61 protein-coding genes, 3 tRNA genes and 5 pseudogenes are annotated in these 81,735 nt (G+C 37.1%); 23 read left to right on the top strand and 46 right to left on the bottom strand.

Annotated elements, in window-relative coordinates:
* Positions 1-750 precede the first annotated feature (750 nt).
* Positions 751-1,028: pseudogene (locus ACFIMP_RS06360) on the top strand (hypothetical protein).
* A 46-nt stretch (positions 1,029-1,074) separates the two neighbouring features.
* On the opposite strand, the gene ACFIMP_RS06365 reads toward ACFIMP_RS06360, so the two are convergent.
* Together ACFIMP_RS06365 and ACFIMP_RS06370 are read right to left on the bottom strand one after the other, a co-directional pair.
* A complete protein-coding gene (locus ACFIMP_RS06365) occupies positions 1,075-1,395 on the bottom strand; it encodes an addiction module antidote protein (RefSeq protein WP_006589073.1) in 321 nt (106 codons plus the stop codon).
* Complete coding sequence (locus tag ACFIMP_RS06370) at positions 1,382-1,684, bottom strand: type II toxin-antitoxin system RelE/ParE family toxin (protein ID WP_006589072.1); 303 nt, start codon at positions 1,682-1,684, stop codon at positions 1,382-1,384. The genes ACFIMP_RS06365 and ACFIMP_RS06370 overlap by 14 nt, the downstream gene beginning before the upstream one ends.
* Before the next feature lie 159 nt (positions 1,685-1,843).
* Here ACFIMP_RS06370 and bgtA point away from each other — a divergent pair.
* From bgtA to ACFIMP_RS06390, 4 genes and pseudogenes are all read left to right on the top strand, one after another.
* A pseudogene (gene bgtA, locus ACFIMP_RS06375) lies at positions 1,844-2,510 on the top strand (gene transfer agent endolysin BgtA).
* Positions 2,507-2,734: a hypothetical protein gene (locus tag ACFIMP_RS06380; RefSeq protein WP_375653045.1), complete on the top strand. Its 228-nt coding sequence runs from the start codon at positions 2,507-2,509 to the stop codon at positions 2,732-2,734. The pseudogene bgtA and the gene ACFIMP_RS06380 overlap by 4 nt, the downstream one beginning before the upstream one ends.
* The gene (locus tag ACFIMP_RS06385) at positions 2,667-2,873 is read left to right on the top strand and encodes a hypothetical protein (protein ID WP_375653049.1); all 207 of its coding nucleotides are present in this window, start codon (positions 2,667-2,669) and stop codon (positions 2,871-2,873) included. The genes ACFIMP_RS06380 and ACFIMP_RS06385 overlap by 68 nt, the downstream gene beginning before the upstream one ends.
* Positions 2,866-3,085 (top strand): annotated as a pseudogene (locus tag ACFIMP_RS06390) (hypothetical protein). Before ACFIMP_RS06385 ends, ACFIMP_RS06390 begins: the two are co-directional and overlap by 8 nt.
* Positions 3,086-3,251: 166 nt before the next feature.
* Here ACFIMP_RS06390 and ACFIMP_RS06395 read toward each other — a convergent pair.
* From ACFIMP_RS06395 to ACFIMP_RS06410, 4 genes and pseudogenes are all read right to left on the bottom strand, one after another.
* Positions 3,252-4,352, bottom strand: a pseudogene (locus ACFIMP_RS06395) (tyrosine-type recombinase/integrase).
* 542 nt (positions 4,353-4,894) lie between these two features.
* Positions 4,895-5,821, bottom strand: coding sequence for an outer membrane protein (locus ACFIMP_RS06400; RefSeq protein WP_375613489.1), 927 nt, complete (start codon positions 5,819-5,821; stop codon positions 4,895-4,897).
* A 562-nt stretch (positions 5,822-6,383) separates the two neighbouring features.
* Positions 6,384-6,656 carry a hypothetical protein gene (locus ACFIMP_RS06405; RefSeq protein WP_375612155.1) on the bottom strand — a complete coding sequence of 91 codons (273 nt, stop codon included), beginning with the start codon at positions 6,654-6,656 and terminating at the stop codon, positions 6,384-6,386.
* Positions 6,650-9,025, bottom strand: a complete 2,376-nt coding sequence (locus ACFIMP_RS06410) for a mechanosensitive ion channel family protein (protein WP_375613488.1) — start codon at positions 9,023-9,025, stop codon at positions 6,650-6,652. The genes ACFIMP_RS06405 and ACFIMP_RS06410 overlap by 7 nt, the downstream gene beginning before the upstream one ends.
* A gap of 181 nt (positions 9,026-9,206) precedes the next feature.
* On the opposite strand from ACFIMP_RS06410, the gene ACFIMP_RS06415 reads away from it, so the two are divergent.
* From ACFIMP_RS06415 to ACFIMP_RS06430, 4 genes are all read left to right on the top strand, one after another.
* Positions 9,207-9,584: a hypothetical protein gene (locus ACFIMP_RS06415; protein WP_375613487.1), complete on the top strand. Its 378-nt coding sequence runs from the start codon at positions 9,207-9,209 to the stop codon at positions 9,582-9,584.
* A 91-nt stretch (positions 9,585-9,675) separates the two neighbouring features.
* Positions 9,676-12,189 carry a protein translocase subunit SecD gene (gene secD / locus ACFIMP_RS06420; RefSeq protein WP_375686145.1) on the top strand — a complete coding sequence of 838 codons (2,514 nt, stop codon included), beginning with the start codon at positions 9,676-9,678 and terminating at the stop codon, positions 12,187-12,189.
* Between the two features lie 99 nt (positions 12,190-12,288).
* Positions 12,289-14,040, top strand: a complete 1,752-nt coding sequence (locus ACFIMP_RS06425) for a cation:proton antiporter domain-containing protein (protein ID WP_375613485.1) — start codon at positions 12,289-12,291, stop codon at positions 14,038-14,040.
* Between the two features lie 15 nt (positions 14,041-14,055).
* Positions 14,056-15,009, top strand: a complete 954-nt coding sequence (locus ACFIMP_RS06430) for a lysylphosphatidylglycerol synthase transmembrane domain-containing protein (RefSeq protein ID WP_375613484.1) — start codon at positions 14,056-14,058, stop codon at positions 15,007-15,009.
* A 1,098-nt stretch (positions 15,010-16,107) separates the two neighbouring features.
* Here the strand turns inward: ACFIMP_RS06430 and ACFIMP_RS06435 are convergent.
* Positions 16,108-16,183: transfer RNA gene (locus ACFIMP_RS06435), tRNA-Lys, on the bottom strand.
* Positions 16,184-16,619: 436 nt separating this feature from the next.
* On the opposite strand from ACFIMP_RS06435, the gene ACFIMP_RS06440 reads away from it, so the two are divergent.
* Entirely contained in the window at positions 16,620-18,188 is a 1,569-nt protein-coding gene (locus ACFIMP_RS06440) for a TerC family protein (protein ID WP_375612149.1), read from the top strand.
* Positions 18,189-19,238: 1,050 nt separating this feature from the next.
* Here ACFIMP_RS06440 and ACFIMP_RS06450 read toward each other — a convergent pair.
* From ACFIMP_RS06450 to ACFIMP_RS06475, 5 genes and pseudogenes are all read right to left on the bottom strand, one after another.
* Positions 19,239-19,370, bottom strand: a complete 132-nt coding sequence (locus ACFIMP_RS06450) for a hypothetical protein (RefSeq protein WP_375638427.1) — start codon at positions 19,368-19,370, stop codon at positions 19,239-19,241.
* A 1,648-nt stretch (positions 19,371-21,018) separates the two neighbouring features.
* Positions 21,019-21,584: pseudogene (locus ACFIMP_RS10025) on the bottom strand (hypothetical protein).
* Positions 21,585-21,705: 121 nt separating this feature from the next.
* Positions 21,706-21,846 carry a YbfB/YjiJ family MFS transporter gene (locus ACFIMP_RS06465; protein ID WP_375630051.1) on the bottom strand — a complete coding sequence of 47 codons (141 nt, stop codon included), beginning with the start codon at positions 21,844-21,846 and terminating at the stop codon, positions 21,706-21,708.
* A 116-nt stretch (positions 21,847-21,962) separates the two neighbouring features.
* Complete coding sequence (locus ACFIMP_RS06470) at positions 21,963-22,130, bottom strand: hypothetical protein (RefSeq protein ID WP_375613483.1); 168 nt, start codon at positions 22,128-22,130, stop codon at positions 21,963-21,965.
* A 530-nt stretch (positions 22,131-22,660) separates the two neighbouring features.
* A tRNA-Arg gene (locus tag ACFIMP_RS06475) sits at positions 22,661-22,737 on the bottom strand.
* A gap of 263 nt (positions 22,738-23,000) precedes the next feature.
* On the opposite strand from ACFIMP_RS06475, the gene ACFIMP_RS06480 reads away from it, so the two are divergent.
* A complete protein-coding gene (locus tag ACFIMP_RS06480) occupies positions 23,001-23,774 on the top strand; it encodes an NAD kinase (protein WP_375612145.1) in 774 nt (257 codons plus the stop codon).
* Between the two features lie 146 nt (positions 23,775-23,920).
* Positions 23,921-25,324 carry a DEAD/DEAH box helicase gene (locus tag ACFIMP_RS06485; RefSeq protein ID WP_375620798.1) on the top strand — a complete coding sequence of 468 codons (1,404 nt, stop codon included), beginning with the start codon at positions 23,921-23,923 and terminating at the stop codon, positions 25,322-25,324.
* Positions 25,325-25,383: 59 nt separating this feature from the next.
* On the opposite strand, the gene gltX (ACFIMP_RS06490) is transcribed toward ACFIMP_RS06485, so the two are convergent.
* From gltX (ACFIMP_RS06490) to ACFIMP_RS06520, 7 genes are all read right to left on the bottom strand, one after another.
* Positions 25,384-26,757: a glutamate--tRNA ligase gene (gene gltX / locus ACFIMP_RS06490; protein ID WP_375686147.1), complete on the bottom strand. Its 1,374-nt coding sequence runs from the start codon at positions 26,755-26,757 to the stop codon at positions 25,384-25,386.
* A 10-nt stretch (positions 26,758-26,767) separates the two neighbouring features.
* Positions 26,768-28,429, bottom strand: coding sequence for an NAD+ synthase (locus ACFIMP_RS06495; RefSeq protein ID WP_375613481.1), 1,662 nt, complete (start codon positions 28,427-28,429; stop codon positions 26,768-26,770).
* 119 nt (positions 28,430-28,548) lie between these two features.
* Complete coding sequence (locus tag ACFIMP_RS06500; protein ID WP_375686148.1) at positions 28,549-29,928, bottom strand: class II 3-deoxy-7-phosphoheptulonate synthase; 1,380 nt, start codon at positions 29,926-29,928, stop codon at positions 28,549-28,551.
* 68 nt (positions 29,929-29,996) lie between these two features.
* Positions 29,997-31,388 carry a glutathione-disulfide reductase gene (gene gor / locus ACFIMP_RS06505; protein WP_273790686.1) on the bottom strand — a complete coding sequence of 464 codons (1,392 nt, stop codon included), beginning with the start codon at positions 31,386-31,388 and terminating at the stop codon, positions 29,997-29,999.
* Positions 31,389-31,591: 203 nt separating this feature from the next.
* The gene (locus ACFIMP_RS06510; RefSeq protein WP_375612140.1) at positions 31,592-32,161 is read right to left on the bottom strand and encodes a DUF2059 domain-containing protein; all 570 of its coding nucleotides are present in this window, start codon (positions 32,159-32,161) and stop codon (positions 31,592-31,594) included.
* A 106-nt stretch (positions 32,162-32,267) separates the two neighbouring features.
* Positions 32,268-32,972 carry a ribose-5-phosphate isomerase RpiA gene (rpiA, locus tag ACFIMP_RS06515; RefSeq protein WP_375613478.1) on the bottom strand — a complete coding sequence of 235 codons (705 nt, stop codon included), beginning with the start codon at positions 32,970-32,972 and terminating at the stop codon, positions 32,268-32,270.
* Positions 32,973-33,454: 482 nt separating this feature from the next.
* Positions 33,455-35,713 carry a ComEC/Rec2 family competence protein gene (locus ACFIMP_RS06520; protein ID WP_375613477.1) on the bottom strand — a complete coding sequence of 753 codons (2,259 nt, stop codon included), beginning with the start codon at positions 35,711-35,713 and terminating at the stop codon, positions 33,455-33,457.
* Between the two features lie 111 nt (positions 35,714-35,824).
* On the opposite strand from ACFIMP_RS06520, the gene gltX (ACFIMP_RS06525) reads away from it, so the two are divergent.
* The 7 genes from gltX (ACFIMP_RS06525) (at position 35,825) to ACFIMP_RS06555 (ending at position 43,848) form a co-directional block, all read left to right on the top strand.
* Positions 35,825-37,255 carry a glutamate--tRNA ligase gene (gene gltX, locus ACFIMP_RS06525; RefSeq protein ID WP_375686149.1) on the top strand — a complete coding sequence of 477 codons (1,431 nt, stop codon included), beginning with the start codon at positions 35,825-35,827 and terminating at the stop codon, positions 37,253-37,255.
* Between the two features lie 261 nt (positions 37,256-37,516).
* The gene (gltA, locus tag ACFIMP_RS06530; RefSeq protein WP_375613475.1) at positions 37,517-38,812 is read left to right on the top strand and encodes a citrate synthase; all 1,296 of its coding nucleotides are present in this window, start codon (positions 37,517-37,519) and stop codon (positions 38,810-38,812) included.
* A 707-nt stretch (positions 38,813-39,519) separates the two neighbouring features.
* A complete protein-coding gene (locus tag ACFIMP_RS06535) occupies positions 39,520-40,272 on the top strand; it encodes a transporter substrate-binding domain-containing protein (RefSeq protein ID WP_375612135.1) in 753 nt (250 codons plus the stop codon).
* Between the two features lie 464 nt (positions 40,273-40,736).
* Positions 40,737-41,489, top strand: coding sequence for a transporter substrate-binding domain-containing protein (locus ACFIMP_RS06540; RefSeq protein ID WP_375612134.1), 753 nt, complete (start codon positions 40,737-40,739; stop codon positions 41,487-41,489).
* Between the two features lie 79 nt (positions 41,490-41,568).
* Complete coding sequence (locus tag ACFIMP_RS06545) at positions 41,569-42,291, top strand: ABC transporter permease (protein WP_375612133.1); 723 nt, start codon at positions 41,569-41,571, stop codon at positions 42,289-42,291.
* The gene (locus ACFIMP_RS06550) at positions 42,288-42,995 is read left to right on the top strand and encodes an ABC transporter permease (protein WP_375612132.1); all 708 of its coding nucleotides are present in this window, start codon (positions 42,288-42,290) and stop codon (positions 42,993-42,995) included. The genes ACFIMP_RS06545 and ACFIMP_RS06550 overlap by 4 nt, the downstream gene beginning before the upstream one ends.
* 79 nt (positions 42,996-43,074) lie before the next feature.
* Positions 43,075-43,848, top strand: coding sequence for an amino acid ABC transporter ATP-binding protein (locus ACFIMP_RS06555; RefSeq protein WP_375612131.1), 774 nt, complete (start codon positions 43,075-43,077; stop codon positions 43,846-43,848).
* 20 nt (positions 43,849-43,868) lie between these two features.
* Here ACFIMP_RS06555 and lpxB read toward each other — a convergent pair whose 3' ends face one another.
* The 13 genes from lpxB to ACFIMP_RS06620 all read right to left on the bottom strand — a co-directional run bounded on the left by lpxB (position 43,869) and on the right by ACFIMP_RS06620 (position 57,957).
* Positions 43,869-45,065 carry a lipid-A-disaccharide synthase gene (lpxB, locus tag ACFIMP_RS06560; protein ID WP_375686150.1) on the bottom strand — a complete coding sequence of 399 codons (1,197 nt, stop codon included), beginning with the start codon at positions 45,063-45,065 and terminating at the stop codon, positions 43,869-43,871.
* Positions 45,058-45,930 carry an LpxI family protein gene (gene lpxI, locus ACFIMP_RS06565; protein ID WP_375612129.1) on the bottom strand — a complete coding sequence of 291 codons (873 nt, stop codon included), beginning with the start codon at positions 45,928-45,930 and terminating at the stop codon, positions 45,058-45,060. Before lpxI ends, lpxB begins: the two co-directional genes overlap by 8 nt.
* A gap of 2 nt (positions 45,931-45,932) precedes the next feature.
* Positions 45,933-46,757 (bottom strand): acyl-ACP--UDP-N-acetylglucosamine O-acyltransferase, encoded by an 825-nt coding sequence (lpxA, locus tag ACFIMP_RS06570; protein WP_375609506.1) that lies wholly within the window; start codon positions 46,755-46,757, stop codon positions 45,933-45,935.
* A gap of 24 nt (positions 46,758-46,781) precedes the next feature.
* Complete coding sequence (fabZ, locus tag ACFIMP_RS06575) at positions 46,782-47,249, bottom strand: 3-hydroxyacyl-ACP dehydratase FabZ (protein ID WP_375686151.1); 468 nt, start codon at positions 47,247-47,249, stop codon at positions 46,782-46,784.
* Between the two features lies 1 nt (position 47,250).
* Positions 47,251-48,297, bottom strand: a complete 1,047-nt coding sequence (gene lpxD / locus ACFIMP_RS06580) for a UDP-3-O-(3-hydroxymyristoyl)glucosamine N-acyltransferase (RefSeq protein WP_375612127.1) — start codon at positions 48,295-48,297, stop codon at positions 47,251-47,253.
* A gap of 65 nt (positions 48,298-48,362) precedes the next feature.
* A complete protein-coding gene (bamA, locus tag ACFIMP_RS06585) occupies positions 48,363-50,759 on the bottom strand; it encodes an outer membrane protein assembly factor BamA (RefSeq protein ID WP_375686152.1) in 2,397 nt (798 codons plus the stop codon).
* A gap of 202 nt (positions 50,760-50,961) precedes the next feature.
* On the bottom strand, positions 50,962-52,110 hold the full coding sequence (locus tag ACFIMP_RS06590) for a M50 family metallopeptidase (protein WP_375613470.1): 1,149 nt from the start codon (positions 52,108-52,110) through the stop codon (positions 50,962-50,964).
* Positions 52,111-52,125: 15 nt separating this feature from the next.
* Positions 52,126-52,941: a phosphatidate cytidylyltransferase gene (locus tag ACFIMP_RS06595; protein WP_375613469.1), complete on the bottom strand. Its 816-nt coding sequence runs from the start codon at positions 52,939-52,941 to the stop codon at positions 52,126-52,128.
* A 732-nt stretch (positions 52,942-53,673) separates the two neighbouring features.
* Positions 53,674-54,234, bottom strand: coding sequence for a ribosome recycling factor (gene frr / locus ACFIMP_RS06600; RefSeq protein WP_273790667.1), 561 nt, complete (start codon positions 54,232-54,234; stop codon positions 53,674-53,676).
* Between the two features lie 37 nt (positions 54,235-54,271).
* The gene (pyrH, locus tag ACFIMP_RS06605) at positions 54,272-54,991 is read right to left on the bottom strand and encodes a UMP kinase (protein ID WP_273790666.1); all 720 of its coding nucleotides are present in this window, start codon (positions 54,989-54,991) and stop codon (positions 54,272-54,274) included.
* A gap of 156 nt (positions 54,992-55,147) precedes the next feature.
* Entirely contained in the window at positions 55,148-56,071 is a 924-nt protein-coding gene (gene tsf, locus ACFIMP_RS06610) for a translation elongation factor Ts (RefSeq protein WP_375612122.1), read from the bottom strand.
* A 102-nt stretch (positions 56,072-56,173) separates the two neighbouring features.
* Positions 56,174-56,953, bottom strand: coding sequence for a 30S ribosomal protein S2 (gene rpsB, locus ACFIMP_RS06615; RefSeq protein ID WP_273788135.1), 780 nt, complete (start codon positions 56,951-56,953; stop codon positions 56,174-56,176).
* A gap of 167 nt (positions 56,954-57,120) precedes the next feature.
* Entirely contained in the window at positions 57,121-57,957 is an 837-nt protein-coding gene (locus ACFIMP_RS06620; RefSeq protein WP_375612121.1) for a cell envelope integrity EipB family protein, read from the bottom strand.
* Between the two features lie 145 nt (positions 57,958-58,102).
* Between ACFIMP_RS06620 and ACFIMP_RS06625 the strand changes: the two genes are divergently transcribed.
* Together ACFIMP_RS06625 and ACFIMP_RS06630 are read left to right on the top strand one after the other, a co-directional pair.
* A complete protein-coding gene (locus ACFIMP_RS06625) occupies positions 58,103-58,564 on the top strand; it encodes a RidA family protein (protein WP_375607219.1) in 462 nt (153 codons plus the stop codon).
* A gap of 134 nt (positions 58,565-58,698) precedes the next feature.
* On the top strand, positions 58,699-59,121 hold the full coding sequence (locus ACFIMP_RS06630; RefSeq protein WP_375607220.1) for an HIT family protein: 423 nt from the start codon (positions 58,699-58,701) through the stop codon (positions 59,119-59,121).
* Positions 59,122-59,128: 7 nt separating this feature from the next.
* On the opposite strand, the gene clpA is transcribed toward ACFIMP_RS06630, so the two are convergent.
* Positions 59,129-61,480 (bottom strand): ATP-dependent Clp protease ATP-binding subunit ClpA, encoded by a 2,352-nt coding sequence (clpA, locus tag ACFIMP_RS06635; RefSeq protein WP_375613468.1) that lies wholly within the window; start codon positions 61,478-61,480, stop codon positions 59,129-59,131.
* Between the two features lie 6 nt (positions 61,481-61,486).
* Positions 61,487-61,858: an ATP-dependent Clp protease adapter ClpS gene (gene clpS, locus ACFIMP_RS06640; RefSeq protein ID WP_375612119.1), complete on the bottom strand. Its 372-nt coding sequence runs from the start codon at positions 61,856-61,858 to the stop codon at positions 61,487-61,489.
* Between the two features lie 234 nt (positions 61,859-62,092).
* Here clpS and ACFIMP_RS06645 point away from each other — a divergent pair, with 234 nt between their 5' ends.
* Positions 62,093-63,442, top strand: a complete 1,350-nt coding sequence (locus ACFIMP_RS06645) for a D-alanyl-D-alanine carboxypeptidase (protein ID WP_375613466.1) — start codon at positions 62,093-62,095, stop codon at positions 63,440-63,442.
* A 32-nt stretch (positions 63,443-63,474) separates the two neighbouring features.
* Positions 63,475-63,753, top strand: coding sequence for a hypothetical protein (locus ACFIMP_RS06650; RefSeq protein ID WP_375612117.1), 279 nt, complete (start codon positions 63,475-63,477; stop codon positions 63,751-63,753).
* Between the two features lie 1,829 nt (positions 63,754-65,582).
* On the opposite strand, the gene ACFIMP_RS06655 is transcribed toward ACFIMP_RS06650, so the two are convergent.
* From ACFIMP_RS06655 to ACFIMP_RS06710, 12 genes are all read right to left on the bottom strand, one after another.
* Positions 65,583-66,974 carry an L-serine ammonia-lyase gene (locus ACFIMP_RS06655; protein WP_375613465.1) on the bottom strand — a complete coding sequence of 464 codons (1,392 nt, stop codon included), beginning with the start codon at positions 66,972-66,974 and terminating at the stop codon, positions 65,583-65,585.
* A 340-nt stretch (positions 66,975-67,314) separates the two neighbouring features.
* Positions 67,315-68,004: a nitroreductase gene (locus tag ACFIMP_RS06660; RefSeq protein ID WP_375612167.1), complete on the bottom strand. Its 690-nt coding sequence runs from the start codon at positions 68,002-68,004 to the stop codon at positions 67,315-67,317.
* Positions 68,005-68,209: 205 nt separating this feature from the next.
* Complete coding sequence (locus ACFIMP_RS06665) at positions 68,210-68,413, bottom strand: hypothetical protein (protein ID WP_375613464.1); 204 nt, start codon at positions 68,411-68,413, stop codon at positions 68,210-68,212.
* A 715-nt stretch (positions 68,414-69,128) separates the two neighbouring features.
* The gene (rpoC, locus tag ACFIMP_RS06670) at positions 69,129-73,340 is read right to left on the bottom strand and encodes a DNA-directed RNA polymerase subunit beta' (RefSeq protein WP_375613463.1); all 4,212 of its coding nucleotides are present in this window, start codon (positions 73,338-73,340) and stop codon (positions 69,129-69,131) included.
* 172 nt (positions 73,341-73,512) lie between these two features.
* Complete coding sequence (gene rpoB, locus ACFIMP_RS06675) at positions 73,513-77,661, bottom strand: DNA-directed RNA polymerase subunit beta (protein WP_375613462.1); 4,149 nt, start codon at positions 77,659-77,661, stop codon at positions 73,513-73,515.
* Positions 77,662-77,950: 289 nt separating this feature from the next.
* Positions 77,951-78,322, bottom strand: a complete 372-nt coding sequence (rplL, locus tag ACFIMP_RS06680) for a 50S ribosomal protein L7/L12 (protein WP_273790654.1) — start codon at positions 78,320-78,322, stop codon at positions 77,951-77,953.
* Between the two features lie 101 nt (positions 78,323-78,423).
* Entirely contained in the window at positions 78,424-78,942 is a 519-nt protein-coding gene (gene rplJ, locus ACFIMP_RS06685; RefSeq protein WP_012755027.1) for a 50S ribosomal protein L10, read from the bottom strand.
* A gap of 354 nt (positions 78,943-79,296) precedes the next feature.
* Positions 79,297-80,001, bottom strand: a complete 705-nt coding sequence (gene rplA / locus ACFIMP_RS06690; RefSeq protein WP_375613460.1) for a 50S ribosomal protein L1 — start codon at positions 79,999-80,001, stop codon at positions 79,297-79,299.
* 4 nt (positions 80,002-80,005) lie between these two features.
* Positions 80,006-80,434 carry a 50S ribosomal protein L11 gene (gene rplK / locus ACFIMP_RS06695; RefSeq protein WP_273723157.1) on the bottom strand — a complete coding sequence of 143 codons (429 nt, stop codon included), beginning with the start codon at positions 80,432-80,434 and terminating at the stop codon, positions 80,006-80,008.
* 150 nt (positions 80,435-80,584) lie between these two features.
* Positions 80,585-81,115, bottom strand: coding sequence for a transcription termination/antitermination protein NusG (nusG, locus tag ACFIMP_RS06700; RefSeq protein WP_273790740.1), 531 nt, complete (start codon positions 81,113-81,115; stop codon positions 80,585-80,587).
* 20 nt (positions 81,116-81,135) lie between these two features.
* Positions 81,136-81,348, bottom strand: a complete 213-nt coding sequence (gene secE, locus ACFIMP_RS06705; protein WP_273790652.1) for a preprotein translocase subunit SecE — start codon at positions 81,346-81,348, stop codon at positions 81,136-81,138.
* A 199-nt stretch (positions 81,349-81,547) separates the two neighbouring features.
* A tRNA-Trp gene (locus tag ACFIMP_RS06710) sits at positions 81,548-81,623 on the bottom strand.
* Between the last annotated feature and the right edge of the window lie 112 nt (positions 81,624-81,735).

Below are 81,735 nucleotides of genomic sequence, written 5' to 3' on the forward strand. Positions count from 1 at the left end.
CAAATATTGCCAAACATAACCGCAACCATCCTCACAACCGATATGCGAAATCATCCGTCTATTGTTTGTATCAACGTGTCCTCCAGACGTCTTAGGAGAAGGCGCTTGATTGCCGACAATACTGGTTGCTTGATTACTTCCATACATGCATGGCGAAAACTCATCACTCGTCAAAAATCTCTTATTAACAGACCAAAAATCAAAGGCATGATTCGCATAGCTACGAGTTGAAAATACCCGTAATTTGGCTTTAGGAGGCAAGCACATTTCATTCGTGAGAATAAGCAAGCCTAGTGAAGAGCAACATAACAGTAGCAATTGAAAGGCGGCTTAAAACGACAAAATAGTGAAAAGTACTGATCATTTTATGATTGTATATGCATTTAAATCGACAAAAAGGCACCGTATAAAGCAATTTGAACTTTTTTGACAGGGGAAAAATCCACTTTAGAAATACAAAACACTTTATACAGTCAAATTTGAGACAATTAGATCTATAGGTAAAATTAAGGTTTTAAACATGCGAATTTTACAACACCTGTTCTTAACAAAACCTAAACAACCCATGCAAAAAAATGGGTTGTAACAGTTGATTATATTCCTTACTGAGGACAAAATCAAAAAAGGTTTCATGGACTGTCCTGCTATCACCATTCAAAGACCAGATGGTACAGAAAGAGTGCTCCCTTCAACAAAAATTACATCCAGAGGATTGGCATGTTTGAGAGAGCAAATCTTTGGGGGTGTGCAATGAATAGCAGTGTCGACTTCTTATGCAATTTGTGGATAGCGTTGGCTCAATTTTCCAATCATCAAAGTGTTGGAGATGAGGATTTAACACGCTGGTGCAGGTCATGGGCGTGGTGGAAAAAGCTTTGATTTTAGAACTTCAAGATGAAGTGCCCAATTTTACAAAGATTCTGGCAGTTCTTACAGATTTCGGAGCTTCAGAGTTTCCCATGGCTATGAATCCTTTTTTGAAAGCTTCCGAACCAGATTTAGAAAGCCCCATTAAAAAGGTTGCTTAACTTAAAAACAGAACTCCCCTCCCCGTTATCAACAATGGGGAGGTAGTCAAGATGCTTCTTCTAAAGCTGCTTGTTCCTTACAATTATTTTGGATAGGTGTTAAGCTAATCTGCAAATTTAAAGCACTCAAAACACTAAGAAAAGTAGAAAGTCGTGGATCACCTTTATCGCTTAAAGAACGATAAAGAGACTCGCGATTTAGTCCTGTCTCTTGAGAAACAGTTGTCATTCCTTGTTTACGCGCAATAATACCTAATACATGTGCAATATAGCCACTATTTTTGGTTTCTAAAGCATCATCTAATAAGATCTTAAAGTCTTCAGGCGTATTAAAATATTCACTTACATCAAATTTAGTAATTTCCATGTTTCATTTCCTTTACTAATTGAAGGGCTTTTTCGATATCTTTTTGTTGTGTGGATTTATCACCAGCATTTAATAACAAAATGATTTGTTTCCCTTGTTTTACAAAATAAATCCTATAGCCTGGTCCATAATTTATTTTTAGTTCACCAATGCCACGGAAATATTTCACGTCTCCTAGAAGCCCATATTCAAGGCGGAAAATACGTGCAGCAATTTTCTTTTGCACTTGTTTGTCTTTTAACGAGTCTAACCACTCTGTAAAATAGTGTGTTTTTTTAACAATAAACATCTGTAGTTTATATGCTACAGAATAAATAATGTCAAATACATTCTTTTGTTCCAATGAACAAGCTACATAGGTTTTAACAAGCCATCCTTTCACATGGGAAAAATATCAATTTTTTAATCCAGCTCTGCTTTTTGCGGAGCTTTTTTTATGGAGAAGCATATGCGAAAAATATCATCAGAAGGACTTGCACTTATTAAACAATGGGAAGGTTTGCGTTTAAACGCCTATAAAGATGCCATTGGGGTATGGACAATAGGTTATGGACATACAAACAGTGCTGGAAAGCCTTTTATTTACGAAGGCATGACAATCACTGAAAAGCAAGCAGAAGAACTTCTTTGCCAAGACTTAAGACAATTTGAAAATGTCGTTGAACGCGCTGTTACAGTTTCATTAACGGATGAACAATTCGCGGCGTTAGTCTCCTTTTGCTATAATGTAGGAACAGGAGCCTTTTGTAACTCGACACTGTTAAAAAAGATCAATCAAGGTGAATATGAAGCTGTCCCTGCCGAGCTACAGAAATGGACCAAAGCAGGCCGGTAAGCGTCTTGAAGGTCTCGCACACCGGCGTGTGCCGGCAGAAACAGGCTTATGGGCGAAAGGGGCTTTTGTTTCCTCCAATTATCAAACAGTAGAAACGCAAGCACCAACGGGGGTTTTCAAAGCCGAAGCCCTTGCACCGATTATTGGTTCTTTTTCTGGGCTTGGAGGCTTATTAGCAGGAAATGGACCAATCCAATGGGCTTTGGCCACCATTATGGTTTTAGCCGCATGTGCTGGTATTTTCTTTGTTGCTAAACGCTTTCAGGAGCATCGTCTATGATCTTATGGATGAAAAGAAATCTGATGGTGACAGGCGCGGCTTTAGCCGCTTTTTTTATGATTTTAGCAAGAGCTTTTAATCTTGGGAAAAAAGCAGAGCAACAAAAGCAAACAGAAAAAGCTTTAAAAGCAGCCACAACCCGTCTTGAGGTAGAAAATGAAATTAATCAAAAAAGTGATGCTGATGTGCGTGCTGCTCTCTCTCGTTGGTTGCACGACAAATAAATATGCTTCTTCTTGTGTTGGCTGGTTGCCAATTTATTTAGACAAGAAAGATCTGAACGCCATCAGTTCCAATTTAGCAAGAGAGATCTTAAAGCACAATAATCTAGGTGAACGCTTGTGTGGGTGGAAACATAGCTAGAAAAAAATCCAAAAAACACACAGAGCTTACAGAAGCAGAAAAAGAAATCCTTCAAGAAATCATCATCACCTACAAAAGCGTAAAAATGATGTCTCGTTTGATGAAGTGGATAGCATTCATCCTCTTTTTGCTTATCCTTGATTTTGCACACCTTATGGATGCGATAGACAATATCTTTGCACATTATAAAACAGTGGCTAACCAAAAACTGAAAGCTTTACCCCCTCCCCGCTTTTAAAGCGAGAAAAGAGAGATTATATCGTAATCTATCCGCTAATCGCTTAAATGTTTCTTAGACACCTGACGCGACAATAGACATAACAATTATCAAGCCTCTCCAGATATAAAAGACGCCCATTGTTCTAAGAGGACACGGCGCTATTCTAAAAAATCCGTCCGCATGTAAGCCTTTGTCACTGAATTCCCAACTGAATACGCAAGAACAGATTCTGCAATTTCAAATGGTGTTGACGTTGTCTCTGCTATCCAGTCCCGCAGAATCGATCTGAAACCATGAAGTCTATAATCAAAACCTTTGTCTTTCATGAATTTAGGAAGTGCTACATCAGATATAGGCTTTCCAAAACTCTCAACAAATAAAAAACCATTTTTTTGCTTTTTCAATAACAGCAAGCGCTTCAGCTGTAAGCGGCACATGAAAATCAGAAACCTTTCCAACAATTCTCTTCATATTTTCTTTTGGGATAATCCATATTGATCCATAAATCTCTAAATATGCCTGATTGGTATAAAAAAAACCGTCAAAATAAGAAGTTTTAAAGCTAGATGTGATACAAGCTCATCATTTTAAGATTGAAAAAACTTAGGCATTTCTTTCCATGGCATAACTGGAATATTTGGGGCATTTTGAATAAACTTTTCTAATAAAGCTTTTGCTTTTAATTGCATATCCACATCTATACTAAGTGCCACCGCATGTTTTATAGCTATATTCAAGCGGGATAAAGCTTTACTTGCTGTTTCGTTTTTTGTCTTCCAAATGGGAGAAATGCATCCTTTTATATCAATTTGCGTCAGTTCAATGATTGGCGTATCACCAAGTTTAGGAAAAACATGTAACTCAAGAGGTGTTAACCAGTTTGCTGCTTTTCCTTCATTTTTCAATTCGTTTTTTTTCGCTTCAAAAGTACTAGAGGCAATTTCTCGTAAAGAAATACTCCCTGCCCGACGCAAATTTTCTTTTTGTTTTCGGCGAATCGGGTCAATTCTTTGATCTAAAAGATCACGACAAGCTAAAGCTTTGAACAGTGCTTCTTTTAAAGATACATTGCGACAAGAGCCTAATCCCATTTCTCGTCGTCTTTTATTGAGGTCAAACCTAAAAAACCATCATCCTTGATCTGGTGTAGTTTTGATAAGCCATAAACCAGCTCTGTCAGCATATTTTCCTTTAGATAGATTTTTTACAGATAAGATAGACAGTCTATCACGTTCTTCGAACCACCTTTTAAAAACCACCTTTTGAATTGCACTTGGAGCACTTTCATCTGGTACCAAGATTATATATAAAAGGCAATTTAATAAATAAAATAAAATAAAAACAATTAGTTATTAAACAGAAAAAAGATAAACTGTGCTATCAGGTGATATTGTAGAGAGTTCTAAGGAAAGAAAAATTTGTTGCACAAACGTACACGCCGTCCGCACCACTCTATGTAAATTTTCTTTATTTTCTCATTACTTAGATAGTAAAAACTCTCTTTAAGTTTATTGTTTGCAACTCTATAACGGTATTATAAAGTGATAACTGTAATAATATGAAAGACGACGCAATCCTTCTTTGCCAACAAATGTTTCAACCACACCTCGTGAACTAAAAATTTTTTATTCTTAACAATTAAGAATCTGAGTAACTCTTCCTTACCTCCTCATTCTCACTCAAAGTCAAAGCCCCCTTTTTTTTCACCATAAAATAGTGTTTACAATGCATAAAATTAAAAAATAAAGGCCCTATCAAAGAAATAGGACCTCTTAAATTTAAGCTCCTTTATCCTACAAAATTAGAATTTGTAAGCTATTCCTGCGCGAAAATCATTCGTCTTATACTTAACTTCAATCTCGTCTTTAAATTTCCTTTTACCAAAATCTGAGTAACGATATTCCGCACGCACAACAAGATGGTCTGTCATTGCAAAATCAACACCACCACCGAGAGTATAACCAATCATCGTTTTTGTTACATCCGATGTCCTATTAAATGGCTCACCTCCCGTAATTACTGTCGACAAAATATCCTGAAACTGTCCATAAGCAACACCACCAGCAATATAAGGCATCACACGCCCTGCAGAAAACCCAACACGCACCCGTGTAGCACCTGTCCATTTTTGTTTTAACGTATGATTAAAAGTTAAACTGTCTTTCTCTTCTTTATCCTCTGCAGAAGAGCGAGAAAAGCCTCTGCCCTGTCTCCTGACAATTTTTGCCTTTTTTCGACTTTTTTCTTCTGTATCTAATTCCTCAGTATCACTACCCGATCCTTCAGTGCCCAATCCTTCAGTTCCACCAGCACTCGATTCATCTGCATGAAATCTTGTTTTTGTATCCTTTTTTTCCGTTAAAATGATATCCGTATCAATCCCCATAATAAAATTATTACCGAGATCAAAATTAACACCCGCATAAAAACCACCTATAAACCCAGAAAGATCGGGCATATGCTGTTTCTCGACAGGTATCCATGGTTTACTTTTACTACCCTCATCAGGATAGAGAGGAATATTAACATCAGGCGCTGTTGCAGAAATCTTACTTGAAAAGCCACCAACTTGCCCCCCGAAATAAACACCTCCCCAAGAAAAAGGTGAAGAAGCAACAACTTCTGAGGCAACATGTACTGGCTCTTCGTGAGCCACCACATCTGCAGCCTGTACTATAGAAGGTGAAATCAAAGAAAAAACAGATGCTGTTATAAATTTTGTATTCATAAAATTATACCCCATTGCTAAATTTAAATATAATCAAAAATCACATTTAGAAAAACAAAGTTTTATAAAATCTTATGCTGCAAAATCGCATGTACTCCTTTATAGTTACATTTAAATCTATTACTATATTAATATATCATTACATCAAAATTTAATATTATCAAATAAATTTTAAAATATTATAATAATGATTACTTCAAATAATAAATATTTAATAAAAATACATATTATCTTGTCAAAAGGAGGAAATATAAAACATTTTGTATTAAAATTACCGCAAAAAAATCACAAAATAGTATATTTTATGCCTTTTTTTTATGAAAAAATTCTAAAAATGATGTAATTATTTTTAGAAAATCGATGTTCATTAACAATACTATAAATACCTCAATATTCTTACATCCAAAATGCATACTGTAGATTCTACATAGTATAAAAAAACATCCATTTTATACTAAAATCATACCTTTTTTTTACCATTTTCTAAAGGATGAGATTATTAATTACACACAATATCATTATCCTTCTAAATCTTGTCCCCAAACAAAAATTCTCAATCATTTTATTTAAAAATTGCTCTTCCCCTACTGATTTCTATATTATCATCTGCCTTTATTGCAAAACGGTCTTTATTAGGAAAAGTTATAAAACATCCCTTCATACAAATTGTAATTGTTTGATGAGTATTTAAAGAAATTTTTGAAGGTATACTTCCTTCAACAACAATAAGAGATTGTATCTTTAAATCAGTATTCTTCACTGTTGCAGCAAAAGCTGTTATGGTAAAAATACTTAATAGAATAACTGTAATCAAAATATAAGTATATTTCAGCATTCTAAGATTCCTTCCTCAGCAAAACGCTTATATAGGCTAAATCGAAGAGCATTGGTTACATGAGAAGATGAGGTAATATTAGGCACATAAATAGCCAAATTAAAGGAAAAACTCTTACGATCAAATGCTGTAAAACTCACCTGTGGGATAGGATTTTTTAAAACGCCTTCTGTCGCAGAAGCAATCTCTAACAAAATTTCAGCAACATGCTCTGGAGCAACCTTAGATGATACAGTAACTGGTATATCAATTCGTCCTACTTTATTACGTCGTGTCCAATTACTAACGTTGTTATTAATAAGGCTTGAATTGGGAATAATAATCGTCTTACGCTGAATTGTCTCAAGTTCCGTTGCACGCACACTAATACGCTTAACAACACCCCCTACTGATCCAGATTCTATATAGTCCCCTATTTTAAATGGTCTTCCAACTAAAATAATAAGTCCAGAGACAAAGTTTTGGACAATATTCTGTAAACCAAAACCTATACCAAGTGAAAGTCCTCCAGCAATAAGAGCGAAATTTCTAAGATCCAAACCTGCCATTGATAATCCGGTCAAAGAAGATACAACAACGCCTCCATAACTTATCACTGTTTTGATAGAATTACGTATACCAGAATCGAACTCTCCATGAACCAACACCACATTATCTAACCAACCAATAAATCGGCGAATAAGAAACCAGCAAACACAAAAAGAAATAATTCCTGTTACAAGAGAAATCAAAGAAAGACTAATATTTCCAATCTGAAAACCGGTCACCGATTGCCACAAAACTGCTTTTAAATCAGAATAGGAAAATCCAAACTGTACAGCAATTGGCATTGCACAAAATATAACAACAAATAAATTGAGAAAAACGCTCACAAAAACTCCCAATTGATTCATCGTTTTTTCTTCTAAATGAAACCTCTGCATCAAAAGATGACCAACCGTTGTTTTCATAAATTGGTCTTTAGTTCCAAGTGCTTGAGCGCTTTGTATTCCTAAATACATGAGAACTAAAAATGCTCCATCAATCATAATTTGCTGCGTAATAAAACGCGCAAGTCCAACGTAACCTAAAAAATTCAATACAAAGAGCAGTAACCCCAAGCCAATAAGAGGAATGCGTATATAAAACGGCCAAAAGTATGGCTCTTTTTTTTCTTCTTGAACACGCCTACGTCTAAACCGCAAAGGTACAAATGATATTATAAATAGCAATATCGCTACAAGAAAAACAGCAATAAAACTTTTAGCAATTGTTAAAGATAGAGGCGCTGAAATGATTTGATAAATACTATCAAGAACAGCGTCAAATGCCAAAATACCCCCTAAAGAAGTGAGTAAAATCACTAATTGATAAGCAGACGATGATGTAATCTTGAGAAGACCTACATGGGGCCTATTCGATGATAGAAGAACAACCGCTAATCGATTGATTAAAAATAATAAAATAATTTGACAACCTATCATATCAAAAACTGTTGTAAGCTTACCTAGATCTAAGTTAAAACTACGAAACAAAAACAACACAAGATAAACGCAAAGAATACATACAAGTGAAGGTAAGAGAACTGAAATAAAGGCGATCAATAAGCGTTGTAAATAAGATATTTCCTCATTAGACTTCGTAAAGTGGCAATACACATGAACAAGAACTTTTTGAGAAAAATACGAAAGTCCCAAAGTAATAAAAAGTGGAATTAAAAAGCAAAGAAATAGTTGTAAAAACTTGAAGTAAAATATAAAATTCCACCAAGAATTTAACAACACAAGAAAATCTGATGAAGCCTCTTTTGTTTTTTGGACGAGATGTTTAACCATCGGAATCGAAAACTCAAGCCTATACGTAAGCGTGCGTTTAAAAAGCTCCCGAGATTGAGAAATAGAAAGTTCAGCTATTCTATTTGCCGCTAAGAAAATTGCTTCAAAACGAAGCATGATACTGTTAATTTTAGCTTTTTGCTCTATCAAATAGGAATATTCCTTCACAGAGCTTTTCAGTTTTTTCACGTCACGATGGAGCTCCATTAATTGATCAAGAAGTGTATTAATCTCATTAAGAGGAGGACGCAAAACAAATGCTGCCTCAATAGCACGTTCACTGATATCTTGTGCACGTAACCGTAATTCTTCTAAAGCACGCTCATCTTCTGGCTTTCTGTCAAAATCTCTTTTTAAAGTTTCAGTATTTTCTTCAAGAGTCTTAATAATCAACTGTTGTTGCAGAATAATTTCATCAACTGAATAAGAAGCTATCGTTTGTTCGACAATTGTATTTTGTGCCCCCCTATTACCCCATGCACCAGAATTAAATACAAAGATAATCCCCAAAAGAAGGAAAAGTATGTGGATGTTTTTTCTACAAAATGAATACATATCTACCTTATGAGCACAAAAGGGATTTTATTTTTCTCTTTTAAATATGGTATAAAGTAGATATTTTCAACTTTTATAGAATAATCTTATAAAAGCTTTCCCTTATCCTATAATACTGGTAATAAGATAAAAGAATGATAAATAAGCTGAACTCAATAAGATTAAAAGAAGGCACTCTAGCATGTTTTTTTTGCACCTTTATTGCAAAAAAGAAGATTTTCTTCCTTTGACAACCTGGATTTTTCTATCCAGTTTAGGTGTATTCTTGACGAGCAACCTAGAAACGCGTGCTTATTTAATCAAACAATCACACACCAATAATGTCATTAAAACGAATAGATTTGATTTACATCATAAGTGTGATCAGGTGAATGTTACCACAACTGAAAACAAAAAACTTGTAACACTCCATACAGAATCTATTTTTATGAGGACCTTTCAAAAAATCCTAACATTGGATTTCTTTTTAATAAAGATTCCAGCTGTTGACACACGATTTCGTAACGTTAAAACACAATATTTCTCAAATAAACGCGCTCCTCCCAATGAACATACTTAATTCTCTTCCTTGAATATAAAAACGATCATCTTATTTTACTTGTGCTTTTAACTTTGAATAACTGTTAGATTGCCTATTTACGGAATATATCATGCGTACACCTGGTTGGTTAACTACCCTTTATTGTTTTATTCTTTTAAGCAGCATTTATGTTGCCTTACCCAATTTATTTTCACACGAACAAGTTAAAAACTCGAAATTCTTACCCGACACCCGTGTAGCACTTGGTCTTGACCTTCAAGGAGGCTCTTCTCTCCTGCTCGAGGTTGATAGCAAAACGTTAAAACGCGATCAGTTACATATAGTTTTAAGCAATGTGCGCAATGTATTGCGTGAAAAACAAATCCGCACCTCAAGTGTGCGTATCGTTGAAGATAGCGTTATTGCCCTTATTTCTGACCCATCGCAAACTGAAAAAGCACTCTCTGCTTTGAAAACATTAATAACCCCCATACACAGTAGCTTTGGCACAACAGAACATAACATCACGATCAGTGTTCAAAATGAAACTCTCCGCGTCACATTAACAGAAGCTGGTATAAAAGACCGTGTCAGCAATGCTATTGAACAAAGCTTAGAAATCATCCGTCGTCGTATAGATCAAGTTGGTGTTTCAGAACCAGCCATCCAAAAGGTCGGAAATGATCGTATTATGGTCCAATTGCCTGGACTACAAGATCCAAAACAACTGCGTGATCTTTTAGGAACAACCGCTAAGATGAGTTTTCATCTTGTTCCTTCTAATGTGGACCCCAATAACCCCCCTATAGGTGTTTCTATTCTCCCTGGATACACTGATGCAACACAACATTATGCAATTTATGATCAAATTGCTTTAGATGGAAATGTCCTGAAAGATGCCCGTGCAGGTTTTGACCCCCAAATACCAGGACGTTCCATTATTTCATTTACGCTAGATTCCGCTGGTGCAAAAATATTTGCCGATATAACACGACAAAATATTAACCGTCCTTTTGCCATTGTTCTGGATAATAAAGTTTTAACCGCTCCGACCATCAATAGCGTCATTCCCAATGGACAAGGTCAAATTACAGGAAACTTTGACCCCAAAGAAGCCTCAACTCTGGCTGCTCTGCTTCGTGCTGGTTCCCTCCCCGCACCACTCACGGTCATTGAAGAGAGAACCGTAGGTCCAAATCTTGGTGCTGATGCTATCCAAATGGGACTTTACACCGGCATAATTGGCTTTATTCTTGTTGCAATTTTTATTTTTCTTCTCTATCGTATTTGGGGATTAATTGCCAATATAGCACTAGCTCTGCACACAATTTTAACATTTGCTGCACTGAGTCTTTTGGGAGCTACGCTTACGCTGCCTGGTATTGCTGGTATTATTTTAGGCATCGGTATTGCCGTTGATGCTAATATCCTTATCAATGAACGTATCCGTGAAGAAAGTCGAAAAGGTGTGGGTGCTTTTGCAGCCCTAGATCGTGGATTTAAACACGCTTTTGCAACCATTGTTGATGCAAATGTTACAGCAATTATAGCGACCGTCTTACTATTTTGGTTCGGGACCGGTCCCGTTCGTGGTTTTGCCGTAACAATGTTGCTTGGTATTATCATCTCCATGTTTACAAATATCACCATTGTACGCATCATCATGATTTGGATCGTTCGTAAATGGAAAATTAAAAAATTGCATATTCACTCTGCTTTCAACATCATGCCACAAAACACAACTTTCCACTTTATGAAAGCACGTTTCATTGGTATTGGCGTCTCAATTGTTTTATCAATGGCTTCAGTTTTTCTCTTTTTTAAGCCTGGATTGAATTTTGGTATTGATTTCATTGGCGGAAGCCAAATGAGTATTACCACGAAAGGACCAGCAGATCTAGCAACTCTGCGTTCCAAGCTTTCTACTCTTAATATTGGTGAAGTTACCTTGCAAAATATTGATAACGAAAATACCGTATTAATTCGCATGCAGAAACAAAGCGGTGGCGAAGCACAACAAACCACCGCCATTGATAAGGTCAAAACAGCTGTACAAAATATCTATCCCGATACCACATTCGATCAAATAGAAGTTGTTGGTCCCAAAATTTCAGGTGAGCTTGCCACAGCTGCTTTTACTGCTGTTATTCTTGCGGCTATTGCCATGTCTCTCTATATATGGTTACGCTTCGAGTGGTTCTTTGCCATTGGAGCAATTATCACTCTCATTCTAGACACCACAAAAATGATTGGCTTTTTTGCTTTATTTCAATTTGATTTTAATTTAACGGCTATCGCCGCACTCTTAACAATTGTTGGATATTCTATAAATGATAAAGTTGTCGTCTATGATAGGATGCGCGAAAATATGCGTCTTTATAAAAAAATGCCGTTGCGCGAGCTGATTGATCTGTCAATTAATCAGGTTCTTGTACGTTGTTTTTTTACATCAGCCACAACAATTCTTGCGATGCTCCCCATGGCGATATGGGGTGGAAGTGCTGTTCATAATTTTGCATTACCCATGGTCTTTGGGATTATTATTGCAACATCATCCTCTATCTTTATTGCTGCTCCTATTTTACTCCTGCTAGGAAATTGGTGGCGTGAGCGAAATAATCGTGCAAATATCAAAGTGAAATAAAAATGCCCTTTAATGCGTATGGTACATCTCGCCTCTCTTCTCATAGAAATATAGTCGTTTTCATTCATTCGCTTTTTGATCAAGAATAGTAAATAATCCATGCTCCACGACACACCACTTATCACAACTATTGTTGCAGGCTTATGTTTAGCATTTCTCTTGGGAATGATTGCTAGCCGTTTACGTATTTCACCCCTTGTAGGCTATTTGTTAGCTGGTGTTATTGTGGGACCCAATACAGGCGGATTTAAAATAGATTCCGTCATCATTAATCAACTTGCTGAAATTGGTATTATTTTGCTGATGTTTGGTGTTGGGCTCCACTTTTCATTAAAAGACCTTTTATCTGTCAAAGCTATTGCTGTCCCCGCTGCTATTGCACAAATGGCATTTTCTACTTTTCTAGGTTTGTGCCTTGGTCTGATTATGGGATGGGGCTTTAGTGGTAGTTTGATTTTCGGTCTTGCTTTATCCATAGCAAGTACCGTTATCCTGCTACGTGCTTTGCAAGAGCGTCATCTTATTGAAACAGAAAAAGGACGCATTGCCGTTGGATGGTTGATTATTGAGGATTTAGCAATGGTCCTTATACTTGTCCTCATCCCTTCCTTGGCAAGTGCCCTCAGCAATACCAAAAAAGAAGCGTTGGATCCTCTTGTTCAATGGTTGGATTTAAGTATTTGGGGTATTTTTGGTCTCACCATCCTGAAGGTAATTGTATTTATTGCACTTATGCTCGTCATTGGGCGACGCGTTATCCCATGGCTTTTAAAAATGAGCGCACAATCGGGATCACGTGAATTATTTCGTCTTAGCGTCTTTGCTATTGCATTAGGAGTAGCTTTCGGAGCCGCTCATTTATTTGGAGTTTCTCTTTCTCTTGGTGCTTTTTTTGCTGGTATGGTCATGAGCGAATCAGAATTAAGCCACCGTGCCGCGGAAGAATCTTTACCACTGCGCGATGCTTTTTCTGTTCTCTTTTTTGTTTCTGTAGGCATGTTATTTGACCCCGAGAAACTCTTAACTCATTTTTTCCCTCTCTTAGCAACCTTATTCATTATCGTAATCGGAAAATCTGCTGTTGCCTTTTTCATCGTTAAAGCTTTTCGCTATTCTAATGCAACAGCTTTGACTATTTCTGCAAGCCTTGCCCAAATCGGAGAATTTTCCTTTATCCTTGCTGGTTTAAGTTTAAGCTTAGGACTTTTAAACAATGACGCTCATGATTTAATTCTTGGAGGAGCAATTTTTTCTATTTTGCTCAATCCTCTTGTTTTCATTGCCTGTAATAAAATTAAAAAACGTCTAGAAAAAAATTCTGCATCTTCACAAAATACCCAAACAATTATTGATATTGATCCACAAGATCCTGACCAAGATTTTTTACCGATGACCTTAAAAAACAACCATATCGTAATTATTGGCTATAGTCGTATCGGTAAGTGTGTTGCATTATCTTTAATAAATAGAGGTGAACCTATAGTGATCGTAGAAGAATCAAAACGCCTCTCTGATAAAGCGATTGCAGATGGCTTTGAGGCTATTTGCGGCAATATCATTCAACAAGAAATAATGAACGCAGCAAATATAAATAATGCACATAAAGTTGTTATTACAATGCGAAGTACCATTGAAGTAGGAGAATGTATCGTAAATATCCGTGATATGAAGAAAGATATCCAGATAATCACACATGCATTATCCGACACAGAAACAACATATCTCATTGATTTAGGTGCTGATGTTGTAGTAACAGATGATGAAGAAATTGCCAATGGTATTATAGAGTATATAACAGAACGAAGATCTGTAAGGAATATGCTCAATCATGAAAATTTACAGAAAACATAAAATGGATACAGAATCGTGAAAATAAAGCAATTTATATGGCCATTGATTGGTATCTTAGCAATGCTGGTATCTATTCGAATTCTTTACATGAAGCTCTCTGCCATTTCATTTGGGGATGTATTGGAGCGCTTGAGCAATTTAAATGCACAGCACTGGTTATTAGCCTGTTTATGTTCTCTCCTAGCTTATGCTGCTCTTGCTGGATATGATCGAATTGCCTTGCAACATCTAGGCCATAAAATTTCTTGGATTTTTATCGCTATATGTTCATTTACAACCTACGCTCTTTCACACAATATCGGTGCTTCAGTTTTTTCTGGTGCCGTTGTACGCTATCGCGCCTATAAAATGAAAGGATTAAACGGAACAGAAATCGCAATATTAGTAGGTTTTTGCTCTTTTACTTTTGTAATCGGCACAATCTTACTTTTGGGAATCGTTTTGGTGCTGCAACCCGAAATTATCACCCTCATTCATAAAGAACTTCCTGAATGGCTCGGAACAACGGCTGGAGCAATTTTACTCAGCTGTATAGCACTTTATACGTTTGGCAGCTGGCTTCAGTTAAAACCCTTACGCTTGGGTAAAAAAATTCAACTCTCCTATCCCCGGCTGAAAATTGTTATTCAACAGCTTCTCATTAGCCCTCTAGAGCTTTTAGGAGCAGCAGGAATTATATATGCTGTTCTCCCACATAACGCAGATATTCATTTTATCTCTGTTCTTGGTGTTTTCCTAGCATCTTTTACGATAACTCTTCTCTCTAATGCTCCAGCAGGAGGAGTAGGAGTTCTTGAAGCTCTCTTCATAACAGGCATGCCCAATATAAATCCAACCGATGTTATTGCAGCACTTATTGTCTTTAGAATGTTTTATTTGATTATACCGCTTATCCTTTCATTATTTGTGGTCGTCATTTTTGAGGCGCAACAATATTGGAAAAGAGCCCCCAAAACACCACCTGAATAAATAAAAGGCTATCAATGACTTCTTTTTTTATGTACCTATAAAAGAACAAAACACCATCGTGTTGCCAATTTACATATCTTTTTTAAGAAACCTCTCTCAACGCTCTTCTCCATTACACAACAATACCCGTAAATGGTATAATAGTAAAGCTATTGTTGCACCATCATCTTTATACTTAATAAAAGAGCAAGCCTGCGCCATTATACTATTTTTCCAATGTTATGATAACTTTTAGCACTTAAGAACATTAATAAGAATTATTTTTATGCCTTTCTTCAATAGTCTTTATCCACACGTTAATCCCATTTATGATGCAAAAATGAATGATTTTAATTAATTCATTATAAGAGGGATTGAAACAAAAGAAGTTTATGATAGTAAAGTTTTTTTAAATAAAGAATAATCAATTCTTTATAAATCAATATATTATAATGAATCTGAGTGGCTTTCTTAATATTTATATTTTTAGAGGTTTAGCTAACGGAAAGACAGCATAGCGTAACCACACAGCTTAATATTTTAAAACTTTAAGCCTCATTAAAGTTTATTGTCTTTCGTTTAACAGGTATTAGCTTTAAACAATTAAACTGATCTAATTTTATTACTTGTATGTCCAGCTAACTACTTTATTTTATCTTGATTTACCCTCTTGGAATACTGATGATTATTACAGAAGTTTTTTGTTTAAGCGGGAGAGTTATCAAAAAATATCCACGCTGCTGACACAACTAAAGTGTAAAGTTTCTTCTGTCTTTAAACAATATGCTAAAAATCCAAAAAAATTTAATCAATTTATATTAAAAGAAGTGAAAACTGTTGATTTTTATACCCCTTTAAATAACACAATTGTCGGTAAGAGGCTTCTCCTTACCAATTGCAACTTAAAAAAAGAAACAATACGCATTAAAAGATCTTAAAATGTCCTTTGGAAGTTCTTTGAGTCCCCTAAAAAGTACAAACACCGATGACTAAGCTATATCAACAATCTTCACTTTTAAACAAACAGATATGGGGAAATCCTACTGCCCAATTTTATTTAGCAACTCGTACCTTAAAAAAATTACGCAATCAATAAGTTATTTACGGTATAAAATAAAATGGTGGGTGATGAGGGGATCGAACCCACGACCCGCTGATTAAGAGTCAGCTGCTCTACCGACTGAGCTAATCACCCATAAGCTTCTCAAAAGACGAGAATGAGCGTTTCTATAACGCTCCTAAGGATAGATGTCCAGATATTTTGTTGTTTGTTATATAAACTCATTGTCTGTAAGGTTAAAAATATGATATTCACCACTTGATCTTATATAAAAATAAACCCATTATAAGAGGCTTTATAAATAAATGTTCTGATTGTTATACAGAACCTATAGTTAGAGGATTATCGAGCATAATGCCCGAGCGAAAATTAGAGGAACCTTCTTGTGGTTGTAAGCGGGATGGGGCATCATTTTGTTTTATCAACAATCACATGCATTCAAGCAATATTGTGCTGTTTTTTTCTTTGAATATAAGTTTTTTACATTCAATGTTCATGATCCAATATACGAATAAAAGCCTATGAATTTTTTTTGTCAATCGCGCGCTTTTAAGCTTCTAAAAGGTAAGGAATGATGGAATGGATCACTGATCCCCATGCGTGGTTTGGTTTGATCACGCTGGTTTTTCTCGAAATTGTTTTAGGAATAGATAACCTTATCTTTATTGCAATTTTAGCTGAAAAATTGCCACTGCATTTGCGTGACCGCGCACGCTTTATAGGTCTTACTTTAGCATTAATTATGCGGCTTTTCCTTCTTACCGTTATTGGATGGGTTATGAGACTCGATAGGGTCATTCTTTCACTTTCATCTTTTGTATTTAGTTGGCATAGCTTTATTTTAATCGGTGGTGGAGCCTTTTTGCTCGCAAAGGGAACGCTAGAATTACATGAAAGGTTAGAAGGAGTATCACATGAAAGAAAAACAGGCGTTGGTTATGCTGTTTTTTGGCAAGTAATCGTCCAAGTCGTGGTGCTGGATGCCGTTTTTTCACTAGACAGTATTATTACCGCAACAGGTATGATTGCAAAAGAGCAGGCAGCAGTTATGTATATCGCAGTCATAGCTGCTATGGGAGTAATGATGTGCGGATCTGGTGCTCTTATGCGTTTTATTAATCGTCATCCCACTATTGTAATCCTTTGTCTTGGTTTTTTGATGATGATTGGTTTTACTCTCATTGTTGAAGGATTTGGTTTTCATATTCCAAAAGGGTATTTGTATGCTGCTATTGGTTTTTCTGTTCTCATCGAAGCTTTTAATCAAATTGGACGTCGTAACCGTGAAAAAATGATTAAAACGAATGATCTACGCAGTAGAACAGCTGATGCTGTTTTGAGGCTCTTAGGAGGAGGAAGCAAAGATAGTCACCTTGCTGAGACTGTAGATGTTATTGCTGAACAGGCCGCAGCTTCTGAGTTGTTTAGACCAGAAGAAAAGGAGATGATTCGTGGTGTTCTCGATTTAGCTGATCGCCCTGTTCGCTCTATCATGTCGCCGCGTAATGAGATTGAGTGGTTAGATTTAAATGCTGATGAAAATGAAATGCGTGAAGAATTACAAAAGGTTAAACATAGCCGCTTAATTCTTGCGCGTGAAAAAGTGGATGAATTTGTTGGCGTTGCGTTGACAAAAGATCTTCTTTTGAATTTGGCTGAGGGGAAAAAGATTAATTGGAAAAAAGCTATGCGAGAACCCCTCGTTGTTCATGAAAATACAAGTGTTTTACGATTGATGGAGCAATTACGTCATTCTTCGATTCAGCTTGCAATTATTGTTGATGAGCATGGATCTTTTGAAGGAATTGCAACACCAACCGATATTCTTGAAGCTATTGCAGGAGACTTTCCTGATGACGATGAAGAACTCATGATCGCAGAACAACTTGAAAATGGCAGTCTTCTTGTTGAGGGATATGCTGATATCCGCCGTTTAAGTGGTTATCTTGGGCGTAATCTTGTGGATGAAGCAGATCGTTATACGACTCTGGCAGGCTTTATGCTTTGGCAGTTTGGTCATTTACCAAATGAGGGAGAAAGCTTTGAAACTGATGGTTTACACTTTAAAGTGATTGAAATGGAACGCAGAAACATATCTAAAATCCTTATTTCTCCACTTGTATCACCAGAAAAAAGCTAATTCTTTTTATAAGCAAAATGAATAAAAAGATTTTTTTATGATTAAAAATTGAAAAAAATCAGAAGTTGATGACTTAATTGCATTTCATTATTTATATTTTTTTTAAGCGTAAAATAATGAACATACAAAAGTTATGTTATCAATGAACTTTCCATTATAAAAAATTTTCATTGATGATTGACGAAAAGCTGGAAGAGAGAAAATGGTGCAAAATTATTTGTCAATGGTCATTAATCTCAAAACAATGAATATATACAACATATTGATTTATAATAATTATTTATTACAATATTACCTTCACATCAAGAAAGCCTCTTTCAAACATCAGATTTCCGCCAATGGATAAAACTCCACCATTGTTGAGTTCACTCAACTGATGATGGCATCTTTAAACCAGACTCTGGCTCCTATAATCTTTTTAGATCTTCTTGATATTTCTTAAGGAGCTATTCCTTATCTTTTGTTTCGATAAATTTAGCTATTTTTTTCCTTCCAAGAATGAGACTCAACCTCTCTGGAAAGGCCCTTATTAAGAACTTTGTTTTTCTTCTAGATAGCTCATATTTTTGCTACTTTTTAATTAAAGCGTAGCTGAGCTGCTTAGATTTCACCACTTCTTTGACTAAAGCCAATGCACGTTCAGATGAATCTGTTGGGTATTTTCATCAAAGCCTAAATGATCCTCTGCACTGAAACTTTGATAATAAGATTGTAAGGTTGCAACATCACCCAATAAAGACAGTGCACCAATATGAAGTAAGCTATAATCTGCATCATATACCTTGATAACCTTTATGTGCCTCCAACTTCATTCTTTCGCCAAGATGGTGCTCCATATCTGGAATAAAAGCATTTATGAAGATCAATTCTTTCTATCGCCTATTTCAAGACATAATCAAGCTTAATTCCAACCAATCTGCATATATTCCTTCTTCACAAACTCTCAACCCCTTTTTATAAAAATCAAGTTGTAGATCTTGTAAGTGCTGAGAATTGATAGGGATCAATTGCAGATAAAATACCAGTACTAATCGAAACTCCAACATCAAATTACGGATAACCTTTGATAATTGCGTCATTATAAAGAATTTGTACTTCACAATCTGGTAGTTGATAACGTGCTGAATAATTATCTAACTCTTTAATTTTTTCAACAGACCAATCAAGATTTTTGAAGAACACTGTTGCACTCTCCATGATTAAAAAATTCTTTGCTCTACCTCAAAAGAGGTTGTATCCATATCAAAAGTCAAAAGCGAAGCAGATTTTTGCAAACAAAAGTGATAACGCCGTGTAAGAGAAGAATCTTATCAATAAGGTCTTTGGTGATTTCTTTTGCAACGTCTAAACGAGATGGAATCTTATTCATAAAAAAATATAATAAAGTCAATAGTTTGTGTGAAATTATTCTATATGAATCCCATTTAAAATCTACACTTTTATACGTGATTTAATTAACCATTTTCATAAACAATTACCATGTATGGATAGACCATAAAACGCATGTAAACATTCAAATGAAGTGAACGCAGCTATCATTCATAACAGTTCATAAATTTTATGATACGTTTGTATCACACACAAATCGCATTATTAAAAACGTAATCGTTTGAAATTATCGATAACATAAATTGCATGCGTTTTAAAAATGGTATGGGGTTTACTCTTTTTTTGAGCTAAACCTTAAAAGAAATAATCATTTGAAACTATCATAGAATAGGTTTTAATTCATTAAGGGCACATAAAAGGATTTAAAGACAAGTCGATTTTAAAGCGCCGCTTACTAAAAAGTTAGTCAATAATAAGCAGACATTATATAGATACTATCATCACAACAGGTAATGAAATTGATAATGTTATGTCGTAGAAATCAAAAGATTTTTAATGATATAACGCAGGCAAACAAGCAAAAAACGTTTTAAAAGTTACAGTTTAAAAATACGAAACCAAATGAAGTCCCCTAAAATTTGAGGATACTTATTAAGACAAAGATAAGTAGATAAATTTCAAAAGGATTGCAATCATATTACAAAGGCATGGTGTTTTACTCAATTTTGAGTCAAAAGCGACAATGTTTAAAGAATGCTCTATTCTAAAGTTAACGAACTCGAATTTGAGCTGGTTAATTTTGCCAGCCCAAATATAGAGCGGCTTATTTGAAAAGAAGTTATGTTTAAATGCAAAGTGAAAATACGCTTATGAGAACCTCACTAAATGAACGTTTAAACGTTTAGAGACATAAAATGATATCTCTATAAATACGTTTGAAACCTAGATTTATAACAGTTTAAAAGCCTTAGATTTTATAAAAAGCGGTTGTTTATTGTCTTATGAAAAGCTGCTTTTAAAAACCAATGTTCGTAAATGTAAACAACGGGTTTTGTTACAAATATTTACTTAATACGCATTTTCTCTTGATTGTCTTGATATGAACCTACCAAGCGTTGAGACATTTTGATAATGTACTTTGTGTCAAATGACCACTTCAAAAATGCGAGCGTTATTCTTAATACGCTTTATAGCCATACATAAAGTGTTTATAGGTTCTGTAATTCAAATGAGTGATTAAAGATCATATCTGTCATTTACGTTCCTTTTGATCAGTTTTAATCAATAGAATAGAGCGTTTGCAATATGATACGTTTTGTATACATACATTCATTATTGACTTCTTTTGTATGATCTGTAGTACCTCTATTTAAAAGCAGCGTCATATCAATTGGCACAGCTTTCTTTTATGATGCGTTTATAACCATCAAAGAAGCACCCTCCACGTCTGTCATTTATTCTGTTTATCAATCTTGATAACATCATCACTTTCATAAACCTCTCAATTTATGGGAACCGAATATAAATCGCTATGTCTTTTTATTCTTGCATTGCCATATACATTACTTCTAATCACGATATAATCAGGAGATCTTGGCATTGCCATAAACAGAGCCGTAGACCTTAGTATGACACCCCACGCTAGCATTGCCGTAAACCTTGCCTAACAACCGCATGATCATAAACCGCGGCATTGCTATGAATACGTGCACTACCGGATAATTTTGCATTCCCATAAACCCGCGCTTAATGATAAACTCAAACGTTATAAGAAAGATGAGCATTGTCATAAACATGAACACCAAAATACACATGGGTTTTATCACATATAAGGGTATTGCCATACACATAGCCACCAATGGCAGCATTGCCATAGCCCCTTATATTTTCATAAACACAACCAGATTTTACAACACAGACATTATCAGCAACCCAGCAATTACCATCATGAGAGAGATTGCTTTCATTTTCAATAAAAGCATCCAGATCGCCTTTTTTTACATCACCAAAATCGTTTAAAGCACGAATGCGATAATATATATATATATTATCAGTCACGAAATCCATTTGATTGATCTATTCATATTTTGGATGGTTTTTTCTGATTAACAGGAGCGGTTTCATTTGCAATGAAAGAAATAACGGAGGTGTTTTTTGATATAGTTATCATAATTAAACCTGTATGTTTTTAAAAGTTTTGAACAGACATTAAGCCAGCTCCAAACCAAATGTTTGTTGCATCAAGCGCTCTGTTCAAACTAATAATAACATATTCATTACCTAGTAGTAGAATACCAACTCCTACACCTGCATAAAGCGAAGCAATAATCCGCCCATATGGCTATGCTGCATGACCATAATAGAACCCAAAACCATCATTGCTACACTCGCAACACCAGCAGCAAAACGGATCAAAAGGACTAAGTGTTAACGCCATGAAAATAATTAAGTGCACTCATTACTATAGCTGCACAAGATAGTATGCGAGGAGCAAGAGATATAATCCCAATTACTGCCAAACGTAAAGAACATACTCCCAACTAAATAACCACCATAATTAGTGTTCGGTATATAAGAAAGTTGATTAAAGCTAAACAATCCTTCATCCAACATAACTGGCAGTATTGGTGTATAGAGAAATCACCAGATACCCATATCAAAACCATATCGAATACAGCATTTTGAAACAATTCAAATCTTGACGGTTGTTTTTTCCCCCTTATTATTCCTTTAACTGGTGATATTCCTCATCTGCGTTCCATATCACCATAACAGCCTTTAACTCCAAAAATAGAATAAAAGCAAATTTAGCTATCTATTTTAATGCTCAAAACAATATATTTAGCGATCTACTATCAACATCGCCAGATCAGTTGTACAATAACATATTGAATTAAATGTACTTTTTAAATGTTTATAGTTAAATTGAAAGCATATTTAGATAACCTTGCTTTTTTATCTCGATATTCAAAATGACTAACCGAAAAATTATATACGCAGCCGTAAATTTTACTTCTCTTAAAATCATTTGCTTATTCGCTGCAAAACTTAATAAACAACTCAAATAACCATTTTCATAAAAGAGGAAATTGGCTTCTTTTTAGGTAATCTTGTTATTTAGGATGATATGAAGTTGAAGAATTTGGTGCACCCGACAGAATTCGAATCTGTGACCTCTGCCTTCGGAGGGCAGCGCTCTATCCAGCTGAGCTACGGGTGCTTCACACTGATTATTAAAATCAGTTATGGTCTTTTAACTAATCATACTCTTAGCTTCAATGCTAAATTATCATTCTAATAAAAAAATTACTCGTTTGTAATTTATCTAACAACGCATTCCTTTTACTTTTTAATGATACTTTACCTTGAAATAACTTCTCTTTATTCAATGCTCTTTTTATTATAAAAAGAGCTTTTATTACAACTTCAAAACTCTCAAAAATAAGTTACAACATAAATTATAAGTATCAGGATAATTTTTAAATGGCTACATTACCAAGTCGCTTTCATTTTATTTCCGCAGAAACTGAGGAGGCTATCAAAGCTACCCATAAATTAATTTCCGTTTATGGTCATTCTTCTCTGGAAGAAACTGATATTGTTGTTGCAATCGGTGGTGATGGGACAATGTTACAAACCGTACGAGATGTCATGAACACAGGCAAACCTATTTATGGTATGAATCAAGGTTCTGTAGGGTTTCTTATGAATGAATTTCATGAAAAAAAATTGCCCAATCGTATTGCTGCCGCACATAAAAAAGAAATCCATCCCCTGCGCATGATTGCAAAATCTGAATGTCAAGATTCTATCGAGGCGCTTGCAATTAATGAAGTATCCCTCTTTCGGCAATCTTATCAAGCGGCAAAAATTCGCATCACCATTGATAACAACGTACGCATGGAACAATTAAGTTGTGATGGTGTCCTCGTCGCTACACCAGCTGGATCAACCGCCTATAATTTATCAGCACAAGGACCTATCTTACCTCTTATGGCTCCCCTTATGGCCCTCACTCCCGTTAGCCCTTTTCGCCCTCGGCGTTGGCATGGAGCTTTGCTTCCCGATACAGTAACAGTGCGCTTTGATATGCTTGAACCTGACAAACGCCCTGTAAACGCTGCTGCAGATAATATTGAAGTTAAATCTGTCCATTCAGTTACTATTTCAATGGCAACAGAAGTAACAGCTTCAATCCTTTTTGACTCAAATCATTCATGGGATGAGCGCATTTTATCAGAACAATTTCGCTATTAATGATTGTATTATGCGTTTTATATGTATATGATTGTTATAGTTAGTTTTTTTTGTGAAAACATCTTAACACTTTTAAAGAGTGTAAAATATTGGTTATAATCATCATTAGATAGCGCAGTTAAAATCACAGAGCAGTTGATAAAAAAATGATACCATCTTTAAACAGTTTTGATGATTTAGGTCTTTCCGCAAAGGTTATTAATGCAGTGAAATCAGCGGGGTATACAGCTCCGACACCTATTCAAAGTGAAACAATTCCGCATGTCCTTCAAAGAAAAGACGTTTTAGGAATCGCCCAAACGGGAACAGGTAAAACCGCCTCTTTCGTATTGCCTATGCTCACTCTCCTTGAAAAAGGTCGTGCAAGAGCACGAATGCCCCGTACGCTCATCTTAGAACCAACAAGAGAAATTGCAGCTCAAGTTGAAGAAAATTTCGATAAATACGGAATAAATCATCGTTTAAACGTTGCTCTCTTGATTGGTGGGGTATCTTTTGAACTCCAAGATCGCAAACTTGAACGAGGAGCTGATGTTCTTATAGCAACACCAGGGCGCCTTCTTGATCATTGCGAGCGCGGTAAACTACTCCTGATGGGCGTTGAAATCCTTGTGATTGATGAAGCTGATCGCATGTTGGATATGGGCTTTATTCCTGATATTGAACGCATCTGTAAGCTAACCCCTTTTACGCGTCAAACTTTGTTCTTTTCTGCAACAATGGCGCCAGAAATTACAAAACTAACGAAACAATTTTTACATTCTCCCGTATCTGTTGAAGTTACAAAAGCTTCCTCAACAGCTACCACAATTACACAACGGCTTGTCAAATCTGGAAATAAATCATGGGATAAAAGAGCGGTTTTACGAGAACTTATCCAAAATGAAGGTGCAGAGCTTCAAAATGCAATCATTTTCTGTAATCGAAAGAGAGATATTTCTGAACTTTTTAGATCGCTCATCAAACATAACTTTAATGTAGGGGCACTTCATGGAGATATGGACCAATATTCGCGCATGAACACCCTAGCTGATTTTAAAAATAATAAACTTACACTTCTTGTTGCTTCTGATGTTGCTGCCCGTGGACTCGATATTCCAGCTGTAAGTCATGTATTTAACTATGATGTTCCTACACATGCTGAAGACTATATCCATCGAATTGGTCGTACAGGGCGTGCAAATCGTAGCGGAAAAGCCTTTACAATCGTTACAAAAGCTGATCAAAAATATATCAATGCCATCGAGGAAATGAGTAATGAAAAAATTGAATGGCTCAATGGAGATCTCTCAACTTTAATAGCCGATGATCAAACAGAAGATATTGTTGTAAAGAAAAAATCTTCAAAACCATCAAAGAAAACTGCTCCAAAAGAGACTGTTGCTCACACTAAAAAATCTGTAGAAGAGAATAAAACAGAATATATCAAAAATGCAAATAATAAGGAGAAGCCATCTGAGCAACAACGCTCACGAAAAAATAAGAATTACACACCTATTGGATTTGGTGATGATATTCCTGCTTTCATGCTTATAAAAACATGTAAATAAACCCGTTCTCTACTCTCTTTTAGAGTGAAATGAACGAAATACTTTTAAAAAATCCGCTCTTATTTCCTAGAGAGCCTTTCCGTTACCTTTTCACGCCCTAAAAGCTGCAAAATTTTTCCCATTTCAGGTCCATGATCCATGCCCGTAAGTGCCTGACGTAATGGCATAAATAAAGCTTTTCCTTTTCGACCTGTTTTTTCTTTTAATGCTGTTGTCCAAATTTTCCAACTTTCCTCATTCAAAGCACCTTCAGGTAAGAAATCGAGTGATTGGTGCACAAAAGCACGATCCTCTAGTGCTACTGTATCAAAATTCTGTTCATCATGAATGATTTTCCACCAAAAAACAGCCTCATTGACTTTATTAATATTGCTTCTTATCGCGTTCCAGAAATATTCCGCCTTATCTCCCTCAATAGAAAGTTTTTTAAGGTGCATTTTTACTTCCTCATAGGTTAACTCATGGACAAGATGACTATTCAAAGCAAGAAGATCAGCAATATCAAATTTTGCAACGGATCTTGACGTATCTTGGAGATTAAAATGCTCTAAAAGCGCAGCTTGATTGGGATAGGGATGCACATTTTGCGATGTCCCAATCAAAACGGCAAGGCATTGAACAGCTATAGATTCAAATCCTTCTTCCCGTAGAGAACGAATAGAAAGATCATTATTACGTTTTGAAAATCCTTTTCCTAAAACTGTCGCCAATAAATTGGTATGAGCAAAAACCGGTAATTCTGCATTAAGAGCTTTAAAAAGAGCAATTTGAGCGCCTGTATTTGTAATATGATCATCCCCACGAATAATATGCGTAATAGCCATATCTACATCATCAACAATAGACGGCAATGTATAAAGATAGGTTCCATCTTCACGAATAAGAACAGGATCTGAAAGAGAAGCTAAATCAATCGTCTGCTTTCCCTTTATTGCATCATTCCAGCAAACTTCTGTTCGCTTTGTGTGTAAAGGATCACTTTCAAAATTAGGAAGAAGAAAACGCCAATGGGGTTTACGACCTTGTGATTCAAAGTTTTTTCTCTCTTCTGTTGTCAACTTCAATGCTGCACGGTCATAAACAGGAGGCAATTTGCGTGAAAGCTGGATTTTACGACGCCGCTCTAATTCCTCTGTTGTCTCATAACAAGGATAAAGAAGGCCACGTTGTTTGAGAATTTCTGCCACTTCATCATATCGATTAAATCGCTTGGATTGGTAATAAATTGCATCTGGTTGAATACCAAGCCATTCAAGGTCAACAGCAATAGCATCGATATATTCTTGTTTAGAACGTTCAATATCTGTATCATCATAGCGTAAAATAAATTCTCCCTTATACGCTTGCGCATAAAGCCAGTTGAAAAGCGCAATACGGATATTGCCAATATGAATATAACCTGTTGGAGAGGGAGCAAAACGAACTTTAACCATAAAATAATACTCAATTTTTATCGCGAAAATGATTGACTATAGGATAGCGACGATCGCGTCCGAAATTTTTGTAACTGATTTTTACACCAGGCGCAGATTGACGCCTTTTATATTCGGCACCATAAAGAAGCTGTTCAACTTTCGCAACAGTTTCTCGTGAATGTCCACGTTTAACAATATCACAAATACTCATGTCATTTTCTACAAGAGATTGTAATATATCATCTAAAATAGGATAAGGCGGAAGAGAATCTTCATCTTTTTGATTTTCCCGCAGCTCTGCAGAGGGTGCTTTTTCTATAATATTGGATGGAATGATCATTCCTTCTGGTCCTCTCAAATTGTGCAAGTGATTTTTATTGCGCCACTCCGCTAATGCATAAACCTGCATTTTATAAATATCTTTAAGAGGATTAAACCCGCCATTCATATCCCCATACAGTGTTGCATATCCCACAGCCATTTCTGACTTATTGCCTGTCGTTACCACCATTGAGCCGAATTTATTTGAAAGCGCCATTAAAAGTGTACCGCGTATACGACTTTGAAGATTTTCCTCTGTGACGTCAGAGGGTAACCCTGAAAAAACAGGTGCCATTGTCTTTAAAAAAGCCTCAACAGGTTGTGCAATCGGTATGATTTCATAACGACATCCCAAAAGATCAGCACATTCTTTGGCATCTTTTAATGATTCTTGCGAAGTATAATGATAGGGCATCATAATGGTGCGAACCCTCTCAGCACCAAGAGCATCCACCGCCATTGCCGTACACAGGGCTGAATCAATTCCTCCTGAAAGACCAAGAATAACATCCTTAAAGCCGTTTTTATTAACGTAATCTTTCAACCCCAAAACACAAGCTTGATAATCAGCCGCTAATCCATTGAGAAGACTTTCATTAGGACCTGAAATACAGTGCCATCCCGTCGTTGTTTTTTGCCAATGGCTTAAAGCAATATGGCTATCAAAGTGTTTCATTTGAAATATCTTTTTGCCTTGTCCATTCAAGGCAAAAGACCCACCATCAAAAACGAGCTCATCTTGACCACCTACTTGATTAGCGTAGATAATTGGCACTCCAGATTGTAGAGCCTGTGTATGAACAACGTCTATACGTTTTAATGTTTTATTACGATAATAAGGAGATCCGTTAAGGACAAGAATAATTTCCGCTCCTTTATCTTTAAGCTCTGTACTAAGAGAGGAATCATTCCAAAGATCCTCACAAATGACTATTCCTAATTTAATTCCATGATAGACAATAGGCTGAGGACGTGGACCTGAAGAAAATAAACGCTTTTCATCAAATTCAGCATAATTAGGTAAATCAAACTTCAAACATTCGGCAATGACTCTCCCTTCATCAAGAACCATGACAGCGTTGTAAATATTACCATTGCGCCTTAATGGAAGACCAATGACAATTCCTGGTCCGCCTACGGTTATCTTTGCTAACTTCTCAACAGTCTCTTCACATGTTTTTGTAAAAGCAGGTTTTAGAACAAGATCTTCCGGCGGATAAGCACTTATAAAAAGTTCCGTGAATAAAACAAGATCAGCCCCCTCTTCTTTGGCCTTTTGATGCGCCATGACAGCTAAAGAAAAATTCCCCTCAATATCACCGACAATAGGATTTAATTGGGCAATTGATACCCGAAAATCATTTTTCATAAGCCTTTGTATCATTTCATCAGTTTAGCAACCACAACTTTATTCTTCATCATCGGAAACATCATTTTTTAAAATTCTTTTCTGCCATAATGACCTAAAAATATTAGGCAAATTTTTGCCTACCCCCCAGCAGCAATTGCTAACGAGTCAGTCACGCGATTTTTTTTAAGGAGTTCAGCAACAAGAAAAGCCAATTCTAACGCTTGATCTGCATTTAACCGTGGATCACATTGCGTATGATAACGATCAGATAAATCGTCCACAGAAATGGCGTGCGCCCCTCCTGTACATTCAGTAACATCACGACCTGTCATCTCAATATGAATGCCTCCTGGATAAGTTCCCTCTCCACGATGCACTGCAAAAAAATTCTCTACTTCTTTTAAAACATAATCAAAGGGACGCGTCTTATAACCATTGGCAGTAATTGTATTGCCATGCATTGGATCACATGACCATATAACCGCACGCCTCTCGCGTTCAACGGCACGGATGAGTTTAGGCAGATAACTTTCAACTTTATCATAACCAAAGCGCGTAATGAGAGTAAGCCGCCCCAACTCGTTTTCAGGATTTAAAATATCAATTAATTTTAAAAGCTCATCAGGCTCAATGGAAGGACCACATTTTAATCCTATAGGATTCTTAATGCCGCGACAATATTCAACGTGAGCATGGTCAATCTGACGCGTACGGTCACCAATCCATAGCATATGACCAGATGTTGCATACCAATTTCCTGAAGTTGAATCAATCCGAGTCAAAGCCTCTTCATAACCAAGCAACAGTGCTTCATGACTGGTATAAAAAGATGTTTCACGCAATGAAGAATGTGTTTTGGATGTAATCCCTATAGAACGCATAAAATCAATTGCTTCAGAAATACGCTCTGCCAATAATTCATAACGTTCTCCCTGCGGACTGTTAGAAACAAAACTCAACATCCATGTGTGAACATTTTCTAAATTAGCATAGCCACCTTGTGAAAAAGCACGCAATAGATTAAGTGTTGCCGCAGATTGGCGATAAGCCATAGACATCCGTTGCGGATCTGGAATACGAGAACCGGCTTCAAATTCAATGCCATTAATAATATCCCCACGATAAGCAGGAAATTCAACCCCCTCTTTTCTTTCTGTATCAGAAGAGCGAGGCTTTGCAAATTGACCAGCAATACGACCAATTTTAACAACCGGTTTAGAACTACCAAAGGTTAAAACAATCGCCATTTGCAAAAATACGCGAAAAAAATCACGGATATTATCAGCTTCATGTTCTGCAAAGCTTTCGGCACAGTCACCACCTTGTAATAAAAAAGCTTGGCCTTTCGCAACGGCTGCTAATTCATTTTTTAAATCACGTGCTTCACCGGCAAAAACTAAAGGAGGATAGCTTCTCAGTTTTCGCTCAACATCTTCTAACATAGACTTATCCGGATAAGTCGGAACTTGTTTAATTGGCCTTGTTCTCCAAGTGTCAGGCGCCCATTCTTTTATCATTACACTCTCTCTAAAGATTAAGCTTAAAGATTAGCATATCAAAAACTTTTTACCATAATATATGCTGTTTAACTTTCTATTTTCTTCCCATTTTCATATATATAACTTGGTTTATACATTGTTACCAATTCTTCTGCCATCGTTGGATGCACTGCCATCGTCTCGTCAAAAATATCCTTCGTCAGCTTACCCTTGAGAGATATCCCTATAAGCTGTGCCATCTCACCAGCATTTTCCCCTAAAATATGAGCGCCCACAACAATACGGCTTTCACCATCAACAATGAGTTTCATAAGCATTTTCTCTGAACTACCAGAAAGAACATTACGCATAGGACGAAAAACTGTACGATAAATTTCAAGACGCTTATAACGCTTTACCGCCTCTTCTTCTGAAAGACCCACCGTTCCAATCTCTGGCTGTGAAAAAACTGCTGTTGTAATTAAATCATAATCAGGTGTTGTGGGAATATTCTCAAATGCTGTCTTAACAAAACACATTGCATCATGAATCGCAACAGGTGTTAATTGAATATGACCTGTTACATCACCAACAGCCCAAATATGGGGGATATTTGTTGTCATTTTCTCATCAACAACAACTGCACCAAATTCATCCACTTGAACACCTGCCCTATCAAGTCTTAAACCCGTTGTATTTGGTACACGCCCCGTAGCCAACATAATCTGATCGGCACTGATTATTTTCCCATTTGATAAAACAACTTCATAACAATTTTCTGCAGCCTGCACTTTAGAAATTGTTATTCCGTAGAGAATAGAAATCCCTTTTTCAATCATTGCATCGCTGAGCAATTGCCGCAAATCATGATCAAAATTACGAAGGATTAAATCACTCCGATGGAGGAGTGTTGTTTTTACACCTAATTCATGAAAAATATTAGCAAATTCAACACCAATATACCCTCCACCAACAATGACTATTGATTTTGGGAGTTGATCAAGGTCAAAAATCTCATTAGAAGTAAGGCAAAATTCACCACCTTCTATGGGAGTATTTTGTGCAAATTTTGCTCCCGTTGCAATCAAAATTTTTTCTGCACTTACCCGCTCACCCGTGGCAGAAAGCTCTAATGTGTGATCATCTATAAAAGTAGCACGACTTTCATAAATATGCACATTGTTATTTTCTAATCCCTTACGATACAGCCCTTCTAACCTTGATATTTCTTTATTTTTAGCTGCAACCAACTTTTCCCAGCTAAAAATTGGATCCGCATATTCCCACCCAAAACCAACACTTTTCTTAAATTCTTTTACATATTGTGATGCATAAACATAAAGTTTTTTGGGAACGCAACCACGAATAACACAAGTGCCCCCTATACGATATTCCTCTGCTATAGCGACCCGCTTGCCAAGACCTCCAGCAAGCCGTGCTGCACGCACTCCACCAGAACCACTTCCAATAACAAATAAATCAAAGTCAAAAGAGCCCACGAATTATTCCTTCTTATACATCTGCAAGAGTAGGCTAAGATCTTTTATTATCAAATGAAAGTCTTTTTTTCTTTTGAAGAAGCCTTTTTTATAAAGCAGTATTCTAAAAAGACTTATTCTCATTAAAATATTTAAAACGGCGGGAAAACCGCCGCTATTAAAAAAATCAGAAATTGCCCATTGTTGTCATGATATCGATCAAGCTATTTTTTATTTTCTGAAGATTCTGATTTTATAGGCATATTTGTAGGCATAGTAGAATTATTCAAATTAAGTGTTTCAGACATCTCTTTTTTCACATTTTCTACAAGATCCCGCATAAGAGCAGTACGCCATATATCAAATGCTGAATAAGAATCACGTGCAATATTGGGGACTTCTGTCAAAAACTTTTTACCGGTATCAGAATTATAAAATGTTGTTATCGCATCAAGCTCTTTTTGAGTAAAATATTTTGCATATACATGAGCAATCTCTTTTTCTAGATCAGAGCGCCTTTTAATTAAAGCAAGCGCCTGCTTATCAACAATATCAGAAATAGCTGTTGCCAAATTCGGATCATCGCTAATCAGTTCATTTTTGAAATCATGGACCGCATTTGGTAAAAAGCTATCAAATTGATCCGTTGCATGAATAGCTCTGATTGCCTTTCGCGCTGAATCTAAATGTTGATCACTCACACCTTGTGCATAAGCCATGCCAACATTCACAACAAAAATAGCAATTGCACTAAAATATACGACAAAACGCTGAAAAGAAAATATTATTTTCATTTAATGATTACCCCGATCGCTAATTATAATTTTAATTCGTTATTCTACCTAAAATCTTTAAGACCCTTTTTTACTGTGCTAACATATCATCATGTAAATGCCTTTTCTAAAAATCAAACGGTTCTAAAACTTTTATTTGACCATCAGCCATAGCGACAATTGCACGTGAAGCCAACCCCAAAAAAAGGCCATGCTCAACAACACCAGGAATAGCAAGAAGTGCATCCGATAATGGTTTTGGTTGCAAAATGCAGCCCCAAAATGCATCAAGAATAAAATGGCCACCATCTGTTTCAAAAGGATTTTTTCCATTCATTCGCAATGCAATTTTTCCAGAAAGCCCTAAATCATCAGCGACTTTTTCAATGGCTCTGCATGTTGTGTGGATACCAAATGGATTAACTTCAATTGGTAGTGCAAAAGCACCAAGTCTTTTTACCACCTTTGTTTCATCCGCAATGACAAGCATTGCACGAGATGCCGACGCTACAATTTTTTCATACAACAATGCTCCCCCTCCCCCTTTAATGAGCATCATCTCAGGACCAATTTCATCTGCTCCGTCAATATCAAGATCCAGCTCAGGTATTTGTTCTAAAGTGCTAACAGGCACTCCAAACTTATGACAGAGTTGTTCAGAATATTTTGAAGTAGCAACACCAGTCACCCGCAAACCATCCGCAACACGCTCACCTAGAAGATGAATAAATTCATTGACTGTCGAACCAGATCCGATACCAAGCCGCATACCATCTTCAACAAACTCAAGCGCTTTAATAGCTGCCATTTTTTTTAACTGCTGAACATTCATGAATGACTTTGCCTTCTATCCGTATAAGCAGCATTTATCACCCCTATTACCACCGATAATAATGATAATAAAAGATAACCTCTTGACGCAATCTATTTAAATTGACCATCATCTCTTGCTTGAAGAGATGTTACTCGTTATAGAAATATATGATAAGAATAAAATAGAATAATCAACAATTATCTTTTTTATTTCTTTGAGAATATTTGTTAGCATTTTTCTCATTCAATAAGAATTTTTGATTTATTTTGTGCTATCAATAGGATGCACAAAGATGCACATATCAATTTTTTTGAAAAAATTAAAATGATCAGATATAAAAAATCATCTATTTCTAGAAAACTGTAGATTATTATCTCATTTCAATAACGTTGATAAACTTACCAATTTAAATACCGTAAAATATTATGAGAAAAGTCTTCTGTTATTTTTTGTTTTGTCATTATCCAAATGTGAAGCAAAATATGACTGATTATATGTTTTTATGAATGCTGTCTGTGCATATTCCATGGTCTATGAAACCCTAGCGAAGACCAAATAATATCTCCACCTTTGGTCATCATAACGCTTCCTCGTGATAACAATTGTTGAGGTATAAATACTATTTTTGCCTTCTTGTAACAAGTTGGATTATGCATCACAAATGTCTGAATGAGAATATCTGCCTCTACACATTGATCTGTTTCTCTCTGTAAAACGATCACTTTTAATCCATTATCCAATAAAGATGTACATACATGATAATCACAAATAAATTGTCCGTGTAACGAAGGACCATATTTTGTTGGTTTAATCGTTTCATTCACACGAAATGACTTTTTCCATATGGATGTCGTGAACTTAGAAATATGGTAACGATCAATATATAATTTTTTATCATGAATAACGCCCACGAGGCGCATATTATCTGCTATAATCAGTTGTACAGGTGAATGCAATACACAAATAGAAACACCTGCCAAAATAAACAAACTAAAAAAGAGCCGGATGGGTGTTTTGCAAAAAGTCAGTCCAACCAAGCCTATGCTCAATAAAACTAACGCTGATAACGGCATAAAACCAGGATTCAAATCAGGAGAAATAGCCTTGATAGCATGTGCAATCTTTATTACAAGATCAACTCCAAAACCCATAATTTGAAGAGGAAGCCATTCGAATCCTCCTAACATTGCAAGAACTGCGATTAATCCAAAGGGAATGACAAAAATTGAGATGACAGGCAAAGCAAAGGCATTACTGATAATGCTCAAAGATGCCATATTAGAAAAATGATAAGCAGCATAAATTCCACTTGCACTCCCTGCAACAAAGGAAGAAGCACATGTTGAAAGAATCGATAAGAAAACAAAATTTATCACTCCCCCTCCAACATAAGAGGGAGTTGTTTTTCTTTTACGAAAAAATGATCTTCCACTCCACCAATCAAAAAAAGCGATCAAAGCAGCAGTCGCAGAAAAGGACATTTGAAAGCTAGGACCTAATATTTCATGGGGTGTCATCGCCAGAGTTATCAACCCTGCAATGGAAAAATTACGCATTGTTATAGCAGAGCGATTACACAATATAGCAACCAACATAACAGCAATCATCACAAAACTTCTTTGCGCTGATATTGCTAAGCCCGACAATAACAAATAAAAAGCTGTTATCATAAAAGCAACGATAGCAGCAAATTTTTTACTGGAATAATAGGAAGAAAAAACTGGAAAAAATGCTAAAAAACTACGGATACTCAAAAGAACTATGCCGCTTAACAACGCCATATGTAAACCTGATATTGATAAAATATGAGCTAATCCAGCTGTACGTAATGCTTCATTTGTCTCATTTGAAATACCAGCACGCTGCCCTGTTATGAGGGCAGCTGCAACACTCCCCTTTTCTCCTTCAAGGGCTATACGGATTCTTTGTGTCATCTTCGTGCGTAAATTTTCAATTTTCTGTAGAATGATAGCGAATATTCCATCAGGCTGCGAAACGGATATTTTTCTTGGTTTTCCTAAATAAACGCCTTGTGCTCCAATTCTTTTAAAATAATTATGAAAACTAAAATCGTAGCCTCCTGGACGCACCGGCCCAGAGAATGCACGAATCTTAACTTTTCCATGCAATCCATCACCAATCGCTAAGCCAGATGGCAAATATCTTGCCGATAAACGAACACGATGAAGACTATGGCGTAATACGGGATTTTCTGTATTCAAAATATCCAAAACTAAACGAAATCCTCCTTTGGCACCTGACTCAATAGAAACAATTCTTCCCGTCAATGTAGTGACAATGTCACTGCTTAGCATGGGTGTTGCAATACGCCACGTTTCTATTTTTGCCGCTAAAGCACCCAATATAATACAAAACAGAAACCCCACGGGAATCGATATTTTTCGATAAAAACGTGCTACATAGAATATTCCCAGAAAAATACTGACCAACGCCCCCAATTGTCCCCAACTTGGTTCCCACTCTAAATGAAAATAGAAAATGATTCCTAGGGCAAAAAAGACTAAAATCAGCGAAAAAAGGATACCAAAAGAAACTTCTTTATTAATACAATCTTCTAACCATTTGCGAAAAAAAATGATTACTTCTTTTAAGAGTGTCAATAAAAAAAGTTTTTGTTGATTATAGCTACTGTTCTTTGCATCATCATACCTAGAAAAAACACTCTGCCCTATCTGACATGGTTTTTTTCTTTCTGTAACAGATTTTTCGGATAAACCCTCTTTACTTTTATAAAACATCAGTCCCCCACTTTAACTCGCAATACGGCTATTGCACGCCCCATCACTTATGCTAACATGACTTTTCTATAAAATTCCATAAGTAATATCTTAGTTTAAAGGAAAATATTCGTGTCTGTTATTACTCGTTTTGCCCCTTCACCCACTGGCTTCCTTCACATTGGTGGTGCTCGTACTGCTCTTTTTAATTGGCTTTATGCAAAACATACCGGTGGAAAAATGCTTTTACGAATTGAAGATACAGACCGAGAGCGTTCAACCGAAGCAGCTGTAAAAGCCATTATAGATGGCTTGCACTGGATGGGTCTTAGTTATGATGGCGCCCCTATTTCGCAATTCGAACGAGCAGAACGTCACCGCCAAATCGCTGAACAGTTGGTCAAGAATGGCAAAGCATATTATTGTTATGCTTCACCTGAGGAGTTAGCTGAAATGCGTGAAAAAGCCCGTTCAGAAGGGCGCCCACCACGTTATGATGGACGTTGGCGTGACCGTGATAGTTCTGAAGCTCCTAAAGGTGTTAAGCCTGTTATTCGCATCAAAGCCCCTCAAGATGGAGAAACGATTGTACATGATCGTGTTCAAGGTGATGTCCGTTTTCCTAATAAAGATCTCGATGACTTTATTATTTTACGTTCTGATGGTTCGCCTACCTATATGCATGCTGTTGTCGTTGATGATCATGATATGGGCATCACACATATTATACGTGGTGACGATCATCTTACCAACGCAGCCCGACAAACGATTATCTTTAAAGCAATGGGATGGGACATTCCTGTTATGGCCCATATTCCTCTTATCCATGGTGAAAACGGTGCAAAATTATCAAAGCGACATGGTGCGCTCGGTGTTGATGCCTACCGAACAATGGGATATCTTTCTGCTGCTTTGCGCAATTACCTTGTCCGTTTAGGTTGGAGTCATGGTGATGACGAACTGATGTCACTTAAAGATATGATTTCTTGGTTTGATATTGAGGATATTAACAAAGGTGCTGCTCGTTTTGATCTCAAAAAGCTCGATTCCATCAACGGACACTATATGCGTATGAGTAATGATCAAGAACTTTTTGATGCCGCTCTTAATATTCTACCAGAAACCGATAGGGGAGCACAAATTATTGAAAGACTTGATGAAAAACGCCGTGTTCAATTTTTAAAAGCAATCCCGCATTTGAAAGAACGTTCAAAAACACTGTGCGAACTGATTGACAATGCCTCCTTCATTTTTACGCAACGACCTTTACAACTTGATGAAAAAGCTCAAATGCTCTTAGATAAAAATGGACGAACCATTTTAAACGATCTTTATCTTGCTCTGAAAGCGTGCCCCTCTTGGGATACAAAAACTCTAGATGAAACACTTCGCTCTTTTGTCCAAACACAGAATCTCAAATTTGGATCTATCGCCCAACCACTTCGCGCAGCTCTTACAGGATGTGCAACATCACCAGGTGTTTTGGATATTCTTATTTTATTAGGACGCAATGAATCCCTTCATCGCATCAAGGACCAACTTATCACAACAATATGCCCATGATGTGCACTGAGTATATTTCCTCAAATAAGGATCTATACAGATATCTCAACGCGCCCTAAAAGAGTTTTTTATGTTATATCATTGAAATACATTTCTTATTGAGTAATAATGATCAATAAGGAAATATTTTTAGATTGCATGTACTCACTTTTAGAGGCAATCTACCCTTAAATAAGTAAGAAAAGCTTCAGTTATACATCCCCCACTCTGATGAAGCAGAGTCTTAATTTTTAGAAGTGAAGGATCTGAAAGGAATACCGAATGTCTGAGAATAACGCATATATTATTGTGAATGATAAAAAAGTAGAGCTTCCCTTGCGTAAAGGCACGAGTGGACCTGAAGTCATTGAAATTGCTTCTCTCTATAAAAAAACCGATATTTTTACTTATGATCCTGGTTTTACTTCAACAGCTTCTTGTGAATCAAAAATTACTTATATCGATGGTGATAAAGGCATATTGCTTTATCGTGGTTATCCTATTGATCAATTGGCTGAAAAAGGAGACTTTCTCGAAAGTTGTTATCTTTTACTTTATGGTGAACTCCCAACACAGCAAGAAAAAAATGAATTTGATCGATGTATTATGCAGCATACCATGGTCCACGAACAATTTGCACGCTTCTTCCATGGCTTCCGTCGTGATTCTCATCCTATGGCCGTCATGGTTGCCTGCCTTGGCGCTATGTCTGCGTTCTATCACGACTCTATTGATATTACAGATCCTCACCAGAGAATGATTGCTTCTGTTCGTCTTATCTCAAAAGTTCCAACGCTTGCTGCTATGGCCTATAAATACAGTATTGGACAAGCATTTGTTTATCCACGTAATGATCTTAGTTATGCTGCAAATTTCCTCCATATGTGCTTTGCTGTTCCTTGTGAAGAATATAAAACAAACCCTGTGCTTGCTCGGGCGATGGATCAAATATTTACCCTTCATGCAGATCATGAACAAAATGCTTCTACATCTACGGTACGTCTTGCTGGATCCTCAGGTGCTAATCCGTTTGCCTGTATTGCAGCAGGTGTTGCATGCCTTTGGGGACCAGCACATGGTGGTGCCAATGAAGCATGCCTAAAAATGCTACAAGAAATAGGTTCTATTAAAAGAATTCCTGAATTTATTGCACGTGCAAAAGATAAAAATGATTCTTTCCGCCTTATGGGCTTTGGGCACCGTGTCTATAAAAATTATGATCCACGTGCAAAAATCATGCAAAAAACCTGTCATAAAGTTTTAAAAGAACTCAACATTCAAGATGACCCTCTTCTTGATATTGCAATAGAGCTTGAAAGAATTGCCTTAAGTGATGAATATTTTATTGAGAAAAAGCTTTATCCCAATGTTGATTTCTATTCCGGCATTACATTAAAAGCTCTAGGTTTTCCAACTGAAATGTTTACTGTCCTTTTTGCATTGGCGCGCAGTGTCGGGTGGGTGGCACAATGGAAAGAAATGATTGAAGACCCTGCACAAAAAATTGGTCGTCCTCGACAACTCTACACAGGCTATGCTATGCGTGACTATGTTCCTATAGATGAACGTGCAAATTAAAAAAAGAAATCAATAAAGCTTCAATTTACTGAAGCTTTATTGAGAGTAATCAAAAAACATCCTTTAAAAATTTTTATAAAACGTGATTTTAAAACTCTTTCTACAGAGATAACATCATCATAAAAATTTACTAAAAAATTCTAAGTTTTAGCTCTGTAAAGAAATTGAGAATACTCTTCTGCAAATTAGCCAAACATTTAGCAAAAAGAAATTGAAAATTTTACCTTATAATCCTCATTATCTTTAATGGAAATGTATTCCCTATCATTCCCCCATGTTTAAAAGCCTTATTACATATTAAAATCTAGCAATGTCAGAATTTTTCTTTCTATCTTCTTCAGATAAAATTGCAAAAAGCTTACATTAAGTGCTTCTCTAATTAGAATAAAAACACTTTTACATTTTGTCCTGTTAAAAGCTGAAATTTTCTTTGTATTTAAGTTGATAGTTTTTCTTTTAAAGATAAATTATTGATTTTTAAATAAAATTATTAAAAATCACCCTATAACCAATAAGAGGTGACTTTCTTTCCTATATTTTTTATTCCCATACTTTATAAAAAGAAATTATTTTTTTGATAATGATATTCAGCATAATGATAGCAAAATGAACACAGATAAATTTTTTACATTGCTCCAAAAGAGCTTACAGATTATAAAAATTCATGATGGTTTCATATTTGCCAGCTTATCTAATAGGAGAACATAATGAAATTATTAGCAGGAGCTCTTATAATAAGCGCGACACTGTTTACCCTATCGGCCAATTCTCAAACGCTGAAAATTGCAAGCGATGCTTCTTATCCGCCATTTAGTTATATTGACTCAAATAACAAACTGCAAGGGTTTGATATTGATATATCTTATGCGCTTTGTAAAAAAATGAATGTTGAATGTACTATTGTCACACAAGACTTTGAGGGGATGATTCCCGGTCTTCTTGCCAAAAAATATGATGCTATCGTTTCTTCCCTTTCTCCTACAAAAGAGCGCTTACAAAAAATTGATTTTACAGATCCTTACTACAACACAGCACTCGCTGTTATCGTTACCAAAAATTCGGAAATTAAAGAAATCTCAACACAAGCCTTTAGAGGTAAAAACCTTGGTGTACAATCAAATACAACACAAGCTGCATATGCGGAAGATCATTATGCCTCTGAAGGAGTTAATATCAAACTTTATCCTACAGCAACAGAAGTTAATCGTGATCTTTTAAGCCATCGGCTTGATATCATCATCTTTGATAAATTAAAAGCATTAAATTGGCTTGAAAATGAAGGAAAAGACTGCTGTCTCCTCTTGGGAACTCTAGAAGAAACAAATTTTCCTATTGCAATTGCACTCCGTCAAAATAATAATGATCTTAAAAACAGTTTTAATAAAGCAATAGAAGAAATCCGCGCCGATGGAACCTATGAGAAAATTATGAGAAAATATTTTACTTTCGATATCAATTAGATAGTACTATGAATTAAAACTCAATCTGTATATTTAAGGGGTATCTTTAACTCTTTATTGAACATGCAGGTATAATTGGAAATTCGGCATTTTTATAAGAAAATTTACATTTATCAAAATAACTTTTAATTGCTCCTTGAGATCTAAACATTTTGTAGAATCTAATGACAACAATAAGGTTGTATTTTTACCGTATCAAAATCTAATTTTTTTATGTTCAAATTTAATAGCCTTATTTTCAAGAAAAATCCTCAGTTTTTACTCATGAAATGATTCAAATCAATCATTTCGTGAAAATTAAGCTATCATACAAGCAATAAGATATTTATTCTTTTTTTATCAATAATGCCCAACATAATGATCTAAAATAAACATCAATAAATTTTTGAATTGCTCCCAAAAAGCTTACAGATTATAAAAACATAATGATTTCATATTGCCCGCTTATCCAATAGGAGAACATCATGAAACTATTAGCAGGAGCTCTTATAATAAGCGCCGCACTATTCACCCAATTGGCTGATGCGAAAACATTAAAAATTGCGAGTGAAGGCACCTATCCTCCCTTCAGTTATATTGACTCAAATAATAAATTGCAGGGACTTGATATTGATATATCTTATGCACTTTGTAAAAAAATGAATGTTGAGTGTACTATTGTTACACAAGACTTCGAGGGAATGATCCCTGGACTTATTGCAAAAAAATATGATGCTATCATTGCTTCCCTCTCTCTCACACAAGAGCGTTTACAAAAAATTGACTTTACAGATCCTTACTACGATACAGCACTGGCTGTTATTGTTACCAAAGCTTCGGGAATTAAAGAAATCTCGACAAAAGACTTTAGAGGTAAAAATCTTGGTGTGCAATCAAATACAACACAAGCTTTCTATGCAGAAGATCATTTTGCCTCTGAAGAGGTGAAAATAAAACTCTATCCTTCCACAATAGAAGTGAATCGTGATCTTTTAAATCATCGACTTGATGTGATCATTGTTGATAAATTACAAGCATTAAATTGGCTTAAAAATGAAGGAAAAGATTGTTGTCTCCTCTTGGGAACTCTAGAAGAAACAAGATTTCCTGTTGCAATTGCAGTCCGTCAAAATAATAATGATCTTAAAAATAAGTTCAATGAAGCTATAAAAGAAATCCGTTTGGATGGAACTTATGAAAAAATTATGAGGAAATATTTTACAAGTGATGTTTATTAAATATCAATATGATATTTTAATGAAACCCGTTGGTTATTGCTAAAAAATATTATCTAACTCTTTCATGAGGAATACAAGAATGATTGAAAATTTAGCATTGCTATCATTTAGCAATGGTGGATGGGGAGCAGTTATACTTTCCAGTGCAGGAATGACTTTGTCATTGGCATTATGTTGTGGACTTCTAGGATTTCCTCTAGGGCTTCTCAATGCAGTGATGATTCGATCCAATATTAAGATGGCCAAAGCTATGGCACGCCTCTTTTCAACGATATTTCGTGGGCTACCAGAGCTTTTAACTTTGTTTTTAGTTTACTACGGATTACAAAGCCTTATTCAAAATTTATTTGACTATTTTAGTTTTGAAATCATGTTCAGTATCAATGCTTTTGTTGCTGGTGTTCTTGCCCTTAGTATGGTTCTTGCAGCTTTTTCTTGTGAAGTTTGGCTTGGAGCATTTAATATTTTTGATAAAGGTCAATATGAAGCAGCTAAAGCTTTAGGACTTTCACGGTCAACCACATTTTTTCGTATTGTCTTCCCTCAGCTCATCCGAAATGCCTTGCCAGGACTTTCTAATAATTGGCTTACTTTACTGAAAGATACATCCCTTGTTTCTACCATCGCGCTTGTTGACCTCATGCGACAAACGAATCTAGCTGTCGCTGCTACCAATAAACCCATGCTATTTTATTTTGTAGCATGCTTACTCTATTTGTTATTTTCAGCGGTTTTTACTGCAATCTTACGCCATTTGGAAACATATACTCAAATAGGCTATAAAAAGGTGCTAAGTCAATGATTCCTGAGTGGCTTTATTTTCTTTTTAATCCTGATCTTTTAAGTCATTATGGACCCAAATTTATTAATGGCTTTATTGTTACTGTTGAACTTGTTTCTATTTCTTGTTCTCTAGGCCTTTTTCTTGGTATGATTATCGCTTTTGCACGTCTATCAGAGAATACATTTTTACAATATTTTGCAAATGCTTATGTCTATTTTTTCCGTGGCTCTCCTTTATTAGCTCAACTCTTTCTTTTTTATTATGGGCTTGGTTCAATGAACAGTTTTTGGCAACAAGTGGGGCTATGGTGGTTTTTTCAAAACGCGTGGTATTGTTGTCTTTTTATTTTTACACTCAATTCTGCTGCCTATCAATCTGAGATCTTTAAAGGAAGTTTTCTATCCGTAACAACTGGACAACGCGAAGCATCAAAAGCTTTAGGTTTAAGCAACTCTGTCACATTTTTTAGAGTTATTCTTCCACAAGCAATGATTGTAGCATTACGCCCCTTAGGAAATGAGTTGATTTTAATGATTAAATCCAGTGCTGTTGCCTCACTTATTACTGTTTATGATTTAATGGGGGTTGCTAAACTCGCTTATTCACGGACTTTCGATTTTCAAGTTTACGTTTGGGCTGCTCTTATCTATCTCTTTATCGTTGAACTCATTCATCGTTTTATTGTTTTTATCGAGCAGCGCCTCACTCGATATTTACGGTAAATAAAATGATCATAAAAAACAGTATCAAATCAAAATGTTGAATTAATCAAGTTCTTCATCAATGAAAGAATAAAATAAGATGAATTTGAAAAATAATAAATCGATCTCTCCCAGTAAAAACCCTGTGATCTCTATCCAAAATCTAAATAAATGGTATGGAAACTTTCAGGTCCTACATGATATCAACTTTAATGTTCAAGCTGGTGAACATATCGTTATTTGTGGACCATCCGGATCAGGAAAATCAACGTTAATTCGTTGTATTAATCAATTAGAACAAGCACAAAAAGGTTCAATCTGTATCCATAACGTTGATATCCATACTGCACCTATACAACAGCAAAAAAATGTTCTTCGTAAGATAGGAATGGTCTTTCAGAACTTTAATTTATTTCCCCACATGAGCGTTATACAAAATTGTATTTTAGCACCTATGACCGTTCAAGGGCTTTCCAAACAACAAGCACAAGAACGGGCAATTCGTTACTTAACGCATGTTGGTATTGAAAAACACTGTGAAAAATATCCTTTACAACTTTCTGGTGGGCAACAACAACGTGTTGCGATTGCCCGTGCACTTTGTATGGAACCCGAAGTCATGCTTTTTGATGAACCAACCTCTGCTCTTGATCCAGAAAGTGTGGGAGAAGTTTTGGAAGTGATGGCTCGATTAGCCGATACAGGGATCACAATGCTTTGTGTTACCCATGAAATGGGCTTCGCACGTAAAGTCTCAGAAAGAATACTCTTTCTAGAAAATGGAAAAATTGTTGAAGATGCAGCCTCTGAAGAATTTTTTACCAATCCTAAAAGCCAACGTGCTTGTAATTTTCTTGCTAAAATTAAATATTAATCATTAAAATATTGCTTTATTTATACAATTTTATTCCTGCTTTTTAAAAGAGTGATAATTGTTTGTGCGCCAACAACCCCCGATGGTACTTCAGTTTTCATTTTCTGTTCTACCATCTCAAAGGAATCAAGTTGTGCCTGTCGCAATAAAGGATTAGCCAAAAGTTGTTCTACCTGTCTTGCTAACATGCCAGGACGGATTAATTCATTCAAATATTCCGAAACAATAGGCTTATCAGCAATAATATTTGGAAGAGCAGCACTCCATAACATCATTTTAGGAAAAATAAATAATTTAGAAAAGAAATCAAGTTTATAGCAAAGAACCATAGGAACTTTTGCTAAGGCTAATTCAAGTGAAACAGTTCCATGTGCAGCAAGAGCAACATCTGCTTGTGCAAAAGCACGCCATTTTTCATCTTCACCAACTACAATTTCTATCTTGCTTTTCCAGCCCTGCACAAAGTCCCGGATTCTATCTACCAAATGAGGTAAGGTTGGTAAAATAATACGTAAATGAGGAATACGTTGTACAAGAATCTCTACTGTTTCTCGAAAAATAGGCATTAAGGAACGAATTTCTGAATTGCGTGATCCTGGCAAAATAACTAATGTAGGCGATAATGTTTGTGTATCGATCAAATTTCTTTGTTCTAATTGGCTTTTTTTTTCTGACTGAACTCTCAAAAGGGGAGGATATGTCAAAAGACGATGTCCAACATAAGTCGTGGCAGGGCCTCCCAAATCTTGCATAATCTTTTCTTCAAAAGGAAAAACCGCTAAAACATGATCAACAAATCCACACATAGCTTTTGCACGCTCTGGCCTCCATGCCCAAACGGTTGGTGCAATATATTTAATGATAGGAATAGAAGGCGCTAAAGCACGTACCTTTTTTGCAATACGATGCGTGAAATCAGGACTATCAATAATAATTAAACAATCAGGTTGTTCTTGTGCAATAAATTTGGATAAATTGCGAATATGTAGCAACAACAATGGTAGTTTTTTCAACACCTCCTTTAAACCTATTAAAGCAATATCATGGGAATCAAAAAAGCTTTTTAAGCCTAATGCCTTTAAATGGCTCCCCCCAACACCAATCAAATGAATATTGCATCCTATCTGTTGTGATAAACAAGAAATTAGATCGGCCCCAAGTAAATCACCAGATTCCTCACCTGAAACCACTGCAATCTTTAAGAAACAATTATTCATGACCAAACTTTTCAAATGTCTCTATAAATAAAGAATATTTGTTGGCTTTTTCTATTGTTGTTTTCACTGATAATATTAGACTTCTATTTGCCTCCACCGCAACACCAGATAAACCACTCTTTGCAATATTCATTATTGTCGCGGGCCCAATTGATGGCAAATCAACGCGATTATCCTGTTGTGGTTTTGCGCATTTTACAAGAATGCCACCTTTAAGGGGAATTTGCCCTCTTTCTCGCATTTCACAAATACGCCACAACATATTATCAGTTCCCTCAGCGCCCTCTAGAGCAACCACCCTTCCTTGGACAACGACAACGGCTTGCCCGATATCTAATTGACCTAAAAGCTTTGCTGCTTCTACTGCTAAAAAAATATCTTTTTTCTCTTTTGGAGTAGCGCGCCGTACTGTTAAATTAAATTCTATGGGAGCTAAAAGATCTGGGACTATTTCGTGAGCACCAATAACACAAAAACCGTGTGCTTCAATAACCCGTATAAAAGCTTTTAATAACGCATCATCTCCCCTCTTCAAAGCTCCGATTAACTTAGGAAGAGCTAAAAATGTTGTCCAGTCCAGTCGCAATTGTTTAAGAAGTGGACGCTTTTTCACACCACCTGCCAAAACAACATTATATACACCAGCCTCTTTTAAAATTTTAACGAGTCGTGCTAGCTCTACAATTGATAGCTCGCAATGCTCATAGCGATAAAGAACAGAATCTGCCTCACCATGCAAAAGCACAAGAAAAGGATTTTCTCCATTCTTCTCAAGAGTCTGCGCAACAGTAATCGGTAGAACACCATTTCCTGCTATAATAGCAGTACGGCCGGAAAGAAAACTTCTGGCTCCCCAAATAGGCATTTTTAATCCTTATGTTCTTTTATTCTAACACCTTCAAATTTTGGTGTGCAATAAAAACGCTTTCCTTCTTCTTTAATAAAATTAACAACTTCAGAAACAGACTGAGAAGAAGAATAGAAAGAAGCAACATCACTGACACGCTCTTTAAATGGTTTGCTATGATCAAAAAGCATAGCAACCGCATGACGGAGTGCATGAATATCTTGACGCTCAAGTCCTGCACGCTTCATGCCAATAATATTGAGTCCAGCAAGTTTTGCCTGCACACCAACAGCTGTTCCATAAGGTATCAGATCACCAACCAGTGCAGATACGCCGCCGATAAATGCATGGTGTCCAACACGAACAAATTGATGAACAGCAGCACCACCACCAATAATCACATAATCACCAATAGTAACATGACCAGCAATCATTGCGTTATTGGCAAATGTTACATGATTGCCTACATAACAATCGTGAGCGATATGCGCATAACAAAAAAATTGGCAATTATCACCAACAACTGTCATTCCTACACTCGAATCGGAACCCCTATGCATTGTTACACCTTCACGAATCGTACAATTCTTACCAATAAAAAGAGTTGTAGCCCCTCCTTTATGTTTATTATTTTGCGGATCTGCCCCCAAAACGGCATGAGAAAATACTTTACTCTTGGCTCCTAACGTTGTCTTTCCCATTATTACAACATGACTTGTCAAACTACATTCATCACCAATAACAGCCTCTGAACTAATATGGCAAAATGGTCCAACGCGTACATTCTCACCAAGCTGCGCTCCCTTCTCCACAAGAGCAGTTGGATGGATTTTCGTACCGGACATTTTTTAATTCCCATCAAATATCGTTTATGCTTCTTCGACAATCATCGCAGCAATTTCTGCTTCAGCGACGCGAACATCTTCTACTTTTGCAACACATGAAAAACGTCTCATACCAGATCTTTTTTTCAAAAGCTGAACATGGATTTTTAGCTGATCACCAGGCATAACCGGCTTACGAAATTTCGCATTATCAACCGTTATAAGGTAAACTAAATTTGTTTGCTTATTGCCTAAATTTAAAAGTGCTATTGCTCCTGCCGTTTGTGCCATAGCTTCTAAAATCAAAACTCCAGGCATAACAGGCTTTGAGGGAAAATGTCCCATAAAATGTGGCTCGTTAATCGTTATATTTTTAATACCAATCGCTTCTTGTTCACCATCAATATCAACGATACGATCAATTAATAAAAATGGATAACGGTGCGGTAATATTGATAATAGTTTTTCAATATCGACAGCCTCTAAGTTTTTAGTTTTTTCACTGCTGATCATATCAGCGTTTCTCCTTTTTAACTTTTCCCATACTGCGCAATGCCGCTACTTCACGAAACCATTGTTTAAATGGTCGCGCTGGACTACCTCCCCATTTTTCGCCATCCGGAATGTCATTCATAACACCACTACGAGCAGCAATCTGAACAGATTTACCTATTATGATGTGATCCGCTACTCCCACACTTCCGCCAAGCTGAGACATATCCCCTATAGATGTACTTCCCGCAATGCCACATTGAGCGGCAATAAGACAATAGCGTCCAATTTTGACATTGTGGGCAATTTGTACAAGATTATCAATCTTGCTTCCTTCACCAATAACAGTATCTTGAAATGTTCCACGATCAATTGTCGTGTTCGCACCAACTTCTACACCATCCTCAATAATAACGCGACCAAGCTGTGGAATTTTCTCGATTCCAGAAACGCCCCCAACATAACCAAAACCATCTTGCCCAATGCAAACACCAGGATAAAGCTGAACCTTATCACCTATTATAGAACACTGAACTGTTACCTTAGGAGCAATATAGCAGTCACATCCAATACGGCAATTTTCACCGATAACAGCTGTGGATGAAATAAGAGTTCCTGCACCAATCTCAACATTTTTACCAATAACAGCTCCCGCTTCAATACACACATCATGTGCCAACTTAGCCGTTGGATGAATATGCGCATGCGATGAAATCCCCTTCTGCCCCAACCAAGGCATTGGCTTGACAGAATCTGGAAACAAAATACGACCAATCTGAGCAAAGTCACGCTGTGGTGTGGATGTCACCAAAATTGCCATAGTTTCGGGAACTTTAAAAACAATCTCATTCGTACACAAAACAGCAACAGCAGAACTGTCCAGTAAAGCATCAGAAAACTTCCGATGCTCTACAAAAACAAGCGAACCTTCCACAGCACTCTCAAGTGAAGAAAGAGTATTGATAACTTTATGAGAAAACTCTGGATTAAGAAGCTTTGCACCCGTCAACTCAGCAGCATTTGCAACTGTCAATCGTCGGGACGGCGTAAAAAAAAATGTATCCGCCATCAAAACACTTTCTCTCCCAGCTTAAGCTATTCTCTTCAAGTTTTTCCTTCTTAAAATCGCTCAAATCAGAACTTCGTAGAAATACCAAAGTTCAATTGTTGCAAACGATCACCTTCCTGCTTCGTTATTGGCCAAGCATAATCAAAACGCAAAGGACCAAACGGAGAATCCCACATCAAACTCACACCTGCAGATGAACGCCAAGCACTTTTGGTATTGGTAACAGACGGTTCACCCTTAAAAACGGCTTTATAATTATTGCCATAAAGCGTGGCAATATCCGCAAATAAAGCACCGCGCAACCCAAATCCTTCAGGCACGACAGGGATAGGGAACTGTACTTCAGCAGTCGCATTCATATATGTCGTTCCCCCCAAGAAATAAACCTCACCCTTACTGGAAACCTGACGCGGACCTATTCCATTATATTTGAACCCTCGAATCATATCAGAATTTACTTTAAACATATCGAAAATACGAACACCATCTCGGCCCATTCCGTGGATATAACCACCCCCAAAGGAAAGCAAACCAACGATATCCTTCTGGTCAGAAAGAGTCTTGTACATCATCGCCTTACCCGTGGTCTTCAAGAACTTTGCACTCCCACCAAGCCCTGCATATTCCTGAAGCAGATGCACGTACCACCCATCATGGGGGGATCTCATATCATCAATCGTATTATAGGTGAAACCATAACTAATTGATGAACGTTTCCAAGGGCTGTGTTTTGCAGCTTGAACAATCGCACCAGAATATTTCCCATATAATTCTATTATGTCACTCTCTTTGTCAAAATCATACTCTCCGCCAAAATCATATTCTTCCTGCACATAAGAATAAGCTACATTAGCAGATAATTGATTATTAATAGGTAACGAAAACCGCAGCGATCCACCTGTCTGCCGTACATCATAGGCTTTATCAGCACGATAAGTACTACGAAAAACATCAACACCAGCAGATAAACGATACCCTAAGAAATAAGGATCAACAAATGATAAATTATAATTACGAGATTTTTCTTGCCCCGCACCTAATCCTAAACGAACATATTGACCACGTCCCCCAAGATTACGTTCAGTAACAGAAACTTCAAGTGACATACCAGGACTTGTTCCCCCTGTTGTATACCCTCCAGAAAGAGAAAGATCTCCTGTTGAAGCTTCAACGACATCTATTACCAAAACAACTTGGTCAGATTGATCTGTAGGAACCATTGAAATATTAACGGCTTTGAAGAAACCTAAACTTTCTAGACGACGTTTTGCCCGCTGTAATAAAGTTTGATTGTAAGCATCTCCTTCGTTTAAATCAATCTCACGGCGAATGACGTAATCACGCGTTTTCTCATTGCCACGTATATCAATACGTTGAATATAAGCACGTGTACCCCGTTCAATATTATATAAAATTGAAATTGTATGATTTGCTAAATTACGATTTCCCCGCGGTTCAACTTTAGCAAAAGCATATCCCGAATCAGCAACTCTGTTATTAATAGTTGCAACAGACTGTTCAATATCTTCTGCACTATAAACATTACCTGGCTGGGTTTTAAGCATCCTTTTCACAGATTGAACGTCAATTCCATCAACATCACTCTCAACCTGAATATCGCTAATTTTATAGAGCGCACCCTCATCAAGAACGAAAGAAATTTTATACGTATTGCTTGCTGCATCAAAAGTTGCTTTAGAAGAGACTACACGAAAATCTGCATAACCACGGTTATAATAAAAGCGACGTAAAGCTTCTTCATCAACAGCGAGGCGCTCTTCACTGTAAACATCACCTCCCAACAACTTCGAAAAAATTCCTGAAGTTTTTGTTGAAATCACATCACGCAAACGACGACTTCCAAAGACATTATTTCCCTTAAAAGTGATATCACCAATCTTTGTTTTTTTCCCTTCAACGACATTAAATACCACATTAACCCGCCCTTTTCCAAGGTTAATCGTTTGAACGTTAACAGTGATATTATTACGACCAAGAGTTTTATAAGCCTCACGAATTGTATTTATATCAGCAGAAAGCTTAGCAGAATTAAAAGGCTCATTCGGTTTTAAAGAAATAAACCGCTTAAGATCTGGGTCTTTAAAAGATTTATTTCCTTGAAACAATATTTGATTGACAACCTCATATTCTTTTACGAATACAACCAATTTATCACCCACCGGATTTATTTTAACATCATAAAATAAACCCAATTCGAAAAGGTTCTTCACAGCACTATCAACATCACCACTGGAAACACCTTGCCCAACCTTAATCCCCATATTGTCTCGAATCGCCTGAGAACTTACAAACTTATTCCCACGAACCTCAATAGAGCGGACTACAGACGCTTGTATTTCTCCGACCGCAGCAATTGACATAAAAACCGTTGCTGGGGCAAACATCCCCATCTTTAACACCAATACAGATGCTGCATTTAAAAACTTTGAATTCGTAGTCATTGGCTTTTTTACCTTACTCTCGTTCCTTGGACATGATGCCTTAAAAGCTAACTGCCATAACAACCTTTTTACAGCGAGACTTTTCATTCCTTAATTACTCATTATAATGTACAACGCCACAACATTTTGTAGACATGGTAAACAACCTTCAATTTGTTTTTGCTATTATTACTTAATTTATAAAGCGTTTTCCATAATTTAATTAGCTAAACCAACAAAAATAATCATTAAAAAAGACAAAGATCATAAAAAGGAGAAGAATGGAAAAACCTAAACGAAAAACGATTCCCTGAATTTTAGCAGATATTTTCCTCCCAGTAATGACCTCAATGACATGCAATAAAAGATGCCCACCGTCAAGCGGTAGAATCGGAAAAAGGTTAATAAGCCCAACACTTATTGAAAGAAAAGCTGCCAAATTCAACAAAGAGATAAAACCTGTCTCGCTCACTTTCCAAGCAATTTTAACGGTTTTAGAAGGTCCACTTAGCCGACAACGATCCTCTTTGCCTCCTATTAAACGACTCATAAAAAGAACGGTTTGAGTGGCGATAAACACAGTACGGTCTGACGCTTTTCTTACAGCTGTTACAAAACCATAGCGAATATGTTTTATATAAGTTGGATCTAAACGTGCAGGATTATTTAAATCAACAGGAACACCTACACCTATCATAGCACTTCGTGTTCGATTACCAAATCCATCATCTCGCTCAACGACTTTCGGGGTAATCATCGTTGTAAAGACTCGCCCCATGCGTTCTATTTTAAACTCTATGGGTTCTCTTCCGTGAAAAGCTACATAATTCATCAAATCTTCAAAGCTTTCAACCCGTCGTCCATCCATTTCAACAAAACGATCACCTAATTCCAAACCGGATTGAAGAGCAGGGCTATCTTTTACCAAAGAACCAACAACGGGCTCAATGGCTACACGACCATAGATAAAGAAAAAAAATGTTAGAATAACAACAGTAAAAAGGGCATTGAAGAAAGGACCGGCAAAAACAGTTGCTGCTTTTTTCCAAGCATGCGCACTAGCAAATGAACCATCAACAATCAGAGATGATTGGGATGATTCCGTATCGATTTTTTCCTCATCCCCAACAAATTTTACATAACCTCCTAAGGGGATAAGTGCTAAACGCCACTTCGTGCCATGCTTATCTGTATAACTCGCTATTTCTGGTCCAAATCCAAGCGAAAAAATTAACGCCTTAATACCACACCACCGACCAATGAGATAGTGCCCAAATTCGTGCACAAAAATGATAATCATAATGATGAAAAGAATACTCAAACTTCTTAAAAGAAAATCACCCATAGTGACGATATGATTTAAAAGTTCCAAACTATCTTCTCCCAATTAGATCATACTAAAAAGATTAAAAGGCGCATCCATATCAGACATAAATGAACCAATTAAATAAAGAAGAAAAGCTGCCCCTACCAATCCATCTATACGATCCATAAAACCACCATGTCCAGGCAATAAAGAACTAGAATCTTTAACAGAAAACCGTCTTTTGAGCCATGATTGCCCTAAATCACTCAATTGTGAAACAATTGACAAAACAAGTGTAAGGAGTGGCACAAAAAAACTGGCTAAATTTATATCAAAAAATCCAAAAGCAACCCATATACCACCGAAAACTCCGACAAATGTACCACCAAGTGCTCCTGACCATGTTTTATTAGGAGAAAATTGTGGTGCTAATTTAGGGCCCCCTAATGCACGTCCGATAAAATAACCACCAATATCTGTTCCCCACACTATCGTAAATAAGAAAATAACAACTTGGAACCCCAACATTTCATGATCCCGTAGAAAGCATAAAGCAACAACAGGAAAAGATGCATATAAAAAACCACAAAAAACCCAACCACTCTTTTTTATAGATATAATAGCTAACACTGTAGCTAAAACGATTAAAACACAAAAAATCAATGAAGCAGATACACTCAATACTAAAAAAAAGCCAAAGATTAAATAAAAGATACTTGCTAATATTTTTTGTAAAATACACCATTTCTCTTTAGTAATACTCATCCACTCATAAAGAACAAAACCGCCAATACACCATACAAATAAAAAAAAGAAGTTTCCTCCCAACCATGTTAGATACAACGCAATAATGCCAAAAACAAAAGCTGTCAGAATACGATAAACCAAATTAGACAAAACAACATCCAAACAATAAAAATAGAAAATACAAGCTCTAAAATTAACGCAAGAAAAACTCCCCTACGCAGTATTTTTATCTCATACCTGTATAATTTCTCTTATAATTTATCATAAATAATTCAGTCTACTAAGATAGCGCTTATGAAACTAATAATCAATGAAAACAGCTTCAAAAATCTCCGTCAAAATTATAAAATATTTTTTTAATATTTTCTCAAATATAAAATGAAAAAGCAGTTACCTCTGCCCCATACAAATTAACTAATATAGGTTTCGTATAAAAACACTTTTCTATCAACTATTCGTCATTAAAAAATGAATTACGCCACATAACATCTGCTTGATCAATTATACTCACATGTTTTATAATGAGAAATAAGAGAAAGGTTAGACTTGTTTTTTTGCATTATATTCTTTCCTCAACCTTCATCTTAGAATATTTGAATAATTTCTAATAATGCTTTCATTATGCATTTTAACAAAGACGTGCTCAACTAAAAACCCGCACCATGCTGTTAAATAGTGTCTCCCAGCAAAGGGCATGATTTATCACGCAGACTAAAAAATTAAAACATCTGCCCTTTCAAATCAGTCTCTCCCATATCAAAATGATAGAACACCTTCCTGCATCACACCTTGCTACCACAGAGCACACCACTCCCCACAATTATCCCTAGAAACAATTTACAGGCTGGGAGTAAATATCCTTTTTCTAGTGACAAAATCGTCTTAAACGTGCATAATTTCAGATTCTTTTACGGCTAAAATTTTATCAATATCAGCAATAGTTTCATCCGTGAGTTTTTGAACTTTTTCAGACAAACTATGGGCTTCATCTTGTCCAATTTCACCATCTTTTTCTAACTTTTTCAAATTGTCCAGACCATCCCGACGAACATGACGTGTAGCAACACGCGCTTGCTCTGCATAGTGATGCGCAATTTTTACAAGTTCTTTACGGCGCTCTTCATTCAATTCAGGCAAAGGAATACGTAGATTCGTACCATCAGTTATGGGATTTAAACCAAGACCAGAATCGCGAATAGCGCGCTCTACAGCTCCGACCATCGTTTTATCCCATACAGAAACAGAAAGCATCCGAGGTTCGGGAACAGAAATATTAGCAACCTGATTTATATGCACAACAGAACCATAAGATTCAACGGTCAACGGTTCTAATAAACTGGCCGATGCACGTCCAGTCCGCAAACCACCTAATTCATGTTTAAAAGCCGTAATGGCACCATCCATGCGACGTTTCAGATCATCCATAATTGATGTAACATTCATATTTCTGTCTCCTTCAATTGTCCTTTGAAGCTTACCCTTATTCCGATACTATTGTAAAGCGTCCTGTTCCATTCAAGACCTTAGCCAAACCGCCTTTTTCATGAATGGAATACACAATAATCGGTACATTGTTCTCACGTGCTAAAGTGACCGCCGTTGAATCCATAACAGATAATCCCCATTGCAAAACTTCAACATGTGTTAATTGGTCAAAACGCTTAGCCGTAGGGTCTATTTTTGGATCTGCTGAATAAATACCATCAACTTGTGTTCCTTTAAGAAGGACATCCGCACCAATTTCTGCTGCACGTAAAGTAGCAGCAGAATCAGTGGTAAAAAATGGATTTCCTGTACCACCTGCAAAAATAACAACTTTTCCCTGATTCATATAAGCTATTGCTTTACGTTGCGAGAAGCTTTCACAAATTTGTGGCATAGCAATCGCAGAGAGTACAACAGTTTCAACCCCTAATTTTGTCAAAGATGTTCGCAATGCTAAAGAGTTAATAGCAGTTGCAAGCATTCCCATATGATCACCTGTCACTCGGTCCCCACCATGCGAAGCAACAGCAACGCCACGAAAAATATTTCCCCCACCGATAACAACCGCAACTTCTATCCCCATTGTGCGCACTTCTGCAATATCAGCGGCAATACGGTCTACAACAGAAACATCAATGCCAAAATTCTGCCCTCCCATAAGAGCTTCACCAGAAGCCTTTAAAAGAATACGTTTATACGGAAGTGCTAATGCCATTCATAATCTCCCCAAAAGCACATTTATTTTCGCTTTTGACACCACGAAGGGCACCACTTTTTTCACGTGACGCCCTCTCAACAATTACATTGTTCCCCTCAGAGATTCTACAACCAACGATATGACTTTAAATCTCTGTTCAAGAGTTTGCAATAACTAGCCTTTTACAGCAGCAGCAACCTCTGCAGCAAAATCAGACTCCTCTTTTTCCACACCTTCACCTAATGCAAAACGAATAAAGCCTGTAATTTTTGCTGGAGCACCAATTGATTTCTCAGCATCCTTTAAAGCGGCCTCAACAGTTATATCAGGATTCATAACAAAAGCTTGAGAAAGCAAAACAACCTCTTCAAAAAACTTACGCATACGTCCTTCTACCATTTTTTCAATGATATTTTCAGGTTTTCCAGACTGACGTGCTTGATCTGAAAAAATTTCTTTTTCTCGCTCAACAGCAGCAGCATCAACATCTTGTGCTGTAAGTGCTAATGGATTGGTTGCCGCAATATGCATCGCGACCTGCCGACCAAAAGCAAGAGCAGCCTCTTTATTTCCTGTTGTTTCAATCGCAACCAAAACACCAAGTTTTCCAAGCCCATCAGCCACACTATTGTGTATATAAGTCGCAACAACACCATTCTCAACAGACAATTTAGCGGAACGACGAAATGTCATATTTTCGCCAATTGTACCAATTGCATCTTTAATCGTAAGCTCTACAGTCTTCTCAGAACCTGGATAAAGAGAAACAGAAACAGATTCAACATCCCCTAGCGTATCTAAGGCAGCAGTTGCTACTTTACGCACGATGTCTTGGAATCCATCATTGCGCGCAACAAAATCTGTTTCAGAATTAATCTCAACCAAAACTGCATGTGAATCTTTTGATACGACTCCGATTAATCCCTCAGCTGCTGTACGACCAGCCTTTTTATCTGCTTTAGCTATTCCTTTTTTACGAAGCCAATCAACAGCAGCTTCCATATCACCATTGGTCTCTGCTAGGGCGGCTTTACAGTCCATCATACCAGCGCCAGATAGTTCTCGAAGTTCTTTTACTTGTGCAGCAGTAATGCTCATATTTGCCTCTTTATTTTATAACAGTGAAAGCGTGCAAAATCCCTCTGCACGCCTATAACTTCTTCTTTAGACAATAAAAGTACCTTAATTAGGCATTTTATATTATTCAGAAACTTCTGAAACTGCATTTTCTTCCAAAATAGGCTCCACAGGTGCATCAACTTGAGCTCCTAAATCGATACCCATTGCTCCTTGCTGGCGTGCAATACCATCAAGAGCAGCACGGGCAAAAAGATCGCAATAAAGAGAAATTGCACGTGAAGCATCGTCATTACCTGGTATTGGATGTGTTACGTCATCGGGATCACAATTGGTATCAATAATAGCAATCACTGGAATACCTAAACGCTTTGCTTCTTGGAGTGCAATATTTTCTTTATTCGTATCGATAACAAAGATAAGATCTGGAACAGAACCCATATCTTTAATACCACCAAGCGCACGATTAAGCTTTTCACGATCACGTTCAAGATTTAAACGTTCCTTTTTAGTAAAGCCTTGCGCTTCAGCAGCAAGAATTTTGTCAAGCTTCCGCAAACGATGGATCGAATTGGAAATCGTTTTCCAGTTTGTGAGCATGCCGCCAAGCCAACGTGCATTAACGTAATACTGAGCGGAACGATTCGCCGCATCTGCGATAATGTCAGATGCTTGCCGTTTCGTACCAACAAAGAGAATACGACCACCACGCGCTACAGTATCTGAAACAAGTTTAAGTGCTTGGTGTAAAAGTGGAACGGTCTGAGCAAGGTCAATAATATGGATATTATTACGCTGACCATAAATATAGGGAGTCATTTTGGGATTCCAGCGATGAGTCTGGTGACCAAAATGCACACCGGCTTCTAAAAGCTGGTGCATAGTAAAATCGGGTAGTGCCATAAATCTTATCCTTTCCGGTTCAACCTCCGCGGAAAAAGCAGGAAGACCTGCTACCGGCGGATGCTTGCTAGAAGTTTCTCACAGATCATTTGCAAACACCCAGACTCCGCGTGTGGAATAGCGCAAACATACTAATATTTGATTCTTTTTCAAGTTATTTTCTTTAATCATTTAATATTTGCATTTTCACATTGATTAAGATCTTTTCCAAGTTCCAAGAATTCGAGACTGTTCAATTTTGCACGCACTGAAAAAGTTCCATAATCTATATGAAGATCACGCATGACACCATTCTCATGTAAGAGAAAACTGCTACGATAAACCGGCAAACCATCTTTATTTTCTCCATCATCAAAATAAGAAATTGTAACAGGCCAATATTCTTCTTCATCCAATTTTCTTACTTTTTCCGTTTCGCTATCAGATAAAAGCGTCTTCTTTTCCCCTATGACGATACTTTCTTTTATAACTTTATCTGCTTTATTTGTCCCATCAAATACAGTAACATTGTAAAAATGATCTCCTGCTTTTGCATGGCGGATAATATTTTTTAGTTGCATCATTGGAAATTCAGCCATTGCAAGCTTATACTCTTTTTCCTTTGGCTTTTTTAAGGTAACTGTGATACCATCTTGCGTACGCTCCGCAACCCCCTCGGCACGATGCACAACCTCTTCTCCCTCTTGATCTGTAATATTAAAACGAAATGTACGGCTGTCTCCTGTTTCATAACTCGTCGTCTGTTGATCCGTCAAACGTACTGGCATATCTTCAATGTGAACACGGCTAATGAAACGAAAACGTGTGCTATAGCCTTGGCATGCCGAACCAGTAAGCTCGTAAACCATTCGTCCTGACATCGCAGAAATTGTCATTTCATGAGAAACACTATCGAGATGAAAATCATAAATTGCTCGATGAGGCACAATAAAAATGCGCTCTTCAGCTCTCGCAGTACATAAAAAAACAATATATAAAATTATTATAAATAATGATCTAATCATTCCCAACTTCCGAACTTTATCCCCGTTGCATAACATCATACAATAAGGCAAAAAAGGTTAATTTCTCAATTAACCACACATTTTCTTAAATCAAAAAATAGATTATGCAATGAATATATTATAGAGCAGCTATGGAGTTAAAATTATGACCAATATGATTGAAAAAAACTTAGAAAAATTCGGAATCACTCTTCCTGAAGTAATCTCCCCCCTTGCCAATTACATCACCACTTCACAAAGTGGCAATCAACTCTTTATTTCTGGACAACTCCCTCTTATTAATGGAAAACCAATAGCCATCGGTAAAGTTGGTGCAACTGTGAATACCGAACAAGCCCAAAAAGCATCTGAAGCTTGCGCTCTCAATATTCTCGCGCAACTCAAGGCAACTCTGGGTGACTTAAATAAAATAAAACGTGTGGTCAAAATTACTGTTTTTGTGGCTGTAGATTCTCATTTTACCGATATTCCTTTTGTTGCCAATGGAGCTTCTAATTTATTCGTCAATATCCTTGGTGAAATTGGAAAACACGCCCGTTCTGCTATTGGTGTTGCCTCTCTTCCTATGGATGTTCCTGTAGAAGTTGAAGCCATCATAGAAATCTAAACCTTCATTAAGACAGTGCATTATCCTAAATATAACTGAAGTCAAAATACTTCTTTGTCTTACACTCTGATAAACCTTGCATTTTTTCGTTTTTAAATTAGAATCTTAAACTTACGATAAAAGGAAATATTTGTATGAAACAAGCTTATGACAATAACAATATTTTTGCTAAATTGATTCGCAATGAAATCCCTTCTGTTCGGGTCTACGAAGATGATGATGTTATTGGATTTATGGATATCATGCCACAGGCACCAGGTCATACGCTGGTCATTCCTAAAAAAGGCTCTAGAAACTTACTTGATGCAGATCCTGAAACATTATTTCCTGTTATTAAAGCTGTTCAAAAAATTGCAAATGCTGTCAAAAAAGCCTTTCAAGCAGATGGCATAACTGTCATGCAATTTAATGAAGCAGCTAGTCAACAAACCGTCTATCACCTTCATTTTCATATTATACCACGTATGGAGGGAATAGAGCTTACCCCTCATAATGATATGGTAACGCCTCCAGAAATACTTGAAGAGAATGCAAAAAAAATTCGTGCAGCTTTATAACACACTCTTAAGTTGTTGTGCTTTTTTTTCCTACACGTTTTTTTGTAAAGTTTTCCATTTTACTTTTCTTTGAACTTACAGATATATCGGAAGATGAAATTTCTAACTGTAAGCTTTCTTTTTTACCATTTGATTTTTGTGTCAATACGCGAACGGTACCACCATTGCGTAACTTTCCAAATAAAATTTCATCAGCTAATGGCTTTTTAATATATTCTTGTATAACACGCCCTAATGGGCGTGCTCCCATCTGAGAATCATATCCTTTATTAGAAAGCCATAAAGTTGCAGAAGGGCTTAATTCAAAACAAATTCCCCGATCAGCTAATTGTGCTTCAAGCTGAAAAATAAATTTTTGCACTATCTGATTGATGATTAAATGAGATAAAGGTGCAAACGGAATAATTGCATCTAACCGATTACGAAATTCTGGTGTAAATAACCGATTGATTGCTTCTATATCCTCACCATCACGATGTACTTTCCCAAATCCAATAGCTGATTTTGCCATATCTGAAGCACCAGCATTGGTTGTCATAATCAAAATAACATTGCGGAAATCAATTTTCTTACCATTATGGTCTGTTAATCTACCATAATCCATTACCTGCAATAAAATATTAAATAACTCTGGATGCGCTTTCTCAATCTCATCTAGCAATAGAACTGCGTGAGGTTTCTGATCAACGGCATCTGTAAGGAGACCTCCTTGATCAAACCCTATATAACCTGGAGGTGCTCCGATTAAACGTGCTACCGTATGCCGTTCCATATATTCTGACATATCAAAACGCAATAATTCAATGCCTAAAGATGATGCAAGCTGTTTTGCAACTTCAGTTTTTCCTACACCTGTTGGTCCTGAAAATAAATAACTTCCTATTGGTTTATCCGGTTCGCGTAAACCTGCTCGCGCCAATTTTATGGATGAAACTAAGACGGAAATTGCCTGATCTTGACCATAAACAACATGTTTGAGTTCTCTTTCAAGCTTACTCAGTATCTTCTGATCATTCCGGGAAACTGTTTTTGATGGAATTCTTGCAATTGTAGCAACAGTCGCTTCAATTTCTTTAACACCTATACTCTTCTTGCGTTGTTTTTGTGGCAAAAGCTTTTGCGCTGCGCCACTTTCATCAATAATATCAATTGCTTTGTCAGGTAACCTACGGTCAATTATATAACGTGAAGATAATTCTACAGATGCCTTCATCGCCTGATCTGTGTATTTAATCTGATGAAAATCTTCAAAGTAAGGCTTCATCCCCTGCAAAATCTTAATCGCATCTGTAACAGAAGGTTCATTAATATCAATCTTCTGAAAACGACGCTCTAAAGCACGATCTTGTTCAAAGAATTTGCGATATTCTCTGTAAGTCGTCGAACCAATACATCGCATAGTTCCAGAAGATAACACAGGTTTCAAAAGATTTGCTGCATCCATATTTCCCCCTAATGTCGCTCCTGCTCCAATTAAGGTATGAATTTCATCAATAAATAAAATAGCATCTGGATACAGCTCAAACTCTTTAATAACTTGCTTTAAGCGTTCTTCAAAATCACCGCGATAACGTGTACCTGCAACAAGTCCCCCCATATCAAGAGAAAATATTGTTGCATTTGATAAAACTTCAGGCACTTGCCCATCAACAATACGCTTTGCCAACCCCTCAATTATAGCTGTTTTCCCTACTCCAGGATCACCAACCAAAAGCGGATTGTTTTTTGACCTTCGACATAAAATCTGTATCATGCGTGAAATTTCTATTTCACGGCCAATTAATAAATCAATTTTTCCATTACGTGCTTTACAATTGAGATCAACACAATAATTCGTTAAAGCACTTGTTCCTCTTTCACCATTATCCGAAATCTGCTGATCTAATTGCTCTTCAAGTCCTTCAAGTAACATGGATAACCCATCATCACGCGTGACACCCTGTGAAATAAAACGTACAGCATCGTAGCGTGTCATTCCCATCTCTTGAAGAAAATATGCTGCATGGCTTTCACGTTCAGAAAAAATTGCAACAAGAACATTTGCCCCCGATACTTCATCTTTTCCAGCTGATTGTGCATGAATCACCGCACGTTGGATAACACGCTGGAAAAAAGCTGTAGGCTTTGTATCCTCATCAGCTCTAATCTGTTCATCTAACTCTGAGCGAAGATAATTGGTTAAGCGCTCTCGCAATTCCTCCACATCTACTTGGCAAGCCTGAATAACGGAATTTGCATCGGCATCATCTAACAGCGCAAGTAGAAGATGCTCTAGTGTTGCATATTCATGCCGTGCTTGAGTAGCAATTGTTAATGCACGATGCAAAACCTCTTCAAGACTAGGTGTAAAAGATGGCATAGCTCCTCACTTCCATTCCATTACACATTGTAACGGATGTTCATTTTGACGCGCACATTCCCTCACTTGTAATATTTTCATTTCAGCGACTTCATAAGTGTAAGTCCCACATTCTCCTATCCCATTGTGATGAACATTTAACATTATCCGCGTTGCCTCTTCGAAACTTTTTTTAAAAAAGTTCTTCAAAACGAAAACAACAAAATCCATAGGTGTGTAATCATCATTAAGCAAAAAAACTCGACATAATTTAGGTTTTTCGAGTTTTTCTCTAGCCTTAGGCATTATAACCGCACCATGCCTACCTTCATCCCAATTCTTGCCCTTTTCATTATGCATAATATGAGCTATAGAGTTTATTATGAGCATCTGTCCCATTATCGTTTTCCATGCAGCACATTTTTATTAATTTTAAATTCTTTCATAACTATTGCAATACCTGTTTGTATTAGAAAAAAATTTCCCTCTATGGTTAGACTTCAATCACTCACTCATAAAATAACTTCTGTAAACAAATTAGTAATACCATTCGTCTAAACTGCATCAATAAATTACAGAAAAGGAAGCTTTATAGAAGTTTTTTAGGATAAATGGAGAAATAGGATACTGCAAGTGTATATTAATTATCAAAAAATTATGCGCTACTGTAAAACAATAGCAATTTCTTTTGTTATGTTAGCTTTTTCTTACTGTTGGGCATCCGCCACACCTCAAGGCGCCTATCCTGATAAGTATGCGGCTATTGTTATAGATGCTACTACGGGAAAAACTTTATTTCAAGCCAATGCAACACTGAAACGTTATCCTGCTTCTTTAACAAAAATGATGACATTGTACTTACTCTTTGAAGCTATGCAGATGCGTCGTGTGACACCAAATACACCAATTCCTGTTTCACATTATGCAGCAATGCGTCCACCGACAAAAATTGGATTTAAAGCAGGCCAAACAATTTCTGCAGAATCAGCAGCTAAAGCACTCATTACAAGATCCGCAAATGATGTTGCTGCTGCCATTGCAGAATATCTTGGAGGTAGTGAAAAAAAATTCGCTCAAATGATGACAGTAAAAGCTCGTAAACTTGGCATGAAACATACACATTTTGCAAATGCTTCAGGACTTCCGGATGTGCACAATTATTCTACAGCACAAGATATAGCGACTTTGTCATTAGCTTTACGTAAACATTTTCCCAAACAATATAAATTGTTCAAAACAAAAAGTTTTAATTTCCGTGGACATAAAATTAACAGCCACAATAAACTTGTTAAAATAATGAAAGGTGTCGATGGAATTAAAACAGGCTACACACAAATGTCAGGTTCTAATTTAGCAACTTCGATGCGTCTTGAGGGGCGCTCTATTGTCGCTGTTGTTATGGGAGGTAAATCATCTACTGCACGTGACGAGCATATGGCTAGCTTATTGAATCAATATTTGCCCAAAGCAAGCCAAATGAAAAGTGGTGAACGTTTAATAGCTTCTGTACGCTATCACTTACCCACTGGGGCCAATACTCCTATACCGACCATTAAAGCTGATTCAAGTAATTTTGACGATGAAATTTCGACTATGTTGACAGCATTTGCAGAACAACCTAAAAACTCCAATATCGCAATAACGGCTGTCAATAAGGTAATTATACCAATACCGAATCCTCAAAAAACTATACCGGCTGAGACTCATAAAATTGTAACAGTCTCTTTGTCCGAAAATGCCGGATGGGCTATCCAAATTGGTTCTCTTCCTAGTGAAGAACAAGCAAAAACTCTACTTTTAAAAGCAAAAAATATAGCTTTTTCTACTTTAAAGCACGCATCTTCACACATGCAACTGTTTGAAAAAAATGGGCGGCGTTATTACCGAGCGCGCTTTACAGGGTTTCAATCAAAAAAAGCTGCATTTGACGCTTGCTCTACATTAAAGAAAGCAAATTTTAACTGCTATACTGTAGCCTACTAAAAATTTTTGAATTCTGCGTTAAGGATAGTATTATGACAGATAATGCTTTTGCTTCATTCCATAAAAAAGAAGTTTTATTGAAGCAATCATCCCTCCTTTCATTGCGTTCTCTTCACGATGCTGCCGCAAAACTTACTGGTTTAAAATATAATTCTACTGCATTAGATACACAGTCTCTTGTTAACCTTCTCATTTGCCAAACAATGCGCAACCGTCGTCTCATAATGCCTCCTGTACGCATTCATTTACGCGTTGCGAGCCAAACTGGTAATGTGCCTATTAAAATCCGTTTAGGAGCAACAAATATTTAATTCTACAGACCCTCTCTAAAAAATTATTTTATTATTAACCATTATCTACAGCCTTAGAAAACCTTTTGATAAACATACTTTTTTCTTAAATTGTTGAATTTTCTGACAGCTTTTCCAACTATCCAATATCTCCAAGCTTTCAATAAAACATTGTTAAGGACATAAAAATACCCAATATTTTTCCACTTTTTGGATTTAATATAAAAAATTATCCTTGATATCTTTCTGGAAAAAATGAATAGCTTCATTAGATGAAAGCTTATCATTTGGTGGGATTATTGTAAAAGTTCAATAAAGAAAATCCCTCTTAATAACGCTCCCTATACAACATAAACGCTGTAAAAAAAACAATCTCACTTCTCTTACTTGTATTTATGTCAACAGGCACAGAAAATTGGAAAATACAAATACTATCGATGAAAAAACGTAAATAAATTATCAGATTAAATATTATGATAACGATTTCCATAAGATTTTAATTTATAATTATAATTTATTTTTTGTATATTGAACAAGAGATTTTCGTAAAATACTCTTATTTTACTTCTTATATTGAATCAGTCAAAATCGCTCGCTTGCTCATCACGAGCAAAATTGACATATAAAGCATTTACAAAAGGAATCAAAGTATCCCTTATGAATCATTTCAAGTACTAGGATCTTTTGTAATATTGAAAGTTGAAAAAAGGATGATAGTGCTGGTTTTCTCCCTTTATAAATAAAGATGCTAATACTCTATAGATTTTATACCATTCATGGAAAACTTACATTATATTATTCATATGCAAGATACTGATTTATAAAGATAATTAATTATTTTGTTTGTTAGATGAGAATCTCGAATATCGTAAGATTCTCTCATTTAAAATCTGTTTATGTTGAATCAATCAAAACCGTCTCTTGCATGTTATGAGCGAGATTAGTGTGTAGCGTGAAACTGTCCCAAAAAGACTAAAAATGCCTATAATGAACCGTTTCAAATGCCAAGTGCTTTAGTCCCCCTGTACAGAGGGGGGCTCTGGTAAAGTGTGTAACCATGCCAGCGTACTTCTTTTTATTAAGCATAAAGATAGAGACAGCTCAATGGATTTAGCGTTATATCATTCACAGGTACCATCGCGAAATGAGCTTGGGGGGAGGCCTGAGAGATATTTTTTTAAAACGAACTCACGAACGCGTAACACGACAATGTTCTATCGTGTGCATTCTATTCTCATGAGAATTTTTATAAATATTTCTTAATGTATACGTTATTATTTATTTTAATTTTTTTGTCGGTACAAAATTTATAAATAAAAAAGATATTTCCAATATATCTCTTAATTATTGTAAATTAGTGTTTTTTTTCAAGGCATTTTTTACCATACTAGGTAGAAAAAACTTCACTTTTAAAAAATTAAAACCTTTAAAATTCTACTTTCTTCATCATAATTATTCAGACTTAAAACAAATTTTCCTTGGATACTCAGGCATAATCTTCCATTACTTAAAAGATATATGGCTATGGAAACTTTTTAAAGCCATAAAACCCAGCTAAAAATAATGGCAGATTGATCACTAATTTTACTTTACGCTTTCTTATTTTTTCCAAATTACACTTTTCCCCACTTTAGAGACAAATCAAACAGATGTACAACACTCTCCCCTCCAAGCTTGCATGCAACACCTATTATTCGTTAAGAAAACACTGAATCATCTCAGATTTATTTCAAACTACTGCTGCACTAAAGTGGAATTTTGATTTATAAGGAACAAAAAACATAAGCTTTATTAGGAAATACGATCTCTCTCCAAAAAGTCCAGTTATGGATTGAAAAATGTTCCAGCTCTTAACAAGATATCGCATTGACTGCAAGACCACCTTTACTTGTCTCTTTATAGCGTTCACTCATATCATGACCAGTCTGGCGCATTGTTTCTATACAAGCATCAAGAGAAACAAAATGATCTCCATTACCATATAATGCAAGAGAAGAAGCCGTTACCGCCTTAACAGCTCCCATTGCATTACGCTCAATACAAGGCACTTGTACAAGACCTGCAACAGGATCACATGTCATTCCCAAGTGATGTTCAAGCGCAATTTCTGCCGCATTTTCAATTTGAGCTGGTGTTCCACCTAACGCTGCGGTCAACCCTGCTGCGGCCATTGAAGATGCCGTTCCAACTTCACCTTGACACCCAACTTCTGCACCAGAAATAGAGGCATTATGTTTGATAACACCGCCTATAGCTGCTGCCGTTAATAGAAAATTATGTATTCCCTCTCGATCTGAATCATCATTAAACTGAAGATAATAACGCAAAACGGCTGGGACGACACCGGCTGCTCCATTTGTTGGTGCTGTAACAACACGACTACCTGCTGCATTTTCCTCATTGACTGCTATAGCATACACCGAAAGCCAATCATTTGCCCAAAGTGGATAATTGTAATTTTTCTTTTGTTTTTCCAAAAGCGTTTCATGCAGCTTTTTAGCGCGCCTTAAAACACGCAATCCACCAGGCAACTCACCTTCTTGTGAAAGACCTCTATCAATGCAATTTGTCATCGCTGAAAAAATTTCATCAAGCCCTACATCAAGAGAAGAACGCTCTATCTTTGTTTCTTCATTTAAGCGCTTCATTTCAGCAATTGAAAGTCCTGATTTTTCTGCCATTGATAACATTGTACAAGCAGAATCGAATGGATATGGTACCTCAAATGCTTCTGGTTGTATATTATCATTCATATGGCTTAATTCATCCTCAGTCACAACAAAGCCACCACCGATAGAATAATAAATCTGCCGCAACAGAACATTCCCATCAGTATCAAGTCCTTCAAAGGCTAGTCCATTTGTATGTCCAGGGAGGATTTGCTTTCGTTCAAAAATAAGATCACGTTGCACATCAAACTGATAAGCGGGATGACCTTCTGGTTGCACTTTTTTTTCACGTATAACTTTTTCTAACAAAAACCCCATGCTATCAGGATCAACAGTAGAAGCTTTTTCTCCTAAAAGTCCTAATATGATAGCTCTATCTGTTGCATGACCAATACCCGTGAAAGCTAAAGAACCATAAAGATAAACACGTATACGAGAAACTTGAACATCAGACGACTGAGAAAAATCTCCTATCTTTTGCAAAAACATATTAGCAGCAGTCATTGGTCCCATCGTATGTGAGCTAGAAGGACCAATCCCAATTTTAAAAAGTTCAAAAACAGATAGAAACACGTATCACCTTAAACTATAGTACAGCTTGAGCATATATGCTTTTTCATAACGTTTCTTCCGCTTAAAATCAAATTGCGAGATAAACTAAAAAAATGACAACAATAAACACGAATGTCGCTCGTCTTGCTACCACCCAACACTTTCTTTCTATAGTGTTTTCCATTAGCCAACCTTTAAAACGGACAATGCCCCTAGAGTCACCACTCCCAATGTTCCAAACGTAGTAAAATAAGTGTTAATATGCAATATTAAAATTCAATAAGGATGAGAAATCTTATCGGAAATATTTTTCATAATGCACTAAGTTCTTCAAAACATATGCTTAATTGTATAAAATATTTTATGGGTATGTTTCAATGAAACGTACAAATTTTTCTAACGATTCTCGTTCTGTCTCAAAATTGTTTTCTGGAGCACTCATATCGCGATAACCAAGTGCCATACCACAGATAATATGGCGATCAGAAGGAATAGATAAAAGCGTACGAATCTGTTTATGATAATCAGCAAAAGCAGCTTGAGGACAGGTATCTAATCCAAATCCACGTGCAGCTAACATAATGGTCTGCATAAACATACCCAAATCAAGCCAACTCCCCATTTCCATGTCGTGATCCATTGTAAATAAGAGTCCTACAGGTGCATCAAAAAATAAAAAATTTCGCGCCTTTTGATGAAGTATTTTTTCTTCATCACCTTTTTGAATTCCAAGACTCTGATAAAGATCCAAACCAACTTTTCGACGCCTTGAAATATAGGGCTCACGCCACTGACGTGGATAATAACTATATTCACGCTCTCCTTTTACACCTGAAAGCACAAGTTGTGAAAGCTCTTGCCCTACTTTCTGTAATACACTTCCTGTAAGCACAATTACTTGCCATGGCTGAATATTTGTTCCAGATGGTGCACGTGCTGCAAGTTTTAAGATTTCTTTGATTGTTTCCAAACTAACTGGCTGATCAGTAAAAGCGCGAATTGACTTTCGTGACAATATAGATTGAAAAACACTCATAGGAGAAACTGTCATTGTTTTTACTTTCTTTGTGAAAAATAGTTTTTTCTTATCAAGAATAATATACTGCGAAAATACCTTTGCAGCTTTTTCAAACACTCTATTTCTTTAAATGACTTACACATTTCACGCAGTGGTAAATATTCCCCTTAGAGACGGTATAATCTATCTCTTTTAAGAGAAAGAAATTAGTCTAAAAGAAGACAAAATAAATTTATAATCAATGACTACCCCCCAACTCCGCTAAGCTCTCAAAAAAACTCTCTTCAATTCGTTCTAAATCCTGTAGAAGATCATCAACATCATGCTGCATCTGCTTTAAATCAGTTCGTTTTTTATGAATTCCTGCAATTAATTTCTTAAGCTTTTTCTCATCATCAGGTGGTTTTCCAACCATTGTCAACATATCAGATATTTCAGACAACGAAAATTTTACTCTGTTAGCATACAGGATTTGTTTTAACTTATGACGATCCGTTTATGTATAAAGCCGTGTACTTCCACACCGAAAAGGGATAAGAAGTCCCTCTTCTTCATAGCAAAGTTCGAGCTATTATTGAAAACTCACGTGTTAATTTTCCAATTGAATAATATTCGTACATTTTATTATTCTGTCTGCATAGATCACATTGTTATAAGAAATATGTCTATTTTTTATAAAACTTAGTGAGCACCTTAATCTCTACTTTTCTGCATTCTAATTTAGAAGAAAATACATTCACAAACATTGTATAGTAGAGAATCAATTATTTTTTAGATTATAGAAAAGACTCTTGATCTTTCATCATAAGTCCTTTTAAATTTTTATAGAAGATATCAATCAAAAATTTTCCTAAAGTTCAAAATCAATCTTATTTGATTTGTAGATAATCAACTCTTTTCCTTGAATATGATTTTTGAGTTTCACATATTTTGGAAAAATTCTATACTGCTTTTAGAAATTAAGAAACTTTAAAATAAAGTAACAAAAAAGATAAGCATCATTACAAAATAATAAGCTACTAAAGATGTTTAAAATAACTATCGCCTTATAATTTTTGATATTTTTCAAAAAAATATACAACTTCTGCATTTCGAAATAAAAAAACGTCTAAACTTTCTATTCAGACGTTTTTATATTATGTGGTGTTGTATTTAAATTATTCAGCAACGGCCCCAGTTGTCATATTTGTCAACATAGCCTTAGCCACTTCGTTATTACTAGACTTACGCTGCTCATCTACAATCAAATCATCACGAACTGCAGCAATACGACGGATTTGAGAAATTGTACCACCCGTACCTGCTGGAATAAGACGACCGACAATAACGTTCTCTTTAAGTCCTTGCAAAGTATCAATTTTACCAGAAACTGCTGCTTCAGTAAGAACACGTGTTGTTTCCTGAAACGATGCCGCCGAAATGAAAGAAGGTGTTTGAAGAGAAGCTTTTGTAATTCCAAGAAGAATGGGATTACCAGATGCAGGTTTCTTCCCTTCTGCAATCAAATTATCATTGATTTCATCAAGTTCAATACGATCAACATTATCACCTGGAATATAACCAGAATCTCCAGATTCAGTAATTTCAACTTTTTGCAACATTTGACGAACAATCACTTCAATGTGCTTATCATTAATAAGAACTCCCTGCAGACGATAAACCTCCTGAATCTCATTAACAAGATAAGATGCCAAAGCTTCAACCCCCTTAATCGCCAAGATGTCATGAGGTGCTGGATTACCATCAAGGATATAATCTCCCTTTTCAATTTGATCGCCTTCTTGGAAGTGGAACAACTTACCTTTTGGAATCAAGTATTCTACTGCCTCAAGAGTTTCATCATTTGGTTCAATAATGATACGACGTTTATTCTTATAACCACGGCCAAATCGAATTGTACCACTAACTTCAGCAATAATCGCATGATCCTTTGGACGACGCGCTTCAAAAAGCTCAGCCACACGAGGAAGACCACCCGTAATATCTTTCGTCTTGGCACTTTCCATTGGCAAACGAGCAATAACATCACCAGCCTTAACATGAGCACCAAGCTCAACAGAAAGAATAGTTTCCACTGACATCATATAACGGGCTTCACCTCCCTTATACAATTTAGCAATGGATTCACCTTCTTTATCCGTGTGAATAATAATAGCTGGTTTAAGATCCGCACCACGTGGATTAGCGCGCCAATCAATCACCAAACGCTTCGTAATACCCGTAGATTCATCAGCTGTTTCAGTGACAGATAAACCATCAATCATATCTTCAAAACCCACATAGCCTTCAACTTCCGTTAAAATTGGACGTGTATAAGGATCCCATTCTGCTATACGTTGGCCACGTTTAACCACATCACCATCATCAACAAAAATATGAGCACCATAGCTAACACGATGTACAACGCGCTCTTTTCCTAACTCATCCTTGATAAGGATAGCCATATTACGCCCCATAACAACCAAATGGCCTTCAGAGTTACGAACTACATTACGATTACGAATCTCCACCTTACCTTCATAAGATGCCTCTAAATACGATGAATCAACAACCTGCGCAGTTCCTCCTAAGTGAAAAGTACGCATAGTAAGCTGTGTTCCCGGCTCACCAATGGATTGAGCAGCAATAACACCAACCGCTTCTCCCTGATTAACAGGTGTTCCACGCGCCAAATCACGACCATAGCATTTTGCACAAACACCAAGACGTGTTTCACATGTTAATGCAGAACGAATTTGAACAGATTGAATCCCAGCTGCTTCAATCTTCGCGACATCAGCTTCCTCAATCATTGCTCCACCTTCAAGGATAACCTCTCCAGAGACAGGATGTAGAATATCAACAAGCGCTGTACGACCAAGAATTCTTTGCCCAAGGGAGGCAACAATTTGTCCTGCATCAACAATCGGCTGCATGGTAAGCCCTTTTGCGGTACCACAATCAACTGCTGAAATAATAGCATCCTGTGCAACATCAACAAGACGCCGTGTTAAATAACCAGAGTTCGCCGTCTTTAACGCAGTATCAGCAAGTCCTTTACGTGCACCATGCGTGGAATTGAAGTATTCATTAACAGTTAGACCTTCTTTAAAATTTGAAATAATGGGTGTTTCAATAATTTCACCCGATGGTTTTGCCATTAATCCACGCATACCGGCCAATTGTCTCATCTGGTTAGCAGAACCACGAGCACCAGAGTGCGACATCATATAGATAGAATTCATCGGCCGTTGACGACCTGTTTTAGGATCAAAATCCACAGCTTGAATACGTTTCATCATTTCATCTGCGACGCGATCTGTACATTTACCCCAAGCATCTACAACCTTATTGTATTTTTCACCTTGTGTAATCAAACCATCATTATATTGCTGTTCGTACTCCTTAGCCAAAGCTTCTGTTTCTGCGACTAAACGCGACTTACTATCAGGAATAACCATATCGTCCTTACCGAATGAAATTCCTGCACGACAAGCATAAGAAAAGCCAAGCTGCATAATACGGTCACAAAAAATAACCGTCTCTTTTTGTCCACAGTGCCGATAAACATGATCAATCATTTTAGAAATGTTCTTTTTCGTCATCTCTTGATTGACAATATCAAATGAGATATCCGCACTTTTTGGCAAAAGCTCACCGATAATCAAACGACCAGGTGTCGTATCATAAAGTTTAGAGACTTCTTTTCCATCCTTCCCCATATTCTTAACACGGCCTTTAATCTTCGTATGAAGCGTTATAACCTTATTTTCCAAGGCATAATGAAGCTCACCTATATCAGAAAAGGCCATTCCTTCACCTGGTTCTTTTTCAGAAACAATTGAAAGATAATAAAGACCAAGAACCATATCCTGTGAGGGAACAATAATGGGAGCACCATTGGCCGGATGAAGAATATTATTGGTGGACATCATCAAAACACGGGCTTCAAGTTGTGCTTCAAGAGAAAGCGGAACATGAACCGCCATCTGATCACCATCAAAATCCGCATTAAAAGCAGTACACACCAATGGATGTAGCTGTATAGCTTTTCCCTCAATCAAGATAGGCTCAAAAGCTTGAATTCCCAAACGGTGCAATGTTGGTGCACGATTGAGCAAAACAGGGTGTTCACGAATAACCTCATCCAAGATATCCCAAACTTCTGGATGTTCTTTTTCAACAAGCTTCTTTGCCTGCTTTACCGTTGATGAATAGCCTTTTGCATCAAGCCGCGCATAAATAAAAGGCTTAAATAATTCAAGAGCCATTTTTTTGGGAAGACCACATTGATGCAATTTTAATTCAGGACCCGTCACGATAACAGAACGCCCCGAGTAATCAACACGCTTCCCAAGTAAGTTCTGACGAAAACGCCCTTGCTTGCCCTTCAACATATCTGATAAAGACTTAAGAGGACGTTTATTGGCTCCAGTAATCACACGCCCACGCCGTCCATTATCAAACAATGCATCAACAGCTTCTTGTACCATACGCTTTTCATTGCGTACGATAATTCCAGGAGCTCGCAATTCAATCAGCCGCTTCAAGCGGTTATTACGATTAATAACACGCCGATAAAGATCATTCAGATCTGATGTCGCAAAACGCCCACCATCAAGCGGAACCAATGGACGCAAATCCGGTGGAATAACCGGAATTGTTTTCATAATCATCCACTCTGGCTTATTTCCAGATTCAAGAAAATTTTCAACGATTTTAAGTCGTTTAATCAATTTTTTCTGCTTTAACTCTGAAGTTGTTTCAGCTAATTCAAGACGCAAATCATTAGCGATTTTATCTAACTCCATACTAGCTAAAAGCTCGTAAATAGCTTCAGCGCCAATCATAGCTGTAAACTGATCTTCTCCAAATTCATCAATAGCAAGCATATATTCTTCTTCAGAAAGAAGCTGATGGAGCTTAAGAGATGTTAACCCTGGTTCGGTTACAATATAATTCTCAAAATAAAGAACCCGTTCAATATCTTTTAAAGTTAAATCTAAAAGTGTAGAAATACGGCCTGGTAATGATTTAAGAAACCATATATGCGCAACGGGTGCCGCAAGTTCAATATGCCCCATACGCTCACGACGTACGCGCGAAAGAGTAACCTCTACACCACATTTTTCACAAATAATGCCCTTATACTTCATGCGTTTATATTTGCCACATAGACATTCATAGTCCTTAATAGGGCCAAATATACGTGCACAAAAAAGACCATCACGTTCTGGTTTAAAAGTCCGATAATTAATAGTCTCAGGCTTCTTAATCTCACCATACGACCAGGACAAAATTTTCTCAGGACTCGCAATAGAAATACGAATAGAGTCAAATGTCTGCGCTGGCGCTTGAGGATTGAAAAGATTCATGACCTCGTGGTTCATGCTGTTCTCCTTCAAAGATTCTTAGAACCTGTTGTAATATCTCATTTATTTTATAACAGATCTTCTTTAAAATACATTTACTTTTAAAAATGACCTGTATAGCCTTAATAAGGTTATTGAGCCTCTTAAAGTAATAAGAGCGCAGCCCTTTTCTAGTGCGCTCCTTGAATTATTATTCTGCCGTATCAGACAATGCCCGCTGTGCAATAAGTTCACGCGCATCATCAAGCTCCACATTAAGAGCAAGTGAGCGCATTTCTTTTACCAACACATTAAAGCTTTCGGGTATACCTGCCTCAAATGTATCATCACCACGCACAATTGCCTCATAGACTTTTGTTCGACCAGCCACATCATCTGATTTTACTGTTAGCATCTCCTGCAAAGTGTATGCAGCACCATAAGCTTCAAGCGCCCATACCTCCATTTCACCAAAACGCTGACCACCAAATTGTGCCTTACCTCCTAATGGCTGCTGCGTAACAAGTGAATAGGGACCAATAGAACGCGCATGAATCTTATCATCAACAAGGTGATGCAATTTCAACATGTAAATATATCCCACCGTTACTGGACGATCAAAAGGCTCCCCAGTACGACCATCATAAAGCGTAACCTGCCCTGAACTATCTAAGCCTGCGTCTTCCAGCATCATGTTAATATCAGACTCATGTGCTCCATCAAAAACAGGCGTTGCAATTGAAACCCCTTTCTTCATCTGCAAGGCCAATTTGTAAAGGCTTTCATTATCATACTGACGAACTGGTTCATTATGATTATCATCAGGCATAAGATTTTCAATACGCTGACGCAACGGCAATATATCCCCAGTCTCTTGATATAACTCTAACAAAGCACCAATCTTCTTGCCCATCCCCGCACATGCCCAACCAAGATGCGTTTCAAGAATTTGTCCAACATTCATACGACTAGGCACACCCAGCGGATTCAAGACGATATCAGCATGGGTCCCATCTTCAAGAAATGGCATATCTTCTACGGGAAGAATACGTGAAACAACACCCTTATTCCCGTGACGTCCCGCCATCTTGTCACCTGGTTGGATTTTGCGCTTCACAGCCACAAAAACTTTCACCATTTTCATGACACCAGGAGGCATTTCATCACCTCTTTGGACCTTTTCAACCTTATCCATAAAGCGACGTTGTAATGCTTCTTTTGATTCATCATATTGCTTGCGCAAAGCTTCAATTTCATTTTGAAGCTTTTCATCCTCAACAGCAAATTGCCACCACTGGGATCGCGGATAATGCCCCATTACTGTACTATCAAGCTTTTTACTACCCGAAAAGCCTTTCGGACCTTCTACAGCAACTTTACCTGTCAACATATCGGTGAGGCGCGCATAAACATTGCGATCAAGAATAGACTGTTCATCATCACGGTCTTTTGCTAAACGCTCAATTTCTTCACGCTCAATTGCCATCGCACGTTCATCTTTTTCCACGCCATGGCGATTAAAAACGCGAACTTCAACAACAGTACCAAAAGTCCCAGGAGGCATACGCATAGAAGTATCACGAACATCGGATGCCTTTTCCCCAAAAATTGCACGCAGAAGCTTTTCTTCCGGCGTCATGGGACTTTCACCTTTTGGGGTAATCTTTCCAACTAAAATATCACCTGGTTGAACTTCAGCACCAATATAAATAATGCCAGCTTCATCAAGGTTTCTTAACGCTTCTTCCGCAACATTAGGAATGTCGCGCGTAATTTCCTCAGGTCCAAGTTTTGTATCGCGTGCCGCAACTTCAAATTCCTCAATATGAATTGAAGTAAACACATCATCAGCAACAATGCGCTCGGATAACAAAATAGAATCTTCATAATTGTATCCATTCCAAGGCATAAAGGCTACGAGAACATTCCGCCCAAGAGCCAAATCACCAAGATCCGTGGATGGACCATCTGCAATGATATCACCTTTCTCTACCCTATCACCGACATGTACAAGAGGACGCTGATTAATACAAGTGGACTGATTAGAACGCTGAAATTTCTGTAAGCGGTAAATATCAACGCCTGATTTTGAAGGATCTAAATCTTCTGTTGCACGGATAACAATACGGGTAGCATCGACTTGATCAACAACACCACTACGTTTTGCACTCACAGCAGCTCCTGAATCGCGCGCAACAATAGATTCCATTCCCGTCCCAACAAATGGCGCTTCAGCGCGTACAAGAGGAACTGCTTGACGCTGCATGTTCGATCCCATAAGCGCACGATTCGCATCATCATTTTCCAAAAAAGGAATAAGCGCTGCTGCAACTGAAACCAACTGTTTTGGTGAAACATCCATCAAATCAACATGATCACGCGGCGCCATTAAAACTTCACCAGCATGACGGCAAACAACAAACTCTTCTATAAAACGACCTTCGTTATCTAATGAAGAATTAGCCTGAGCGACATAATGCTTTGCTTCTTCCATCGCTGAAAGATAAATAACTTCTTTTGTGACTTTTCCATCAATAATTTTTCGATATGGGCTTTCAATAAAGCCATATTTGTTAACTCGCGCAAATGTTGCTAAGGAGTTAATCAGACCAATATTGGGGCCTTCTGGTGTTTCAATCGGACAAATACGACCATAATGCGTAGGATGTACGTCACGGACTTCAAAACCCGCACGTTCACGAGTCAAACCACCTGGACCAAGAGCAGAAAGACGGCGCTTATGGGTAATTTCTGACAATGGATTGGTTTGATCCATAAACTGCGACAATTGTGAAGACCCAAAAAATTCACGGACTGCTGCTGCCGCAGGCTTTGCATTGATCAAATCCTGTGGCATAACTGTATCAATTTCAACCGATGACATACGCTCTTTTATCGCACGTTCCATACGAAGAAGACCAATGCGATATTGATTTTCCATCAACTCCCCGACGGAACGAACGCGACGGTTGCCAAGATTATCAATATCATCAATTTCACCACGTCCATCACGCAATTCAACCAACATCTTAACAACAGCAAGAATATCCTCTTGGCGTAAAATGCGAACTGTGTCTGGACAATCAAGATCCATACGTAAATTCATCTTAACACGCCCGACAGCTGAAAGATCATAACGCTCTGGATCAAAAAACAATGAATGGAACATTGCTTCTGCTGTATCGATTGTTGGAGGTTCACCTGGACGCATCACCCGGTAAATATCAAATAACGCATCCTGCCGACTTTCATTTTTATCCACCTTCAAAGTATTGCGGATGTAAGCGCCAATATTCATGTGATCAATATCAAGAATATTGACTTGATCAGCACTAACATCGAGCAGAACTTTTAATACTTTTTCGTCAATTTCATCACCAGCTTCAAGGTAGATTTCACCTGTTTCGTAATTGACGATATCTTCGGCTAGATAACAACCTAATAAATCATCTTCACTAACTTTAACCGCTTTAAGTCCTTTTTCTACCAAAGACTTCGCAGTACGAACTGTTAATTTTTTACCAGCCTCCGCAACGACTTCACCACTATCTGCATCTATAAGGTCAGAAATGAGCTTCATTCCTTTAAAGCGATCCACAGAATAAGGAACTCGCCATCCTTCTCCATCACGCTCATAAGTCACTTTATCATAAAACGTCGATAAAATATCCGACGCATCCATACCTAATGCCATCAAAAGACTAGTAACAGGAACCTTGCGCCGTCGATCAATACGCGCATAAATGATGTCCTTAGCATCAAACTCAATATCAAGCCAAGAACCACGATACGGAATAACACGAGCAGCAAAAAGAAGCTTTCCTGATGAATGGGACTTTCCTTTATCATGGTCAAAAAAGACACCAGGAGAACGATGCATCTGAGAAACAATAACACGCTCCGTACCATTAACAATAAAGGTACCATTCGTCGTCATTAAAGGCATATCGCCCATATAAACGCCTTGCTCTTTAATGTCTTTGATATCTTTGGAGCCAGTATCCTCATCAACATCAAAAACAATCAAACGCAATATGACCTTTAATGGGGCAGCATAAGTTAAATCACGTTGACGGCACTCTTCAACATCAAATTTTGGTAAATCAAATTCATAACCTACAAACTCAAGCATAGCTGTACCGGAAAAATCTGAAATAGGAAAAACCGATTTAAAAACAGCTTGCAAACCTTCATCTGGTCGCCCACCTTTCGGTTCCTCAACCATGAGAAATTGATCGTATGAGGCTTTTTGAACCTCAATAAGATTCGGCATTTCTGCTACTTCAGGAATCTTACCAAAAAATTTCCGTACGCGCTTACGACCATTGAATTGAGACATCATTGCGTGAGTCTGAGCCATCGTCGCTCCTTGATCTTTACTCTTCAAGGTAGACCAACCTTGAAAGCCTTATACCATTAACCTGCATATGCAGACCAGTTCACTTGACACTCAATAATGAGCATCATTAACTTTCCCCACCAACATAAGCCATTTATCTCTTTGACTCTATGATGAAGGGGTAAGTAATCCAAACCTATCCCATTCCTGTTACGAAACCATTGGGAAAAGTTTTTTACTCATTATTTTCCCTCTTTGTATTAAGAGAAAGAAAATCGGCGAACATAAATGCCCGCCGATAAAATTAAATTTACTTAAGTTCCACCTTAGCACCGGCAGCTTCAAGTTGAGATTTAATTTTTTCTGCTTCTTCTTTAGAAGCAGCCTCTTTAATAGGCTTAGGTGCACCTTCAACCAGATCTTTAGCTTCTTTAAGACCAAGTCCAGTAAGAGCACGAACTTCCTTAATAACATTAATTTTTTGTGCGCCACCTTCAACAAGAATAACATCAAATTCTGTTTTTTCTTCAGCAGCTGGAGCAGCAGCACCAGCAACAGCAGCGACAGCTACAGGAGCAGCAGCCGAAACTCCCCACTTTTCTTCAAGTAACTTAGAAAGCTCAGCGGCTTCCAAAAGGGTTAGATTAGAAAGGTCTTCTACGATCTTCTCTAGATCAGCCATTTTTAAATTCCTTCAATTAAAAGATTTGAACCATTATTAAATCTTATTCAAAAAAACAGAAAAGCATTAAAGCTCTTCCATAAACGTGAATACAAACAGCCTTAAGCCGCCTTATCCTCCTGAGCATATGCTCCAATGACACGTGCAACCTGACCAGCAGGGGCATTAACAACCTGTGCAATACGGGTCGCAGGGGTAGAAATCATACCCACAAGTTTTGCACGCAACTCGTTTAATGAAGGCAATGAAGCCAATGACTTCACAGCATCTACAGTTAAACTTGTTGCACCCATTGAACCGCCAAGTATGACAAATTTGTCATTGCTTTTCGCAAAATCAACAGCAACTTTCGGTGCTGTGATTGGATCTTCTGAATAAGCAATAAGTGTTTGTCCAGTAAACAAACCCACTATCGATTCAGATTCCGTGCCCTGAAGAGCGATTTTAGCAAGACGGTTTTTGGCGACCTTAACGGCACCGCCAGCTTCACCCATTTTCGAACGCAGATCATTCATCTGTGAAACTGTCAGACCGGAATAATGTGCAACAACAACAGAACCAGACTTCCGAAAAGCCTCGTTAAGCCATGTAACAAATTCGCGTTTTTCCGCTCTATTCACTGTCTCTCTCCATTTAACAGATTTGCTTAAAACAAACCTGTTGGTTACCTTTGATAACATAAAATACTTCATGTCACCGATGAGGATCCTGTCCCCTTTTTCACGCACAGCGTTCAAAGGCAACCTTGGCTCAAACCCTTTAAGTCTTTTAACTCTCAGTTTTTACCCCAGTCTCATGCAGGTTTTTTTGATTAAGATACTTAAAAGCATCACCTACAATCTCGGACAGGATATTCCGGAATTTCTCCCGGTACAACCTAAGCCCTATAAAGCTTAGATAGCGAGCTGATCAAAATCAGCATTTTAAATACAATTTTGATATTCCCATACCCCAAAACAAAATTATAAATCAGCTTATACTAGCTCTGAACGAACCGTTGCTGGATCAACTTTAACACCAATTCCCATAGTCGACGAAACAGCAACGCGCTTAATATACTCACCTTTTGCACCTTGCGGTTTGGCTTTAATAACTGCACTTGCAAAGGCTTTTATATTTTCTACGATTTTTTCAACACCAAAAGAAGCCTTACCAATACCAGCATGCACAATACCAGCTTTTTCCACACGAAACTCAACAGCACCACCTTTAGAAGCTTTGACAGCACCGGCGACATCAAGTGTTACAGTACCAACTTTCGGATTCGGCATCAAACTCCGTGGACCAAGAATCTTACCAAGACGACCAACAAGAGGCATCATGTCTGGCGTTGCAATACAACGATCAAAATCTATAGTCCCTCTATTAACGCTTTCAAATAAATCTTCGGCACCCACAATATCAGCTCCTGCCGCCTTAGCTTCCTCAGCCTTATCCCCACGAGCAAAAACGGCAACACGAATATTTCTCCCTGTTCCATTAGGCAAATGAGCAACGCCTCGAACCATTTGATCAGCATGACGAGGATCAACACCCAAGTTCATTGAAATTTCGATTGTTTCATCAAACTTAGCAACGGCACGCTCCTTAACCATTGAAACGGCATCTTTTAAAGCGTAGAGTTCATTAAAATCAATATCTTTTCGGATATTTTTTATTCTTTTTGCTACTTTTGCCATAATATTAGCCCACCACTTCCAAGCCCATCGAGCGAGCAGAACCTTCAACCATACGCATTGCTGCCTCAATGTCATTCGCATTAAGATCTTTCATCTTTGATTCCGCAATCGAACGAATTTTATCGCGAGAAATGCTTCCTACAGACACTTTACCAGGCTCTTTTGAGCCAGATTTCAGGTTTGCTTCCTTCTTTAAAAAGAATGATACAGGAGGCGTCTTGAGAGAAAAGGTGAAAGACTTATCTTGGTAATACGTAATAACAACTGGAATCGGTGCCCCCTTTTCCATTTCTTGTGTCGCTGCATTAAACGCCTTACAAAATTCCATGATATTAATACCACGCTGCCCAAGAGCTGGACCAATTGGTGGAGATGGAGTAGCAGCTCCTGCAGGAACCTGCAACTTAAGCTGACCTATACTTTTTTTTGCCATAACAATCTGCCTTTAATTTCACTGGTATACTGACAATTCATCTTGCCCGTTACCCGCTTGCAGTCACGTGGTTCGGATCATTAAGCCGACAAAAGCTATAAATCACCTCCCACTCCTTCCTTAAAGTAATTAAAACTACTCTAAGTTTAATCAGAGTTTTTCAACCTGACCAAATTCCAAATCAACAGGCGTAGGACGCCCAAAAATAAGCACTTCAACCTTAAGACGAGAGCGCTCTTCTTCAACCTCTTGAACAATTCCATTAAACGAAACAAAAGGACCATCAGCAACGCGAACTTGCTCTCCAACCTCAAACAATACAGAGGACTTTGGAGACTCAACCCTTTCCTGAACTTGTTTGAGAATTTGCTCAACCTCTCGATCAGAAATAGGAACAGGACGCGCATCCGACCCTAAAAAACCTGTCACTTTAGGCGTATTCTTAATAAGATGATAAACTTCATCTGTTAACTCAGCACGAACAAGAACATAACCAGGAAAAAATTTTCGCTCAGTATCAACTTTGCGTCCACGACGAACCTCTACAACACGCTCTGTTGGAACAAAAATCTTTTCAAAAAGATGATCAAGTCCCTTTTGCTTTGCCTCCTTATCAATAGCTTCAGCTACTTTCTTTTCAAAATTTGAATATGCCTGAACAATATACCAACGAGCTGCCACAGTCACACTTCCTTACATTCTCAACTAAAAAGATATTTCAGAAGATCAATAACCCGCCAAACACCAAAATGCATAACCTGATCCACAATAAAAAAGAAAGCTGAAGCCAATGCAGTTACCAACAAAACCATAATAGTAGAAATAACCGTCTCACGACGTGTAGGCCATTTCACTTTAATTGTTTCTGCATAAACCTGCTTCAAAAAGGTAATCGGATTGGTTTTAGATGCCATCGTCACACTATACTCTCTCTAGTCCTATTGTGTTTTATAGAACAAAATAAACAGGAAAAAATGCAAAAGCCAACTTTCAGACTTATGCAATTTCTTTACTTTCTATTCAATACCGTTTCACACACAAAAAAACAAGCCCCATATCAAAAAAAGCGAAAAAGGCAGCAAAATCCACTCCCTTATATGTAAAATCCCCCTTTGGCAGGGGCAGCAGGACTTGAACCCGCGACCTGCGGTTTTGGAGACCGCCGCTCTACCAACTGAGCTATACCCCTAACTCTCAAAACTAAAACACTTTTAACACCCCTTTAACAAGCATTATTTATTCAATGATCTTAGAGACGATACCGGCACCAACAGTACGACCACCTTCACGAATAGCAAAAC

The organism is Bartonella sp. AP65SXKL (genome assembly GCF_042195725.1).
Taxonomy (GTDB): Bacteria; Pseudomonadota; Alphaproteobacteria; order Rhizobiales; family Rhizobiaceae; genus Bartonella.

Bases quoted from the DNA above. Each gene is read 5' to 3' on its own strand.
- ACFIMP_RS06425 (WP_375613485.1), top strand. From the start codon at position 12,289: ATGCTCCACGACACACCACTTATCACAACTATTGTTGCAGGCTTATGT.
- ACFIMP_RS06440 (WP_375612149.1), top strand. From the start codon at position 16,620: ATGATGGAATGGATCACTGATCCCCATGCGTGGTTTGGTTTGATCACG.
- gltX (WP_375686147.1), bottom strand. From the start codon at position 26,757: ATGGTTAAAGTTCGTTTTGCTCCCTCTCCAACAGGTTATATTCATATT.
- rpoB (WP_375613462.1), bottom strand. From the start codon at position 77,661: ATGGCTCAGACTCACGCAATGATGTCTCAATTCAATGGTCGTAAGCGC.
- ACFIMP_RS06495 (WP_375613481.1), bottom strand. From the start codon at position 28,429: ATGAAAAATGATTTTCGGGTATCAATTGCCCAATTAAATCCTATTGTC.
- ACFIMP_RS06500 (WP_375686148.1), bottom strand. From the start codon at position 29,928: ATGATAAAAGAATGGGCGCCTGACACTTGGAGAACAAGGCCAATTAAA.
- ACFIMP_RS06520 (WP_375613477.1), bottom strand. From the start codon at position 35,713: ATGTTTTATAAAAGTAAAGAGGGTTTATCCGAAAAATCTGTTACAGAA.
- lpxI (WP_375612129.1), bottom strand. From the start codon at position 45,930: ATGCCTATTTGGGGAGCCAGAAGTTTTCTTTCCGGCCGTACTGCTATT.
- rpoC (WP_375613463.1), bottom strand. From the start codon at position 73,340: ATGAACCACGAGGTCATGAATCTTTTCAATCCTCAAGCGCCAGCGCAG.
- ACFIMP_RS06540 (WP_375612134.1), top strand. From the start codon at position 40,737: ATGAAACTATTAGCAGGAGCTCTTATAATAAGCGCCGCACTATTCACC.
- ACFIMP_RS06510 (WP_375612140.1), bottom strand. From the start codon at position 32,161: ATGAAAATAATATTTTCTTTTCAGCGTTTTGTCGTATATTTTAGTGCA.
- lpxD (WP_375612127.1), bottom strand. From the start codon at position 48,297: ATGGCGGATACATTTTTTTTTACGCCGTCCCGACGATTGACAGTTGCA.
- ACFIMP_RS06400 (WP_375613489.1), bottom strand. From the start codon at position 5,821: ATGAATACAAAATTTATAACAGCATCTGTTTTTTCTTTGATTTCACCT.
- ACFIMP_RS06485 (WP_375620798.1), top strand. From the start codon at position 23,921: ATGATACCATCTTTAAACAGTTTTGATGATTTAGGTCTTTCCGCAAAG.
- ACFIMP_RS06470 (WP_375613483.1), bottom strand. From the start codon at position 22,130: ATGTTGGATGAAGGATTGTTTAGCTTTAATCAACTTTCTTATATACCG.
- ACFIMP_RS06630 (WP_375607220.1), top strand. From the start codon at position 58,699: ATGAAACAAGCTTATGACAATAACAATATTTTTGCTAAATTGATTCGC.
- lpxA (WP_375609506.1), bottom strand. From the start codon at position 46,757: ATGTCCGGTACGAAAATCCATCCAACTGCTCTTGTGGAGAAGGGAGCG.
- ACFIMP_RS06545 (WP_375612133.1), top strand. From the start codon at position 41,569: ATGATTGAAAATTTAGCATTGCTATCATTTAGCAATGGTGGATGGGGA.
- ACFIMP_RS06480 (WP_375612145.1), top strand. From the start codon at position 23,001: ATGGCTACATTACCAAGTCGCTTTCATTTTATTTCCGCAGAAACTGAG.
- lpxB (WP_375686150.1), bottom strand. From the start codon at position 45,065: ATGAATAATTGTTTCTTAAAGATTGCAGTGGTTTCAGGTGAGGAATCT.
- ACFIMP_RS06365 (WP_006589073.1), bottom strand. From the start codon at position 1,395: ATGGAAATTACTAAATTTGATGTAAGTGAATATTTTAATACGCCTGAA.
- ACFIMP_RS06535 (WP_375612135.1), top strand. From the start codon at position 39,520: ATGAAATTATTAGCAGGAGCTCTTATAATAAGCGCGACACTGTTTACC.
- clpA (WP_375613468.1), bottom strand. From the start codon at position 61,480: ATGCCATCTTTTACACCTAGTCTTGAAGAGGTTTTGCATCGTGCATTA.
- rplA (WP_375613460.1), bottom strand. From the start codon at position 80,001: ATGGCAAAAGTAGCAAAAAGAATAAAAAATATCCGAAAAGATATTGAT.
- secD (WP_375686145.1), top strand. From the start codon at position 9,676: ATGCGTACACCTGGTTGGTTAACTACCCTTTATTGTTTTATTCTTTTA.
- ACFIMP_RS06385 (WP_375653049.1), top strand. From the start codon at position 2,667: ATGAAATTAATCAAAAAAGTGATGCTGATGTGCGTGCTGCTCTCTCTC.
- secE (WP_273790652.1), bottom strand. From the start codon at position 81,348: ATGGCATCTAAAACCAATCCGATTACCTTTTTGAAGCAGGTTTATGCA.
- clpS (WP_375612119.1), bottom strand. From the start codon at position 61,858: ATGGGACAGATGCTCATAATAAACTCTATAGCTCATATTATGCATAAT.
- ACFIMP_RS06555 (WP_375612131.1), top strand. From the start codon at position 43,075: ATGAATTTGAAAAATAATAAATCGATCTCTCCCAGTAAAAACCCTGTG.
- ACFIMP_RS06650 (WP_375612117.1), top strand. From the start codon at position 63,475: ATGACAGATAATGCTTTTGCTTCATTCCATAAAAAAGAAGTTTTATTG.
- frr (WP_273790667.1), bottom strand. From the start codon at position 54,234: ATGAATGTTACATCAATTATGGATGATCTGAAACGTCGCATGGATGGT.
- fabZ (WP_375686151.1), bottom strand. From the start codon at position 47,249: ATGATCAGCAGTGAAAAAACTAAAAACTTAGAGGCTGTCGATATTGAA.
- rpiA (WP_375613478.1), bottom strand. From the start codon at position 32,972: ATGAATGTTCAGCAGTTAAAAAAAATGGCAGCTATTAAAGCGCTTGAG.
- ACFIMP_RS06620 (WP_375612121.1), bottom strand. From the start codon at position 57,957: ATGATTAGATCATTATTTATAATAATTTTATATATTGTTTTTTTATGT.
- rpsB (WP_273788135.1), bottom strand. From the start codon at position 56,953: ATGGCACTACCCGATTTTACTATGCACCAGCTTTTAGAAGCCGGTGTG.
- ACFIMP_RS06625 (WP_375607219.1), top strand. From the start codon at position 58,103: ATGACCAATATGATTGAAAAAAACTTAGAAAAATTCGGAATCACTCTT.
- rplK (WP_273723157.1), bottom strand. From the start codon at position 80,434: ATGGCAAAAAAAAGTATAGGTCAGCTTAAGTTGCAGGTTCCTGCAGGA.
- pyrH (WP_273790666.1), bottom strand. From the start codon at position 54,991: ATGGCATTAGCACTTCCGTATAAACGTATTCTTTTAAAGGCTTCTGGT.
- ACFIMP_RS06660 (WP_375612167.1), bottom strand. From the start codon at position 68,004: ATGACAGTTTCTCCTATGAGTGTTTTTCAATCTATATTGTCACGAAAG.
- ACFIMP_RS06415 (WP_375613487.1), top strand. From the start codon at position 9,207: ATGTTTTTTTTGCACCTTTATTGCAAAAAAGAAGATTTTCTTCCTTTG.
- bamA (WP_375686152.1), bottom strand. From the start codon at position 50,759: ATGACTACGAATTCAAAGTTTTTAAATGCAGCATCTGTATTGGTGTTA.
- ACFIMP_RS06370 (WP_006589072.1), bottom strand. From the start codon at position 1,684: ATGTTTATTGTTAAAAAAACACACTATTTTACAGAGTGGTTAGACTCG.
- ACFIMP_RS06410 (WP_375613488.1), bottom strand. From the start codon at position 9,025: ATGTATTCATTTTGTAGAAAAAACATCCACATACTTTTCCTTCTTTTG.
- rplL (WP_273790654.1), bottom strand. From the start codon at position 78,322: ATGGCTGATCTAGAGAAGATCGTAGAAGACCTTTCTAATCTAACCCTT.
- tsf (WP_375612122.1), bottom strand. From the start codon at position 56,071: ATGAGCATTACTGCTGCACAAGTAAAAGAACTTCGAGAACTATCTGGC.
- gltA (WP_375613475.1), top strand. From the start codon at position 37,517: ATGTCTGAGAATAACGCATATATTATTGTGAATGATAAAAAAGTAGAG.
- ACFIMP_RS06380 (WP_375653045.1), top strand. From the start codon at position 2,507: ATGATCTTATGGATGAAAAGAAATCTGATGGTGACAGGCGCGGCTTTA.
- ACFIMP_RS06405 (WP_375612155.1), bottom strand. From the start codon at position 6,656: ATGCTGAAATATACTTATATTTTGATTACAGTTATTCTATTAAGTATT.
- ACFIMP_RS06550 (WP_375612132.1), top strand. From the start codon at position 42,288: ATGATTCCTGAGTGGCTTTATTTTCTTTTTAATCCTGATCTTTTAAGT.